The 81,150-nt window shown below is 41.8% G+C and carries 65 protein-coding genes (1 of these 65 only partly in view); 30 read left to right on the top strand and 35 right to left on the bottom strand.

The features are described from left to right. Positions 1-760, top strand: a 760-nt coding sequence (locus tag P2G54_RS13915) for an OmpA family protein (RefSeq protein WP_275872134.1), incomplete at its 5' end; no start/stop codon positions are given. Between the two features lie 73 nt (positions 761-833). On the opposite strand, the gene rluF is transcribed toward P2G54_RS13915, so the two are convergent. Together rluF and P2G54_RS13905 are read right to left on the bottom strand one after the other, a co-directional pair. Continuing rightward, on the bottom strand, positions 834-1,565 hold the full coding sequence (gene rluF, locus P2G54_RS13910; protein WP_275872132.1) for a 23S rRNA pseudouridine(2604) synthase RluF: 732 nt from the start codon (positions 1,563-1,565) through the stop codon (positions 834-836). An 85-nt stretch (positions 1,566-1,650) separates the two neighbouring features. Then, positions 1,651-2,970 carry a peptidoglycan DD-metalloendopeptidase family protein gene (locus tag P2G54_RS13905; RefSeq protein ID WP_275872130.1) on the bottom strand — a complete coding sequence of 440 codons (1,320 nt, stop codon included), beginning with the start codon at positions 2,968-2,970 and terminating at the stop codon, positions 1,651-1,653. Positions 2,971-3,265: 295 nt separating this feature from the next. On the opposite strand from P2G54_RS13905, the gene aspS reads away from it, so the two are divergent. Continuing rightward, positions 3,266-5,020, top strand: coding sequence for an aspartate--tRNA ligase (gene aspS, locus P2G54_RS13900; protein WP_275872128.1), 1,755 nt, complete (start codon positions 3,266-3,268; stop codon positions 5,018-5,020). Between the two features lie 24 nt (positions 5,021-5,044). On the opposite strand, the gene P2G54_RS13895 is transcribed toward aspS, so the two are convergent. Next, the gene (locus tag P2G54_RS13895) at positions 5,045-5,734 is read right to left on the bottom strand and encodes a lysoplasmalogenase (RefSeq protein WP_275872126.1); all 690 of its coding nucleotides are present in this window, start codon (positions 5,732-5,734) and stop codon (positions 5,045-5,047) included. Between the two features lie 329 nt (positions 5,735-6,063). Between P2G54_RS13895 and P2G54_RS13890 the strand changes: the two genes are divergently transcribed. From P2G54_RS13890 to P2G54_RS13865, 6 genes are all read left to right on the top strand, one after another. Further along, a complete protein-coding gene (locus tag P2G54_RS13890; protein WP_275872124.1) occupies positions 6,064-9,333 on the top strand; it encodes a carboxypeptidase regulatory-like domain-containing protein in 3,270 nt (1,089 codons plus the stop codon). Positions 9,334-9,598: 265 nt separating this feature from the next. Then, on the top strand, positions 9,599-10,381 hold the full coding sequence (locus P2G54_RS13885) for an alpha/beta hydrolase (protein ID WP_275872122.1): 783 nt from the start codon (positions 9,599-9,601) through the stop codon (positions 10,379-10,381). A gap of 20 nt (positions 10,382-10,401) precedes the next feature. Beyond that, positions 10,402-11,484 (top strand): efflux RND transporter periplasmic adaptor subunit, encoded by a 1,083-nt coding sequence (locus P2G54_RS13880; protein WP_275872120.1) that lies wholly within the window; start codon positions 10,402-10,404, stop codon positions 11,482-11,484. A gap of 2 nt (positions 11,485-11,486) precedes the next feature. Beyond that, positions 11,487-14,549, top strand: a complete 3,063-nt coding sequence (locus tag P2G54_RS13875) for an efflux RND transporter permease subunit (RefSeq protein ID WP_275872117.1) — start codon at positions 11,487-11,489, stop codon at positions 14,547-14,549. After that, positions 14,549-15,892 carry a TolC family protein gene (locus P2G54_RS13870; RefSeq protein WP_275872115.1) on the top strand — a complete coding sequence of 448 codons (1,344 nt, stop codon included), beginning with the start codon at positions 14,549-14,551 and terminating at the stop codon, positions 15,890-15,892. Before P2G54_RS13875 ends, P2G54_RS13870 begins: the two co-directional genes overlap by 1 nt. A gap of 126 nt (positions 15,893-16,018) precedes the next feature. After that, a complete protein-coding gene (locus P2G54_RS13865; protein ID WP_275872113.1) occupies positions 16,019-17,413 on the top strand; it encodes a transporter substrate-binding domain-containing protein in 1,395 nt (464 codons plus the stop codon). Positions 17,414-17,415: 2 nt separating this feature from the next. Here the strand turns inward: P2G54_RS13865 and P2G54_RS13860 are convergent, their stop codons facing one another. The 3 genes from P2G54_RS13860 to P2G54_RS13850 all read right to left on the bottom strand — a co-directional run bounded on the left by P2G54_RS13860 (position 17,416) and on the right by P2G54_RS13850 (position 21,599). After that, positions 17,416-17,883: a RidA family protein gene (locus P2G54_RS13860; protein WP_275872111.1), complete on the bottom strand. Its 468-nt coding sequence runs from the start codon at positions 17,881-17,883 to the stop codon at positions 17,416-17,418. A gap of 14 nt (positions 17,884-17,897) precedes the next feature. Beyond that, positions 17,898-19,211 carry a gluconate:H+ symporter gene (locus P2G54_RS13855; RefSeq protein WP_275872109.1) on the bottom strand — a complete coding sequence of 438 codons (1,314 nt, stop codon included), beginning with the start codon at positions 19,209-19,211 and terminating at the stop codon, positions 17,898-17,900. Between the two features lie 81 nt (positions 19,212-19,292). Next, positions 19,293-21,599 (bottom strand): T9SS type A sorting domain-containing protein, encoded by a 2,307-nt coding sequence (locus P2G54_RS13850; protein WP_275872107.1) that lies wholly within the window; start codon positions 21,597-21,599, stop codon positions 19,293-19,295. A gap of 86 nt (positions 21,600-21,685) precedes the next feature. Between P2G54_RS13850 and P2G54_RS13845 the strand changes: the two genes are divergently transcribed. The 3 genes from P2G54_RS13845 to P2G54_RS13835 all read left to right on the top strand — a co-directional run bounded on the left by P2G54_RS13845 (position 21,686) and on the right by P2G54_RS13835 (position 25,593). Continuing rightward, positions 21,686-22,828 (top strand): DUF4105 domain-containing protein, encoded by a 1,143-nt coding sequence (locus P2G54_RS13845; protein ID WP_275872105.1) that lies wholly within the window; start codon positions 21,686-21,688, stop codon positions 22,826-22,828. Between the two features lie 62 nt (positions 22,829-22,890). Then, positions 22,891-24,933, top strand: a complete 2,043-nt coding sequence (gene uvrB / locus P2G54_RS13840) for an excinuclease ABC subunit UvrB (RefSeq protein ID WP_275872103.1) — start codon at positions 22,891-22,893, stop codon at positions 24,931-24,933. A gap of 15 nt (positions 24,934-24,948) precedes the next feature. Then, positions 24,949-25,593 (top strand): RNA-binding domain-containing protein, encoded by a 645-nt coding sequence (locus P2G54_RS13835; RefSeq protein WP_275872101.1) that lies wholly within the window; start codon positions 24,949-24,951, stop codon positions 25,591-25,593. On the opposite strand, the gene P2G54_RS13830 is transcribed toward P2G54_RS13835, so the two are convergent. Next, complete coding sequence (locus P2G54_RS13830) at positions 25,568-26,491, bottom strand: pyridoxal-phosphate dependent enzyme (RefSeq protein ID WP_275872098.1); 924 nt, start codon at positions 26,489-26,491, stop codon at positions 25,568-25,570. The two genes, P2G54_RS13835 and P2G54_RS13830, sit on opposite strands and share 26 nt — an antisense overlap. Before the next feature lie 54 nt (positions 26,492-26,545). Here P2G54_RS13830 and P2G54_RS13825 point away from each other — a divergent pair, with 54 nt between their 5' ends. Next, positions 26,546-27,580: an RluA family pseudouridine synthase gene (locus P2G54_RS13825; protein ID WP_275872096.1), complete on the top strand. Its 1,035-nt coding sequence runs from the start codon at positions 26,546-26,548 to the stop codon at positions 27,578-27,580. A 1,061-nt stretch (positions 27,581-28,641) separates the two neighbouring features. Then, positions 28,642-32,988, top strand: coding sequence for a hypothetical protein (locus P2G54_RS13820; protein ID WP_275872094.1), 4,347 nt, complete (start codon positions 28,642-28,644; stop codon positions 32,986-32,988). A 43-nt stretch (positions 32,989-33,031) separates the two neighbouring features. Here the strand turns inward: P2G54_RS13820 and P2G54_RS13815 are convergent, their stop codons facing one another. From P2G54_RS13815 to P2G54_RS13795, 5 genes are all read right to left on the bottom strand, one after another. After that, on the bottom strand, positions 33,032-34,774 hold the full coding sequence (locus P2G54_RS13815) for a hypothetical protein (RefSeq protein ID WP_275872093.1): 1,743 nt from the start codon (positions 34,772-34,774) through the stop codon (positions 33,032-33,034). A gap of 479 nt (positions 34,775-35,253) precedes the next feature. Continuing rightward, positions 35,254-36,999 (bottom strand): transcription termination factor Rho, encoded by a 1,746-nt coding sequence (gene rho, locus P2G54_RS13810; protein WP_275872091.1) that lies wholly within the window; start codon positions 36,997-36,999, stop codon positions 35,254-35,256. 205 nt (positions 37,000-37,204) lie between these two features. Next, positions 37,205-37,894 carry a DNA repair protein RecO gene (gene recO, locus P2G54_RS13805; protein WP_275872090.1) on the bottom strand — a complete coding sequence of 230 codons (690 nt, stop codon included), beginning with the start codon at positions 37,892-37,894 and terminating at the stop codon, positions 37,205-37,207. A 74-nt stretch (positions 37,895-37,968) separates the two neighbouring features. Then, positions 37,969-38,553, bottom strand: coding sequence for a thymidine kinase (locus P2G54_RS13800; RefSeq protein WP_275872088.1), 585 nt, complete (start codon positions 38,551-38,553; stop codon positions 37,969-37,971). A gap of 3 nt (positions 38,554-38,556) precedes the next feature. After that, a complete protein-coding gene (locus P2G54_RS13795; RefSeq protein ID WP_275872086.1) occupies positions 38,557-38,883 on the bottom strand; it encodes a 2Fe-2S iron-sulfur cluster-binding protein in 327 nt (108 codons plus the stop codon). A 33-nt stretch (positions 38,884-38,916) separates the two neighbouring features. Here P2G54_RS13795 and P2G54_RS13790 point away from each other — a divergent pair, with 33 nt between their 5' ends. After that, the gene (locus tag P2G54_RS13790; RefSeq protein WP_275872085.1) at positions 38,917-40,008 is read left to right on the top strand and encodes a hypothetical protein; all 1,092 of its coding nucleotides are present in this window, start codon (positions 38,917-38,919) and stop codon (positions 40,006-40,008) included. Positions 40,009-40,040: 32 nt separating this feature from the next. On the opposite strand, the gene rodA is transcribed toward P2G54_RS13790, so the two are convergent. From rodA to P2G54_RS13765, 5 genes are read right to left on the bottom strand one after another with little or no spacing between them, the layout of a single operon-like run. Then, entirely contained in the window at positions 40,041-41,315 is a 1,275-nt protein-coding gene (gene rodA, locus P2G54_RS13785; protein ID WP_275872083.1) for a rod shape-determining protein RodA, read from the bottom strand. Further along, entirely contained in the window at positions 41,315-43,117 is a 1,803-nt protein-coding gene (gene mrdA, locus P2G54_RS13780; protein ID WP_275872081.1) for a penicillin-binding protein 2, read from the bottom strand. The genes rodA and mrdA overlap by 1 nt, the downstream gene beginning before the upstream one ends. Continuing rightward, on the bottom strand, positions 43,117-43,638 hold the full coding sequence (locus P2G54_RS13775; protein WP_275872080.1) for a rod shape-determining protein MreD: 522 nt from the start codon (positions 43,636-43,638) through the stop codon (positions 43,117-43,119). The genes mrdA and P2G54_RS13775 overlap by 1 nt, the downstream gene beginning before the upstream one ends. Continuing rightward, a complete protein-coding gene (gene mreC / locus P2G54_RS13770; RefSeq protein WP_275872078.1) occupies positions 43,628-44,464 on the bottom strand; it encodes a rod shape-determining protein MreC in 837 nt (278 codons plus the stop codon). Before mreC ends, P2G54_RS13775 begins: the two co-directional genes overlap by 11 nt. Before the next feature lie 7 nt (positions 44,465-44,471). After that, positions 44,472-45,500 carry a rod shape-determining protein gene (locus tag P2G54_RS13765; RefSeq protein WP_275872076.1) on the bottom strand — a complete coding sequence of 343 codons (1,029 nt, stop codon included), beginning with the start codon at positions 45,498-45,500 and terminating at the stop codon, positions 44,472-44,474. A gap of 332 nt (positions 45,501-45,832) precedes the next feature. On the opposite strand from P2G54_RS13765, the gene P2G54_RS13760 reads away from it, so the two are divergent. From P2G54_RS13760 to P2G54_RS13735, 6 genes are all read left to right on the top strand, one after another. Next, positions 45,833-46,306 (top strand): ribosome maturation factor RimP, encoded by a 474-nt coding sequence (locus P2G54_RS13760; protein ID WP_275872074.1) that lies wholly within the window; start codon positions 45,833-45,835, stop codon positions 46,304-46,306. A 5-nt stretch (positions 46,307-46,311) separates the two neighbouring features. Beyond that, a complete protein-coding gene (nusA, locus tag P2G54_RS13755) occupies positions 46,312-47,556 on the top strand; it encodes a transcription termination factor NusA (RefSeq protein ID WP_275872072.1) in 1,245 nt (414 codons plus the stop codon). A gap of 64 nt (positions 47,557-47,620) precedes the next feature. Next, the gene (infB, locus tag P2G54_RS13750) at positions 47,621-50,434 is read left to right on the top strand and encodes a translation initiation factor IF-2 (RefSeq protein WP_275872070.1); all 2,814 of its coding nucleotides are present in this window, start codon (positions 47,621-47,623) and stop codon (positions 50,432-50,434) included. Positions 50,435-50,753: 319 nt separating this feature from the next. After that, positions 50,754-51,302: a hypothetical protein gene (locus P2G54_RS13745; RefSeq protein WP_275872069.1), complete on the top strand. Its 549-nt coding sequence runs from the start codon at positions 50,754-50,756 to the stop codon at positions 51,300-51,302. Positions 51,303-51,451: 149 nt separating this feature from the next. Then, positions 51,452-52,471, top strand: a complete 1,020-nt coding sequence (locus tag P2G54_RS13740) for a transporter (protein WP_275872067.1) — start codon at positions 51,452-51,454, stop codon at positions 52,469-52,471. Positions 52,472-52,480: 9 nt separating this feature from the next. Further along, a complete protein-coding gene (locus P2G54_RS13735; protein ID WP_275872066.1) occupies positions 52,481-54,016 on the top strand; it encodes a phosphatase PAP2 family protein in 1,536 nt (511 codons plus the stop codon). A gap of 13 nt (positions 54,017-54,029) precedes the next feature. Here the strand turns inward: P2G54_RS13735 and P2G54_RS13730 are convergent, their stop codons facing one another. Further along, positions 54,030-55,664, bottom strand: coding sequence for a carbon starvation protein A (locus P2G54_RS13730; RefSeq protein ID WP_275872064.1), 1,635 nt, complete (start codon positions 55,662-55,664; stop codon positions 54,030-54,032). A 223-nt stretch (positions 55,665-55,887) separates the two neighbouring features. On the opposite strand from P2G54_RS13730, the gene accD reads away from it, so the two are divergent. The 7 genes from accD (at position 55,888) to P2G54_RS13695 (ending at position 62,705) form a co-directional block, all read left to right on the top strand. Continuing rightward, entirely contained in the window at positions 55,888-56,730 is an 843-nt protein-coding gene (gene accD, locus P2G54_RS13725) for an acetyl-CoA carboxylase, carboxyltransferase subunit beta (RefSeq protein WP_275872062.1), read from the top strand. 128 nt (positions 56,731-56,858) lie between these two features. Beyond that, positions 56,859-58,163, top strand: a complete 1,305-nt coding sequence (nqrF, locus tag P2G54_RS13720) for an NADH:ubiquinone reductase (Na(+)-transporting) subunit F (protein WP_275872061.1) — start codon at positions 56,859-56,861, stop codon at positions 58,161-58,163. An 81-nt stretch (positions 58,164-58,244) separates the two neighbouring features. Continuing rightward, positions 58,245-59,396: a formimidoylglutamase gene (locus P2G54_RS13715; protein WP_275872059.1), complete on the top strand. Its 1,152-nt coding sequence runs from the start codon at positions 58,245-58,247 to the stop codon at positions 59,394-59,396. Then, complete coding sequence (locus P2G54_RS13710; protein WP_275872057.1) at positions 59,396-59,623, top strand: cytochrome b5 domain-containing protein; 228 nt, start codon at positions 59,396-59,398, stop codon at positions 59,621-59,623. The genes P2G54_RS13715 and P2G54_RS13710 overlap by 1 nt, the downstream gene beginning before the upstream one ends. A gap of 1 nt (position 59,624) precedes the next feature. After that, positions 59,625-60,467 carry an N-acetylglucosamine kinase gene (locus P2G54_RS13705; protein WP_275872056.1) on the top strand — a complete coding sequence of 281 codons (843 nt, stop codon included), beginning with the start codon at positions 59,625-59,627 and terminating at the stop codon, positions 60,465-60,467. Beyond that, positions 60,464-61,273, top strand: a complete 810-nt coding sequence (gene murQ / locus P2G54_RS13700) for an N-acetylmuramic acid 6-phosphate etherase (RefSeq protein ID WP_275872054.1) — start codon at positions 60,464-60,466, stop codon at positions 61,271-61,273. Before P2G54_RS13705 ends, murQ begins: the two co-directional genes overlap by 4 nt. 118 nt (positions 61,274-61,391) lie before the next feature. After that, on the top strand, positions 61,392-62,705 hold the full coding sequence (locus P2G54_RS13695) for a pseudouridine synthase (protein WP_275872053.1): 1,314 nt from the start codon (positions 61,392-61,394) through the stop codon (positions 62,703-62,705). Between the two features lie 30 nt (positions 62,706-62,735). Here the strand turns inward: P2G54_RS13695 and trxA are convergent, their stop codons facing one another. The 10 genes from trxA to P2G54_RS13645 form a co-directional block, all read right to left on the bottom strand. Beyond that, complete coding sequence (gene trxA, locus P2G54_RS13690) at positions 62,736-63,041, bottom strand: thioredoxin (RefSeq protein WP_275872051.1); 306 nt, start codon at positions 63,039-63,041, stop codon at positions 62,736-62,738. Between the two features lie 69 nt (positions 63,042-63,110). Then, a complete protein-coding gene (locus P2G54_RS13685; protein WP_275872050.1) occupies positions 63,111-63,662 on the bottom strand; it encodes an OmpH family outer membrane protein in 552 nt (183 codons plus the stop codon). A gap of 15 nt (positions 63,663-63,677) precedes the next feature. Beyond that, positions 63,678-64,208, bottom strand: coding sequence for an OmpH family outer membrane protein (locus P2G54_RS13680; protein WP_275872048.1), 531 nt, complete (start codon positions 64,206-64,208; stop codon positions 63,678-63,680). A 91-nt stretch (positions 64,209-64,299) separates the two neighbouring features. Then, positions 64,300-66,996 carry a POTRA domain-containing protein gene (locus tag P2G54_RS13675; protein WP_275872047.1) on the bottom strand — a complete coding sequence of 899 codons (2,697 nt, stop codon included), beginning with the start codon at positions 66,994-66,996 and terminating at the stop codon, positions 64,300-64,302. Between the two features lie 7 nt (positions 66,997-67,003). Further along, positions 67,004-67,741, bottom strand: coding sequence for an isoprenyl transferase (locus P2G54_RS13670; RefSeq protein WP_275872045.1), 738 nt, complete (start codon positions 67,739-67,741; stop codon positions 67,004-67,006). An 81-nt stretch (positions 67,742-67,822) separates the two neighbouring features. Next, positions 67,823-68,572: a DUF6089 family protein gene (locus P2G54_RS13665; RefSeq protein ID WP_275872043.1), complete on the bottom strand. Its 750-nt coding sequence runs from the start codon at positions 68,570-68,572 to the stop codon at positions 67,823-67,825. 106 nt (positions 68,573-68,678) lie between these two features. Continuing rightward, positions 68,679-69,554, bottom strand: a complete 876-nt coding sequence (locus P2G54_RS13660; protein WP_275872042.1) for an NAD kinase — start codon at positions 69,552-69,554, stop codon at positions 68,679-68,681. Between the two features lie 3 nt (positions 69,555-69,557). Beyond that, on the bottom strand, positions 69,558-70,223 hold the full coding sequence (locus P2G54_RS13655; RefSeq protein WP_275872040.1) for a CBS domain-containing protein: 666 nt from the start codon (positions 70,221-70,223) through the stop codon (positions 69,558-69,560). Positions 70,224-70,308: 85 nt separating this feature from the next. Further along, positions 70,309-71,508 (bottom strand): chromate efflux transporter, encoded by a 1,200-nt coding sequence (chrA, locus tag P2G54_RS13650; RefSeq protein ID WP_275872039.1) that lies wholly within the window; start codon positions 71,506-71,508, stop codon positions 70,309-70,311. A 3-nt stretch (positions 71,509-71,511) separates the two neighbouring features. After that, positions 71,512-72,492 carry a 2-oxoglutarate and iron-dependent oxygenase domain-containing protein gene (locus P2G54_RS13645; RefSeq protein WP_275872150.1) on the bottom strand — a complete coding sequence of 327 codons (981 nt, stop codon included), beginning with the start codon at positions 72,490-72,492 and terminating at the stop codon, positions 71,512-71,514. A 74-nt stretch (positions 72,493-72,566) separates the two neighbouring features. Here P2G54_RS13645 and P2G54_RS13640 point away from each other — a divergent pair, with 74 nt between their 5' ends. Both P2G54_RS13640 and serS read left to right on the top strand, forming a co-directional pair. After that, positions 72,567-73,343, top strand: a complete 777-nt coding sequence (locus P2G54_RS13640) for a hypothetical protein (RefSeq protein WP_275872037.1) — start codon at positions 72,567-72,569, stop codon at positions 73,341-73,343. 35 nt (positions 73,344-73,378) lie between these two features. Beyond that, entirely contained in the window at positions 73,379-74,650 is a 1,272-nt protein-coding gene (gene serS, locus P2G54_RS13635; protein WP_275872035.1) for a serine--tRNA ligase, read from the top strand. Positions 74,651-74,713: 63 nt separating this feature from the next. On the opposite strand, the gene coaE is transcribed toward serS, so the two are convergent. The 7 genes from coaE to P2G54_RS13600 form a co-directional block, all read right to left on the bottom strand. Continuing rightward, positions 74,714-75,319, bottom strand: a complete 606-nt coding sequence (coaE, locus tag P2G54_RS13630; RefSeq protein ID WP_275872034.1) for a dephospho-CoA kinase — start codon at positions 75,317-75,319, stop codon at positions 74,714-74,716. Further along, the gene (locus P2G54_RS13625) at positions 75,306-76,277 is read right to left on the bottom strand and encodes a YbbR-like domain-containing protein (RefSeq protein ID WP_275872033.1); all 972 of its coding nucleotides are present in this window, start codon (positions 76,275-76,277) and stop codon (positions 75,306-75,308) included. The genes coaE and P2G54_RS13625 overlap by 14 nt, the downstream gene beginning before the upstream one ends. Positions 76,278-76,286: 9 nt before the next feature. Continuing rightward, positions 76,287-76,598 (bottom strand): preprotein translocase subunit YajC, encoded by a 312-nt coding sequence (gene yajC, locus P2G54_RS13620; protein WP_275872031.1) that lies wholly within the window; start codon positions 76,596-76,598, stop codon positions 76,287-76,289. Between the two features lie 3 nt (positions 76,599-76,601). Next, positions 76,602-77,144: a DUF1573 domain-containing protein gene (locus P2G54_RS13615; protein WP_275872030.1), complete on the bottom strand. Its 543-nt coding sequence runs from the start codon at positions 77,142-77,144 to the stop codon at positions 76,602-76,604. 1 nt (position 77,145) lies between these two features. After that, positions 77,146-77,448: a YtxH domain-containing protein gene (locus P2G54_RS13610; RefSeq protein WP_275872028.1), complete on the bottom strand. Its 303-nt coding sequence runs from the start codon at positions 77,446-77,448 to the stop codon at positions 77,146-77,148. Positions 77,449-77,455: 7 nt separating this feature from the next. Next, positions 77,456-78,640, bottom strand: a complete 1,185-nt coding sequence (nusB, locus tag P2G54_RS13605; protein ID WP_275872027.1) for a transcription antitermination factor NusB — start codon at positions 78,638-78,640, stop codon at positions 77,456-77,458. 117 nt (positions 78,641-78,757) lie between these two features. After that, positions 78,758-79,858, bottom strand: a complete 1,101-nt coding sequence (locus P2G54_RS13600; protein ID WP_275872026.1) for a Glu/Leu/Phe/Val dehydrogenase dimerization domain-containing protein — start codon at positions 79,856-79,858, stop codon at positions 78,758-78,760. A gap of 146 nt (positions 79,859-80,004) precedes the next feature. Here P2G54_RS13600 and P2G54_RS13595 point away from each other — a divergent pair, with 146 nt between their 5' ends. Beyond that, positions 80,005-81,150: the 5' portion of an ABC transporter ATP-binding protein gene (locus P2G54_RS13595; protein WP_275872024.1), read on the top strand. It continues 651 nt past the right edge of the window; 1,146 of the gene's 1,797 nt are visible here — the first part of the coding sequence; it begins with the start codon at positions 80,005-80,007; its stop codon lies off the right edge, out of view.

Below are 81,150 nucleotides of genomic sequence, written 5' to 3'. Positions count from 1 at the left end.
GATTGCCGAGATCATGAAGAAGTATTCGTTTATGGACCTGTTGGTGGCATCGCATACGGACTCCAGGGCCTCGGATGAGTACAACATCCGTCTGTCCAACAACCGTGCGAAGGCAGTGACCGAGTACATGTCCCAGTACGGGATCTCCGCGGACCGGATCCGTCTGGAGTGGTTCGGGGAGCAGCAGTTGGTGAACGACTGCGGGAACGGGGTACCGTGTCCGGAGTCCGACCACCAGCTGAACAGACGTTCGGAGTTGGTGCTGGAGGCGTTCCCGGATCCGACCAGGCAGTACGAGATGCCGGCGGAGCTGGAGGGAGCGGACTTCTGCGATCCGGAGTCTTTGTTTGACACGATCCAGGAGATGATCAACAGCGTGCCGACGGTTTACTTTGACTTTGACAAGTGGGCGATCCGTCCGCAGCACAAGAAGGACCTGGAGCGCACGGCGGTGATGCTGGAGCGTATGCCGAACCTGATGCTGTACATCGAGGGCCATACCGACCAGCGGGGAACGGACGAGTACAACGAGGGACTGTCCGAGCGCAGGGCGCAGGTGGTGATGGACTACCTGACCAAGCGTGGCATCGAGTCCAGTAGAATGGAGCACAAGTGGTTCGGGGAGACTCGTCCGGTGAACGACTGCGATTCGATGGAGTGCACCGAGGCGATGCACCAGCAGAACAGAAGGACCGAGCTAAGAGTAGGCAAGGCGGCCTTCTCCTACACCGGAAGACAGAAGAAGGTGGATACGATGTAAGTAAAAGTGACGAGTGTTAATTGAAAAAAGAGGCTTTTGGGCCTCTTTTTTTATGTCAACTTTAAGAAAAAAATCAATCAAAAGTTTTTGAACTGTCTGAGATCAGGCTCATTAATTCCTCCAATTCTTTTTCACTGAAATCTCTCCATTTTCCTACTGGAATATCTAAATGGATATTCATAATTCGGATTCGCTTCAATTGTTTTACAGAATAACCCAAATACTCACACATTCTTCTGATTTGGCGATTCAACCCTTGGGTTAAAATTATCCGAAACTTGTTTTTACTAATTCTTTCGGTTTTACAGGGTTGGGTAACTGTGCCTAATATTGGGATACCAGAGGACATTCTTTGAAGAAAGCGATCGGTAATCGGTTTGTCAACGGTGACAATGTACTCCTTTTCATGATTGTTTTTGGATCGGAGTATTTTGTTGACAATATCTCCTTCGCTTGTCAAAAAGATTAGTCCTTCACTTTCTTTGTCTAATCTGCCAATAGGGAAGATCCGTTTCGGGTGATTGATAAAATCGATGATATTATTTTTTTCACTTTTAGTGTCTGTAGTGCAAACAATACCAACAGGTTTATTGAAAGCTATATAGACATGTTTTTCAACTGGTTGCCCAACTGCTTTATTGTCCACTTTAACAATATCGCCAGGTAAAACCTTTGTGCCTATTTCAGGGACTTTTCCATTTATGGTAATTCTCCCTTGACTCAATAAGTAATCTGCCTCTCTGCGTGAGCAGAAGCCAACTTCACTTAAATACTTATTGATTCGGATAGCTTTGGGATTTTCCATACCTGAAATTTAGTCCGTAAAAATAGGGATAAAACAAAAAAGCAGGGTATAGCACCCTGCTTCAGAAAGTGGAATGATTATTTTTTCAAGGTTTTGATCCTGCAGTTGCTTGATTTTTAAAGTCTGGGGAGGAGTTACTTGCAAGATTCTCTTTTTCATCGGTTCCAGCAGGTATTTGAGCCAGAAGCTGTAATGCTTCCATTTTTTTGGATTCAAATGCCATGCGGTTAGCTGCAAGAATGGGTTCTGACGGTGGAATTTTTTCCTTCAACCAATCCTCTTGCTTGCCATTTTTCCAGAATCTAAAACACAAATGAGGGCCGGTAGCCAAGCCTGTACTTCCTACATATCCGATTACTTGGCCTTGACGAACTCTTGTTCCCTTTTTGATTCCACTGCCTATTTTAGACATATGCAAGTATTGGGTTGTATAGGTGCCATTATGTTTTATTTTCACATAATTCCCATTACCACCAGAGTAACCCGCCTCGACCACAGTGCCATCACCAACGGATCTGATTTCAGTTCCTCTTGGAGCGGCATAATCCGTTCCTAAGTGGGCCTTGTACCTTTTTTGTACTGGGTGAAATCTCCTAAGGTTGTATCGGGAGCTGATTCTTGAATATTTCAGAGGATCTCTTAGAAAGGCTTTTTTCAGACTGTTTCCTTCCTGGTCAAAAAAGTTCATCTCTCCATTTTGTTCAAAAGGAATAGCATGGTAGGGCATTCCCATATGCTCAAAATAGGCCAATTTGATGTCGGTGACTCCAACTGTTTGTCCATCAATCAGTTTTTCCTCATAAACGACTTTGAATTTGTCACCTTTTTGAAGCCTTTGAAAATCAACAGACCAACCATAAAGGTCAGCAAACATATCAATCAAATCAGGCGTAATCCCAAGGTTGGACATGTCCACATACAAAGAAGTGTTGATAACTCCACCGGCCTCTCGGGTTTTAAATTCTGCAGGTTTTTCAGCCTTATAGATGTCCAGGCTATCTAGATTAAAGACCACGTATTCGGATGAATTGGGCTCGTAGATAAAAAATTGTGCCTGAGCAGAATCGGCGGGAGTGATGATTGTGAATTTTTTGTTGGTTGCAATCCCTCTTACATCAAAAACCTCTTTCGATTTTTTTGCGATCTGGTCGATGATTTGATAAGGGACATTGAATGGTGAAAGGATGCTTGCCAGAGTTTGGTTTTTACTGACTGTACCTTCAATGATGTTTAAGCCCGTTACATTGATTCCATAGAGGAAAGTTTCATTATTTTCTGCAGATGAAATTTCCTCTGGCTCAAATGAAGGTTCTTTTAAGAAAAAATCAACTTCAGATAATCGGAATAAGGCGATACCACCTAAGGTGATTGTTAATGCGGCAATACCTATCCACTTTTTGTTCATGTAGTCTCTAATGTTTTGGGGGAAATTGAAATGATGCCCAAAAAAACCAAAAACTCCCTTTTTTGCAAGCCTTTGGGTTTTTTCAAATGATTTCAGCTCAATCTTTATACCATTTTTTTATTTTATGGAGCTTTTGCTCTTTTAGCCATGGAAATTACCAAGTCTCCAACGAAAACGCTGTTTTATGAATTTTCTTTTAGCCAAGACCCAATAATTCCACGAATCTCTCAAAGATTGGTAGGCTTGTCAGAGGCAATTCTTTATCTTTGACCTCCTAAAAAACACTATTTCAATCATGCTGAGAACGCATACTTGTGGCGAATTGCGCCTTGAAAATATAAACCAAGAAGTAAGCCTTGCTGGCTGGGTGCAGCGGGTAAGAAATAAAGGAGGACTTATTTGGGTTGACTTGAGAGATCGCTATGGCGTGACTCAATTGATTTTTGAAGAAGGCTCCACGGATAAAAATCTTTTGGAAAAAGCAGCGCAGTTGGGAAGAGAGTTTGTGGTTAAAGCTTCAGGCCTTGTGATCGAGAGGACTTCCAAGAATGATAAAATCCCAACGGGTTCGATTGAAATTAAGGTCAGCGACTTGGAGGTATTAAACCCGGCCAAGGTGCCTCCTTTTATTATTGAAGATGAAACCGATGGAGGTGACGACCTCCGGATGAAATATAGGTATCTTGATTTGCGTCGAAATGTGGTGAGAGAGAAGCTTCAACTTCGTCATCGTATGATGCAGGAAACCAGAAAATACATGGATGCCCAAAACTTCATTGAAGTTGAGACTCCTGTTTTGATTAAATCGACTCCCGAAGGAGCCCGAGATTTTGTGGTGCCAAGCCGTGTAAACCCGGGGGAATTCTATGCATTGCCCCAGTCTCCGCAGACCTTTAAGCAATTGCTGATGGTTTCTGGGTTTGATAGGTATTTCCAGATTGTTAAATGTTTTCGAGACGAGGACTTAAGAGCTGACCGTCAACCTGAATTCACCCAGATTGACTGCGAAATGTCCTTTGTAAGCCAAGAGGATATCCTAAATACTTTCGAAGGACTTACCCGCCACCTTTTCAGGGAAGTTATGGGGATTGAACTGGAAGAAGTCAAGCGAATGACTTTTGCAGATGCAATGAAGTATTATGGAAACGACAAGCCTGACCTTCGATTCGATATGAAATTTGTTGAGCTCAATGAGCTTGTAAAGGGAAAAGGCTTTGGGATTTTTGACAGTGCGGAATTGATCGTGGGGATTTGTGCAAAAGGTGCTGCAGAATATACTCGTAAACAATTGGACGAGTTGACGGATTGGGTAAAACGTCCACAAATAGGAGCCAAAGGTCTGGTTCATGTCAAGTACAACTCAGATGGAAGTCTCAAGTCAACTGTAGATAAGTTTTATAGTCAAGACGATCTCAACGCATGGGCAGAGGCCTTTGGTGCAGAACCGGGTGACTTGATGTTGGTTTTGAGTGGAGATGCTAAATCCGTTCGTAAGCAGTTGTCCGAACTAAGGTTAAAAATGGGGGAAGATTTGGGACTTCGTGACCGGACTGTATTTAAACCACTCTGGGTGGTTGATTTTCCATTGTTGGAATGGGACGAGGAGACTTCCCGTTTTCATGCCATGCATCATCCTTTTACTTCTCCGAAAAAAGAGGATATACCACTTTTGGAAACTAACCCTGGAGCTGTCCGGGCAAATGCCTATGATTTAGTGATCAATGGTGTTGAAATCGGAGGTGGATCAATCCGAATTCATGACAAAACTACCCAGCAGTTGATGTTTAAGCACCTTGGATTCAGCGAGGAAGAAGCTCAAAAGCAATTTGGATTCTTGATGGAGGCATTTGAATATGGTGCACCGCCACATGGAGGGATTGCTTTTGGATTTGACAGACTCTGTGCAATATTTGGTGGCTCAGATTCTATCCGGGATTATATCGCCTTCCCAAAAAACAACTCAGGAAGGGACGTGATGATTGACTCACCAAGCACTATTGCAGAAGAACAGCTTGAAGAACTTTCGATTCGGGTTCAGTTGAAAAAATAAAAAAAGAGGCGTCAGCCTCTTTTTTTATTTAGGCTGAATCATATGAGACCGGATTCCCATGACTATCAAAAGTTGGGCTATTACATAAGTTCCCATGATCAATATTCCGGCCTCTGAAAAGGGTTGATAAAATTTATTGAGCGCTAAAATTCCATCCGAAACGAAGAAAAAACAGGCCCCTATAAAAACCTGCCAAAAGGAGGCTGCATTGGATTTTTGAAACCGCTCCCTTGCGGTACTTACCATACTGACTATTATTATAATGTATAAGATTACTGGGATTTTCAGGTTTCCCAGTTGGGGATTGATCATGTAATAGATAAAAGCAGCCACCAGGTAAATCGGCAGATTGTGAAAAAAGGCTTTGATAAAGTTTACATCAGCCAATTTTGTATGATTTAACTGGGCCACTTTGAATGCAATGATGTAGCATACATGTGCCAAAAAGAAAGCTCCCAACCCATAAATAAAAAATTCAGACCACATCAGTAGGACATCTCCAATCCAGCTAAAAATCAATGCTCCCATTACCGCTTTGGATAAAATGGTCCAGGAAATAGGTTTGGTGATTTGGTAGAAATATCCAATTAAACTTAGAAGAATCAGGGGTTTAGAAAAAAACCTCCAATTGTTGATGTGCTCTACAAGCAGAGCCATGTCAATTAAGGAGGCAATTAAAAACAAATAGAGCCACAGGATGTTCTTGTTTTTCAAAACGTAGAATATTTTGTAATATTAGATAAGTTTAAATTAATCTTTGAATTATTTATTTTGATTCAAAATAAATGTTTGAAATTTTAATTAAATGCTTTTCAAAATTATGAAATAATATAATGAATGTAAGCTATAATTCGAAAGAAAGGCATTTCATTGTTAAAGAAAATCATTAATAGAAAGAATTTTATTCCGAATATAGGTTAAGGAATTGTTAAAAATTGTGAACTTAGCAGCGGAAAATTTAATCTTGAGAAATTCAAAAAGCATAAGATCAAATTTACCTTTGCAGGGATTATTTCAAAACCAACTTTCAAAAACAAAAAAGCATGAGGCAAAATTTACTCAAAAACATGCTGACAATGTTTTTCATCGTACTTAGTACGGGATGGGCAATGTCACAGGGTGTCACTACTGCCAATATTCAAGGCAGTGTTATGGATTCTTCGGGTGAGTCTCTTCCTGGAGCAAATATTGTTGCGACGCATGAGCCGTCAGGAACTCGCTACGGAGCGGTAAGTAACTTAGAAGGACGTTTCGTTCTTTCTAATATGCGTGTTGGAGGACCTTATACAGTTCGAATTTCATTCGTTGGGTTTGAGGACCGAACTTTTGAAGGAATTGTTTTGGGATTGGGTCAAACCTATACCATCAATGCTACCTTGTCTGATGGAATGGAATTGGAAGCAATTGAAGTGGTTGCTAGCAAGGATGCGATCATGAATGCTGACAAAACAGGTGCTGCACTCAACCTAAACAATGAGAAAATCAATGCCCTACCAACTGTCAACAGAAGTATCAATGACTTCACCCGCTTGACACCACAGTCTAACGGAACCGCTTTTGCTGGAACTAACAGCCGATTCAATAATTATACGATTGACGGTAACATCTACAATAACAACTTCGGTTTGGGATCTGGCCAGTTTGCTGGTTCTAACCCAATCTCCCTTGACGCTATTGAGGAAGTTCAGGTAAACCTTGCTCCTTTTGACGTTCGTCAGGCTGGTTTTACGGGTGCTGCTGTAAACGCTATCACCAAGTCAGGTACCAATGAAATTTCAGGTTCTGCTTATTATTTCCTTAGAAATGATCAAATGATTGGTGACAAAGTCGGTGATACCAGACTGAACAAAGGTGATTCCAAAAACGAAATCGCCGGTTTCAGAGTTGGTGGCCCAATCATCAAGAACAAAATGTTTTTCTTCGTTTCCTATGAAAAAGAAACCGAAGCTGTACCGAGCTTTACCAAAGTTGCAGCAAGACCAGGTCTTGTTCCTGATGGTTTGACGGTATCCAGAGTACCTGCTTCTGAATTGGATTTTGTTAGAGAGAAAATGTCTTCTCTTTATGGATACGAGACAGGACCTTACGAAAATTATTCCTTTGCTTCTGAGCAGGAGAGATTCAATGCCAGATTGGACTACAACATAAATGACAACCATAAAGTATCTTTGAGATACAACAATTATTCTGCATTTACGGACGTACCTACCAATGGTAACTCTATTCGATATATTTCTACTCGATTTAGAAATACCAATAGAACCGGTATAGAAGCAATGAACTTCAGAAATGCCAACTATACGAACGACAGAAAGGTACAGTCTTGGGTTGCTGAACTTAACTCCCGTATTGGAACCAATATGTCTAATCAATTAAATATTGGTTATACATCAATCACAGATCCTAAAAGAGGTGTTCCAGGCGGTCAGGCATTCCCATTCATTGAAGTGTTGGAACCTGATGCATCCGGTAACCTTCTTTACTACTTCTCTTTGGGTAACGAACTGTTTACTGTTGGTAACTTGTTGGAGAACAATATCTTTAACTTTACAGATAACTTCTCTATATACAAAGGAAAGCATACCTACACATTAGGTGTGAATTTCGAGTACATGACTTTCAAGAATGCCTTCAACCCGGTATTCAACGGATTCTACAGATTCAATTCTTACCAGTCTTTTGTTGATGCTGTGATCAACAAAACTCCTGGGGCTTACCCAGATGCTTTTGCAAAAGGATATGCTTTGGATGGTTCTACAACTCCTCCGGTTGACGAAACCAAATTCGGACAGATTGGATTTTATGTGCAAGATGAATATCAGGTAACCCAGAATTTAAAGGTTACAGGTGGTCTTCGAGTGGATTTCCCATTCTATCCAATCGATATTCCTACCAACCAACTTTTGGATAATTTGAACAAGACGTTTGATACTCCAGACGGAAACATCACTCCGGATGTAAGCCAGTTCCCTAAAGTTAACCCACTTTGGTCTCCAAGAGTTGGTTTCAACTGGGATGCTAAAGGCGACAGAACTACTCAGGTTCGTGGTGGTACTGGTATTTTCTCTGGTCGTATTCCATTCGTATGGTTGTCCAATCAGGTTAATGGTTCAGGTGTAGTAAGAGGAGGTCTTGGTTATGAAGGCCAGGATTTGGTGAATGCTTTGGGTCCAAATTATGTGTTTAACCCAGACGTAACTTATGGTAATCCTGAAAATCCAGGCCAGTCTCTTTCAAATGAGTTGAACCTTACTGACAAGAAGTTCAAACTTCCTCAAGTATGGAGAACAAACTTGGCGGTTGATCAGGTATTGCCTTTTGGAATTATTGGAACTTTGGAGTTAATCTACTCTAGAGATATCAGTACTCCAATTGCATACAACCCGGTAATGAGAACTCCAGACGGAACTCTTTCCGGTCCGGATTCAAGACCTTACTGGAATGGAACGAACTACTCCAATGACGCTGATTTCAGAAACGTATTTTATCTGACAAATGCCAACAAGAAGGCTGATTATTATTCCATCACAGCTCAGTTGCAAAAGCAATTTGACAATGGTTTCTCAACCATGGTGGCTTATACAAGATCCAGATCCAGAGATTTGGATGCAGCTGGAGGTTCTCAGGCAATTTCCTTGTGGCCAGCCACAGTTCAGTCTGACAGAAATAACCCAGAATTGAGCTTTGCTGGATTTGATATTCCAAACAGATTGATCGGTAACATCGCTTATCAGACTGAGAGAACTACTATTTCCTTGTTCTACGAAGGTTCTGACGCAGGTAGATTCTCCTACACCTATTCTGGTAACTTCGGAGATGCTTCCAACAGATTGATGTATATTCCAAACAGTGCCAATGAATTGGTATTCCAGGAATTTACTCTGAATGGACAGACTATTACAGCTGCTCAGCAGGCTCAGCTTTTGGATGCTTATATCAACCAGGATGAGTACCTAAGTGCTAACAGAGGAAAAATCGCTGAAAGAAATGGTGCGCTTAGACCATGGGTTAACAGATTTGATTTGAGAATCACTGAGGACCTTGTATTTTCTAAGGATACCAAAAACAAGCTTCAGCTTTCCATTGATATCTTGAATATCGGTAATATGTTCAACTCTGAGTGGGGTGTACCTAAGTTTGCTTACCAGACTACTTTGTTGAATTATAGAGGAGTAAATAGTGCTGGTCAGCCTCAATACAGATTGAATACCATTCCTGGTACCAGCGAATTCCCTACCGAGACCTACAGAACTTCTACCTCTTTGGGTGATACCTGGAGAATGCAGGTAGGTGTTAGATATATCTTCAATTAATATCTACTTCTGAAAAGATAGAAGGCATCCCATTTGGGGTGCCTTTTTTCATTTCCCAAAAATCAACTTGAAGGCATAGGATTACCCTTAAAACCTTATAATTCCATCGTTTATAAGTTTGAATTGAAAGAGGAGAAATAGACATCCTCTTTTTTTTCCATTAATCGAAGTCATTTGCCTCCAGTATCTTTTATACCCGATTCCCCGTTTCTATCCTTAATTTTACTCTTTGAAACCATAGATTCTGTTTTTGAGTTAAGCTTCCATGTTGTATTACAAAAAAATCAATCATGCGAAAAGTAAGGAATGGGTGGTTTTCATTCATGGAGCTGGCGGTTCCTCTGCCGTTTGGTTTAAGCAACTAAAGGAGTTTAAACAGCACTTTAACCTACTTTTAGTTGATTTGAGAGGACATGGGAAATCGACGGATTTGCCACAGGCTATTTATAAGGAAGAATATTCCTTTAAAGCCGTGACTAACGATATTATTGAAGTATTGAATCATTTAGAGTTGCCTCCAGCGCATTTTATGGGGGTTTCATTGGGGACGATCATTGCCAGACAACTTGCGGAGTTGGATAAAAGCCGGGTAAAATCCTTGGTAATGGCGGGAGCAGTCACGCGTCTTTCTGTGAAGTCCAGGGTTTTGGTTCTTTTGGGAAACACCTTTAAAAAAGTGATCCCCTATATGTGGTTATATAGGCTCTTCGCTTTTATCATAATGCCCAGAAAGCAACATGCCGAGTCCCGAAACCTTTTTATCAAGGAGGCGAAAAGACTTTGCCAAAAGGAATTTATCAGGTGGTTTAGATTGACTAAGGATATCAATCCGCTGTTGAAATATTTTAAAGAATCAGACTTAGGAATCCCCACATTATATGTCATGGGAGATCAGGATGTGATGTTTTTGGAGCCGGTGAAAAATATTGTTCGGAGCCACCGGAATTCAATGTTAAAGATCCTGAAACATTGTGGTCATGTAGTGAATGTGGAAAGGCCTCACGAATTTAATCAACTATCACTAGCTTTTATACAAAGCCAAACCTAATAGAACCAGCTCTTTTCTTTATGAAAAAACAAACCAAGATCTTTCTTATTGTAGCAATCCTTATATTGATTGCAATTATCTTTTTGTACCCAAGGCTGAATAACAGGAATTCCAACGAATCCAGCTTGTCAACTTCGGGTCCAGGACAAGGGGCTCCTCAGGAATTGCCAGTAGATGTGGTAAAGCTGCAAAAGGAAGTCCTTCGAAACCAACTTCAGATAACTGGTAATGTGCTTCCCAACGAGTCGGTAGATCTTAAGCCAGAGATCTCAGGTTTAGTTACAAAAATTAATTTCAAGGAAGGTCAATATGTGACTAAAGGGACTCCCTTACTTTATCTCAATGATGAAGAACTCCAAGCTCAGTTTCAAAGACTTCAGTACACCCAGAAACTCTTCGAAACTCAAGAAAACAGACAGAAGCAGTTGTTGGCTCGGGAAGCGATCAGCCAAGAAGAATACGATATTGCACTGAACCAATTCAATACTGCTTTGGCAGATATCAAATTGGTTGAGGCCCAATTGGAGAAAACGGTCATTCGTGCCCCCTTCAATGGAATTGTGGGACTTCGTCAAGTTTCAGAAGGGTCCGTAATTGGTCCCTCCAACATAATAGCAAGTATTGTAAACCTTGACCCGATTAAGATAGAATTTTCTATTCCAGAGCGGTATTCCACACAAGTTTCAGTTGGCTCGACTATTTATTTTTCCAGTGAATCTACTCCAAAAGAAGTGGAAGGAAAGGTTTATGCCTTTGAGCCTCAAATTGACCCAGCAACTAGAACTCTTAAGCTGAGAGCTGAAAGTCCAAACAAAGAAGGAAAATATCTTCCGGGTATGTTCGTCAAAATCCGTTTCGTATTGGGTGTTCAAGAAGATGCGTTATTGGTTCCAGCTCAAGCGGTGATTCCAGAATTGGAAGGATTCAAGGTTTTTGTGGCAAAAGCTGACGGAACTGCCGAGGAGAGAAAAATTGAAATTGGTACCCGGACCGAAAGCCATGTCCAAGTGCTTGCAGGCTTGGAAGAATGTGAGCAGGTGCTTGTTACCGGGGTAATGCAAGTGAGACAAGGTTCACGTATCAAACCCAATCTAATTAACTGATTATGGCCGGTCTTTCAAAAACAAGTATTGATCGCCCAGTATTGGCGATCGTGATGTCCTTAGTAATTGTCCTTTTTGGAGCGATAGGGATATCATTTTTAGGAATTCGGGAGTACCCAAGTGTGGATCCCCCGGTGATTAACGTGTCTACCACATATGTAGGAGCAAACGCAGACGTCATTGAGGCCCAGATCACCGAACCACTTGAGGAACAAATCAACGGGATTCAGGGAATCAAATCTCTTACATCAACCAGTTCTGATGGTAGAAGTAACATTACGGTTGAGTTTGAAGTAGGTGGAGATCTCGAAGCTGCAGCGAATGACGTGAGGGATAAAGTTTCCGGTGCCCAGCGTAACCTTCCTCCTGATGCAGAACCTCCAGTTGTATCCAAGGCAGACGCCGATTCTCAGCCTATTTTGGCGATAACCGTCAAATCAGAAAAGAGATCCCTTTTGGAATTGTCTGATATTGGGGACAATATATTCAAGGAAAGACTTCAGACCATTCCTGGGGTCAGTAGGGTTCAGATCTGGGGTGACAAAGAATATGCTATCCGCTTAAGAATGGATCCAATGAAGATGGCTTCCTATGGGATCACCCCATTGGACGTGCTTCAAAAGGTCCAAAGTGAAAACGTCGAGCTTCCCTCGGGAAGAATTGAGGGACAAAATATTGAACTTTCTGTTCGTACTAAAAGCCGTCTATCCTCCCCACAGGAGTTTAACCAGCTGATCATCAAAGAGGATCAAAACAATATTGTTAGGTTTCAAGACATTGGATCTGCAGAACTTTCAGCCCTAAATGAAAAAACTGTTTTAAAGCGAAATGGTGTCCCCATGGTTGCAGTGGTACTCGTACCTCTTCCGGGATCCAATAATATTGAGATAGTTGATGAGTTTTATCGAAGAATATCCTCTATAGAAAAAGACCTTCCTGAAGACGTGAAGATCGAGCTTGGGTTTGATTCGACTAAATATATCCGAAATTCCATTTCTGAGGTTCAGGAAACTATCATTACGGCATTTATTCTGGTAGTAGCCATTATTTTTCTCTTTTTAAGGGACTGGCGAACGACTTTCATTCCGGTATTGACTATTCCGATTTCATTGATTGGTGTATTCTTTATCATGTACCTGATGGATTTCTCCATCAACGTCCTGACCTTGCTGGGTATAGTTCTATCCATTGGTCTGGTAGTGGATGATGCGATTGTGGTACTGGAAAATATCTATGCCCGAATTGAAAAAGGAGAAAAACCACTGGAAGCTGCAAAGCAGGGATCTGAGGAGATTTTCTTTGCTGTAATCGCGACTACGGTTGCTTTGGCAGCTGTATTCCTTCCGGTTATTTTCTTGACCGGAACAACGGGTAGATTGTTTAGGGAGTTTGGTATTGTCGTAGCAGGATCGGTGATCATTTCTTCATTTGTGGCACTTACCATGACCCCAATGTTGAGTAGCCGATTACTCAAGCGACGTGAGAAGCACAATGCTTTTTACAATATGACTGAACCATTCTTTGTTTGGCTGAATGATATCTATGATCGGGCCTTGGCTGTTTTCATGAAAGGGAAGTGGGTAGCTTTTATCCTGATCGCATTTATGGGTTTCGGGATTTATTGGTTGTTCAACAACCTACAGACCGAACTGGTGCCTACTGAGGACAGAGGGGAACTCAGGGTGAACATGTCTGGGCCTGAGGGAGCCACATTTGGCTATATGGACAAAGTAGTGGATCAATTGGTTCAGGATTTTCTTACCGAACTTCCAAAGGAGGAAATTGTCTCGCTTACTTCGGTAACTTCACCTGGTTTTGGGACCTCAAATACCAACTCGGCATTTATCAGATTTGTCCTGTCAGATGCTTCTGAGAGAAGTCGTAGTCAGCAGGAGATTTTCAACCAAGTGAATGGCATGCTCCGATCTACCACAGCAGTCAGAGCATTTGCTCAGCAGCCTGTATCCATTGGGGATAGAAGAGGAGGACTTCCTGTACAATATGTAATTCAGGCTCCTACCATAGAAAAACTGAAGGAAGCCATTCCACCATTCATGGAGAATGTAGGCAAGAGCAAAGCATTTATTTTCTCAGACATCAACCTCAAATTCACCAAGCCTGAACTTGAAATTGAAATTGACCGGGAAAAGGCCAGAAATATGGGAGTTTCTGTGCAAGAGATTGCCAGAACCTTACAGCTTTCTTACTCAGGACAGCGATTTGCTTATTTTATCATGAATGGAAAGCAATATCAGGTAGTCGGGGAAATGAGGCTTGAAGACCGAAACGAGCCAATCAACCTCAGAATGCTATATGTCCGAGGGGACAGAGGTCAGTTGGTTCAATTGGATAATTTGGTAAGGGTCGTTGAGAGAAGTACTCCACCTCAACTTTACCGATTCAATCGATTTGTAAGTGCCACAGTTTCAGCAAACCTTGCTCAGGGATATACTATTGGGGATGGTTTGGATGAAATGGACAGAATTGCATCGGAGGTTTTGGATGAATCCTTTTCAACAGACGTTTCAGGTCCATCCAAAGAGTTTAGGGAAAGCTCCAATAGTTTGATGTTCGCCTTTATTTTCGCCTTGGTGTTGATTTACCTAGTACTTTCAGCCCAATTTGAAAGTTTCCTTGATCCATTGACCATCATGCTTACCGTGCCTTTGGCAATTTTCGGAGCATTGCTGACCCTTTGGGCCTTTGGATTTACGCTCAACATATTTTCCCAGATTGGAATTATCATGCTCATAGGTTTGGTGACCAAAAACGGGATTCTAATAGTGGAATTTGCCAACCAGAGGAAAGCTCAAGGTATGTCCGTAGAGGAGTCAATTTATGGAGCAGCTGTTGCCCGATTCCGACCCATTTTGATGACAAGTTTGTCTACAATCTTGGGAATTTTGCCTATTGCTCTGGGATTGGGTGCAGGCTCAGAGAGCCGTGTGCCAATGGGAGCGGCGGTGATTGGAGGATTGGCATTTGCCACGATCCTAACCCTGTTTATTATCCCGGCCATTTATACTTATCTGACCTCAAAAGAAGGAAGACTAGCTAGAATTTAATGAAGAAACTATATTTTGTGCTCATTGCGAGCCTATTTGGAAATTGTCTTTTTGCCCAAGGCCAGGAAGCTCTAGACCTGGAAAAAGCAATCCAGTTGGGACTGGAAAATAACCTAGATGTAAAAATCTCGGTTGAAAACATCAATTTAAGGGAAGGAGACCAGCGAATCGGATGGGGTGCGCTTATGCCTGTTGTTAATGCCGTTTATGCTAGAAGCTTCTCTAAGGAAGATGTAACCCAAAAATTTATCAATGACCCCGAGCCAAGGCAGATCGATAATGCAAAATCAAGGACCGAGAATTTTACGGTAGCTGGAATCTATGGTTTCCGTCCGGAGGTTTTGGTTATGGTCAAAAGGCTAGGTCAGTTGACAGAAATTTCCCAGTTGGAGGCAAAAGTAGCCGTGGAAAATACTGTTGCAGGGATTTCTACCGCCTATTATCGTTTAGTGCTGGAGCTTCAGCGCTATGAAGTGTTGAAAAGAACCCTTGAGCTCAGCCAGTCCAGACTGGACATTGCCCAGGCTCAATATGATTTGGGAGGAGCAGGAAAAAGGGATTTTCTGACCGCCGAGGTGGATTATAACTCGGATTTGATCGCACTTGAAAATCAGTTACAGACTATAAAGACAGCTCAGATCAATTTGAACGAACTGTTGGCTTTGGATCCTACGACCGAATTTTTGGTCAATGACACCATTTTGGTGGGTGAGGAATTAAAGCTTTTGGAATTGGAAGAAAATGCGTTTATGGAGAATAAGCAGTGGCTTGTTACTCAACGGCAAGAAAATATTGCATTTCTTCAGTTGAAGGAATTGCAAGCCCAGCGCCTACCTGTTTTGAATTTGAACGGAAACTATGTAAACAATACCTCCAATTCCGATGCTGGATTTTTGATTCAAAATCAGCGTGCCGGATTTAACTATGGGGGAAATATTACTTTCAACCTATTCTCAGGTTTTACTTTGAACCGTAGGATTCAAAATGCCAAGGTACAGCAACGTATTCAAGGCCATGCTGTGGAGCAATTTGAAATTCAGCTGAAATCTGATCTTCACAGAGCTTATAATGCCTACCAAAACAGCCGTAAGCTTCTTGAAATTGAGAAGAAAAATTATGCGGTTGCCAAAGAAAGTAGTGAAATAGCCCTAGAAAGGTTTAGGTTGGGGATCTCATCCTACCTAGAGTTTAGAGACGCCCAGGTCAATTTGCTGAATGCTGAAAATCGCTTGATCACTTCCATTTTCAATATCAAAAATCAGGAAATTGAACTCATGCGATTGTCGGGTAAGATTTTCTTTGACAGTAGTTTTGAGGACTTACAGCTTCCAGCAATGGAATAAGTAAATAAGGGACAATTAATTTGTCCCTTATTTTTTTTGCTTTTTTTAGGAATTCCTTCACATTTATTTTGGCATAGGGTTTGACACTTTTTTCCTTCGGATCATCCCGGCCCTTGGGCCAATTAAATGAGAAAAGCATTAGTTCTTGTTATTTCCATATTGATAATAGGAAGTTTAGGTATGCAATGCACCTTTCTTCAAAGGCATTTTGGAGAGGAAACACTCGATGAGACTTACATTCTAGACTTGCCAGGAATTAAGACAAGGGGATTTATTCGGGCAGCAGTAGACAATAATTCCACCGGTTATTATATCTACCGGGGTAGAAGGATGGGTTACGAATATGAGTTGCTTAGAGATTTAGCCAAAAAATTGGGAGTGCAGCTCAATTTGGTTTTGGTCTCAGATATTGATGCGGCATTTGATTTTCTACAAGATGGAAGGGTAGATGTAATAGCCATGAATCTTGAAAAAAACAATGAAAGGGCAACGAGAGGGATGTTTACCCGTCCTTTGGGTAAAATCAATACCGTACTTGTTGGGGCAAAAAATTCTCCCAAGATAAATGATTGGGAAGAACTCAATGGAGATACGGTATATGTTCGCAGAGGGGCTGTTTATAAATCCGAGTTATGTAGCGTAAAAGATTCTCTTCAGCTTGATTTTTTGGTAATGGAAACCCCGGATCATGAGGAGACATTGATTGATAGAGTGGCTGAAGGAGAAATAAAATGGACCATTGCTGATCAAAATATTGCGCTTGCCAATAAGACTTATTACGATGGATTGAATATTTCCTGGAAGGTTACCGAGTCAGAAGAAGTGGCTTGGGTAGTAAGAAAGAATTCCCCCAAACTCCTTTCAGAGATCAATAGCTGGCTTGAGAAAGAGGAAAAGAAACTGATCCCGATTCTCTATTCTAAATACTTTCTGAATTCTAAAAATAGCTATTTCAGAAATACAAGTGCATTTTCTTCCTTGGCCGGAAACCGAATTTCTGTCTATGATGAACTGATCCAGCAAGGAGCCCAGGAATTGGGTTGGGATTGGAGACTCTTGGCTTCTTTGGTTTATAAAGAATCCAAGTTTGATACGACGGCAATTTCTTATGCCGGCGCTCAGGGATTGTTGCAGTTAATGCCTGTTACCCTAGAGCGTTTTGGGGTTGAAAACCCCAATGATCCTCGAGAATCCTTGATGGGAGGAATCCGATACCTGAGGTATCTGGATAAATTTTGGATGGAACGTGTTCCTGAGACCAATGAGCGAATTAAATTTATTTTAGCCTCATACAATATTGGGCATGGTCATGTGGAAGATGCCTGGAGGTTGGCTTTGAAATATGGAAAGAATGTTCAGGAATGGGTAAGTGTTGCTGAATTTCTGGAACTGAAAAGCGATCCGGAGTATTATAGGGATCCTCTCGTAAAAAGTGGATATGCAAAAGGACACCTTGCTGTCAATTATGTCAAAGATGTCCTTAGCATTTTTGAATCCTATAAGGCTCTGGTTGAGCCTTAATGCTATTGGTGAAGCTCAAAAAGGGCTTCTATCTCAACGGGAATATTGTCAGGCAATGAGCCCATCCCGACTGCTGACCGTACTCCAATTCCGTTTTCTTCTCCCCATACTTGGGCAAATAATTCACTGCAGCCATTGATGACATAAGGGTGTCGCTCGAAAGAAGGAATACAATTTACCATTCCCAAAACCTTGATGACTCTCTTGACTTTGTTCAGTGAGCCAAGGTTTGCTTGTATTGTAGCCAACATGGCTAAACCCACCTGTCTTGCTGCAAGTTTGCCGGATTCAATATCCATATCCTCTCCGATTCTTCCTATGATCAGAGTTCCGTCTTCCTGAACAGTGCCATGCCCAGACAAATACAGGTATTTTCCGTCAATAAGACAGGGTTTATAGACTCCCAAGGGCTTTGGGGCCGGTGGAAGGGTTAATCCAAGCTTTGCGAAATTGTTTTCAGGGGTTTCCATATGTTTTTATTTGTTTAGATAAACAGGTCTAAGATTAAGACGCCTACTAGTCCCATTACAGCAACTAAGGTTTCCATTACAGACCAGGTTTTAATGGTGTCTTTGATGCTAACATTGAAAAACTCTTTGTACATCCAAAAACCGGCATCGTTGAAATGGGAAAACATCAAACTTCCAGCTCCAATGGAAAGTACCAAGAGATTGGGGTCGACATTCATGGTAGTAACCAAAGGCGCTATGATTCCGGCAGTGGTCAAACCCGCAACTGTAGCAGAACCAACACAAACCCGGATGATGGCAGTAATTAACCAGGCTAGTATTAGTGGGTGCAAAGACCAATTCTTTAGCCCTTCTGCAATAGTTAAGCTAACTCCCGAGTCCGTAAATATTTGTTTTAAAGCTCCTGCACCCGCAACTATGAGTAGAATCATAGCAATGTCTTTGGTGGCATTGGTGTACAACTCCATCAGATGTTTCATAGTGAACTTCATCCTAAGTCCAATGGTATATGTGGCGACTAAAACAGAGATAATCATCACGATCCCAGGATTTGCAACAAAAGAAATCAAAGGAGCAAAAAAACTGTCCTCAGGAGTATTTAAACTCAGAGCAGTAGTTCCTACCAAAAGAACTACCGGGAGCAGGGCAGTGAAGAAACTATTGGTTGTTCCTGGCAATTCTTCCTCCGGTCGGGTTTCAGCCTGAAAGGTTTTCAGGGGCTCTGCCTTCACTTTTTTCAAAAGTGTAGAGAACAAAGGACCTGCAACTATGATGGTTGGTATGGTGATCAAAAATCCATAGAATAAGGTCAAGCCCATATTTGCCTCAAATTGTGCTACCAAAGCAGCGGGAGATGGATGAGGAGGCAAGAAACCATGGGTGACCGAAAGCGCTGCCAAAAGGGGAATACCAACATAAACTGCAGAGATTCTATATTGGTAGGACACCGTGAATGCAAGAGGTACAAGCAAGACGAAGCCTACATTGTAGAACAGAGGGATACCCACAATTAGGCCAGTCAGAGACATGGCCCAAGTGATGTGTTTTTCCCCAAAAACCTTCATTAGAACCCCAGCGATCCGTTGAGCTGCTCCACTTTCTGCCACAAGTTTTCCTAACATGGCACCCATTACAATTACTATTACAAGGTCGCCTAAGAGGTGTCCCATGCCGTTTTGAACAGATGAGGCAATTTTGTCAGCTGGCAAGCCTAAGAGGAAACCAGCGGTGATGGAGGAAATCAAAAAGGCCAAAAATGGGTTAAGTTTGGCCCATACGATCAGTAATACCAAAATGGCAATGCTGATCAGAACGAGTAGGATAGTCATAGGTTGAGATTGGGTTGGAATTCCAAGATATAAAAATTGGACTAATCTCAGTTTCTGCTCATATAATTCTCGAAATTGAACCTATTCTTTGATCCATTTTTGAACATAATTTTCAGAGGATGAATAAAACCGGATGAGGTAAAGGCCCCTTTCAAGTTGGAGAAGTCTTGAAATTAAGACTTCTTCTTTCAGCTCTTGGTCGAAACGGATTTTACCATTGATATCAGCTACTTGTACCCACATTTTCTGCTCATTGAAATGACTTGGGATATTTAGGTGGATCAAGCCGGATTGGTAGGGGTTAGGGTAAACCAAAGGATTATTTTCCCTATTTGTTCTCTGCAAATTGAAGAGAATAACTTTGCTCCATGAACTTTTCCCAAAATGATCCAAATGGTGTATTTGGTAATAGGTATCTCTGAATTGAGAAGAAGTTTTATCAACAAACTCATAGTCCCGGATATCTTTCTCTTGTTGATTTCCTGTAATCTCTCCAATTTTTTGCCATCCTGAAGCTAAATTTTCGGTTCGAAAAATCTCGAATTTCTCATTGCCCGCTGCGCCAGATATTTTCCAATTGAGAACGGCATGGTTTTCAGATTTTTTTACTTGAAATTCAAGCCAAGTAATGGGTAGAACCGTGGCAGTTCTGAAGCTTCCAATTGTAAAATTAGTACCTTCTAACTCATCCACAGTCAAATTTCTTCTAGCCCAAAGCTCCGTCGGGTCTAATCCTGCCAAGTGACTCCCGGAAGCGGCATAGCCTGTCCCAACTATCCTGAGGTCGTCTTCATTGTCTACAATTAATTGATGGGCCGAAATTCTCATTTCCAAAGGGTTGGAACTTGGGTTTAAACCTGAGAATTGGAAGTAGGAGTAAAGCCGATAAAGAATGGGTGTGCCGTCTGAATCATTGAATCCTGCGTTGAAATCTGCTCCTTTGGTTTCATTAAAAGTGATTTCTAGTGAGCCTCCAGCGGAATTGCCCAAAAGCTGAACTTTCCTAATTCCTCCGTTTTGTGTGTCTTCATAGGGAAAGGTGGCATTGGTTTGGTTGAGGACTAAAGGTGTACCGTGATAGGTAAACGTGTCGATATTTTTCCAGGTACCCCCCGTGTAGTTTAATCCACCAGTAAGTGAGGAGTTTATTTCAAGGTCATTTCCATTTAAATCCAATGAGCCATTGAGGAGGTTCAGGTTTCTAGAGACCTGTAATTTTTCATAGCTGCTTAATTCCCCATTGAATTTGTTTAAGGATAAATCTTGGGTTTCTAGAGAAAACCCAAGGATTTCCTGATCACCTGCTCCTACAAAATGAAGGTGAGAATTACTGCCTAAAAATGTTCCTGAACCGACTTTTTCCATATTCCCAAGTATAAATAATGTGGAGGGAAGTGTTAAATCGAAGTTGCTATCCAATTGAAGGTTATTGACTGCCTGAGGAACGGCAGCATCAGGATAGGATTTTGACAAATAGCTTTTTAAGGAGGTTCCTCCCCGATAGATCAATTTGCCATTTAATTGAATACTTGCTGCTTCGATTAGGGGTGCATTTCCTTCCAGAATGAGTTCACCATCTGGCCAAACATCCAATAAGCTGGCGCTTAAAGATGCAGAACGAAAGAGTATGTCCTCATTGCATTCACTAATTAGTCTTGCCCCGGATTCAATGGTAAAAGTTCCAAAGGGACCAGCTCCATAAACCGTGGTTTCCGTATTGAAAGAAAAAGTGGCGCATTTAGCCGGGATAACACTTTTATCCAGTTTTTGGATCACAGTACCGGATCTGATTGTAAAAGACAGAGATTTAAAGGCTTCTTCTATAGTTAACTCCACTCCCGGCCCGGGATCAAAAATAACGACATATCTGCTTCGGTCTGATTGGGCACTCCAAGCATTTTGTGGAATGATGGTTCTGGAGTTTCCCCTGAATGTAATCGTACTATTGATTGAATTGCCAATCCAGTTTTGACTGTTCCAAGCTTGATTTGGGATTCCGGGAGCAGGGCCTTCAAAGGCTTGAAGGCTACCATAAATGTCTAAATTGAAACCATTGAGATTTAGTTTTTGGCCAGCGCTAGTTTCAGCATTGATAAATACACTTTTAGCTTCTTCATTTTGCGTTAGTGTTAAGGTATGGGTTTGATCGATATAAATGTCATTAAGTTGAGTTGGTTTGGAGACAGCTGGATTCCATACTATTCCATCATATGTTTCCCAAATACTCAAGTCGGTAAAGTTTCCACTGGCAATTGTTCGGTAGGCATTGATTTCCTGAGCAAATAGTCCAAAGCTGATAAGGCATGATCCTCCAATTGCCGACAATATGCTGTATATTCGGCTGATAAAAAATACCTCAAGGGCGAACGTTTTGCCCAAACTGTCCATAATAAAAAAAATTAAAAAAGAGGATTTAAGTTAATAAAATGAAGTCTAAAAGGAAAGTATTTATCTGGTTTTTTCTGTTGATAATCATGGGGTTAGGTCCCTTGAAAGCCCAGCAATATCGTATTAGCCTTCTGACTTGTGATCCCGGAGATGAATTATATTCTGCATTTGGACATAGCGCTATTCGTGTTCTAGACCGGCTTGAGAAAACAGATTATGTTTTTAACTACGGTACTTTCCAATTTAACCCTCCTATTTTCTATGCAAATTTTGCTGCTGGGAAGCTTGACTACATGTTAAGCGTGAGCCATTATGCAGATTTTGTGAACAATTATTATGAGGAAGGAAGGGGAATCCGTGAGCAGGTCTTGGATCTAAGTCCCGAGCAGGAAAGGTTTATGGTCGAGTTTCTTCAGATCAATTATTTGCCTGATCGAAGATTCTATCGCTACGATTTCTTTTTTGACAATTGTGCAACCCGAATTCGAGATGCAATGGAGTTGGTTTTGGGGGATAAATTGGTTTGGAATGATGAAGAGGTTCAGGAATCAGAAAAGACTTTTAGAGATCTCATTGACGAATACGTCATGCGTATGCCTTGGGCGGATTTGGGGATTGACTTGGCATTGGGATCCGTGATAGACCGGGATGCAAGTCCACGGGATGAGCAATTCTTGCCAGATTATATGGAGCAAGCTTTTGCAAGAGCTCAAATACAAGGTGATGGGCCAACTCGTCCTTTGGTCAAAGAAACCAATGTTATTTTAAATCTTCCAAGAAAAGAAAGTTCTTTTGGGCTTTTGAATCCTTACTTGATTTTTTGGGCCTTTGCCATAGGTTTTACTATCATCACCTACGTTGGGCATAAAAAGAAGAGGCTTTATTTAGGCTTTGATATTGGCTATTTCGCTATTTTGGGAGTTTTGGGAGTGGTCGTATTTCTGCTTTGGTTCGGTACTGAACACACCGCTACGCTATGGAACTGGAATCTGCTTTGGGCCTTTCCAGGACATTTGGTTTTGGCTATTTCCTTGCTTTCTAAAAAATCCAAACCATGGGTTCGGAGCTATTTGTTATTTGCACTCATTCTGGCTGATGCAGCTGTAGTTTTTTGGATTTTGGGATGGCAGTCATTACACCCTAGCTTGATTCCTATTTTGCTGGTACTGATTCTCCGTACCAATTACCTCTATTACAATTTTGAAAAGTTAAAAGCTTTGAAGGCGTAGTTTTTCTATAGCCCGAAAACTTTCACACCCACTTTGCGTGTTGGGTTAGTTGATATATACTCATGGAATTTAAAATTACATCTGACTATCAACCCACTGGAGATCAGCCAAAGGCGATCCAAAAGCTAGCAGAGGGTGTGAAAAATGGAGATAAGGCCCAGGTTCTTTTGGGAGTTACGGGTTCAGGAAAGACTTTTACAATTGCCAACCTGATCCAAGAGGTCCAAAAGCCTACTTTGGTCTTGAGTCATAACAAAACTTTGGCTGCACAGCTTTATGGGGAGTTCAAGCAGTTCTTTCCTGAAAATGCCGTCGAGTATTTCATTTCCTATTATGACTATTACCAACCAGAGGCATTTATACCAAGTTCTGGAACTTATATAGAAAAGGATCTTTCCATCAATGAGGAGATAGAAAAGCTGCGTCTGAGTGCTACCTCTGCACTGCTTACTGGTAGAAGGGATGTGATTGTGGTTGCCTCTGTTTCCTGTATCTATGGTATCGGAAACCCAGAGGAGTTTGCCAAAAATGTAATCCGAATCCAGGAAGGAGATAGAATTCCGAGAAATCAGTTGCTTTTCAAGCTGGTTGATATTTTATATAGCCGAACCAATCATGAATTGACACATGGGACCTTCCGTGTGAAAGGCGATACTGTAGACATTTTTGTAGCCTATGCAGATTGGGGATACAGGATTTTTTTCTGGGGAGATGAAATCGAAGCTATTCAGAGGATTGATCCTGCTTCAGGGAAAAAATTAAACGATGAAAAGATCATTTCCATATTTCCCGCTAATCTTTTCGTGACAGGAAGGGACACCATTCAAACTGCCATTCACGAAATTCAAGACGACATGGTCGCTCAGGTTAATTTCTTTGAAAAAGAAGGAAAGTTTATGGAAGCCAAGCGTTTGCAGGAGAGGACCGAATTTGATCTCGAAATGATCCGTGAGCTTGGCTACTGTTCGGGTGTGGAAAACTATTCAAGGTATTTTGATAGAAGGAAACCAGGGATGCGCCCTTTCTGCCTCTTGGACTACTTTCCGGATGATTTTCTCATGGTGATTGATGAAAGTCACGTGACTGTTCCGCAGATTCGGGCTATGTGGGGAGGAGACCGGTCCAGAAAGGTTAATTTGGTGGATTTTGGATTTAGACTTCCATCTGCTTTGGACAACAGACCCTTGAAGTTTGATGAATTTGAAGACTTGACGAATCAGGTGGTCTATGTTTCTGCAACGCCGGCAGATTATGAACTTTCCTTGACTGAGGGGGTAGTAGTAGAGCAAATTATTCGACCGACAGGTTTGTTGGACCCAACCATTGAAGTGAGGCCGAGCCAGAATCAAATTGACGATTTGTTGGAAGAAATTGACCAGACTATCAAGACTGACGCCCGGGTATTGGTCACTACATTGACCAAGCGAATGGCGGAAGAACTGCAGAAATATCTTGAGCGGGCTGGTGTCAAATCCCGCTACATCCATTCGGAGGTAAAAACCCTTGATCGTGTCGAGATATTGAGAGAGCTTCGGTTGGGGGTGTTTGATGTATTGGTTGGAGTGAATTTGTTAAGAGAAGGATTGGATTTACCTGAAGTGTCTTTAGTGGCGATTTTGGATGCTGACAAGGAAGGTTTTCTTCGCAATGAACGGAGTTTGGTGCAGACCATTGGGCGAGCTGCAAGAAATTCGGAGGGCCGGGTAATCATGTATGCAGACAAGGTCACTGAATCTATGGAAAAAGCCATTGATGAGACAAGGAGGAGAAGAGCTTTACAGATTGCCTATAATGAAGAACATGGAATAACTCCAACCACAGTGATCAAATCCCGTGATAAAATCATGGGGCAGACAAAAGTGGCTGACTCTAAAAAGAATGCGAAGTTCTATGCTGAGCCAATGCCTAGCGAAGAACAGATTGCTGCAGATCCAGTTGTTCAGTATCTGAGTAAAGAAAAGTTGGAGAAACTGATAGCCCAGACTCAGAAGCAGATGGAAAAAGCTGCCAAAGAACTCAATTTCATGGAGGCTGCAAGGCTTCGTGATGAATGGCAAGCTCAAAAGTCGCGGTTGGAAAATATGAACCGTGGCCTTGGAAATTAATTTCACACAGTAAAAATGACTCTTCAGGAAGTAAAAGCTTTAGCCTCTAAAGGGGAAGGGCTGAATTTGGAGTTTAAGAAGAAAGCAGCCTTTCCCGAAAAGATTGTGAGGGAACTGATTGCTTTTGCCAATACTGAAGGAGGGTATTTATTTATCGGGGTAGATGACGATGGGACTGTAAGTGGGCAGCGATATATCGAGGAGGAAGTTTTTGTGATGGAACGAGCCATCCGCGAATTGATTCATCCTGTTCTTGATTATGGAGTTGAAACCATCAAATTAAACGAAAAGAAAGGAGTAGCGGTATTTCGGATACCGATCAGTAAAAACCGCCCTCATTATATTTTAGAGGGTGTGAAGAAAAGAGGATTTGTCAGGGTTGAAGATAGATCAGTGCAGGCTAGCCGGGAAATGTGGGAAATCCTAAGAAGAAGTAGAGTTCCTAAAGACACGGTTTTTACTTATGGCAAAAAGGAAGAAGTACTGATGAAGTACCTTGGAGAGGAGGAAAGTATTACTGTAAGCCAATTTTCCAAAATAGCCCGTCTACCAAAATTTTTAGCAAGCAAAACCCTGGTGAGACTGGTTTTGGCCAATGTGCTGCAAATCCACCCACAAGAGTCCGAAGACTATTTTACATTGAAGGGGGAGGTAGTTTGATCCCTGTCATTTTTGTGAAGCCTCTATTTCCCTGAAGACCTCCTGTGTGTATAGCCAGAATTTTGGAGCCAGCTTTGAAATAGTCCTTTTTGATTAAATCCCAGATGCCAAACATCAATTTTCCCGTATATATCGGGTCTAGGGGAATACCAAATTTTTCATAAAACCACCAGATAAATTCAATGAGTTCCTGGGTATATTTTCCATAGCCCCCAAAGTGATATTGGTCAAATATGCTATAGCTACCAGAGGGATTGATATCATTTTTCTTTAACATCTGGTCAATTTCAACGTGGATGAAATTTCCTTTAAGTGATGAAAAACCCATCAGAAATTGATCTTTGGAAATCCTCTTTGCTAAACCGGAAAATGTGCCACCAGTACCGATAGACACTGCAATATGGGATTGTCTTTTTGCTTCAGGATCAAGGATCTGACTAGTCCCCTTAATAGCCAATTCATTTGTTCCTCCTTCGGGAATCAGATAAAAATCGCCAAACTTTTCCCTTAGGTCTTGAATGAAGTGGATTTCTGTTTTTTTTCGGTAAGCTTCACGACTTATAAAGTGAAGCTCCATTCCGCTTTCCTCTGCAGCCTGTAGGGTTGGGTTTAAGGGAGTGATTTTATCCCCCCTGATTATTCCTATTGCATTCAAATTTTCTGAGGAAGCGGCTTTTGCTGTAGCGTAAATATGGTTGGAAAATGCCCCTCCAAAGGTCAAAAGCGTGTCCAGCCCTTTCTTTTGGGCTTCTGCTAAATTGTACTTGAGCTTGTAAAATTTGTTCCCCGAAACTTCAGGATGAACTAGGTCTAGCCTTTTGATCACCAATTCAAGCCCTTTTTCCTCCAGTAATGGGTGATCCAAGACATGGTTTGGTATAGGAAAGGGAACTAGCATAGTGAGATTTATGGTTTAGGGTAAAGTTAAGATTGATCCTGCTATTTTTGCACCATGAGTAACCTTCCAATAGAAGAAATTGAAGATGACGAGATTGAGCTCTTTGAGCATCACAGGATACTTGTGGACAAAGGCCAATCCTTGATGAGGATTGATAAGTTTTTGACCGAGAAGGTTGCCAATGCTACTAGAAATAAAGTTCAGCGCGCTATTGACGCAGGTTTTGTTCTGGTAAACGACCAGCCAACAAAGGCAAATTATAAAATTAAGCCCTTGGATGAAATTCGTGTAGTGCTGGAAAAGCCTCCGAGGGAAACCGATGTGGTGGCGGAGAACATCCCATTGGATATTGTGTATGAAGACTCCCATTTGTTGGTTGTAAATAAGCCAGCAGGTATGGTAGTCCATCCTGCGCATGGAAACTGGACCGGTACTTTGGTGAATGGTTTGGTCTACCATTTTCAAAATCTTCCTGAAATGAAAGGAAACGCCGGTCGCCCAGGTCTTGTTCACCGGATTGACAAAGACACCTCAGGACTCTTGGTAATTGCAAAGTCCGAGGAAGCAATGACGCATTTGGCGGCTCAATTTTACCACCATACGATTGAAAGAACTTACTTGGCACTTGTATGGTCCGAACCTGAGAATGAATCAGGAACTATAATCGGTCATGTGGGAAGAAGTGCCAAAGATCGTAAGGTCATGGATGTTTATCCGGAGGGAAGTCAGGGAAAACACGCGATTACACATTGGAAAGTCCTGAAAAAGTTGCGCTATGTGTCTCTGGTACAATGTAATCTTGAGACGGGAAGAACTCATCAAATTAGAGCGCATATGAAGTTTTTGGGCCATCCCTTATTCAATGATGCCATGTATGGAGGAGATAAAATCAGGAAAGGGACACAGTTTTCCAAATACAAAGCCTTCGTCCAAAATTGCTTTGACCTGATGCCAAGGCAAGCGCTTCACGCTATGTCATTAGGTTTTATTCACCCAGTTACCAAGGAAAAGCTGTATTTTGAAACTCCTCTTCCTGAAGATTTTCAATCCGTATTGGATCGCTGGGAGAATTACGTGACTTTGGATTGAGCGCCAGAGTTTTATGAATCTCGATTTTTTGAAAGCGTAATTTTTAGATCGTTCTGATATAAGATCGGCAATTGAGAGCTTTCCCGTTATCAATTCCTAAATTTTCCAACTGAATCTAAATACGAAATTTTCAAATGATTAAATTACAAACGTTTTCATTAAAAAAAATGTAAAAATTTAATTAAATATTTGAATAATTTGCAACGATGTGATTTCCTGTGCTATATTTGTACAAGCAATTAAGCTAAAGTTCACACACATACTGTAGGATGTTGAAATTGGCAGACAAGCCCTCCTGTCTCGGGGGTGGAGGTCATGGGATAAAGCATTTAGCGAGCTCGTAAATTGCCTAACTACTCCGTGGAGGTTCGAATCCTTCTCCTACAGCAGGTTATTTTGGGTTTATTGTTAATTGACTAAAACCATGAAAATGTATTTCATGGTTTTTTTATTACCTTTTTCAACTATTTAATTAATCTAAACAAATATCATTTGGCAAGCATGTCTAATTTCCCATTAACAAATCCGTAATATGAAATCAAATTCAAAGTGAATATTTAATAAATATTCAATCAAATCAGCTTAATGATAAAAAAAGTGTAAAAAAATGAATATTTATTTATCAAAATTTTAATAAATAAAGGGTTTTACTAATTTTGGATCATTCAAATGAGCAATTGATTGAAAAATCAGAAATATAAAGCTCCATAACCTATTAAATTCTTTTGCACAAGGCAAAGGATCCAAAAGCGACGAGGGGAGGGACCAAACAGCCTAAATCCCTTTTCGCTTTAAAAAGAATTAAAGGATGTATTTAGTGATTACTAATAATCCAAAAACATATACTGTAGGATGTTGAAATTGGCAGACATGCCCTCCTGTCTCGGGGGTGGGGAGGCCAGGATAAAGCGTAGAACAAACCGGACTATAGCCCAACTGCCCCGTGGAGGTTCGAATCCTTCTCCTACAGCAAAGCAACACAAAGTGTTGCTTTTTTGCTTTTAGGGCTTTTTAAAATTGAATTCATCTCCTTTTAGTTATTTTAGTACAAACTCCGGCTAATGACTACTGAAGGAAAGCATAAACACTCCGCGCATCCAATTCGCAAGAAAATTCTGCGTGTGGTCATGCTTGTCATTTTAGGAATTCTGTTTTTAGAGTTTGTCGTCTATTTCGGGTCTAACCTCTTGTTGAACAGTTGGGCACGAAATGCGCTTAGGAAATCCACAGACGGAGTTTATCAACTTGAATTTAATCGAATCAACTTTTCCCTGATTCGAAGAGGAGTTTTTTTAGATGGCTTGGTTTTGAAGCCAGCAAAGGGACACTTACCCAAAGAAGAACAAGTGTTGTTTGACTTGACATTGGATGAGGTTTCTTTTCGGGGACTGTGGTTTGATTTTTCCAATGAGGCTTTTCAGATTCACCAGATTAGGTTTGATAATCCCGATGTAAGACTAGTTTTGCCAGAGAAGGGCAAACCTTCAAATGCAGGAGTCCAAAACAAGAAGGAGAAAGTGTCTCCGGTTAAATTTTTAGAAAATGAACTGTTGAAAAGTATTAGACAATCTCCGCTGAGTGGCGTTTTGATCAATGAAGTATTGATTACGCATGCGGATTTGTTCTTTCTTAATTTTTTAAGTCCTAATTCACTTCATGCAGAGAATACCTCATTAATAGTCAGGCACATAGATTTGACAACTGAGCAGGAATGGAAAACGCCTTTTAATGCCAGAGGATTCGAGTTTAATCTTAAAAATGCTTCATTTCCTCTTCCAGATGGGGTGCATTCGATCAAGGCAAAAGACGTCAGGATATCCTCTTTAGACGACCAAATTGATATCAAAGGCTTTTTACTTCAGCCTGATTATTCAAAAGAAAGTCCTGCTTATTACCAACTTGGATTGGAGGAGTTGAGAGTTGGTAATGTAGATCTGAACCATGCTTTTATGACTTCGGAGGTGAGCATTGATGAAGTAGTTATGAAGATGCCCGACTTCTTTATCAGGAGAAAAAATCGACTTAAGCAAAACCCACAAGATGGGACGACTGGTGATTTGAATGAACTGATTGAAGGTCTATTGAAGTCAATTTCAATCAAAGAACTAGATATCCAAAAAGGAAAATTTCGTTCCTCAGACTTCTTTGACTCCCTGAAAAACAGGATTGATATTGAAAGTTTTGATTTCAAGATGACCAAGTTTTATTTGGGAGAAGATGAGTCAAAAAGGGAAAATCAATTTTTTTACGGAGAAGATGCTGCTATGGAAATCACCGATGCCAGTCTGCATCTAGCAGATGAAATACACCTGGTAACGGGAAAGAAAGTCAGCATCTCAACCTTCAAAGACGAGTTTATGGTAAGTGATTTCAGTATTCGGCCTATCGAGCAGAATATTGAAAGTAAAAATCCGAAAAACCTACTTACCATTTCTTTGCCCTCTTTGGCCTTGAATGAAACCGATCTTCGCAAACTTTATAATGAAGGAAAGCTGGAGTCCGGGGAGATGATTATAACTGACCCAAAGCTTGAAATAATCGAATTGGGGAAAAAACCAGCAGAACAGGAAGAAACTTCGAAAATAGGAGACCTCATTGATGATTTTTTGAATGAAGTCTCTATTGGGAAGCTTTCCTTGGCAAATGGGGAAATTCAATTTAAAAACTCCTCTGGACTCAGAAGTGATGATGTTGGGTTTGAAAAATTCAGCCTAGAACTCGAAGACATCAAGGTCTTGCCTGATAGTAAGACAGCAATTCGTGACTTTGTGTTTGCAGAGGAATTGGTACTTCAACTGGATCAATATCATTTGAAATTGAAAGACAATCTCCATGAATTTTTGGCAGATAGGGTGATTATTGACTCAAAAAACTCACTTGTTGAAATCATCAACTTAAATGTGCGTCCTGAAAATCCAAATGAACTTCAAAAAACACTGGATGCATATGGAAAAACAGCGGTATTAAATCTGCATCTTCCTGCTTTTCGTGCGGAAGGAATTGATGTTCAGGCGGCGTTTAGGGATGAGATTTTGGAAATAGGGAAAATTTCAGTGACGAAGCCTGAAATCGGACTCTCCATTCATAGAGTAAAGAAAGAAGGAACAGAATTGACTTCCTCCTCTGAAATCAGTGATTTGTTGAATCAATATTTTGCTTTCATTCGAATTGACTCCTTGAGTTTTACAAATGGTAAACTTTCCTATGAAAACTTTAGCGGCAATGTTGAAACCTCTTTTCAGGAAGATGATTTTGCTTTTACCCTTAAAGGCTTTGAGGTTCAGAGAGGAAAAGATAGCGGGGAAGAAAAGACTTTCTTTTCAGAAGAAATTGACCTGAAGCTAAATGAGTATTCTTTTAGTCTGGCAGATGGTGCCTATGAAGCAACTACGGATGGCTTCAACTATAATTCCAAAAAACAGAGGATAGTTATTGAAAACCTCCAATTGGTCCCGGGGGAACAACTGAATAGTAGGGTGACATTAAATATAAATCTCCCATGGGTTTCCATGGAGGGAGCTGATATTGAAAAATTCCTTTTTTCGAATGAGCTTAATCTTCAAAAATTCAGTTTGGAGGGAGGTGAAATTGAACTGGGGATAGATCAGAAAATTGAGCGTCAGAGAAGGGAAACTAAAGCCAAAACACCTATTAGAAAAAGTCTTGAAATAGTATCAATTGATACTATTCAGGCCTTAAGTTCCATATTGAAGTTGAATTATCTTTCTTCGGAAAGGGAAGTTCAATCAGTGCAAACGGGGTTTGAAGTTAATGTTTTTGAATTCCATTTGGATTCCACCTTTAATTCGAAGAAGGATTTTTCTGGCCTATTTAGTGAAATAAGCCTAGCACTTCAGGATTTCACCTTTGCACTTCCCGATAGTATTCATGTATTAAGTTTTAATAATGTTATCGTGGATAATAGTACCGATGAAACGGTATTCACTGATTTTAAAATTACTCCACAGAATTTTATTGGGAAGCCGGGCAAACCAATTGTGGACCTAAAGGCAAAGGAATTTGGAATTAGTAACAATTCACTGGAGGACATTCAATCTTCAGGTATCCTTAACCTTCATCGCTTGAGATTAACGGATCCGGTTTTGAATATTTTTATGGATTCGATCAAGGACGAAACTTCGCGAAAGAGAGAGTTGAAATTAGCTCAAAATGGAAGTTTTATCTCTTCAATCCGTGTTGAGGACATACTCTTACAAAATGGGAATATTAATTTCCTGAATAAAAATTCCGAGTCCATTCCCCTCCTTCATTTCGATGGGGTCAATGTTGATTTGCCGGATCTAAATTTGGATATCCTGAACCCCTCCCCTGCAATTAGCTCCCAATTTTTGTTGGAGAAAGACCTTTCATTGTCGCTTTTGGATTATGAACTATACAGCAAGGATAGATTGAATAAGCTCAAAATAGGAAAGGTGAGCTATTTGGATAAAAAGGTCGTTTTGGAAAATATTCGCTTTTCTCCAGTGATTGGCAGATATGAATACTTGAGAAAAATTGGTTCACAGACTGACGTAGTCAATGCAGAGATTGATCGGATGGTGTTGGATCAGATTGACTCAGAAGTCTATTTTTCCGAAGGAAAGTTAAAGGTAGGAATGCTCACTTTTGAAAATCCTGTGATCACAGTTTTCAGGGATAAGCGCATGCCAGAAGCCGATACGGGCTTAAAACCCATGCCTCAATTTCTTATGCAGAATTTCTCCTCAGATTTGTTTATTGATCAGGTAAAAATCAGGAATGGGACGGTAAAGTATCAGGAATTTGGCCCAAAGTCCGTCTTGCCAGGCACGATATCATTTGAGCGGCTTGATGCGGAATTAACACCATTTATTTTACAAAACCCCAAGGAAAAATACCCAATCCAATCCAGCAAGCTAAATGCCCATGCCTACTTGATGGGCACGGGTGAAATTCAGTTAAACTCTACTTTCTATTATACCTATCCTTTTCCTATGGAGGTAGCGGTTCATTTAGGACCATTTGATTTGACTGAAATCAATGATCCTTTAAGTAAAATGGTATTTGTTGGGGTCAAATCAGGACAAGTGAATGAAGCGAATTGGAATTTCACACTCACGGACGAAGAAGTAAGGGGGAAAATGACCTTTTTATACGAAGATTTGAAAGTGGAAATTCTGGATTCCCTAACCCTTGAAAAAGGCAGAGGTAGAAAAGGGTTGATTGCTTTTGCAGCCAATACTTTGTTGAAAAACAGCAACCCAAGAGGTCTTTTCAACAAAACCATTACCTCTGACATTTACTTTATCAGGGATACAAGGCGTTTTATTTTTAATGCCTGGTGGAAGGCAACATTTAGCGGTCTTAGAGGAAGTGTCGGATTGGGCCGGGCAAAAATGCCGGCAGCCAGAAAAGAAGAAGAGGAATAAAAACCCAATTTTATTCCTCTTAAGTTTTAAAAATTAGCAGATTTTATCTTTTTAGGACCTTGATATGGTCAATCTTATCTCCCCAAACTATTTCCACCACCAATAATCCAGATGGAATTTGATTGATCCAGGAACCTAGTTGACTGTTGATTTGACCCAAATCCGAAGCCGTGAACGTATCGGTAATATTAAGGGAATGGATAACCCTTACGGAAATGCTTTCCCCATTGTACTGGGAAGGATTCAAAAGGCCCAGTCTCAACTGATTTCCAACACTTGGGTTAGGATAGGCTCTCCAGACCCCGGATGTGAATCCAACTGAAGGGATTCGGTTGGCTATTATTTTGGAGTATATGAAATCGCCATTGAAATCGAATTGCTTAATTCTGTAGAATATATTTCCCCCACCAACTGGCAAATCGGTATCCTCAAAATGATATTCAGTTAAAGATTCAGCCCAGCCGGAACCATTAATCACTCCCAATTTGGTAAAAGTCTTGGTCCCATCTGTTGATCTTTCTATTTCAAAGTGAGAATTGTCTTTTTCACTCGAGGTACTAAATACAAGGAAATTTTTTCTATTTTCTTGATCAAAGGATACCTTGAAGTCCACAAATTCAACAGAAAGGATTCTGCAACTGGTATAAAGGGCACAGTTTACACCTGGCATTAGTGATGGGTCATTTGGGTCACAATATGTTGTAATTTCTGTTCCACCAGTATTTGGATCAGGTTTTTTTCCACATATATAGGCTTTTGATGTGTCGTATTCGTTAAATGCACCGTTTCCAACAATAAAAAGCCCCCCCAAACAACTAGTGTCTTCATAAGTTCCACAGCCACCTTCAACGATAATAGTTGAGCTGTCTGACATGTTTAGTTCCCCGCTTCCACTGATATAAACATTGCCTTCTGCGAGAAGTTCGGCGTCATTTTCCATAATAATGGCTGCATTCCCATCAATATCAATATTTCCACTTACTGTAACAGAGGTGTTTTCAGTAAGAATCAATCCGCCCGTTAGACTATTTTCATCAAAATTACCAGTAACTCTTAGATCCCCCTCTATCAAAACAGAACTGTTACCTCCAAAAGTGATCGTTGATTCACCAACGATGTCTACATCACCTGAAATAGTCACAACCGCATCTCCGAAAGCGTTTAATTCAACACCTCTTCCACCCCCGGAAATTTCTAAACCGTTTGTTTCATAACTGCCGTAAACATTGATTTGAGAGCTGTTTCCGGCATACTTTGTAAGGCCAGAAACAAATAATGATCCTCCAGCAAGTATATCCAATACTACTTGCTGATTTACTGTTAAAGAGCCAACTTCCAAAAGTCCATTTCCATCTCCATCAATTGCCAATTGGGTTTTGGCAGTAGATTTTCCAGATGGAAGAAGTAAACTTCCTCCATTTATATTCCCCCCATTCAAATTGAGGGTGTTATTTGATGTTTCTTTTACAACATCAATTTTCCCTGTCACAGTCAAAGTGGCTCCGGAAGTTACGTTAATGGTAACATAGCCACCGAGGGTAAGATCTCCAGAAATGGTCGTGGATTGGTTTATGTTTATTTGGATTGGACAGGAGGAAGTTCCAACTAGGTTTGTGCCTGGAGCTGTACCACTTCCACAACTACCAGAAACATTCCAACATGAACTGTTTGTAAGTGAGGGAATTGCACAACTTCCATTTAAAGTATAAACCCGTTGTCCAAAGCCTTCAAAAGCAAGGAGCAGAAAGGTAAAAGCAAGGCCAAATATTTTCGTAAAAGTTTTCATAGCCAAATTTTTAGGTCTGAGTAAATGTATTTCAAACCAATAAAATTGCATTTCAAAATTAGCCTCTTATTTTGAAAAAACAATAATAATCCTTGATTTTTTTCAATTATGTGCTCTGATCATCAGGAATAAAAAAATGATTCACAGTCAGTAAATAGTTTGACCTGCATTTCCTGATTTTCTGGTTAACAACTATTTTAAAATGAGTTTTGTTTGCCTTTGGAAGGAGAAGTTGAGTCTATTTTGGTTAAAAAAGCATTCTTCAGGAACAGGTTTTGGATTAGGGTTAAGTAGAAAAATTTACAATAGAAGCAAACCTGGTACTTCTCCTTGTTGGAATAATCTGATTTTTAGGAAAAAGTGATGGAAATTCTATTGAGATAAATCGTTCAAAAAGTAACTCTCAAAATTTTTTGTGGGGTATAAAAAAACTCCCAATCAAATCGATTGGGAGTTTTACAAATGAGGTTGATCGTATATTATCCGTTCATGCTGATCAAAAACTCAGCATTGTCCCGGGTACCTTTCATTCGCTGAAGCAGGAATTCCATGGATTCCTGTGAAGTCATATCGCTCATGAGTTTTCTCAGGATCCACACGCGCTGCATTTCTTCCTTGTCCATGAGAAGGTCCTCTCGTCTGGTACCGGAGCTCAATACATCGATGGAAGGATAAATTCTTCTATTGGCCAGCTTTCTGTCAAGAGCCAATTCCATGTTACCTGTACCTTTGAATTCTTCAAAGATTACCTCGTCCATTTTTGAACCGGTCTCTACAAGGGCCGTAGCGATGATGGTCAATGATCCACCATTTTCAACATTCCTCGCTGCACCAAAGAATCGCTTGGGCTTGTGAAGCGCGTTGGCGTCCACACCTCCGGAAAGGATTTTCCCTGAACTTGGGACTACAGTGTTGTGGGCTCTGGCAAGTCGGGTAATGGAATCCAATAGGATGACCACATCGTGTCCAACCTCTACCATTCTCTTAGCCTTTTCCAAGACGATATTGGCAACTTTTACATGCCTGTCCGCCTGCTCATCAAAGGTGGAGGAAATAACCTCAGCTTTTACAGAGCGAGCCATATCAGTCACTTCTTCAGGACGCTCATCGATCAACAATATCATCAAATGAACCTCAGGATGGTTCTGGGTGATGGCATTGGCGATCTGCTGAAGCAATACGGTTTTACCTGTTTTTGGCTGTGCCACGATCATTCCTCTTTGGCCTTTTCCAATTGGTGCAAAAAGGTCTAGGATTCGTGTAGAATACCCGTCTGGTTTGGTTGAAAGATTGAGTCTTTCTTCCGGAAAAAGTGGAGTTAGGTATTCGAAAGGCACTCGGTCACGGATTTCATCTGTAGTTTTTCCGTTGACGGTAGCAAGTTTTAATAGGGCAAAATATTTTTCACCTTCTTTAGGAGGTCGAATAGACCCTTTGATGTGGTCTCCTGTTTTAAGCCCAAAAAGTTTGATTTGGCTTGGAGAAACATAAATATCATCTGGAGAAGCGAGGTAGTTGTAATCCAAGGAACGAAGGAATCCATATCCTTCCTGCATGATTTCCAAAACACCTTCATTTTCGATTACCCCGTCAAATTCTCTAGGGCTAACATAAGGTTTCTTTCTTCCCCCTCCAGGTAGGGTTTCTGCTGCCGGGGCCAAAACCTCATCCTGAGATTTAAAATTCTTGCGCCTAGGTAATTCTACCTCAGGCTCTGGTTTTTGATCCGTTGCTTTTGGAGGTTCTTCCTTTGAAGTTTCCTCCACATTTACTTCTTCAAAAATCCTTTTACGAGGCCTGAAGGTCTTTGGCTCCTCATGGACTTTTTCCGGAGATGGAGCTTTTCGCTCTTCTTTTTTTTCAGTTACGGCTTCAGCCTTCTTGGCAGGTTCTTGCTTTGGTTTTTCTTCCTTAGGTCCTTGTTCAGCCTTTAACTCGGTTACGTTTTGTCGTCGAAATTTCGGCTTGTATTCCGCCTCTTCCTTAGGACTTTCCTGTTTTGGGGCTGGTTTTTCTTCAGCTTTCGGAGGTTCCGGTTTCTGAGTTTCGGTTACGGATGGCTTTTTCTTGGGCAGGGCTTGCTCTGGGGTGATTGCCTGCTGGTCTAGAATCGCGTAGACGAGTTCGTCTTTTTTAAGAGATTTGTGGTTTTTTACTCCCAACTCTTCAGCGATTTCCTTCAGTTCAGATAAAAGCCTGATTCTGAGTTCTTCTATGTTGTACATAAAGAGGGTGTGAAATAAATATAGTGTAGTAAAATGCAGTAATTGAGATCGTAGATGGTTTTCTGAGCAAAAAAGGTCTGCAGGAAAAACTCAAGCCAAAGTGGGCTGACTTGCCCATCCACGGTGATGCTACAATATTAAGCCTTCCCATTGGATTAAACAAATTTTTTCTTTTAGGGAAATTGAAGGAATTCTTGCCTTCTAATCAGCTCATTAGCTGTCTTAGGACGCTGATGGACTTCCAAGGGCTTTGGGTATCGAGTTGTTCCCGGTAAAATTCCAGCAGGTAATCCAATAATTTTCTACGGATCGATAAGCTTGGTTTAAGTTTGCTTTCGTAGGATTCGGACATCAGGCTCTTCAGGTATTCTAAAGCGATGGGAATTTCCTCTTTGGCAAATGGCAAAGATTTACTTTCCGTTAAATAATGCTCTGGATCGTCAGGACCAAATCCAAGGAAGCGGGCATGTTCAATCAGAAAGATCAAGGGGAAGCTCACGATTGGACAGTCCGGTCTGTCCAATCTCAAAATACAATCCTGAATAAAATCATAGAGCCATTCGTTTTGATAATTATCATAGATGGTTCTTCCGGTAATTTCTGCCATAAACATAGCCAAACCAGTTCTTTTGAAATCAAAGGGGATCAGTTGGTTTACATAGGCCAGTTTGGCTTCTGAAATCCGTTGAAGACCGCTGTTTTCCTTATCGTATACGACAAGGTCTAGAATGGTCAGAGGTTGATAGAGGGCAATTTTCGATTTTCCACCAGAGGAGCGTACCCCGTTGACCAGATAGGATTTCAGCCCTAATTCGCGGGTGAAAATTTTGGCAATGATGCTGGTTTCTTTGTATCGAAGGCTACTAATAACAATCCCCTTTGTTTTTTTCAGCATGTGTTTACCCGTAGTTTTTTAGCGTCCCTGATTTTATCCACGTGCTTTTAGGGACATTTCCATTCAAGCGCAAACTACTTTTTGTCCTCATAAAAACACTTTCTGCACCGAGCTTCATAGCTTTCCTTTTCTCCCAACATAACTTTTTGTTTGGAGTCCGAAAGCCGGAAGGAAAATGCAGCCAAGTCCCCACATTTCATGCAAATTGCCTGAACCTTTGTTACATATTCTGCAATGGCCATCAACCTCGGCATAGGCTCAAACGGATTCCCTTCAAAATCCATGTCCAAACCTGCGAGAATGACCCGGATTCCTTGGTTAGCGAGTTTTTGGGCAACAGAGACAATCTGATCATCAAAGAACTGAACTTCATCTATGCCCACCACATCACAATCCCCACTAAGCAAGAGAATATCATCTGCAAAATTCACTGGGGTGGAACGGATATATGCTTCATTATGGGACACCACATTGAACTCATCGTAGCGTTTGTCCACCGAAGGTTTGAAAATCTCCACCTTTTGCCGTGCGAGTTTTGCACGGTTTAGTCTTCGGATAAGTTCTTCCGTTTTTCCTGAAAACATGGATCCGCAAATGACCTCAATCTGTCCTTTGCGTTCTGATTTTCTTTTGCCGCTGATAGAAGGTTCAATAAACATGCCTTAAAAACTATATTCGATATGGGGGAATTTGTTGATATCGGCAACCCGGACTCGTATTTCTCCTTTTTCTAAAACTGCCTGGCAGGAAAGTCGCTCATTGGGTTTTAATCGATTCTGCTTCACAAAAAACAGTTCCCGGTCGGTGACTGGCCCCAGATTTTCCCCTCCATTAGTCAAAATGATTTTGCAGGATGTACAACGCCCTTTTTTACCGCAGGCGTGCATCCAGTCAATACCATTTTCATGAATTAATTCAATAACTTTACGATGTGTAGTCTCAGAATTAATTGTGTGATTAAATAGATTCTCGATGACGATTTTGGGCATTTGTTCGTTGTCCTTTGTAAACCAAGCTACCTAATGACAGTTCAAATTAACAGCAATTATTTAGAAAAATACGCGCAAGAATACGCATCCGAAGTTTGCAATCGCTTTTATTCCGGAAAACAATACAGTACGGGTCAGGATATCATTCAGTTGACCAATTCTGTTCAGGTCAATTTTTTTATCATCAAAAGGCTTTTCGAGCTTTGGCAGGATGAATTGGCCAAGCTTAAGAGCAATCCCTATTTTGATTACCGAGACATAGCAGTTCATGAAGCTTTGACTCAATTCATGAATGTGCTTTCCCGTAGAATCAAGGTGGAGCGCTCCCATTTGGAACCTTTGGTAGAAGAAGCGGTAAAGCAGGCCGTATTCCTTGCTACGGATCCGGTTGCCTATTACCAGGGAGAAATTGACAATGCTCCTTCAGGAAAAATCAATGGATATCTTAAGGAGAATAAGAAATATTATAAATGGAATGATCAGGTTGTCACTTTTTTAATCGATAAGGCAGGTTTTGGGCTTGATGCTGATGCTTACAAAAGAGCCGTGGCAGCCAATTTTCAGACTATTCAAGAGGAGCTTCAGTCCGTCAATCTATTGTTGGCAACCTTGGGAGATGTAAAAGCCTTTGATCTAGATGCCTACTTGATCCAGGAAGAGAAGTCTTCCGTAACAGAAAATCCTACGGCCAAGGAAGAAGCCTCTGAATCTTTTTTTGATACCGTGGAGAAAACTGAAGAAGCAACTCCTAAAATAGAGGAGGCTCCAGCTCCTCCTAAACAAGAGGGAATAATTGAACAACCTTCTTCACAAAAATCTGATGGCTTGATTGCATCCCAGCTTTGGGCCAAGTTTTCTCAGGAATCCTATAAAGGAATGAAAGGAATTATAGGAGACTTGACAGAGAGTGTCGCCATCAACCAAAGGTTCATGTTTACCAAAGAATTATTTGACGGGAATAATGACTTATTAAATCATGCTCTCAAAGCCCTAGATGATTGTTCGGGCTTCGAGCAGGCTATTGACTTGGTAAATACGCGATTTCTAAATGAATTGAAATGGAATCCTGAATCGGAACCAGTCAATGAATTTCTTTACCTAGTCTTTCGAAGATTTTCGGACTAAAACAAAAAGCCACTTTAAAGTGGCTTTTTGTTTTAGGAAAGTCTTCCGAGCTGTTGAGCTCTTGACGCATCAAGTTTAATGAAGATAAAGAGCAACAACGTAAAGGACCATAGGGATGAACCTCCATAACTGAAAAATGGGAGGGGTATGCCCACCACCGGAAATAAACCTATGGTCATGGCAATATTGATCATAAAGTGGAACAACAGGATCGATACCACGCAGTATCCATAAATCCTTGAAAACCGGTTTTTTTGCCGCTCAGCCATTTTTACCAAGCGAAAGAGCAGGCTCGCGAAAAGAGAAATGACAATGAGGCTACCCAACCATCCAAATTCCTCACCCAAAGTACAGAAAATGAAATCGGTGTGCTGCTCGGGAACAAAGTCAAATTTGGTCTGGGTGCCTTGCAAGTATCCTTTTCCAGTTAGTCCTCCTGATCCGATTGCAATTTTGGACTGAGTGACATTCCAGCCTACTCCCAAGGGATCCAAATCCGGATTGAATAATACCATGATTCTATTTTGCTGATGTTTTGGGAGTTTTGAGACCACAAAATCCAGACTGTAACTATAGGCGATCAGGCCTAAACCCAATAAGGAGAAGACCACGATTCTCTGCCATGTTTTTTTCCCCATTAGAATAAGGACCAACATAACTGCAGAAATACCTATGGCCAAATAGAGATTGTTTTCAATTCCCAGTGCGAGCAATGTGAGCGCAATGAAACCTAGGCCAAGCACATAGTATCGTTGAGGAAAACCTTCCCGATAAAACATAATCAGCATGGAAAAATAAACCATAGCTGTCCCTGTATCCGGTTGCAATAGAATCAATGCAACTGGGAGCAACAATACTCCCAAAGCAATCAATTGGTTTTTGGATTTGGCGAGGTCAAAATTGGGGCGCTCCATGACTTTGGCTAAAGCAAGGGCTGTTGCAAATTTGGCAAACTCACCGGGTTGGATACGGAAAGACCCAACGCCAATTGATAAAACCTGGCCATTGACCTCTTTTCCAAGAAATGGAGTGAGGATCAGAATTCCTATAAATATCAGATAAAGGATGATGGAGAGGTTTTCGAACAGACGGTAGTCGGCTGCCATGATCACTATAATCATGAGGATGGCTGTGCCTATCCAGACCAGTTGCTTTCCTGAATTTATGGAAAAGTCAAAAATGCTTTTGTCGACCTGACTGTCGTAGACAGCTGCATAAATATTAAACCATCCAATTGCAACCAATGCAAAATAGATCAGAACGGTAACCCAGTCAACGCGGTTGATTTGAATTTCTGAATCCCTCATTAATCTGCAAAGTTACCTGCTAAAACGTATTCCTGAAGTGCGGGCCTAGTGATTTCACCTCGAATGTATTTTTCGATCATGAGGGAAGCTGTACTTGCCGCAGCTCTACCTCCCCACCCGGCATTTTCAACATAAACTGCGATTGCAATCTTGGGATCATCTTTTGGAGCAAAGGCAACAAAGACAGAGTGATCTTCTCCATGGGGGTTTTGTGCTGTTCCGGTTTTACCTGCAATGACAATATCTTGAATAATAGCGCGATTAGCGGTTCCATAGAGAGCCTCTGCCATCGCATCCTGGATCATGTCAAAATGATGGGCATCCACTCCAACATTGTGTCTTTCTCGGTACTTATCGGGGATAGCATTTGGATTTCCATCAACTGCCTTGAGTAGATGGGGAGTATAATAGTAGCCTTTGTTTGCAAATATTGCAGCAAGGTTTGCCATTTGTAAGGGTGTAACTAGCATTTCCCCCTGTCCTATGGACAAGGAGTATATGGTGGAATATTTCCATCTCCCTTCTCCGTAGAATTTGTCATAAAGTTTACTGGAAGGAATATCACCTCCCCTTTCCCCACTCATATCCACACCAAGAGTCGAGCCCAAGCCAAATTTCAGCACTTTTTCCCTCCAGGCATTAAGCCCTATTTCTGTATCCTTATAGGTGTTGGAAGATACTTCCCGATTGATTATTTGTCGGAAGGCCTGATGATAATAAGGGTTACAGGAATTTCGGATTGCCCCAAAAAGATTTACAGGTGATGGGTGATTATGGCAAGCCACCAGTGATTTGTTGCAAGCAAAGGTGGTGTTTGGGGTAATGATTCCTTCCTGCAAACCAATCAAGCTTTGAACAATTTTAAAAATCGATCCGGGAGGATAAGTGGCCATAACCGGTCGATTAAACAAAGGTTTGTTATTGTCTGAGTTAAGCTGACTGTAGTTTTTACTGAACTCGGCTCCGGTAAGACGGTTTGGATCATAGAATGGAGCAGAGATCATTGCCAAAATTTCTCCGGTTTTTGGCTCTATTGCTACAACCGACCCGGTTTTCCCCTTCATGAGCATTTCCCCATAAAGCTGCAATTCGGTATCGAGTGTAGAGGTGAGATTAATTCCTGCAACGGAAGCGGTGTCATATTCCCCATTTTTGAAGGGGCCTTTGTCCACTCCTCTTACGTTGACCATTTTGTATTTTACACCTTTGGCTCCCCTCAGTTCTTTTTCATAAAATCTCTCCATGCCACTGAGCCCTACATAATCCCCTTGACTATAATAGTTCAAAGTGTCAAGCTCCAGCTGTCTGGCATTGATTTCCCCAATATACCCCAAAGCATGAGAAGCGATAGGGTTGGGGTAGGATCGTACAGAGCGGGTCATTATAAATAAGCCTGGGTAGTCGATCAAAAAATCCTGGATTTTGGCAAACTCCGTAGTAGAGATTTGTTTGATCAGCGGAGAAGGTTTTACTGAAGAATATTTTTTTGCGGCATTGTAGGATTCGATGAGATGTTCTTTCGTAATTCCGAACAATTCCAAAAACCGGGTAGTATCCCCAACTTCAAATTCTTTGGGGACAACCATTAAGTCAAAAATAGGATTGTTGTAGACTAGGAGTTTTCCATTTCGATCATAAACCAGGCCTCGATAGGGGTGATCCACTACGCGTTGAATGGCATTCCGTTCAGCTTTTTTCATAAAGCTGTCGTCCACTACCTGGATCATAAAAAGTTTGGTCAAAAGGACCGCACTGATTAGAAATATAAATATGATGATTACTACCGGTCTTTGATCGTTCATCAGATTCCCCTCCTGCGTTTAAAGAACAGTAACTGTACAAGTATAGCCAATGCAACTGTGAATATCGTGGAAAAGAAGCCTTTGTTAAAGGCTTCGAGCAGGTTTCCTGTCCCCCAGGTATCCACTAAAAAAAACACCAATGTGTATGCCAAAACCAGCGGGAGGGCATAAGTGATATACCAGCTCAGACCCATTTCCCGAAGATTGGGTTTGTTGTTATCATCATAGCCTCCTGTCGGGCTCACTAATTTTAGCCAATGAGGGCGAATAAATCCCAAAAGGGTTGCCGAAGCGGCGTGCATTCCTGTGGTATCGTAAAATACATCGATGAATAGCCCGAGCCCAAAACCAATTAGCAGCAAGGGAATAGGCTTGATTGAAATGGGTAGATCCAAGATTACCATCACATAAAGGAAACCAAAAGCCACACCAAAAAGTGCTAAATTCTTTAACAGAAGTATTTGTGCCAAAATTATCAGGATGGCAAATGCCAAAAAGGAAATTAGGGACCTAATATTCATTGTTTACCTCCGCATTATTATACAGTGAATCCAGTTCTTCAAACGCTAGGTTTTCCACAAGGTACACATAGTTTACCCGGCTAAAATCCGTAGTCAATTCCACGGTGATATTCAGGTAATTTTGATCATCTCTCCTTTCAATGTCTTGGATAATTCCGATATGAATTCCTTCAGGAAAAATAGCGTTGTATCCCGAAGTCACGATAGTGTCTCCTACTTGCGCCTGTACGTGTCTTGGGACATACAAAAGCTTAGCGTATTTGCTGTCATTCCCGTCCCAGTTGATGGAGCCATATACATCTGAGGATTTGATTTTGGAGGAAACCAGCAGTTCTGTATTCAAAAGTGAGATTCCCACTGCATAATTTTTAGATACAGATTTGATTCTTCCGACTACTCCCTCCTGGTTAAAGATTCCCATCCCTACTTTCACGCCGTCTTTTTCGCCCTTATTGATAGTGAGGTGATTTTGGGCAAATCGGAGGGTCTGGCTGATTACCCTGGCCCCTTTGAATTCAAGACTGGCCTCAAGTGCTGAGTCCAGCTTGAGATTGATACTGTCCGTGGCAGGGTTGAGGAGTTCCAGCTGTGTCATCAAAGCAGTATTCTGATCTAGCAGCTTTTCATTCATTTCTCCTAATGAGAAAAAACCAAGAACCTCAGACTGGGTATTCAAAACCGAGCCACTTAAAGCATTTGAAGAATTAAAAAAAGCCGCACCCTGGGGAGAGTTATTGGAGACGATCAACCAAATCGCTATAACCTCAAGAATAACGAATAAAAGAAAAGCCCTTAAAGAATAAAGGAATTGGAGGATGCGTAGCATTCAGTGCTTAAGTCATCAATACGGTTCGGAAATTTTGAATGTTTTTCAAGGCTGTGCCTGTACCTCTTACCACAGCACGCAGCGGATCTTCCGCAATGTGAATTGGAAGTTTGGTTTTTTGGTGCAGACGCTTGTCAAGGCCTTTTAGCAAGGCGCCACCTCCTGTAAGGTGAATGCCGTTGTCATAAATATCGGCGGAAAGTTCCGGAGGAGCAATTTCAAGCGCCTTCAAAACAGCCTCCTCAATTTTGGAAACGGATTTATCCAAAGCAAAAGCAATCTCAGAATAGGATACCTTGATGACTTTTGGAATTCCGGTCATCAGATCCCGGCCTCTGATTTCATAGTCTTCTGGGGCTTCATCCAGCTCGGTCAGCGCAGATCCGATGGCGATTTTCACTTTTTCTGCTGAACGCTCGCCGATTAGAAGGTTATGCTGTCTTCTCATGTAATCCAGAATATCCTTGGTGAAGGTATCACCCGCCACCCGGATGGATTGGTCTGCGACTATTCCTGATAATGCGATCAATGCGATTTCGGTGGTTCCTCCTCCGATATCCACAATCATAGAGCCCATAGGCTTCTCAATGTCGATTCCAATACCGATTGCTGCAGCGATTGGTTCGAAAACCATGTAAACCTCTTTTGCCCCGGCATGTTCTGCGGAGTCGCGTACCGCTCTTTTTTCCACTTCGGTAATCCCTGATGGAATACAAATTACCATTCTGTGCGACTGAGGAAACATTCCTTTCTTCTGACCAGGGATCATTTTGATGAGTCCTCTGATCATTTGTTCGGCGGCATAGAAATCCGCAATCACCCCGTCTTTCAAGGGGCGGATTGTTTTGATGTTTTCGTGGGTCTTTTCATGCATGTTCATTGCCTCGCGGCCCACGGCTAGAACCCGGTTGTTGGTTTTGTCAATTGCAATGATCGACGGTTCGTCTACGACGATTTTATCTTTATGAATGATCAGGGTATTGGCAGTACCCAGGTCAATTGCTATATCGCTAGAGAAAAAATCAAATAATCCCATTTTTACTGATTGATTGGCTTGATGATGAGGTTCACTGTTTAATATAGTACGGATTGGACTCTTATTAAACGAGGGTCGGCAAAATTATTATCTTCAAGTTAGAAATCTGAGGGAATCCGGATATTTTTTGAGCATTTTGGAAATTTTAAAAAAAAACCGAGCCGTTGAATTAATTTTTTAGCTATCAGTTTCTTTTGTCATTGATAAATAATTGGATGGCTTTTAAAATTCAATTTTCACCCCATTGTTTTTGGTAGAAAATCAATTACCTTTGTGCCGTATTCGAAGTTTCTAGAGGGGACACCATGTCCCCTCTTTACATTATGCAGCATATGTCCGATCTTAAGTACGCATTGGAAGAAATCGTGGAAAAGTATCTACCGGGTGAAGATCACTTTGTAGTAGCCGTGGATTTTTCGCAAAAAGGTGGAAAAGGAGTTCTCCATATTTTGATTGATGCGGATCAAGGGGTGACTATTGACACTTGTGCCAAGGTCAGTAGAGACGTAGCTGATGAAATAGAGGCAAGAGATCTGATTGAATCTGCCTACACGTTGGAAGTTTCATCTCCTGGTGTGGATTATCCTTTGGGAAGTAAAAGGCAATATCAGAAAAATGTCGGCCGGGAACTGAAAGTCCTGCTCCAATCAGGTCAGGATATTTTGGGCAAGCTTGAAGAGGTAACAGATACCGGGATTACCTTGCGTGTTAAGAAAAAAGAAAAAGGAAAAAAGGCTGTAGAAGAAGCAGTTTCCTTTCCTTTCGAAGAAATAAAAAAATCAATTGTACAAGTATCTTTTAAATAACTCAAATGGATGCCAAAGTCTTAATAGATTCTTTCGCTGATTTTGCGAAGTCTAAAAATGTGGATCGACCAACCATGATCCGTATTCTGGAAGATGTGTTCAGAGCAATGATCAGAAAGAAGTTTGAAACAGATGAAAACTTCGACGTGACGATCAATGCGGACAAGGGAGACTTGGAGATTTTCCGAATCAGGGAGATTGTTGATGACAATTCCGAGGATATTTGGGATTTTGACAAAATCAGCCTTTCTGAAGCCCAAAAGATAGAGCCCGACTTTGAGATCGGCGAAGAAGTGTACGAAAAAATTGAATTGGAAGAGTTTGGCCGTAGAGCTGTTCAGATGGCCCGCCAGACCCTAATCCAGCGAATCAAAGACCTTGAAAAAGATTTGCTTTTCAATAAATATGAAGAGCAGGTGGGTGAAATTGTCACCGCGGAAGTCTATCAGATTCTAGGTAGGGAAATCCTTCTGATTGATGGGGAAGGCAATGAACTGATCCTTCCAAAGGGAGAGCAGATCCCGAAAGATCGATTCAGAAAAGGGGATGCAGTAAAGGCTATTGTACATAGAGTGGATATGATCAACGGGAACCCCAAGATCATTTTGTCCAGAACTTCCCCGGTTTTTCTGGAGCGTCTATTTGAAAATGAAGTTCCTGAGGTTTATGACGGGTTGATCACCATCGTGAAGATTGTTCGTGAGCCGGGTGAAAGGGCCAAAGTGGCTGTTGAGTCCTACGATGACCGAATTGATCCGGTAGGTGCTTGCGTAGGAATGAAAGGCTCAAGAATTCATGCTGTTGTTCGGGAACTGCAGAATGAGAATATCGATGTGATCAATTACACCGACAATTTGGAACTGTATGTTTCCAGAGCACTTAGCCCAGCAAAAGTTTCCTCGATCACTGTAAATGAAGAAAACAAGCGTATTTCTGTTTTCCTAAAACCGGATCAGGTTTCTCTTGCCATAGGAAAGGGAGGACATAATATCAAATTGGCCAGCCGTTTGGTAGGATATGAGATTGATGTGTTCCGTGAATTGAATGAATACGAGGAGGAGGATGTGGATCTTCAGGAATTCTCCGACGAGATTGATGCATGGATCATCGAGGAGTTGAAGAAGACTGGCTTGGATACTGCCAAGAGTGTATTGGCATTGGGCAAAGAAGATTTGCTTAGAAGAACTGAGTTGGAGGAAGAGACTATTGATGAGGTCTTCCGAATACTCAAACAAGAATTTGAACAATAATATCAGAGTATTCACTCAAGAAATACTCTAACTTTAAATACGATTTCGAAAGAGGTTTTTGCTTATGTCAGAAGAAAAAATGATGAGATTAGGCCAAATAGCCAGAAAGCTCAACGTGGGTACGGCAACCATCGTGGAGTCTCTGGCCAAAAAGGGCTATGAGGTGGAGAACAATCCGAATTCTAAAATCAGCATGGAGCAAGTAAATATGCTGACTAAGGAATTCAAGTCCTCCGCACTTGAAAAGGAAGAGGCTTCTCACCTATCGATAGGAAAGCGGCATGAAACAGTTACTTTGGAAGCAGAACCAAAGCAGGAAAAAGCTCCAGAACCTGCGCCAGCTCCCAAAGAAGAACCGAAGCCCGCTGCAGTTCCTACAGCAAAAGAAGAGCCTAAGCCGGCTCCTGCTCCAGTTCCTGAGCCCACACCGGCACCAAAAGAAGAAAAAGTGCCCACTGAGGCTCCAAAGTTGGAGGGGATCAAAGTGCTGGGTAAGATAGATTTGAATAAAAAACCTACTCCAGCTCCAAAGCCTGCTGAACCTGTGAAGGCACAAGAGGCTAAAGAAACGCAAAAACCTGCCGAAGCAAAAATACCTCAGCCTTCAAAAGCTGAGCAAAAACCTGCCGTAATACCACAGAAGCCAAAGGAACAGCCTGCGGCTCCTGTTGCAAAGAAAGAAGTAAAACCTGTTCCAACCCCGGAAACTCCAGTAGGACAGGAGTTGATTTCCGCAAAAGCAGACTCCTTAAAAGGACTTACGGTTCTTGGTAAAATTGAACTGCCGGTAGATAAGCCTAAGAAAAAAGCAGGACCTGTCGCTTCTTCAGATGAGAAAGGCAGAGATAAAAAGCGTCCTAGAAAACGAATAGATAAAGGTCCGGGAGGACAGCCTGGTCGTCCCCAAGGTGGTCGCCCGCAAGGTGGTCGTCCTCAGCATGGTCAGAAAGGTGGAGGTCAGCAGCAAGGTAGAGTTCAAAAAGCTGAACCAACCCAAAAGGAAATCCAGGATCAAATCAAGCAAACCCTAGCCCGTCTTCAAGGGAAGTCCGGTGGCGGCAAAGGGAAAAGCAGAAGAGATAAAAAAGCTGAAAGGGAGCAGGAAAGTGATTTCCAGTCAGAAGAAAACAAGGTATTGAAAGTTACTGAATTTATTTCAGCAAATGACCTTGCCGCTCTTTTGGATGTTTCTGTAAATCAAATCATTTCTACCTGCATGTCTCTGGGGATGTTCGTTTCTATCAACCAGAGATTGGATGCAGAGGCAATTACAATAATTGCCGATGAATTCGGATACGATGTGGAGTTTACCAAGTCCATCGAAGACGAAATCGTCACCGAGGCGGAAGATGCAGATGAGGATTTGGAGGAAAGAGCTCCAATTGTGACCATCATGGGTCACGTTGACCATGGTAAGACTTCCTTGCTTGACTATATTCGAATGTCAAAGGTTACTGCTGAAGAAGCAGGGGGAATTACCCAGCACATCGGTGCTTATGATGTGGTGACGAAGACCGGACATAAAATCGCTTTTTTGGATACTCCTGGTCACGAAGCCTTTACTGCGATGAGAGCGCGTGGTGCCAAAATCACTGACGTGGCCATTATCGTAATTGCGGCTGATGACTCTATCATGCCTCAAACTAAGGAAGCGATCAATCATGCCCAAGTGGCGGGTGTACCGATGATCTTTGCAATCAACAAAGTGGATAAGCCAAATGCTAATCCAAACAAGATCAAAGAGGAACTGGCAAATATGAACCTTTTGGTGGAAGAATGGGGTGGTAAATACCAGTCACAGGATATCTCCGCTAAAACAGGACAAGGTGTGGATGAATTGTTGGAAAAAGTTCTCCTAGAATCTGAAATTCTTGAACTGAAAGCCAATCCGAACAAAAATGCTGTTGGTACTGTAATCGAAGCCTCCTTGGACAAAGGAAGAGGATATGTAGCTACAATCATGGTGCAGGCTGGAACCTTGCATATCGGGGATGTGATGCTTGCAGGTCAGCACTATGGCAGAGTGAAGGCCATGTTTGACCATAAAGGAAAGAAGGTGAAAGAAGCTGGGCCCTCAACACCTGTTCAGGTGCTGGGTCTAAGTGGAGCACCCCAAGCTGGAGATACTATCAAAGTTTACGATTCTGAGCGAGAAGCCCGAGAAATTGCCAACTCAAGAGAGCAGATTCAGCGCGAACAAAGTTTGCGTACCAAGAAGCACATCACTTTGGATGAAATTGGACGTCGTCTTGCCATTGGTAGTTTCAAAGAACTTAATATCATCATCAAAGGTGACGTGGATGGTTCCGTCGAGGCCCTATCAGATTCCTTATTGAAGCTCTCCAAGGATGAGGTTAAAGTGAATATCATTCACAAAGGGGTAGGTCAAATCTCCGAATCAGACGTGCTATTGGCTTCAGCTTCTGATGCGATCATTATTGGATTCCAGGTTCGTCCATCCTCCAATGCCAAAAGATTGGCTGAACAGGAAGAAATCGAGATCCGTCATTATTCCATCATCTACGATGCTATCAATCAGATCAAGGATGCGATCGAAGGTATGCTTGAGCCTGAATTCGAAGAGGTGATCACTGGTAATATTCAGGTTCGTGAAGTCTTCAAGATTTCTAAAGTGGGAACCGTTGCCGGTTCGTATGTGACAGATGGGTACATCACCAGAAAGAACAAGATTCGCGTAATTCGTGATGGTATCGTGATTCACGAAGGAGAGATCGACCAGTTGAAGCGATTCAAAGATGATGTTGCAGAAGTGAAAGCTGGATACGAATGTGGTATTTCCATCAAAAACTTCAACAATATCCAGGTTGACGATACCATCGAGGGATATGAAATGAGAGAAATAAAGCGTAAAAAGTAAAATTTTTACACTTATGTAAATAAAAAGGAGCAGCCATCGTTGCTCCTTTTTATTTTTGTATATGCTTCAATCTCTCATTTTTTTGCTTGAAATTTTTGCATTCCTAAGTGCTGTTTCCTTGGCTGCAGGACTTGTTCGTCCGGTTTTAGTGCTGTGGTTTTTAGATAGAATGAACCGTCTCTTAGTCCTCAAAATCTATGGGCTACTTTTAGCAGTATTGTGCCTTTTAATATTTCTATTGAAAGCTATTATCTGAAATAAAATAAGGGATTTCTTGAATCCTGTATTTTTTTATTTCACATTTAAAAAATTTTTCCAATTGAGAAGGATAGTTTCCATAGCGTTTTTGATCTGTTTTTCATTTTACCACTTCGGGTACTATGCCTTCTATTATTCCTTCCAGTATTCCTTGGAAAGCAAATGGAAGGATAAAATTTACAGTGATCAGATCGGCTATTTGGAAGAAAGAATAATGGACATTCCGCTTTCTGCCCCCTATATGTCCAATCAGGAGAATTTTCAGGCGACCAATACGCGTTTTGAAAAAGACGGCAAATACTTCCGGGCTATCAAACAGAGGTACCAAAATGACACTTTAAAGATCGTGTATGTGCCAGATACTGCCAGAAAATCCCTGGATTCTACCGTTAAGAAATGGATTTCATTTTTGGCAGATGATGAATTGCCTTTGAATCAAAATGGTAAGACCCACCAGTTGAAAGTCTTTATTAAAGACTATATTCAAACTGTTCATTATGAATTCTCTCCATTGGATTCCCTGTCAGGATTCACCGCATTAGGGTTTATTTTTTCAGCTTACAAGAGTCCTTTTTTTCACTTGGACACTCCTCCTCCGCAACTAAGTTAAAGCTAAGTTTAGGGCAAATTCTATTGCCTTTGGAATGCAGGCCCCCACGTTTATTCAAAATGGAATAGATGGGGAGTTGTGTCATCCATATGACCCGATATCTTCCGATGATATCCGGGCTTTTTCTGTTTATCCTAAAATTTTATCAAATGAATAAATATACCTGTGGTTCGAGGGGGTTGATGAAAACTCCTGTCCGAGAACCAAAAATGTCCCTTGGGACTTATTTGAAGACGTTTAAGTTGAGATATTCTGTTTTCTCGTGGTTAACCTTTGCTTTTTGTTTGATAGGGCAGCAAGCCCTTTTCGCTCAATCCCCAACGGATGGTCTTATGATGCCAAAAGGGGAAATTTGTGTTTTGGCCAATTATGAATTTGGGCATTTTGACCATTATTGGGAGGGGAGTTTCCTTCGGGAAAACCAAACAATCGCAACGGTCCACCGAAAAACGGCACTGGCAATGGCAGCTTATGGAATTTCACAAAAGCTGAATGTTTACCTAGGTGTACCTTTTGTTAGCACCAATTCTACAAGACCTAATGGGGGGAAGTTTGCCGGTGTTTCCGGACTTCAAGATCTAACAATTGCCCTCAAATATGAGGCACTCAAAAGTCAAGTAGGAAATGGGGAGCTTTCTGGATATGCCTCTCTGGCATTTTCCAGTCCCGTTTCGAATTATTTGTCAGATTATCAGCCCTATAGTCTTGGTTTGGGGACGCAGCAGCTTTCCTGGAGGGCTTTGCTGAAATACAAGTGGAACTCAGGATTTTACATTCGGGCTACTTCGGCTTATATCTGGAGAGGATACACCCAGGCAGAGAGGGAGTACTATTACAATAATGGAAGCTATTACACCACTTGGATGGATGTCCCCAGTTCCTGGAATCATGAGCTGGTTGTGGGCAAATGGTTTTTTGGAAATTCCTTACGACTAGAGATGAATTTGAGCAGCCTGAGATCAACGTCAGGAGATGACATCCGTGCATATAATGCTCCTCAACCCACCAATAAGGTCAATATGGATCGTGTAGGAGGATTTGTCCAATACTATTTTTCAAGTATTAAGGGGTTGGGTGTTTTGGCTTATTACAACCGTGTTTTTCAAGGTAGAAATGCTCCTGAATTGTCCACTCTGGGTGCGGGAATAACCTATCAATTCAAACTTTAATCCAAGATCATGAAAACTTTATTACGCATTATAATACTATTGTCCGGATTGAGTCTTGGGGGCTGTTTCCGTGAACTTCCGACCGAGTTGGAATTTGATAGCTATCAATTTCAGGGGATTGATGAGGATGCAGGGTTTTGGAAGCCGATTCTTCTCGAGAGTGGTTCGGATCTTTCTGTTCCGAATCCGACTTCAGTTTCTTCTCCTGAATACCAGATGGAACTTGAGCAGGTAAAGGAGGCAATACGAACGATGAATGAGCAGCAGCGAAAAAATGTAAACTATTGGACAAACAATCCTGTAATCCGTTGGAATGAAATTGCACTGGAGTTAATCGCCAAATACAATTTGATCCCTGGGCCTAATGAAGATGGAACTTATACACTTCCTAGTCCAAATGATCCTGATGGTCCTCCTGTTTTTCCTTTCGCACATCCCCCTTATGCGAGTAGGGCTTTGGCTTATTTGTCTGTGGCCCAATACGACGGGTTGATTGCAGCTTGGTACCATAAGTTTCGATTTGGAAGGAAAGCCCCTTTTGAAGTTGATCCTGAAATTCCACATGCCTATGTCACCAACCAAATTCCGGCCTATCCATCAGGAGGAGCAGTGGTAGCCTCTGCATCAAGGGCAATACTCACTGCCATGTTTCCTTTGGAGGCTGCTTATTTGGAAGAAAAGGAAAGGGAACATTTGGAGTGCCTGATACTTTCCGGGGAAAATGTGCCCAGTGACCTGGAGGCTGGAATAAAGATTGGAGAGGAAATAGCGGCCCTATCGATGACCCGGGCATCTGGTGATGGGATGAAAAATGCTCAAGTTTCCAAACCGGTGTCTGACTCTATTGCCAATGCAGCTTTTGAAAGATTTGGATGGAAATGGAAAAATCTGGAAAGTCCTACCCGTCCCGTTGGTTTGACACCTTTGTTTGGAAAAGTTAAAATGTGGAATGTGCCCAATGTAGAGGCAACCCGGCCTGGTATTCCTCCGACCCCTGGTTCTCCGGAATATTTGGAAGATGTTAAGATTCTTAGAAAATATGCCAATGAGGTGACAGTGGAGAGGAGAAGAATAGCAAATTTCTGGCAGGACGGTTTGGGAACCTATACTCCTCCGGGGCATTGGAATGACTTTGCCAGAGAGTTTATCGTTCAGTATAAATTGAATACCATAAGGACGGCAAGAACCTATGCTTACATGAACATGGCGATTATGGACGCTGGTATCAGCTGTTGGGATGCAAAATATTATTACCATTATCCCAGACCGATACAGACAATTGAAGGTTTCGAAACCATAGCAGGGACTCCCAATTTCCCAAGCTATACCTCTGGACATTCAGTTTTTTCCGCAGCTGCAGCGGAAGTTTTGGCTTATCTATTTCCGCAGGAAGCCCAAAAAGTCAGAGCTTGGGCTGAGGAGGCCGCCATTTCTAGAGTATATGGAGGAATTCACTGGACCTTTGATGCCACAGTTGGGACAACCCAGGGTAGAAATGTTGCTCAGTATACTATTGATGTAGCCAAATTGGATGGGGCTGATTAATTTCCCAGTGAGGTCAAAGAGCTTTTGCAGTCTCTTTGACCTCACTTTTTAGACTTTTTGTAGCCAATACCATTAGAGAAATGGCCAGGATAAAAAGAAGGGCTGCAATCAGTGAAAGTACATAAACGCGGTCCTGAAAATTTTTCCATGCAAATAGGCCTAGGGATGCCAGTGTCACGGTAAACATGAAAAACATGGGAATGGTGACGAAGATCGCATTTACTTTTTTACGGATTAGCCACACCGCTATAGTAAGTAGAGCCAAGGCTGCTAACAATTGATTTGCGGAGCCGAAGATGGGCCAAAGAGTTGAAAATTCACCTGAAGCAAGTAAGAGTACCGAAAGGACAACGACAATTCCTGTTGAGACAAATCGGTTTTTTGCAACAAATTGAGCGGAAGGCTTTGGCACATCTTCAAAATATTCCTGCAAAGTAAATCTTGCCAGTCGGGTACAGGTATCCAGTGTAGTCAGTGCAAAAGCTGAAACAGTCAGCGCTACAAATGCTACCGCAAAGTCTTCAGGAATTCCCAAAGAGGCGATCATATTTCCCAAACCTGTGGAAAAAAGAGAAACCGGACCTTCCCCTTCAAGTCTTGCCATGTATTCTGATTTGGAAAGAACCACTACTGCTCCTACGGAAATTATCGCAAGGAAAGATTCGATGAGCATACCTCCGAATCCCACGATTTTTGCATCGCTCTCCTTGTCTAATTGCTTGGAGGTAGTTCCAGATGCTACCAGAGAATGAAACCCACTGATGGCACCACAGGCGATTGTGACAAATAAAACAGGGAAAATGTATCCGAGATTATCAGTGGAAACGGTGATCTCATTGCTCATTTTTATTTCTGGATTGGCAACAAAGACTCCCACCACTGCCGCTATCATCAAACCATACAACAAAAAGCTGTTCAAATAATCCCTTGGTTGTAAAAGCAGACTGACTGGGGTAACGGATGCCAGAAATGCATAGCCCAGCAAGGCGATAATCCAAACTTTATAATCCAGTACAAAAGGAAGCTGCATTCCCAGATAAACGAAGTAATACATTAGGATCACCCCAATTACCGAAATAATAATGAATGCAATTTTTCGGTTACCAACAAGCCGGTTGACCCAGCCAAAAGCAATAGCCAGAATAATAAATAGGATGGATGCAGAAGCTACTCCTGCATTGCTTACAAAAGTCTTGGCTATGATATCTGCGAAAACACCTATGACCAGAATCAGGGTAGAAAAACTGAAAAGGATAAATAATTGCTTGCCCTTCAGTCCTATCTGGTTTCGGATGATGACCCCAATGGATTTCCCTTCTGCCTTCAGTGATGCAGCCATACTTCCCAAATCATGGACAGCCCCAAAAAATATCCCTCCTGCTAGGATCCAAATAACCGCTGGAATCCAGCCGAAGGTCACCGCTATAATCGGTCCAACGATTGGTCCCGCGCCTGCAATGGATGCAAAATGATGACCCAATACAACAATCGGTTTGGTAGGTTCATAGTCTACTCCATCCCTGTGTCGATGTGAAGGGGCTTTTTCCTCATTATTTAGACCCAGTTTTTTATAAACATAACTGCCGTAGATTCTATAAGCGGCAATCAGGATTACTCCTGAAATAAGTAGAAGGGTCGCGAGGTTCATAACAGCTTATTTGGAATTTATTGGTTTTAAAGCCAGAAGCTTCTGTTAGGGCTTTCTTTTCAAAATAACGTAAAATTCGCTGCGCTGAAAAGCAAAATTACTCGGAAAGTAATCCTGCCGATTTCTGGGGAAAGGAAACTAGACGGCATTGGGATTTTATTTAATGGATTTAAGGTCTAAATTTGTGTCCTTTGACTTGTCAAAAAAAAAATAAAAACTCAATATGGCTTGGTTTAAAAGAACGGATAAAGGAATCAAAACCTCCACAGCTGAGAAAAAGGACGCCCCTGACGGGCTGTGGTTTAAGACTCCTAATGGAAATATTATCCATACCCGAGAGCTGAAAAACAATGCATTTGTTTGCCCTGATGACGACTTCCATGTCAAAATCGGATCCAAAGAATATTTTGAAATACTATTTGACGGGAATAAATTCACAGAGTTGGACAAAGACATGAAGTCCGGTGATCCCCTGAAATTCACAGATACCAAGCCGTATTCATCCAGAATCGAGGCTACAATAGCCAAAACTGAACTGAATGACGCCGTGAGAACTGCTTATGGCAAGATGAACGGGATTGATATTGTAGTGGCCTGTATGGATTTCAATTTTATAGGAGGTTCCATGGGATCTGTTGTAGGAGAAAAAATCGCGAGGGCGATTGACCATTCTCTGAAAAACAAGGTGCCTTTCTTGATGATTTCTAAATCCGGGGGAGCGAGAATGATGGAGGCAGGGTTTTCCCTCATGCAAATGGCAAAGACCTCAGCTAAATTGGCCCTGTTGGATCAGGCAGCCATTCCTTATATTTCTCTTTTGACTGACCCAACCACCGGTGGTGTTACTGCTTCTTATGCCATGTTGGGAGATTTTAATATTGCCGAGCCTGGTGCCTTGATTGGTTTCGCAGGACCAAGGGTAATCCGGGAGACCATTGGAAAAGATCTTCCTAAAGGATTTCAAAGTTCAGAGTTTGTTTTGGAGCATGGGTTTCTTGATTTTATCATAGACAGAAGACAGCTAAAAAGTAGACTGAGCACTTTGTTAAACCTTTTGAATAATTAATCGGTTGTCTTAAAAAATTAAAGGGCGTATTCCGCCCAAAATTGGTGCGTTTATTGGTCTGTTATTGTGATTAATAAATATATTTGTGCACCCTTAAATCCATCAGAAAAAAGTAAAACCAAAATTTCATGGGTTCTGTAATTATTACTTCCATTGTAGCATTTACCGTAATTATTCTGCTACTGGTATTCATCCTACTGTTTGCCCAGTCTAAGCTGGTGAATTCAGGAGATGTTAAAATTATTATCAATGGTGACGAAAGCAATCCGATTGTAACTTCAGCGGGAACTAGCTTGCTTTCCACATTGGGAAATCAAAAGATTTTTCTTCCTTCAGCATGTGGAGGAGGCGGTACCTGTGCCATGTGTAAGTGCGTGGTTGAAGAAGGTGGAGGAGAAGTTCTTCCAACGGAGGTAGGCCACCTAAGCAGAGCAGAACAGCAGGGTCATGTTCGCTTGGCTTGCCAAGTGAAGGTGAAGCAGGACATGAAGATTCGTGTTCCTGAGGAGATCTTCGGAATCAAGAAATGGGAGTGTGAAGTAATTTCCAATTACAACGTTTCTACTTTCATCAAAGAATTCAAAGTTAAACTACCTGAGGGAGAAGTTTTGAACTTCGAAGCAGGTGGATATATTCAGATTGATGTACCTGTAATCACTGTAAACTTCAAGGATATGGATATCACTCCACATCCTGAGCTAGGTCACCCGGCCGATGTTTATCAAAGTGATTGGGATAAGTTTGGTTTGTGGGATCTGGTCATGAAAAATGGAGAAGAGCTATTTAGAGCTTACTCCATGGCAAACCACCCAGCTGAAGGTAATATCGTGATGTTGACCATTCGTATTGCTACTCCACCATGGGATAGAGCTAACAATAAGTGGATGGATGTAAATCCAGGTGTTTGCTCTTCTTATGTATTCTCTCGAAAGCCAGGGGACAAAGTGACCATTTCTGGTCCTTATGGTGAATTCCATATCAACCCAACGGATAGAGAAATGATCTATATTGGTGGTGGTGCTGGTATGGCTCCATTGAGAGCTCAGATCTTCCATCTTTTCCATACTGAGAAGACTTCCAGAAAAGTTTCATATTGGTATGGAGGTAGATCTAAGAAAGAACTATTCTATGTGCCTCATTTCCGGGCTATTGAAAAAGACTTCCCTAATTTCTCTTTCAATATCGGTCTTTCAGAGCCGCTTCCTGAAGATAATTGGAAAATCAAGAAGTCTTTGGATGATAAAGAAGGAGACGGTTATGTAGGGTTTATTCACCAAGTATTGTTTGACAATTATCTGAAGAATCACCCAGAGCCAGATGAGGTAGAATTCTACCTATGCGGTCCTCCATTGATGAATGCTGCCGTTCTGAAAATGCTTGATGATTTGGGTATTCCTCAGGAAAACATCCGATTCGATGACTTCGGAGGATAATGAAAAACTTCAATCCCGCTTCGGCGGGATTTTTTATTATTAGAGGCTTTTTTGCTTATTTTTACCCTACACCTAACCCTTATGAATATTCAATCTTTTTTTGAGCCGGTAGCAGAATTCCTGTGGCAAAAGAAATATCCAGAAAATTCCTTCTTTAGCCAGATTCACTGGTATGGGGAGGAATTTCCAGATTTAAAAGGAGTTCAAATTGCCCTAGTTGGACTGAAAGAAACCCGAGGAGTCGCAAAATCAGAAAGCGTGGCTCGAGGATCGAACGAGATTCGGGAAAAACTTTATGAACTGAAACGAGGAATTGGTCCCTATCGATTGGCGGATTTGGGTGATTTGATTCCGGGAGAAACGCTCCAGGATACCTATGAGCGCATGCAACAGGTGGGGGAATATCTCATGAAGCATCAGATTTTGCCAGTGTATTTTGGAGGGACACATGATCTGGACTACGGTCAGTACTTGTCTTATCAAAAAATGAAAAAGTTGATTAGCCTCTTGACGGTGGATGCTAAGCTTGATATGGAAGAGGATGGGCCATTGGCTGACCAGCATACTCAGGAAATAATTTTACACCAACCCAATTTTCTTTTTTCTTATACCCATCTTGCTTATCAGAGTTTTTTGGTAGATCCTTCCTTGATTAATGTGATTGAAAAGTTGTATTTCGACCACATGCGACTGGGTAAGGTCCGAACAGAGTTCAAGGAAATAGAACCACTGATCAGGAATGCTGATTTATTGAGTTTTGACCTCTGTGCTATTCAGTCTTCTGATGCACCCGGTGTAATAGATGCCCAGCCCTTTGGTCTTACCGCAGAGGAAGCCTGCCAGATTTGCTGGTTTGCAGGGATGAATGAAAAATTGAGTTCCATTGGGATTTATGGATATGAACCCTATTTCGATGATGCGAGCAACAAAACCGCAAAAGTTGCAGCAGTTATGCTTTGGTATTTCATAGAAGGGTTTTACTCCCGTAAGGATAGTCTTTCTTTTAAGAGCAGTGATTACACCAAGTACACAGTTTCCCTGGATAGCAAGCCCAATACCCTAGTATTCTATAAAAGCAAAAGAAGTGGAAAGTGGTGGATGGAAATCCCTCATAACGAAACCGAGAAATTCGACAGGTTTACCACAGTTCCATGCAGTTATTCTGATTATCAGACAGCACAAAAAGGTGAAATTCCCGAGCGTTGGATCAATGCTCAGATTAAGTTGCTTTGATGAAAGTTTATACTAAACAGCAGCTCGCACTGAGAAATGGGCAGGATAAGCCGGAAATATGGATTGCTTATCGGGGGATTATTTATGAAGTGACCCATTCCCGACTTTGGAAATCAGGGAAGCATTATGAACATTGGGCGGGGCAGGATTTGACCGAGGAACTACTCGACGCCCCCCATTCTGAAAAAGTATTTGAACGATTTTCGCCCATTGGGCGCTTGGAATAATATGATTTTAATAGCAGATAGTGGCTCAAGTAAAACAGACTGGAGAGTTATTCACAAGGATGGAAGAGTCAGTCAAAATAGGGGAGTAGGCTTTAATCCCTATTATCAAACTTCCGAGGAAATGGCCATTCAGATGCGCCAGGATTTTCTGGTAAATCTGGAAAGTGAAATCGAAGAGATTTATTACTACGGTGCCGGATGTTCTGCAGATATCCGAAAAAAGGAAGTTGAAAATGCCTTAAGGACGATTTTCCCGAATTCCAAGATTCAAGTAGATCACGACCTTTCTGCAGCAGCACATGCGACCTGTGGTCATCAGGCGGGAATTGCCTGCATTCTAGGTACTGGGTCCAATAGCTGTGATTATGATGGTGAGAAAATCATTGATTCCAGACCAGCTCCCGGGTATATTTTGGGAGATGAAGGTGGTGGAGGTTACGTGGGAAGAAAATTTCTTATTGATTTCATTAACGAGGAAATGCCTCAAGTAATTCGGGAAGAATTGATTGACCGGTTCCAGTTAAGTGCAGCGCTAATTCAGGATCATGTGTATAGGCAGCCCTTTCCCAATCGGTACATGGCAAGTTTTTGCAGGTTTATCACCGAACATAAAAGTGAACCTTACTGCTATAATCTTTTCTATAGCTCATTCCAGGATTTCTTTGCCAAACATGTTTTGAAGTACAGAGATTACGGAAATAAGCCTGTTAACTTTGTGGGCTCCATTGCATATTATAACAGCGATATTTTGAGAAAAGCTGCCATGGATGCTGGCCTTTATGTCAATTTGATCATAGAAAGTCCAATAGCAGGACTTACACTTTACCACCAAGAAAAATTATGAAAGTAACTGAAAGCCCCTCACATTATGACAATCTCGAGCAGATGGAGATCAAAGATCTGCTTCAGAATATCAATAAAGAGGACCATCGAGTGCCTGAGGCTGTCAAGAAGGTGATTCCTGCCATTGCCCTACTGGTTGAGCAGATTGTGCCTCGAATGGAAAAGGGGGGTAGATTGATTTACATTGGTGCCGGCACGAGCGGAAGACTGGGTATATTGGATGCTTCAGAATGTCCTCCAACATACGGTGTTCCTCACGATTGGGTAATTGGGCTTATAGCTGGAGGGGATTCAGCAATCCGAAAGGCCGTGGAAAATGCCGAAGATGATCGGAATCAGGCTTGGAAAGATATTCAGGAATACGGCTTCAACAGTGATGATACTATAATCGGGATAGCGGCATCCGGGACTACACCCTATGTGATAGGTGGAGTCAAGACTGCCAGGGATAATGGTTTACTAACTGGTTGTATCACCTGCAACCCCAATTCCCCGTTGAGTCAGGAAGTAGAATACCCAATTGAAGTGGTCGTAGGTCCTGAGTTTGTCACTGGAAGTACCAGAATGAAAGCCGGGACAGCCCAGAAATTGGTACTGAATATGATTTCAACTACTGTTATGATAAAGCTGGGAAGAGTTAAAGGCAACAAAATGGTAGACATGCAACTATCCAATGCCAAATTGGTAGATAGAGGTACAAAAATGATCATGGAAGCTACCGGTTTGGGTGAGGAGGAAGCAAAGGGGCTTTTGTTGTCGGAGGGTTCAGTGAGAAAGGCAACGGAGTATTTTTATAAAAACAAGTAAATTTTTCAGACTAGGGAGAAAAATCCCTAGAATGAAAGTATCTTTGCAGCCCAATTAAGCGTTTGAAATTCAATCGCTTATTAATCATTCAAAAATCCAGCAGTGATGCTGCACGCTTATGAAAAACAACAATCCTAAAAGGCGCTTTTTCAACCAGGAAAATGAGAGTTCTGAACCTCAGAAGCCGTTTAGAAAAGACAATCCTTCCTCTGGAAAATCAGGGAAGTTTGAAAAAACTGAAAAAAAGGGCTTTGGCAAAAAAAGAAGCTTTGGAGATAAGCCTTCTTTTGATCAAAAGAAGACCGAATATTCGGACAGAGGAGGACGCAAAAAGACCGAGTTCAAACCTGGATCCAAACCAGCTCCATCCTTTGGAAAGAAGAGATTTTTTGGGGAGCAATCCGATTCCTCTTCTGAAGGCAGGTTTACTCGTAAAGAGGATTCCAAGTCAAAGAAGTTTGAGAAGAAAGGGAAATTCGAAGGCAAAAAACTCGGTACTGAATTTTCAAAAAATCGACCTGAATCCGGAAATGTTTATCTAGGTAGAGGAAGGGACCAAAAGCCTGTTTATGGTGAAAAGGGTTCTGGGAATTCACTTGGAAAAGCTCCGGCAAAAAGTGGTTTTGGCAAAAATAGACCTAACAGAAATATTTCAGATGTGGAGCGGCCTGAGTATAATTTTGATGCTCTCCCTGCCAAGAAATCAAAAAGCAAGTCTGATTCTGACTTGATCCGCCTGAATAAATACATCGCCAATTCCGGGATTTGCAGCCGTCGTGAGGCAGATGAATTGATCGGCCAAGGGTTGGTTACCGTCAATAATGAGGTGATTACTGAGTTGGGTTATAAGGTAAAAAAATCAGATCGGGTGGTTTATCAAGGAAAAAGAATCAATCCTGAAAAGCCGGTTTATGTTTTATTGAACAAACCCAAGGATTTTATCACCACTACTGAAGATCCTATGGAACGGAAGACCGTGATGAGTTTGGTGGAAAATGCCTGCGAAGAACGGATATTCCCCGTAGGAAGGCTGGACAGAAACACTACAGGTCTGTTACTTTTCACCAATGACGGAGAGTTGGCAGCCAAGCTTTCGCATCCTTCCAATGAGATCCGTAAGATTTACCAAGTCACCTTGGATAAGCCTCTTACCAAAAAGGATGAGGAATTGATTTTAGAGGGACTGACTTTGGAAGACGGGCCTGCAAATGTGGATGACATGCAAGTGCTTTCGAAAGACAGAACCATTTTAGGTTTGGAGATTCATATTGGTAGAAACCGGATTGTGAGAAGGATATTTGCGCATCTTGGTTATGAGGTGACTGCTCTGGACCGGGTGATGTTTGCCGGATTGGACAAAAAAGATCTGAAAAGGGGACATTATCGCTTCCTCACCGAAAAGGAAGTGATCAAGTTAAAATTCTTCATATAAATTTAAAAAAGCTCCTGAAAGGGAGCTTTTTTAGGTAAATGCCTTAAGGCTTTGAAATAAATCTCTTTTGGTCATGATTCCTCCTTTTCTCCAGAGGATTTTCCCCCTTTTGAAGAGCGCATAGTGTGGGATGGACCGTACTCCAAATTGCTGAGCCAATTGTGGGTGCTTATCTACGTTAAGCTTCAACAGCTTGATCTTCCCTCCCAGTTCATCCAAGACGGATTCAATGATAGGGTTCATGGTTTGGCAGGGGCCACACCAATCTGCATAAAAATCCACCAAGACGGCGTCCTGGCTTTTAAGCATAATGTCTTTGGGGTTCTTTTTTGCCATAGCCAAAAATAAAAAAACCGGCATTCCGAATAAAATCAGGATGCCGGTTTCTGTTAGAATAGTAGCGACTTAGTTTCCTGCAGGAGGAGTTGGAAGCTGAATTCCCAATTTAGCCAAAACCAATTCAGTGAACTTGTCCTCTTCCTTGGTGTAAAGAAGGATAGGTGCCTGACCGGCAGTCTGTGCAAAAATATGCGTGTAGTTGTTTTCAGCGGCTACTGCATTGATTGCGTTTACAACTTTGGTCTGTACAGGCTCCAAAAGCTCCTGTAGTTTTCTTTGATAGCTAACCTGAGCATCCTGCTCATACTTCTGAAGGTCTTGCTGAAGTTTTGTAAGCTCTTGTTCCTTAGCAGCTCTTGCATCTTCGGTCATGGTAGCTGCAGCCTGCTGATAAGACTGAACCTGACGTTGGAAGTCCTGTGCTTTGGTTTGGATATTGGTTTGAAGTTGAGTTTCGTAGTCTCTAATATCGGCACCGATTTGTTCCATTTCTGGCATCAAATCCATGATAAAATCCACATCGGTATACCCGATTTTCAATTCCTGAGTCTGAGCTTGAGCTACAAATCCTACGCAAAGCAGGGCGATTGCGGAAAGGATAAATTTTACTTTCATCATTAGTTGTGTTTGTATTTAATTGTTGTCTTCAATTCCTAGTTCTTCCAAAACAAATTCGGAGTAATCATGTCTTGGATCCGTGTAGATTATTCCGGATGGGACGGATGCCTTGTCAAAAAGAATGGCCAAGTTGTTTTTCCTGGAAACCCGTTCGATTGCGTCGTAAATTTTGGACTGCAATGGTTGGAGCAATTCAGCCTGTTTTTGAAAGTACTGTCCGTTGATACCGAATATTCTGCTGTTAAATTCCTGAGATTCCTTTTCCTTTTGTTTAATAGCTGCAATTTTCTGATGGTACATCTCTTCGGTCAATAAGACTTCCTCAGCTTTCAATTGCACATACATTTCTTTTATCTCTTTATCCAAACTTTGTGCCTCATTCTTCCATTCAGTACTCAGTTTGGCAAGTTCCTGTTCTACGATTTTGTAGTCAGGATGTTTGTTTAGGATGTATTCGGAGTCGATATATCCCAGCTTTTGTGCGGCCAAAGGGCCTGTAAATAGCACAAAGAGAAGCAAAAGTACGATTTTCGGCAAATAATTCATGGCAAAGAGATTAATTCAGTTTTCACTTTTTAACGAGTGGCCAATAGGAAAATTTTGACATAAATTAACTAATCTCATCCTGAATTCAAGCTTATCTGAATTGCTGTCCAATTGTAAAGTGGAACTGAGGTCCACTTCTGTTTACAGTACCTGGTATGGCATCGAATCCATAACCCCAGTCTACCCCAAGTAAGCCAAAGGCCGGCATGAAGATCCTGGCTCCCATACCAGCTGATTTTTTCAGGTCATATGGGTTGAAATCTCTATAGGAACCCCAGTTGTTTCCAGCTTCGGCAAAGCCCAGCAAGAAGATGGTGGCAGATGGGTTCGGAGAAACCAGGAAGCGTACTTCCATCACATACTTGTTATATACAATCCCTCCATATGGGTCAGGATTTGCAGTACCACGGGTGTCTCTTCCCGGTGTGATGGTCTGGTTTTCATACCCTCTCAGGCCGATGATTTCTTGACCTAAGGCAAAGTTGTTGAAAGTCATACCGTCTCCACCCATCACAAATCTTTCAAGCGGGATAAAACCGATTTTCTGACCATAAGACCCTAAGAATCCCATGTGGGCACGAGCACTCGCTACTAGCTTGTTGGAGCCGAAAAGCGGCGTATAAATGGACGCATCAAACATCCACTTATGATATTCCAGCCATTTGAATTTCTCCTGATCTGTGGTTTCTGAATTCAGATTTTTATTCAAAGAAGAATAAGGAGGTGTCAGGGAAGTAGAAAGGATAATATTTGAACCGAATCTTGGATAGATCGGGTTGTCAATATTATTCCTAGCAATGGTGTTGTTAATGGTAAGGCTGTTTGACTTTCCGGTTGGATAGCTTAAGCCAAAGGAGGTTCCAAACTGGTCAAATTCGTAGATCTGGAATTGAAGGGAGTTACTGATGCTGAAGTAGTCATCAGGCCAAGTAACCCGCTTGGATAGCCCAATTGTAGCACCGGTAATTTTAAAGAAGCCCAGTTCGTTGCCAAAGTTGGTTCTGCTGAAGAAATCAACCTGTCGCTGAACTGAATGGTTGAAGCTAAAGCTCAGGGCATTTGGTTTTTTACCTCCAAACCATGGTTCAGTCAAGGAAACTGAGTAATTCTGGAAGGATCTACCATTTGCCTGAACTCTCAGGGAAAGTTTCTGCCCATCACCTACTGGTAGTGGATCCCATTTGTCGAAATTACCGATGTTTTTGATGGAGAAGTTGTTGAAAATCAGGCCTACGGTTCCGACGAAACCATAGAATCCACCCCAACCACCGGAAAGTTCGATTTGGTCATTAGGACGCTCCTCAAGCTCGAAAGTGATATCTACAGTAGCTGCTTCAAAGTTCGGTCTTAAATCCGGGTTGATTTTTTCCGGGTCAAAATATCCCAACTGGGAAAGTTCACGGATGGTACGTACCAAAAGACTTCTGTTGAATTTTTGTCCAGGAAGAATTCGGATTTCCCGCATGACCACATGATCAGAAGTACGTTCGTTTCCTGTGATCCCCACACTGTTCACAGTAACCTGTGGGCCTTCGAAGATCCGCATTTCCAAGTCAATGGAATCTCCTACCACATTTACTTCTACAGGTTGAATGTTGAAAAACAGATATCCATCATCCTGATACAAGGAACTCACATCATCTCCTTTTTGAGGGTCGTAGTTCAGTCTTTTATCCAGTTTTTCCTTGTCATAAACATCGCCCTTTTGGATACCCAGTTTAGCATGTAGGATTTCATCTGGATGGATGAAATTTCCGGTAAACTCGATGTTTCTATAATAGTATTTTTTTCCTTCCTCAATATCTATATCGATGTTGATTTTCTCTTCACCGAATTTGTATACAGAGTCTTCCAGGATTTTGGCATCCCTAAAGCCTTTGCTTTGATAGAAGTTAATTACGTTATCCTTGTCGTTCCTATACTCCTTTGGGATGTACTTGGAACCATTGAAAAAGTTGAGTTTGAAGTTTTTGTTGATGTAGGATTTGGCCTCTTCCTTGGAAGCTGAATCTGTGTAAAACAGGGAATTGCCCACGTCTGAAACAGAAGCTTCAGTCATTCGGGAATACAAATCTTTGAATACACTAACACGTGCGTGCTCTTTGGTTTTCTTTAATTTCCCTTTGACCTTGGAGTCAGGGATTTCATCGTTACCAAAAATCCGTATTTCGTTGATCTTTACTTTGGACTTGCTGTCAATGTCAAAACGGAGCTTAACACTGTTTGGAAGTGTAGTGTCTCTGTCCTGGATAATTTTAACCTCAGTGTTGAGGTAGCCCTTGTCCATGAAATATTTCTCAATATTTCTTTTTGCGGTATTGAGTACATCGTCACGGACTACTCTTCCTCGTATGTTGACTTTGTCCCGAAGCTCACTTTCCTGGGTCTTTCCAACTCCTGAAAATTCCACTCTGGAGAATCTTGGCCTTTCGGTAAGATCTAGCAGCAAATAGATGTCTTCACCCTCTACTTTGGTCACTAGTATTTTTACGTCACCGATGATTCCTTGATTCCATAGTTTTTTGAGTGCATTAGAAATTGCATCTCCGGGGACCTGGATTCTATCGTCTACTTTCAGACCTGAAAGGGAGAGGATTGCGACCTCATCCAAGGTAGTCAAGCCAACGGCCTTTATTTCGGCGATTCTATAGGTTTGGGGTTTGGAATAATTCAACTCCAGAATATCAACCGGTCGGGTTGAGGCATAACGGCTTTGGCCAAGCCTGATTTGTGCCATCGCTGAACCTGCCCATACCAGACAAAACAGAATCAATAAACTTCTTTTCATCAATAACTTAAGATTTAACTTGTTCACCTGTTTTACCAAATCTTCTTTCCCGAGATTGAAAGTCGAGAATGGCAGCTTCCAGGTGCTCTTTTCTGAAATCCGGCCATAATACCGGGGTGAAATACAGCTCGGTATAGGCCAATTGCCACAGTAGAAAATTGCTGATTCTGAATTCACCGGAGGTTCTGATCATGAGTTCAGGATCAGGAATTCCGGCGGTTTCCAGATGATCGGCCACCAACTGCTGGGTGATGTCCTCCACTGCTAATTTTCCTTCAGAGACTTTTTGAGCAATGCGTTTGGTTGCTTGGGCGATCTCCCATTTTCCACTATAGCTGAGAGCTAGGATTACGGTGAGGCCGGTATTTTTGGAAGTGATGGATTTTGCTTCCATCAGTTTTTGAAAGGCTGCCGGAGGCAGGCTACCTAAATCCCCGATACTTAGGAGTCTGATGTTGTTTTTGATCATCATCGGAACCTCATCGGTGATGGTTTTCACCAAAAGTTCCATGAGTCCGTTAACTTCATCTTGGGGTCTCGACCAGTTTTCTGTGGAAAAGGAGAAAAGTGTCAGGAATTTTACTCCTAGATTTTCGGCTCCTTCAATTGAATCCTTTACTGCCTGAATTGCATGGCGGTGTCCAAAAATTCTCATGGCACCTTTTTTCTTGGCCCAACGGCCGTTACCATCCATGATTATTGCAATATGACTGGGGACTTTCTCTAGGTCTAGTACTTCCTTCATTCCTTGGGTTCCGAATACCTCGCATTTTGGCCTACAAAAATGCTATTTCTTTTCTAATAATTAAGCCTAAGGCTCAATTAATTAATAAGCGTAGCATTTTGTTGACTCAAAAGTGTAGCTGATCGTGACTCCCAAAAAGTAGTACCAATCCTTGTCGTAGGGATTGCCGAAATTGATCCCATAGGGAAGACTGGGGTCGTTTTGATCCTTAAATCTTGGTATCGGAGGTAAGGTACTATCTATCTTATCCAGATAGTCAGTAAATGTTGCACGGATTCCGGCTTCGGCAGCTAGTGTCCAACGGTCATTTACTTTATACTTTACTCCCCCTCCAAAAGGGATCACTACGGTGCCCTCATTGTAGGATTCTTCGGTGTTGAATTCATATGTTCTCCCTTTTGCAAAGAGGTGAGCATACCCTATCCCAAAGAATGCATAGGGGGAAAAGTTAAACTGCGAATCACCTCTAAGGTAATCCAGAAAGTTAAACTCCAAGACTGCCGTGCCTTCCACAAGTCCGCCTTTAAAATAAGCATCTCTTACCTCTGAGGCCCTGTCTATGAGACTCACATTGTCTTCTGCCCCCAGAGAGGCGATAGTTAATCCCACCCGAAGCGACCATACATTGTCAAAATTTCTCTTGCCAAACAACGTGCCTTGAAGACCTAAATGGTCCAGCCCAACTTTTCTAGTGATGTCTCCGGTATAAGCCGAAGTCCCCAATCCTCCTCCTACTTCAAAATTCTGCGCCTTGGACTCCGAAACAAGTCCTGCATAAATCAGAAGAAAAATGAATAAAGGATTGAAAATCTGAAAATTGACCTTTTTCAAGACGATGCAAGTTATGAAGTACCCAACGTTTAAAAAACGCGTTCTAGTATTTCTGCGGTTAATATTTGTTAAGCTCCTAAGCCCTGTAAATCTAAACGGATGAGGCTCAATTTCTCATATCAAAGCCCCAATTTAATTTTTGTCTTAAGGTATCAAAGAAATTGTATTCCGGTAATTTCACCAGTTTCGCATAAAATTTCTCTTTTTTCACCGTCAGTTTGAGATCTGATGAAATCGAGGTGGACCTAGAGTCCAAGGAAATCAGGAATTTATCAGTTCTGCCTTCAATCCTGAAACTGATCTCGCTTTCTTCGGATACAATGATAGGCCGCACATTTAGATTATGGGGGCTTACAGGTGTAATGACCAGGTTTTTGGCTTCTGGAGAAATTAAAGGGCCTCCACAGCTCAAGGAATAGCCCGTGGAGCCTGTGGGTGTAGCTACAATCAATCCGTCTGCCCAATAGCTGTTGAGGTACTGCCCGTCAATATAAGTATGGACAGTAATCATCGAAGAAGTATCCCGCTTATGGATGGTAAATTCATTCAGTCCGTAGTTTATTCCATTGAATAATTTTCGGTCACAGTGAAGGGAAACAAGGGATCGGGATTCAATTTGATAGTTTTTGCTAGCAAGATTAGCAATTGCCTCGGCGATTTTATCGGTGGAAACTGTAGCCAAAAAACCCAATCTCCCTGTGTTTAGTCCCAAAATTGGAATTTCCAAATGCCCCACTTGTGTTACAGAATCCAGCAAAGTCCCATCCCCACCAATTGAAATCAAAAAGTCCATTTGGGCCATGGCTTTTTTCTTTTCCAAAACCTTGTAGGCAAGCGTTTTGTTGCCATGCATTCGAAGTTGCCTGTCGAAATGCGGGGAAACAAAGATCTCAAAATCGTGCCTTCTTAATTCTGTAAAGAGAGCCTGGACATCGGGGAAATACTCAACCTTTAATGTTAAGCCATGAAGTGCTACTTTCATGGCCTAAATATCTAAAAATCTCAATAAGTTACCGATCCGGTCGCCCTCACTGCTGATCCCTACTTCTTCTTGGTAATGATCCAATATTTTGTAGCCAAACCTTTCCAAAGTGGCTTTGATATGCCTAAGTTCTGGTTGATCAAGTTTTAGTGTCAATTTGATTTTTGAATCATCCAAAGGATCGTTACTAATGAATGAGCTCAATACCTTGGTGTTCTCAGATTCGATGATCCGTGCAATTTCTGCCAGGCTATAGTCAGTCATGTTCATTGAAAGTACCAGAACAGAACCCTGGGATTGAATGGATAGGCTGTCGGCAAATGCAGCTATGGCATCTTCCATAGTTACTACTCCTAAATAGGTATTGTCTCGGTTCAGCACAGCCACGACGTTGGATTGGTGCTCTGCACTTACCTTCAAAACATCATATATATGCTTGTCTTGGTAAACCCAGCATTTTGGGCATTCAGGCGTAATCTTTGCGATTTCCTCCTCTGGTCTGTTAAGATCAAAGATCATTTCATCTCTTATCAGACCCAAAAATTTTCCCTCATCCACCACCGGCAATATATCGGTTCGGATTTCTTCCATCCAGGCCAAGGCCATTTTTGTTTTGTCCTTTAGCTTCAGGGGAGGGATAAGGTTATTGATAAATTCGTAGGCCTGCATAAGAGAAAGATAGGGAATGATTTAGAAAATTAAAACGCAAGGAGTGCGATTCTTGTTCCTAAGGCCAGTTTTTGAAGAAAATGGATCAGTTTATCAGCAAGTTGTAAATTATACCCAGTACAATTCCACCGGCGATAATCATGGGGGAGGAGATTTTGGTGAACTGCAGGACGGAGTAAGTTGCCAGGATGATCAGAATGTTTAGAATATTGGCTTCCAAAGGCTCAAAAAGCAAATAGGCCGCAGCGATCAGCATCCCACAGGAGACAGCGTTGATGCCTTCCAAAGCAGCTCGGACGGGACGATATATCTTTAGTTGGTCCCAAAAGCGGATTACGAAGAAAATCATGAAAATTCCTGGCAAGAAAATTCCAGCTGCTGCGATTAAACCGCCAGTAAGGAATCCCACGAGCCCAAATTCACGCATGGAGAGAGCACCCACATAGGAGGATATACTGAAAGTGGGACCGGGGATACCTTGGGAAATGGCGTATCCAGTAAGAAATTCCTCCGAAGTCAGAAAATGTTTGAAATCGACGAACTCAGTGTACAAATAGGGTACAAGTACTTGCCCTCCTCCAAAAATCAAGCTGCCATTTCGATAGAAATTTTCGAATAAAATTACCGGCTGGTACTGAAAAGCGGCACCCAAAATAGCGGCCAAAACCAAGACCCCAGCCCATAGGTAAAAGTTGGACCATTGGATTACCAAAGGTTTATCTTTCTCAAGCTTGGGCTGTTTTTTGTATTTGATGGAAGTACTAAGTCCTCCCATGATCAGTAAAACCGGAAAAACGTAGGGGGAACTGTAAAAGAAGGAAATAAAAGTTGAGATTAAAACCAGTACCATGGCTTCTGTAGTCTGGACCATTTTACTGATAGTTTTTTGAGCCGCAAAAATGATGAATCCAATCGCCATGGGTTGGATGAACTTGGCAAAGTTCAAAGCTCCCGGGGTATTTTCCTCTAAAAAATAAATCAAAGCTGCGGCTGAAGTCATCAATAAGGTCGCAGGTATGATCCATACAATCAAGGCCAGATAGGCTAGGTTGGGACCTCCTACCCGAAATCCAATGGCTGAAACCAATTGGGTGGAAGAAGGACCTGGGAGCATATTGCACAAAGCATTTAGCTCCCAGAGTTCATCTTCTGTGATGTATTTCCGCATTTTGACCATTCTTTCTAGCAACATTGCCAGAAAAGCTTGCGGGCCGCCAAATGCAGTCAGCGATAGGGCAAGAATATCCCTTAAAAACAGGTAGTATCTAACCCTTTTGACCGACATCCTTTATTTTCTCAGTCCTAATTCACGAAGCCTTTCTTCTAAAAACTCCCCGGCAGTAGCATCCTTAAACCGTTTTGGATTGTCAGCATCAATGCAGCTTTCGAGACAGGTCAAATCCATCTCGGATCGGGGATGCATAAAGAACGGAATAGAGAATCTACTGGTATTCATCAATTCTCGTGGTGGGTTTACCACGCGGTGAATAGTAGATTTCAACTTTTTATTAGTCAATCTTTCCAACATGTCTCCTACATTCACGACCAATTGATCAGGCAATGCCGTGATCGGAATCCATTTTCCGTCTTTTCTCAATACTTGTAGTCCATCTGCACTTGCTCCCATTAGCAGTGTGATCAAGTTGATGTCTCCATGTTCTGCAGCACGCACAGCATCAGCTGGGACCATGTCTGGGTTTTCGATTGGAAAGTAATGGATCTGGCGGAGAATCGAATTGCCATAGGCTACCTTATCCTCGAAATAGTCCTCTGGCAATTCAAGATTCAAAGCAATCGCACGAAGCATCGCCTTCCCAGCTTTTTCTAAGGTTTGATAGGCTTCTATTGCGTCATTTTTAAACTCCGGGATCTCCTCTGGCCAAAGATTTTCAGGGTATTCTTTCTTGATTGGATCAGAGTCCGGAATCTGGGAAAGTTCCTGGCCTACATGGTAAAACTCCTTCAAATCCCCGGTATTTCTACCTTTTGCATGTTCTTTTCCTTTTCCGGTATAACCTCTCTGAAATCCGATTTCAGGTCTTTCATACTTGCTTTTTACTTCATCGGGTAAGGCAAAAAAACGTTTGATTGAATTGTAGAGTCTGTCCTGTAAATCCTGGGAAAGTCCATGGTTTTTGATGGCCACAAACCCTATATTTTGGTAGGCTTCTCCAAGCTTTTTTACAAAAGTTGATTTTTGCTCAGGGGTTCCTGATGTAAAATCTGCCAAATCCAGGCTTGGGATTTCGTCAAATAGTATCTCCATTATTTAGGTTTTCGTTAAGTCTCTCGCTCACAAATTTTGTATAAAAATAATACCTTTAGTATCAAACTTTCTGCAATATGTACAAAAAGCTGTTTTTACTCATTTTCTTTGGCTTGCTTCTAATAGGGTGTAGTGAAAACCGAAAGAAGATCAATGAGTCTGTCATGAAGGATTCAGTAGAGACTGTTCCTGCTGATACACCACTTCCCAAAGTTTCATTTTACCAATATGAATCCGAGGAGGATTCCTATCCCGATGCTATTTTGGAACTATTTTCCCCACTCGGAAATCAAGTGTTCAAGCCAGGAAAGGTTCCTTTCGAGTTCAATATCAAAAATTATCCTTTTGAAGAAGCTTCAGCAGAAGAGTTCAGACTTTTCAATATTCTGAATGGTGGGGATCCTATAGGTTTTGGAACCCCGATTTTCCAGCGTGAACTGACCCAGGGAAGTTATAGAGTGGTGGCCTATCTTGTGGATGATGAAGGCCTTGCTTTGAAGAATTTCGGAAATTATGTTGATAGGGACTTCCAGGTTGGTGATTCCAGGCCTTTTCCATATTCGGCAGAGCCCTATTTGGCAGTGAACTACCCGCGAAACAACCAGGTTGTTGAAACGGGGGAGGAAATCATTGTGGATTTTTTAGTGATTGGTGGTGACATGGACTTGGATGACTTAAAAGTAAGTGTGTCCATAGGTGATGAATATTCCTATATCATTGACCAAATGGACCCGATCCGTGTGGCCAATCTTCCCTCAGGTTCCTACCAAGTAAAGGTAAAATTGCTCAGGGGTGATGAAAAAGAGCTGGAAGGGCCTTTCTCCTCCGTCAGCAAATCCATCATTGTGAGATAAGTCCCTATCTTTGCATTCAATTCAAAGTAAAATCAATGCTGTTAGTTAATCAAATCAGAGAAAACTATATCGGGGTTTTGGAAGGACTCCAAAAACGGAATTTCCCCAATGCCGAAACCGTGCTGAAGCAGGCGCTTGAACTGGACGATCTCCGGAAATCTACACAAACACAAAGAGACCAGATTCAGGCGGAATCCAATTCCATTTCCAAGCAAATTGGAATGCTCATGAAGGAGGGGAAGAAAGAAGAAGCAGAGCAAGCAAAAAACAGAACAGCGGAGATCAAGGTACAAATCAAAGAGCTTGAGGAGCAAAATTCTACAGCAGAAGAGGAGCTGAAAGCATTGCTTTATACGATTCCTAATGTGCCCCATAGCTCAGTTCCTGCGGGAAAATCTGCCGAGGATAACGAGGTTGTTTTGGAGCATGGGACTATACCTGAGTTGCATGCCGACAAACAACCCCATTGGGAGCTGATCAAAAAATACGACATCATCGATTTTGATCTCGGAGTTAAAATTACCGGGGCTGGATTCCCAGTTTACAAAGGAAAAGGGGCCCGACTTCAAAGAGCATTGATCAACTTCTTTTTGGATGAAGCTCTTGCAGCAGGTTTTACAGAGGTGCAGCCTCCGATTTTAGTCAATGAGGATTCCGGATATGGTACTGGTCAATTGCCGGACAAGGAAGGTCAGATGTATTTTGCCACCGCGGACAATTTGTACCTGATCCCCACTGCGGAAGTTCCAATCACCAATTTATATAGAGACGTGATTCTTTCTGAAGAGGATCTTCCTATCCGAAATGTCGGCTATACGCCATGTTTTCGTAGGGAAGCCGGTAGTTGGGGAGCTCATGTGAGAGGATTGAACAGACTACACCAATTTGATAAGGTTGAAATTGTTCAAATCACCCACCCAGACAAATCCTACGAGGCTTTGGAGAGCATGAGTGCCTATGTACAAAGCTTGTTGCAGAAGCTGGAACTTCCTTATCGAGTTTTGAGACTATGTGGAGGAGATATGGGATTCACCTCTGCTCTGACTTATGACATGGAGGTTTTTTCCGCGGCACAGGAAAGATGGTTGGAAGTGAGCTCTGTTTCCAACTTTGAAACATATCAGACCAATCGCTTGAAGCTGCGCTTCAAAGGCAGTGATAAAAAGACCCAATTGGCACATTCTCTCAATGGAAGTGCCCTAGCGCTACCGCGAATTGTAGCTGCCATTCTGGAGAATAACCAGACTCCTGATGGAATCAAGATGCCTAAAGTGTTGCAGCCCTATTTAGGGTTTGATAAGATTTGATAAAAAGGCCTTTCGTATTTCACGAAGGGCCTTTTTTATCCCAAGTCCGAAAGCGGAAGAACATTACAACTTGGAAATAATTTTTCGATGCACCTCCAAAACCTGTGGGATAAGTAATTTGTTGTCTGTGTTTTTGATAACGAAATCCGCCAGCTCATTTTTCTGTTCGTCGGGAAGCTGTTGATCTATAATCTGGTTGATTTGCGCTTCATTGCGGTGAGGGTCACGCATCAGTATTCTGGCCAAGCGGATTTTTAGGGGGGAGCTCACATTGATCACTGCATCGAGACTTTTGTTACTTCCTGTTTCAAAAATCAAAGCCGCTTCCTTTATCAGATAAGGGCTCTTATGCTGTTCTGCCCAACTTTTAAAATCCTTCCCAACTGCGGGGTGAACCAATGAATTGATTTTTTTGACTTTTTCGGGATCAGAAAAAACCGTCCTGGCCAAATATTCTCTATTCAATAAGCCTTCTTCCGTAAAGCTTTCAGGTCCAAATTCTTTTTTGATTTCTTCAACAAGGATTGGATCATGATTCATGAGCCATTTGGCCCGGTCATCCGCAAAATAGACAGGGATTCCGAGAATTTGGAAAATCCGGGCAACAGTTGATTTTCCAGAACCAATTCCCCCGGTAAGACCGATTAGTAAGGGCTTAGGGTTGTTCATAAATGAGCTGGAGTTGAGCGGGCTCTATCCTTACTTGATCCAAATAGGAAGGCATAGGGATCACTTGTACCGAAATAGTCGAGTCCTGTCGGTTTCTTCTGGAAAAATCCAGAATAGCCTCGAATTCGATTTCTTTCAAGTCTTCGGTTCTCCTTTCATCTACCAAGTAGTACATCATGATGATCGGGTCATCAGTTTCCAAAGTAACCGTCCTCGGGAAGTTGATTTTTTTGACCTTTAGTCGTTTGTTTCCTTCCAAAAATGCCAGAAGTTCAAGTTTCACCGATACAGTTTCTTCCTGGATGGAAATGAAATCCTTCAGTTCTTTGGGAACTTCCACATTGACTACTTTCTCCAAATCCTGATTGATTTTTTCTTCATCCAGTTTGACGGGGTAAAGGCCTTCAAAGATTTCCAAAATGGAGGTTGGACCTTTAACGGTGAGTTGGCTGGGGGAAAATTCGGGATCTTGAAGTAAGCGATAATTTTTTGCCAATGAATAGGTCGTGGAATCGAGGACCGGTTTTAATTTGACAGTCCTGATCTGATCGATATGAAAAAAAACAGAGTCATCCACGATGGAGACTAATTGAGTTGGAGTCAGAAATTCACTCAGGGAGCGTTTTATTTCATTGGTCAAAACGAAGTTCCTTGAAACAGGATTGTCCAACTCGATGGTGTAGGGAGTGGAATTGACGTTGAAGTATTTTCTCAACAAGTCCCAGCCATTCCCGCTGATTTCAATTTGTACGCTTTCTGGCAGGGGTTCCACTGCCATATACCGATCCTGATTGTACAGGAATTCGATTGGAAAATCCACAATAGTGGTGTAATCGTCCTTGTTTAGGGCGTTTAAAATCCAAAAAGTGGTAGCCGCTGCTACACAGAGGACTACCACTTTTAGATTAGAGAGTTTTTTGGGAGAAATCCCGTTTTGGGACTTTTTATGTTCCGCCAAAATTCAATTTTATTTATTGGTTTTTTTTGAGAAATCCAGTGAGATGGCAGATTTTTCAACTTTTACCTTGAATCCTCTGTCCAGTTCGAGAATCACAGTGTCTCCTTCTACGGCACTTACTTTGCCATGAAGTCCGCCGATAGTGACTACATCTTCTCCTTTTTTGATTTCATCAATAAACTTCTTTGTTTCTTTCTGTTTTTTCTGCTGCGGTCTGATCATGAAGAAATACATGATCAAGATAATAGAGCCAAACAGAAATACCTGTCCTAAGATGCCTGAGCCACCTGCTGCGGCCTGCGCCAATACGGTTGATATCATCTATTATCTTTTTACAGGTCCAACCGGAGCAGAAGCTCCTGCGATTTTTGGAGTTACAGTACCTTTCAATCTCAAACGAGTCACTGTTGGATTGGTGTTAGCCTGGATGGTAACGGTAGGTGCCTGAGCTCCTGATTTAGCAGTGGAGTTGAAAACCACTTTAACAAAGCCCTCTTCTCCCGGTTTTACTGGAGTCTTGGTCCAATCAGGGCTCGTACATCCACAGGAAGCTGTAATGTTGGATATTACCAATGGAGCTTCTCCGTTATTGGTAAAGTTGAAGGTATGTTCTACAATTTGGCCCTCATTGATGGTTCCGAATTCATATTCCATTTCAGGGAACTCGAAGGAACCTAGTGTACTAGGGTCTGCAGCCTGGGTAGACTGGGCGTTTACCGGGGTGATAGAGGAGCCTTTACTCTCCAATTGGGCGATTTTCTCTTCCAATGCCTGGATTTTTGCTTCTTGGTCACTTTTCTGGCTACAAGAAGTACCTAAGGCCAACATCAGGGCAAATGCCGCAGCACTCATTAGTTTAGCGTTCATATCAATTGTTTCCTTGGTTTATTTGGTCGATTAATTTATTTACGTCGTTCAAAAGGTTTTCAGCCTTGTTTTTTGCTTCGCTTATCACACGTTTTCCTTCTGTCTTGGCCTCGTTGAGGTGAAGCTCTTTTCCTTCTACCAATTCTTCAATCAGATCCTCAAGTTCTTTTTTGTATTTGGAAAGTTTGAAGGAAAGCTTGTCTCTGGTATTACTTCCGGTGTCAGGTGCGAAAAGTACACCCAAAGCAGCACCAACGCCAGCGCCGATGATAAATGCGAAGAGTGAATTACTGTTTTTGCTCATTGTTTAATTATTTATTGTCTAAAAGTCCTCTGCCACTTTTACGAATTTCTCCTTTTTCGGTTAGCTCTTTTGACAACACATCCAGCAAGCCATTGACAAACTGCTTACTTTTAGGTGTACTGTATGTCTTCGAAATATCGATGTATTCGTTAATACTAACTTTAACGGGAATGCTTGGAAAATTTTTCATTTCTGCAATCGCCATTGAAATGATGATTTTGTCAGTAAAGGCCAATCGGTCTATGTCCCAATTTTTGGTCTTTTGAGCGATAAGTGCTTTACTTTCTGCCTCATTCTCGATGGTGAAGTTAAAGATATTTTGAAAAAACTCTTTATCCTCTTCCCAGTTCATGGCGATCTCAGGCATTTGCCCGTCTGATTCGTTGTCCAGATTGGCTGCGTTTTTCAAAACTTTGGAAGCCAAACTCCTAACCACAGACTTATTCTCTGTCCAATTAAGGTCTTTTTCGGCAAAGTAGTTCAGAATCACCTCGTTTTTGAATATGATTTTCTTCAAAAGGTTGTCTGCTGCATCCAGGTCCTGCTCTATGGTAGGGTTTGAAATTTGAAGGTAGGCGATGTATTCCTCAGAGGGTTTGATATAATCCCGGAACCATTCCTTGATTTCAAGTTCCAAGTCATCCAAGTTGGCATTGCTTCTGGCTACAGCTGCCCGATAGGCGTCTGATTCCCTAAGGTTTACCAAAACCTGGTTGTTGGCTAAATTCAGATCATTTCCGAAGGCCACTGGACTTTCCCCGGCAAGTTTCTTCTTCTTTTCAAATTCCTTCCGAACATGGTTGGCAAATGCCTGAAGAAGTTCAATAGCAGACAAATAAAGTTGAGGGATGCGCTCGGCAGAAGCAATCATGTTTTTCAACAAAAACTGTCTGTCTTTTTCATTGGCATTGTGAAATTGGCTGATCGCTTCCAGTACCGCCTTTTTCACTTTTGGCGAAGCGTCAGATGCCTGGATTTGGTGCTTGGAATCAAGGTTTTTTTCGAAAAGCCGGATAGCCTCTTCAGCTTCACGATTCAACAAAGCTTTGTCCTGCACCTCCATACTGTTGAGGTCTGGTAAAAAAGACTCCCGAATAAAGTCTTTCGCAAGGTTGAAGTTGGACCCCTTGCATTGCTCATAGGCGTAGAGGTTTTGAAAAGCCTTGACCCTGAGTATTCTTCTGTTTAGCATAGTTTGAGAAACGAGCTGTAAAGATAGGGATTTTGCACGGGCTTAGCCCATGGCTTGGAAGACAAAAAAACCACCGAAAGCAGAATCCCGGTGGTTTTCAAGTCGGATTGCAAATGTTTAGAATGGAAGTTTTACTCTTCCGATTGCCTCAATTCTTTCTTTAGCAGCAGCTATAGCGGCCTGCTGGGAAGGAATTTGTTCGTTTTCGGCTTTTTCCAGAATCATGAGACAGGTATCAAATATTTTTTCAGTCTGGGCAAATACGATGTCTTTGTGGTAGTCACCAAAATATTCAGCGCCCACATTGATGACACCTCCTGCATTGATCAGGAAATCAGGGGCATAAACAATGCCTTTATCCATCAGGATTTTTCCATGCTTGGCTTCGTCTTTGAGTTGGTTGTTGGCACCCCCGGCCACCACCGCACATTTCAGTCGGTCGATCGTGTCGTCATTGATGGTAGCACCCAAGGCACATGGAGCATAAATATCCATAGGCATATCATAGATGACATTTGGATCTACTACAGTGGCTCCCGTGGCATTTGCTACTTCTTTGAGCTTGTCCTCGAAAATGTCTGTAATCATTACCTCGGCTCCTTCTTTTACCAGATACTCGATCAAATATTTTCCAACTTGACCTACACCTTGAACACCGATTTTCTTTTTGTTCAAAGAGTCAGAGCCAAATGCTTTTTTTGCTGCGGCTTTCATGCCCATGTAAACTCCAAATGCAGTAACTGGTGAAGGGTCACCTGCACCACCTTTAACTTGTGGCAAGCCAGTTACATGGCGAGTTTCCATGGCAATGTATTCCATATCGGATGTTTTCATGTTGACATCCTCTGCTGTCACATATCTTCCGCCTAAACTTTCCACAAAACGGCCAAATCTTCTCAAAAATGCCTCGTTTTTCAGTTTGGGGTCTCCAATGATTACAGCTTTTCCTCCTCCTAGGTTTAGGCCTGCTAGGGAGTTTTTAAAGGTCATGCCTCGGGACAGTCTCAGTACATCGGTGATAGCCTCCTCTTCGGTAGCATAGGGCCACATTCGGGTCCCTCCTAGAGCAGGTCCCAAAATAGTATTGTGAATACCAATCAATGCTTTTAGACCGGTTGCCTCATCATGGCAAAGTACCAGTTGCTCATGGTCCATTGTGGTGATCTGTCCAAAGATGGATCCTTCACGCACGGTTTCGGAAGCTTTAATTTCTAACATGTGAACTTAGCTTTTTAGAATGTGTTATATTTGGGATGCTCCTTTTGAAAAAGGCCGATACAAAATTAAATACTTTTATTGGCCTACAAAGGAATAATTTACCCAGATTTCTTAATCCATTTCATCTATTTTAAAGTTTTTATTTGGTGAGACCACTTTGGAGACTAAATAAGTATTTATACAAATACAAGGGACTATTGCTTTTGGGAATAGTATTTACGGTGATATCAAATGTTTTCGTAATTATTCCTGCACAACTCGTTCGACTTGCCATAGATTATGTGGTTGAAAGTTTTTCCTTTTTTAGGCCTTTGCAATTGGGGGGATTGGGGGAAAGTGCCCGGGAAGTTTTCCTGAAATTCGTCCTTGTATTTGGTGTTTTGATTTTGGCAATGGCCCTTTTGAGGGGCTTTTTTCTCTTTCTCATCCGACAGACAATCATCATCATGTCCCGAAGAATTGAGTATGACATGAAAAATGAGATCTATGAAAAATACCAAAGTCTTCCACTGAGTTTTTACCGTAAAAACAGCACCGGTGATTTGATGGCTCGAATCTCAGAGGATGTGAGCCGTGTCAGAATGTACCTCGGGCCAGCCATCATGTATGGCCTTAATCTGCTGATCCTGTTTCCCTTGGTAATATCCTATATGGTCACAGTAAATGCAGAACTGACCTTGTATTCCCTACTCCCTCTTCCTATACTATCCCTCAGCATTTATTTTGTCAACAATCTCATCAACGAGCGCTCTGAAAAAATCCAGAAAAGCCTAAGTGGACTCAGTACGTTTGTTCAGGAGGCCTTTTCAGGAATTAGGGTCTTGAAAGCCTTTGTTCGTGAGAAGGACAGTTTGAGGGATTTTGCTGATGCGAGTGAGGACTACAAAGTCAAATCCATCCGGCTGACCAAAGTAAACGCTCTTTTTTTCCCATTGATTATGGCACTGGTAGGGATTTCTACCATAATTACCGTGTATATAGGAGGGATCCAAGTGATCAACGGGGAGATCGGCTATGGGGTGATTGCCGAATTCATCCTTTATGTCAATATACTGACTTGGCCTGTAACTTCATTGGGTTGGGTGACTAGTATTATACAGCGTGCGGCAGCCTCCCAGACTCGAATCAATGAGTTTTTGGATGAAAAAAATACCATCGTCAGTACCCATAACCTCAAGGATGAAATATCGGGAAAAATTACGTTCAGGGATTTGACTTTCATTTATCCTGACTCAGGAATTAAGGCCTTGGATCATGTTAGCTTTGAAATCCAAGCGGGACAAACTTTGGGA

The organism is Algoriphagus sp. CAU 1675, from assembly GCF_029222925.1.
Lineage (GTDB): Bacteria > Bacteroidota > Bacteroidia > Cytophagales > Cyclobacteriaceae > Algoriphagus.
This window is presented reverse-complemented; position numbering and strand designations above follow the sequence as displayed.

Bases quoted from the DNA above. Each gene is read 5' to 3' on its own strand.
- rluF (WP_275872132.1), bottom strand. From the start codon at position 1,565: ATGGAAAATCCCAAAGCTATCCGAATCAATAAGTATTTAAGTGAAGTT.
- P2G54_RS13905 (WP_275872130.1), bottom strand. From the start codon at position 2,970: ATGAACAAAAAGTGGATAGGTATTGCCGCATTAACAATCACCTTAGGT.
- aspS (WP_275872128.1), top strand. From the start codon at position 3,266: ATGCTGAGAACGCATACTTGTGGCGAATTGCGCCTTGAAAATATAAAC.
- P2G54_RS13890 (WP_275872124.1), top strand. From the start codon at position 6,064: ATGAGGCAAAATTTACTCAAAAACATGCTGACAATGTTTTTCATCGTA.
- P2G54_RS13885 (WP_275872122.1), top strand. From the start codon at position 9,599: ATGTTGTATTACAAAAAAATCAATCATGCGAAAAGTAAGGAATGGGTG.
- P2G54_RS13880 (WP_275872120.1), top strand. From the start codon at position 10,402: ATGAAAAAACAAACCAAGATCTTTCTTATTGTAGCAATCCTTATATTG.
- P2G54_RS13875 (WP_275872117.1), top strand. From the start codon at position 11,487: ATGGCCGGTCTTTCAAAAACAAGTATTGATCGCCCAGTATTGGCGATC.
- P2G54_RS13870 (WP_275872115.1), top strand. From the start codon at position 14,549: ATGAAGAAACTATATTTTGTGCTCATTGCGAGCCTATTTGGAAATTGT.
- P2G54_RS13865 (WP_275872113.1), top strand. From the start codon at position 16,019: ATGAGAAAAGCATTAGTTCTTGTTATTTCCATATTGATAATAGGAAGT.
- P2G54_RS13860 (WP_275872111.1), bottom strand. From the start codon at position 17,883: ATGGAAACCCCTGAAAACAATTTCGCAAAGCTTGGATTAACCCTTCCA.
- P2G54_RS13855 (WP_275872109.1), bottom strand. From the start codon at position 19,211: ATGACTATCCTACTCGTTCTGATCAGCATTGCCATTTTGGTATTACTG.
- P2G54_RS13850 (WP_275872107.1), bottom strand. From the start codon at position 21,599: ATGGACAGTTTGGGCAAAACGTTCGCCCTTGAGGTATTTTTTATCAGC.
- P2G54_RS13845 (WP_275872105.1), top strand. From the start codon at position 21,686: ATGGGGTTAGGTCCCTTGAAAGCCCAGCAATATCGTATTAGCCTTCTG.
- uvrB (WP_275872103.1), top strand. From the start codon at position 22,891: ATGGAATTTAAAATTACATCTGACTATCAACCCACTGGAGATCAGCCA.
- P2G54_RS13835 (WP_275872101.1), top strand. From the start codon at position 24,949: ATGACTCTTCAGGAAGTAAAAGCTTTAGCCTCTAAAGGGGAAGGGCTG.
- P2G54_RS13830 (WP_275872098.1), bottom strand. From the start codon at position 26,491: ATGCTAGTTCCCTTTCCTATACCAAACCATGTCTTGGATCACCCATTA.
- P2G54_RS13825 (WP_275872096.1), top strand. From the start codon at position 26,546: ATGAGTAACCTTCCAATAGAAGAAATTGAAGATGACGAGATTGAGCTC.
- P2G54_RS13820 (WP_275872094.1), top strand. From the start codon at position 28,642: ATGACTACTGAAGGAAAGCATAAACACTCCGCGCATCCAATTCGCAAG.
- P2G54_RS13815 (WP_275872093.1), bottom strand. From the start codon at position 34,774: ATGAAAACTTTTACGAAAATATTTGGCCTTGCTTTTACCTTTCTGCTC.
- rho (WP_275872091.1), bottom strand. From the start codon at position 36,999: ATGTACAACATAGAAGAACTCAGAATCAGGCTTTTATCTGAACTGAAG.
- recO (WP_275872090.1), bottom strand. From the start codon at position 37,894: ATGCTGAAAAAAACAAAGGGGATTGTTATTAGTAGCCTTCGATACAAA.
- P2G54_RS13800 (WP_275872088.1), bottom strand. From the start codon at position 38,553: ATGTTTATTGAACCTTCTATCAGCGGCAAAAGAAAATCAGAACGCAAA.
- P2G54_RS13795 (WP_275872086.1), bottom strand. From the start codon at position 38,883: ATGCCCAAAATCGTCATCGAGAATCTATTTAATCACACAATTAATTCT.
- P2G54_RS13790 (WP_275872085.1), top strand. From the start codon at position 38,917: ATGACAGTTCAAATTAACAGCAATTATTTAGAAAAATACGCGCAAGAA.
- rodA (WP_275872083.1), bottom strand. From the start codon at position 41,315: ATGAGGGATTCAGAAATTCAAATCAACCGCGTTGACTGGGTTACCGTT.
- mrdA (WP_275872081.1), bottom strand. From the start codon at position 43,117: ATGAACGATCAAAGACCGGTAGTAATCATCATATTTATATTTCTAATC.
- P2G54_RS13775 (WP_275872080.1), bottom strand. From the start codon at position 43,638: ATGAATATTAGGTCCCTAATTTCCTTTTTGGCATTTGCCATCCTGATA.
- mreC (WP_275872078.1), bottom strand. From the start codon at position 44,464: ATGCTACGCATCCTCCAATTCCTTTATTCTTTAAGGGCTTTTCTTTTA.
- P2G54_RS13765 (WP_275872076.1), bottom strand. From the start codon at position 45,500: ATGGGATTATTTGATTTTTTCTCTAGCGATATAGCAATTGACCTGGGT.
- P2G54_RS13760 (WP_275872074.1), top strand. From the start codon at position 45,833: ATGTCCGATCTTAAGTACGCATTGGAAGAAATCGTGGAAAAGTATCTA.
- nusA (WP_275872072.1), top strand. From the start codon at position 46,312: ATGGATGCCAAAGTCTTAATAGATTCTTTCGCTGATTTTGCGAAGTCT.
- infB (WP_275872070.1), top strand. From the start codon at position 47,621: ATGTCAGAAGAAAAAATGATGAGATTAGGCCAAATAGCCAGAAAGCTC.
- P2G54_RS13740 (WP_275872067.1), top strand. From the start codon at position 51,452: ATGAATAAATATACCTGTGGTTCGAGGGGGTTGATGAAAACTCCTGTC.
- P2G54_RS13735 (WP_275872066.1), top strand. From the start codon at position 52,481: ATGAAAACTTTATTACGCATTATAATACTATTGTCCGGATTGAGTCTT.
- P2G54_RS13730 (WP_275872064.1), bottom strand. From the start codon at position 55,664: ATGAACCTCGCGACCCTTCTACTTATTTCAGGAGTAATCCTGATTGCC.
- accD (WP_275872062.1), top strand. From the start codon at position 55,888: ATGGCTTGGTTTAAAAGAACGGATAAAGGAATCAAAACCTCCACAGCT.
- nqrF (WP_275872061.1), top strand. From the start codon at position 56,859: ATGGGTTCTGTAATTATTACTTCCATTGTAGCATTTACCGTAATTATT.
- P2G54_RS13715 (WP_275872059.1), top strand. From the start codon at position 58,245: ATGAATATTCAATCTTTTTTTGAGCCGGTAGCAGAATTCCTGTGGCAA.
- P2G54_RS13710 (WP_275872057.1), top strand. From the start codon at position 59,396: ATGAAAGTTTATACTAAACAGCAGCTCGCACTGAGAAATGGGCAGGAT.
- P2G54_RS13705 (WP_275872056.1), top strand. From the start codon at position 59,625: ATGATTTTAATAGCAGATAGTGGCTCAAGTAAAACAGACTGGAGAGTT.
- murQ (WP_275872054.1), top strand. From the start codon at position 60,464: ATGAAAGTAACTGAAAGCCCCTCACATTATGACAATCTCGAGCAGATG.
- P2G54_RS13695 (WP_275872053.1), top strand. From the start codon at position 61,392: ATGAAAAACAACAATCCTAAAAGGCGCTTTTTCAACCAGGAAAATGAG.
- trxA (WP_275872051.1), bottom strand. From the start codon at position 63,041: ATGGCAAAAAAGAACCCCAAAGACATTATGCTTAAAAGCCAGGACGCC.
- P2G54_RS13685 (WP_275872050.1), bottom strand. From the start codon at position 63,662: ATGATGAAAGTAAAATTTATCCTTTCCGCAATCGCCCTGCTTTGCGTA.
- P2G54_RS13680 (WP_275872048.1), bottom strand. From the start codon at position 64,208: ATGAATTATTTGCCGAAAATCGTACTTTTGCTTCTCTTTGTGCTATTT.
- P2G54_RS13675 (WP_275872047.1), bottom strand. From the start codon at position 66,996: ATGAAAAGAAGTTTATTGATTCTGTTTTGTCTGGTATGGGCAGGTTCA.
- P2G54_RS13670 (WP_275872045.1), bottom strand. From the start codon at position 67,741: ATGAAGGAAGTACTAGACCTAGAGAAAGTCCCCAGTCATATTGCAATA.
- P2G54_RS13660 (WP_275872042.1), bottom strand. From the start codon at position 69,554: ATGAAAGTAGCACTTCATGGCTTAACATTAAAGGTTGAGTATTTCCCC.
- P2G54_RS13655 (WP_275872040.1), bottom strand. From the start codon at position 70,223: ATGCAGGCCTACGAATTTATCAATAACCTTATCCCTCCCCTGAAGCTA.
- chrA (WP_275872039.1), bottom strand. From the start codon at position 71,508: ATGTCGGTCAAAAGGGTTAGATACTACCTGTTTTTAAGGGATATTCTT.
- P2G54_RS13640 (WP_275872037.1), top strand. From the start codon at position 72,567: ATGTACAAAAAGCTGTTTTTACTCATTTTCTTTGGCTTGCTTCTAATA.
- serS (WP_275872035.1), top strand. From the start codon at position 73,379: ATGCTGTTAGTTAATCAAATCAGAGAAAACTATATCGGGGTTTTGGAA.
- coaE (WP_275872034.1), bottom strand. From the start codon at position 75,319: ATGAACAACCCTAAGCCCTTACTAATCGGTCTTACCGGGGGAATTGGT.
- yajC (WP_275872031.1), bottom strand. From the start codon at position 76,598: ATGATATCAACCGTATTGGCGCAGGCCGCAGCAGGTGGCTCAGGCATC.
- P2G54_RS13615 (WP_275872030.1), bottom strand. From the start codon at position 77,144: ATGAACGCTAAACTAATGAGTGCTGCGGCATTTGCCCTGATGTTGGCC.
- P2G54_RS13610 (WP_275872028.1), bottom strand. From the start codon at position 77,448: ATGAGCAAAAACAGTAATTCACTCTTCGCATTTATCATCGGCGCTGGC.
- nusB (WP_275872027.1), bottom strand. From the start codon at position 78,640: ATGCTAAACAGAAGAATACTCAGGGTCAAGGCTTTTCAAAACCTCTAC.
- P2G54_RS13600 (WP_275872026.1), bottom strand. From the start codon at position 79,858: ATGTTAGAAATTAAAGCTTCCGAAACCGTGCGTGAAGGATCCATCTTT.